Annotated in this window: 112 protein-coding genes, 1 tRNA gene, 1 other RNA gene and 1 riboswitch (1 of these 115 only partly in view); of the genes, 57 read left to right on the forward strand and 57 right to left on the reverse strand. The window is 67.5% G+C overall.

The window, feature by feature from the left end; all coding sequences use genetic code 11:
• Positions 1–358 carry the 5' portion of a translocation/assembly module TamB domain-containing protein gene (locus OHZ10_RS13290; protein ID WP_342702737.1) on the reverse strand. 3686 nt of this gene lie to the left of the window's left edge, so only the first 358 of its 4044 coding nucleotides appear in the window; the start codon lies at positions 356–358; its stop codon lies beyond the left edge, outside the window.
• A gap of 28 nt (positions 359–386) precedes the next feature.
• Positions 387–2201 carry an autotransporter assembly complex family protein gene (locus OHZ10_RS13295; RefSeq protein ID WP_342702738.1) on the reverse strand — a complete coding sequence of 605 codons (1815 nt, stop codon included), beginning with the start codon at positions 2199–2201 and terminating at the stop codon, positions 387–389.
• A gap of 247 nt (positions 2202–2448) precedes the next feature.
• Here OHZ10_RS13295 and OHZ10_RS13300 point away from each other — a divergent pair, with 247 nt between their 5' ends.
• The 4 genes from OHZ10_RS13300 to panD all read left to right on the forward strand — a co-directional run bounded on the left by OHZ10_RS13300 (position 2449) and on the right by panD (position 5052).
• Positions 2449–2637 carry a DUF3460 family protein gene (locus OHZ10_RS13300; RefSeq protein ID WP_011352889.1) on the forward strand — a complete coding sequence of 63 codons (189 nt, stop codon included), beginning with the start codon at positions 2449–2451 and terminating at the stop codon, positions 2635–2637.
• A 4-nt stretch (positions 2638–2641) separates the two neighbouring features.
• Positions 2642–3514, forward strand: a complete 873-nt coding sequence (locus OHZ10_RS13305) for a segregation and condensation protein A (RefSeq protein ID WP_059233460.1) — start codon at positions 2642–2644, stop codon at positions 3512–3514.
• A gap of 267 nt (positions 3515–3781) precedes the next feature.
• Entirely contained in the window at positions 3782–4621 is an 840-nt protein-coding gene (panC, locus tag OHZ10_RS13310) for a pantoate--beta-alanine ligase (protein WP_059233459.1), read from the forward strand.
• A gap of 44 nt (positions 4622–4665) precedes the next feature.
• Positions 4666–5052 carry an aspartate 1-decarboxylase gene (gene panD / locus OHZ10_RS13315; RefSeq protein WP_031398432.1) on the forward strand — a complete coding sequence of 129 codons (387 nt, stop codon included), beginning with the start codon at positions 4666–4668 and terminating at the stop codon, positions 5050–5052.
• 94 nt (positions 5053–5146) lie between these two features.
• Here the strand turns inward: panD and OHZ10_RS13320 are convergent, their stop codons facing one another.
• From OHZ10_RS13320 to OHZ10_RS13335, 4 genes are all read right to left on the reverse strand, one after another.
• The gene (locus tag OHZ10_RS13320; RefSeq protein WP_174992951.1) at positions 5147–5815 is read right to left on the reverse strand and encodes a ParA family protein; all 669 of its coding nucleotides are present in this window, start codon (positions 5813–5815) and stop codon (positions 5147–5149) included.
• A gap of 137 nt (positions 5816–5952) precedes the next feature.
• Positions 5953–6366, reverse strand: coding sequence for a DoxX family protein (locus OHZ10_RS13325; protein WP_342702739.1), 414 nt, complete (start codon positions 6364–6366; stop codon positions 5953–5955).
• Positions 6367–6515: 149 nt separating this feature from the next.
• Positions 6516–6653 carry a hypothetical protein gene (locus OHZ10_RS13330; protein ID WP_174992953.1) on the reverse strand — a complete coding sequence of 46 codons (138 nt, stop codon included), beginning with the start codon at positions 6651–6653 and terminating at the stop codon, positions 6516–6518.
• 82 nt (positions 6654–6735) lie between these two features.
• Complete coding sequence (locus tag OHZ10_RS13335; RefSeq protein ID WP_342702740.1) at positions 6736–8238, reverse strand: cobyric acid synthase; 1503 nt, start codon at positions 8236–8238, stop codon at positions 6736–6738.
• Positions 8239–8312: 74 nt separating this feature from the next.
• On the opposite strand from OHZ10_RS13335, the gene cobU reads away from it, so the two are divergent.
• From cobU to OHZ10_RS13355, 4 genes are read left to right on the forward strand one after another with little or no spacing between them, the layout of a single operon-like run.
• Entirely contained in the window at positions 8313–8867 is a 555-nt protein-coding gene (gene cobU, locus OHZ10_RS13340) for a bifunctional adenosylcobinamide kinase/adenosylcobinamide-phosphate guanylyltransferase (protein WP_059233455.1), read from the forward strand.
• Positions 8861–9805 carry an adenosylcobinamide-phosphate synthase CbiB gene (gene cbiB, locus OHZ10_RS13345; RefSeq protein WP_342702741.1) on the forward strand — a complete coding sequence of 315 codons (945 nt, stop codon included), beginning with the start codon at positions 8861–8863 and terminating at the stop codon, positions 9803–9805. Before cobU ends, cbiB begins: the two co-directional genes overlap by 7 nt.
• On the forward strand, positions 9798–10817 hold the full coding sequence (gene cobD / locus OHZ10_RS13350; RefSeq protein WP_059233453.1) for a threonine-phosphate decarboxylase CobD: 1020 nt from the start codon (positions 9798–9800) through the stop codon (positions 10815–10817). The genes cbiB and cobD overlap by 8 nt, the downstream gene beginning before the upstream one ends.
• Positions 10814–11731, forward strand: a complete 918-nt coding sequence (locus tag OHZ10_RS13355) for a cobalamin-binding protein (RefSeq protein WP_174992955.1) — start codon at positions 10814–10816, stop codon at positions 11729–11731. The genes cobD and OHZ10_RS13355 overlap by 4 nt, the downstream gene beginning before the upstream one ends.
• 132 nt (positions 11732–11863) lie before the next feature.
• Here OHZ10_RS13355 and cobC read toward each other — a convergent pair whose 3' ends face one another.
• The 5 genes from cobC to OHZ10_RS13380 form a co-directional block, all read right to left on the reverse strand.
• Positions 11864–12448, reverse strand: a complete 585-nt coding sequence (gene cobC, locus OHZ10_RS13360; protein ID WP_342702742.1) for an alpha-ribazole phosphatase — start codon at positions 12446–12448, stop codon at positions 11864–11866.
• Positions 12433–13209: an adenosylcobinamide-GDP ribazoletransferase gene (locus tag OHZ10_RS13365; protein WP_342702743.1), complete on the reverse strand. Its 777-nt coding sequence runs from the start codon at positions 13207–13209 to the stop codon at positions 12433–12435. The genes cobC and OHZ10_RS13365 overlap by 16 nt, the downstream gene beginning before the upstream one ends.
• Complete coding sequence (gene cobT / locus OHZ10_RS13370; RefSeq protein WP_174992958.1) at positions 13199–14254, reverse strand: nicotinate-nucleotide--dimethylbenzimidazole phosphoribosyltransferase; 1056 nt, start codon at positions 14252–14254, stop codon at positions 13199–13201. Before cobT ends, OHZ10_RS13365 begins: the two co-directional genes overlap by 11 nt.
• 61 nt (positions 14255–14315) lie before the next feature.
• The gene (locus OHZ10_RS13375) at positions 14316–15131 is read right to left on the reverse strand and encodes an ABC transporter ATP-binding protein (RefSeq protein WP_342702744.1); all 816 of its coding nucleotides are present in this window, start codon (positions 15129–15131) and stop codon (positions 14316–14318) included.
• Complete coding sequence (locus tag OHZ10_RS13380) at positions 15128–16243, reverse strand: FecCD family ABC transporter permease (protein ID WP_422674328.1); 1116 nt, start codon at positions 16241–16243, stop codon at positions 15128–15130. Before OHZ10_RS13380 ends, OHZ10_RS13375 begins: the two co-directional genes overlap by 4 nt.
• 42 nt (positions 16244–16285) lie before the next feature.
• A riboswitch (cobalamin riboswitch) is annotated at positions 16286–16537 on the reverse strand.
• Positions 16538–16691: 154 nt separating this feature from the next.
• On the opposite strand from OHZ10_RS13380, the gene OHZ10_RS13385 reads away from it, so the two are divergent.
• From OHZ10_RS13385 to OHZ10_RS13405, 5 genes are all read left to right on the forward strand, one after another.
• Complete coding sequence (locus tag OHZ10_RS13385; RefSeq protein WP_059233447.1) at positions 16692–17042, forward strand: hypothetical protein; 351 nt, start codon at positions 16692–16694, stop codon at positions 17040–17042.
• Positions 17039–17353: a cell division protein ZapA gene (locus OHZ10_RS13390; RefSeq protein WP_011352906.1), complete on the forward strand. Its 315-nt coding sequence runs from the start codon at positions 17039–17041 to the stop codon at positions 17351–17353. Before OHZ10_RS13385 ends, OHZ10_RS13390 begins: the two co-directional genes overlap by 4 nt.
• Before the next feature lie 81 nt (positions 17354–17434).
• A non-coding RNA gene (ssrS, locus tag OHZ10_RS13395) (6S RNA) lies at positions 17435–17616 on the forward strand.
• A gap of 71 nt (positions 17617–17687) precedes the next feature.
• A complete protein-coding gene (locus OHZ10_RS13400) occupies positions 17688–18149 on the forward strand; it encodes an EVE domain-containing protein (protein ID WP_342702745.1) in 462 nt (153 codons plus the stop codon).
• Between the two features lie 181 nt (positions 18150–18330).
• Positions 18331–19071 carry an SIMPL domain-containing protein gene (locus OHZ10_RS13405; RefSeq protein WP_059233445.1) on the forward strand — a complete coding sequence of 247 codons (741 nt, stop codon included), beginning with the start codon at positions 18331–18333 and terminating at the stop codon, positions 19069–19071.
• Between the two features lie 111 nt (positions 19072–19182).
• Here OHZ10_RS13405 and lgt read toward each other — a convergent pair whose 3' ends face one another.
• Both lgt and OHZ10_RS13415 read right to left on the reverse strand, forming a co-directional pair.
• Positions 19183–20073: a prolipoprotein diacylglyceryl transferase gene (gene lgt / locus OHZ10_RS13410; protein WP_059233444.1), complete on the reverse strand. Its 891-nt coding sequence runs from the start codon at positions 20071–20073 to the stop codon at positions 19183–19185.
• Between the two features lie 89 nt (positions 20074–20162).
• Positions 20163–21107, reverse strand: coding sequence for a LysR substrate-binding domain-containing protein (locus OHZ10_RS13415; RefSeq protein WP_342702746.1), 945 nt, complete (start codon positions 21105–21107; stop codon positions 20163–20165).
• Positions 21108–21241: 134 nt separating this feature from the next.
• On the opposite strand from OHZ10_RS13415, the gene ilvD reads away from it, so the two are divergent.
• Together ilvD and OHZ10_RS13425 are read left to right on the forward strand one after the other, a co-directional pair.
• The gene (gene ilvD, locus OHZ10_RS13420) at positions 21242–22915 is read left to right on the forward strand and encodes a dihydroxy-acid dehydratase (protein WP_342702747.1); all 1674 of its coding nucleotides are present in this window, start codon (positions 21242–21244) and stop codon (positions 22913–22915) included.
• A 127-nt stretch (positions 22916–23042) separates the two neighbouring features.
• The gene (locus OHZ10_RS13425; protein ID WP_059233441.1) at positions 23043–23369 is read left to right on the forward strand and encodes a c-type cytochrome; all 327 of its coding nucleotides are present in this window, start codon (positions 23043–23045) and stop codon (positions 23367–23369) included.
• 144 nt (positions 23370–23513) lie between these two features.
• On the opposite strand, the gene OHZ10_RS13430 is transcribed toward OHZ10_RS13425, so the two are convergent.
• From OHZ10_RS13430 to OHZ10_RS13440, 3 genes are read right to left on the reverse strand one after another with little or no spacing between them, the layout of a single operon-like run.
• Positions 23514–24278: a DUF2486 family protein gene (locus tag OHZ10_RS13430; protein ID WP_342702748.1), complete on the reverse strand. Its 765-nt coding sequence runs from the start codon at positions 24276–24278 to the stop codon at positions 23514–23516.
• Positions 24279–24303: 25 nt separating this feature from the next.
• Positions 24304–24720 carry a DNA polymerase III subunit chi gene (locus OHZ10_RS13435; RefSeq protein ID WP_021160787.1) on the reverse strand — a complete coding sequence of 139 codons (417 nt, stop codon included), beginning with the start codon at positions 24718–24720 and terminating at the stop codon, positions 24304–24306.
• 34 nt (positions 24721–24754) lie between these two features.
• Positions 24755–26266, reverse strand: coding sequence for a leucyl aminopeptidase (locus tag OHZ10_RS13440; protein ID WP_342702749.1), 1512 nt, complete (start codon positions 26264–26266; stop codon positions 24755–24757).
• 122 nt (positions 26267–26388) lie between these two features.
• On the opposite strand from OHZ10_RS13440, the gene lptF reads away from it, so the two are divergent.
• The 3 genes from lptF to OHZ10_RS13455 are packed head-to-tail and all read left to right on the forward strand — an operon-like array spanning position 26389 to position 29043.
• Positions 26389–27480 (forward strand): LPS export ABC transporter permease LptF, encoded by a 1092-nt coding sequence (gene lptF, locus OHZ10_RS13445; RefSeq protein ID WP_059233438.1) that lies wholly within the window; start codon positions 26389–26391, stop codon positions 27478–27480.
• A 3-nt stretch (positions 27481–27483) separates the two neighbouring features.
• Entirely contained in the window at positions 27484–28632 is a 1149-nt protein-coding gene (gene lptG, locus OHZ10_RS13450) for an LPS export ABC transporter permease LptG (protein ID WP_059233437.1), read from the forward strand.
• A 27-nt stretch (positions 28633–28659) separates the two neighbouring features.
• Entirely contained in the window at positions 28660–29043 is a 384-nt protein-coding gene (locus OHZ10_RS13455; protein ID WP_342702750.1) for a CbiX/SirB N-terminal domain-containing protein, read from the forward strand.
• An 81-nt stretch (positions 29044–29124) separates the two neighbouring features.
• Here the strand turns inward: OHZ10_RS13455 and cobA are convergent, their stop codons facing one another.
• The 6 genes from cobA to OHZ10_RS13485 form a co-directional block, all read right to left on the reverse strand.
• Positions 29125–29874 carry a uroporphyrinogen-III C-methyltransferase gene (gene cobA, locus OHZ10_RS13460; RefSeq protein WP_059233435.1) on the reverse strand — a complete coding sequence of 250 codons (750 nt, stop codon included), beginning with the start codon at positions 29872–29874 and terminating at the stop codon, positions 29125–29127.
• Positions 29875–29960: 86 nt separating this feature from the next.
• Positions 29961–31277: a sulfate adenylyltransferase subunit 1 gene (locus tag OHZ10_RS13465; RefSeq protein WP_059233434.1), complete on the reverse strand. Its 1317-nt coding sequence runs from the start codon at positions 31275–31277 to the stop codon at positions 29961–29963.
• Positions 31278–31299: 22 nt separating this feature from the next.
• The gene (gene cysD, locus OHZ10_RS13470) at positions 31300–32262 is read right to left on the reverse strand and encodes a sulfate adenylyltransferase subunit CysD (protein ID WP_059233433.1); all 963 of its coding nucleotides are present in this window, start codon (positions 32260–32262) and stop codon (positions 31300–31302) included.
• 76 nt (positions 32263–32338) lie between these two features.
• Positions 32339–33082 (reverse strand): phosphoadenylyl-sulfate reductase, encoded by a 744-nt coding sequence (locus OHZ10_RS13475; RefSeq protein WP_059233432.1) that lies wholly within the window; start codon positions 33080–33082, stop codon positions 32339–32341.
• Positions 33079–33630: a DUF934 domain-containing protein gene (locus tag OHZ10_RS13480; protein ID WP_059233431.1), complete on the reverse strand. Its 552-nt coding sequence runs from the start codon at positions 33628–33630 to the stop codon at positions 33079–33081. Before OHZ10_RS13480 ends, OHZ10_RS13475 begins: the two co-directional genes overlap by 4 nt.
• 25 nt (positions 33631–33655) lie before the next feature.
• A complete protein-coding gene (locus OHZ10_RS13485) occupies positions 33656–35335 on the reverse strand; it encodes a nitrite/sulfite reductase (RefSeq protein WP_174992963.1) in 1680 nt (559 codons plus the stop codon).
• A gap of 214 nt (positions 35336–35549) precedes the next feature.
• Here OHZ10_RS13485 and OHZ10_RS13490 point away from each other — a divergent pair, with 214 nt between their 5' ends.
• The 4 genes from OHZ10_RS13490 (at position 35550) to OHZ10_RS13505 (ending at position 38206) form a co-directional block, all read left to right on the forward strand.
• Entirely contained in the window at positions 35550–36491 is a 942-nt protein-coding gene (locus OHZ10_RS13490) for a CysB family HTH-type transcriptional regulator (protein ID WP_014896306.1), read from the forward strand.
• Positions 36492–36555: 64 nt separating this feature from the next.
• Positions 36556–37713, forward strand: a complete 1158-nt coding sequence (locus OHZ10_RS13495) for an ABC transporter substrate-binding protein (RefSeq protein ID WP_059233429.1) — start codon at positions 36556–36558, stop codon at positions 37711–37713.
• 93 nt (positions 37714–37806) lie between these two features.
• Positions 37807–37891 (forward strand) — tRNA-Leu (locus tag OHZ10_RS13500).
• 147 nt (positions 37892–38038) lie between these two features.
• Positions 38039–38206, forward strand: a complete 168-nt coding sequence (locus tag OHZ10_RS13505) for a hypothetical protein (RefSeq protein ID WP_174992965.1) — start codon at positions 38039–38041, stop codon at positions 38204–38206.
• Between the two features lie 21 nt (positions 38207–38227).
• On the opposite strand, the gene OHZ10_RS13510 is transcribed toward OHZ10_RS13505, so the two are convergent.
• Positions 38228–39118 (reverse strand): alpha/beta fold hydrolase, encoded by an 891-nt coding sequence (locus OHZ10_RS13510; RefSeq protein ID WP_059233428.1) that lies wholly within the window; start codon positions 39116–39118, stop codon positions 38228–38230.
• Between the two features lie 106 nt (positions 39119–39224).
• Here OHZ10_RS13510 and OHZ10_RS13515 point away from each other — a divergent pair, with 106 nt between their 5' ends.
• Positions 39225–40121, forward strand: a complete 897-nt coding sequence (locus OHZ10_RS13515) for a LysR family transcriptional regulator (protein WP_059233427.1) — start codon at positions 39225–39227, stop codon at positions 40119–40121.
• Between the two features lie 39 nt (positions 40122–40160).
• Here the strand turns inward: OHZ10_RS13515 and OHZ10_RS13520 are convergent, their stop codons facing one another.
• The 4 genes from OHZ10_RS13520 to copC form a co-directional block, all read right to left on the reverse strand.
• Positions 40161–41096, reverse strand: coding sequence for a LysR family transcriptional regulator (locus OHZ10_RS13520; RefSeq protein WP_059233426.1), 936 nt, complete (start codon positions 41094–41096; stop codon positions 40161–40163).
• Positions 41097–41262: 166 nt separating this feature from the next.
• Entirely contained in the window at positions 41263–42036 is a 774-nt protein-coding gene (locus tag OHZ10_RS13525; protein WP_006478064.1) for an SDR family oxidoreductase, read from the reverse strand.
• 178 nt (positions 42037–42214) lie between these two features.
• Positions 42215–42715, reverse strand: a complete 501-nt coding sequence (locus OHZ10_RS13530; RefSeq protein WP_059233425.1) for a DinB family protein — start codon at positions 42713–42715, stop codon at positions 42215–42217.
• 65 nt (positions 42716–42780) lie between these two features.
• A complete protein-coding gene (gene copC, locus OHZ10_RS13535) occupies positions 42781–43155 on the reverse strand; it encodes a copper homeostasis periplasmic binding protein CopC (protein ID WP_059233424.1) in 375 nt (124 codons plus the stop codon).
• A gap of 114 nt (positions 43156–43269) precedes the next feature.
• Here copC and OHZ10_RS13540 point away from each other — a divergent pair, with 114 nt between their 5' ends.
• Both OHZ10_RS13540 and OHZ10_RS13545 read left to right on the forward strand, forming a co-directional pair.
• A complete protein-coding gene (locus OHZ10_RS13540) occupies positions 43270–43986 on the forward strand; it encodes a 16S rRNA pseudouridine(516) synthase (protein ID WP_059233423.1) in 717 nt (238 codons plus the stop codon).
• 106 nt (positions 43987–44092) lie between these two features.
• On the forward strand, positions 44093–44281 hold the full coding sequence (locus tag OHZ10_RS13545; protein ID WP_059233422.1) for a hypothetical protein: 189 nt from the start codon (positions 44093–44095) through the stop codon (positions 44279–44281).
• Here OHZ10_RS13545 and OHZ10_RS13550 read toward each other — a convergent pair.
• On the reverse strand, positions 44264–45301 hold the full coding sequence (locus OHZ10_RS13550; protein WP_059233421.1) for an NAD-dependent epimerase/dehydratase family protein: 1038 nt from the start codon (positions 45299–45301) through the stop codon (positions 44264–44266). The two genes, OHZ10_RS13545 and OHZ10_RS13550, sit on opposite strands and share 18 nt — an antisense overlap.
• Positions 45302–45408: 107 nt before the next feature.
• Between OHZ10_RS13550 and OHZ10_RS13555 the strand changes: the two genes are divergently transcribed.
• The 3 genes from OHZ10_RS13555 to OHZ10_RS13565 all read left to right on the forward strand — a co-directional run bounded on the left by OHZ10_RS13555 (position 45409) and on the right by OHZ10_RS13565 (position 48385).
• A complete protein-coding gene (locus OHZ10_RS13555; protein WP_059233420.1) occupies positions 45409–46440 on the forward strand; it encodes a CDP-6-deoxy-delta-3,4-glucoseen reductase in 1032 nt (343 codons plus the stop codon).
• Between the two features lie 291 nt (positions 46441–46731).
• Positions 46732–47916 (forward strand): acetylornithine transaminase, encoded by a 1185-nt coding sequence (locus OHZ10_RS13560; RefSeq protein ID WP_256085202.1) that lies wholly within the window; start codon positions 46732–46734, stop codon positions 47914–47916.
• Positions 47917–47929: 13 nt separating this feature from the next.
• Positions 47930–48385, forward strand: a complete 456-nt coding sequence (locus OHZ10_RS13565; RefSeq protein WP_059233418.1) for a GNAT family acetyltransferase — start codon at positions 47930–47932, stop codon at positions 48383–48385.
• A gap of 24 nt (positions 48386–48409) precedes the next feature.
• Here OHZ10_RS13565 and OHZ10_RS13570 read toward each other — a convergent pair whose 3' ends face one another.
• The 8 genes from OHZ10_RS13570 to OHZ10_RS13605 form a co-directional block, all read right to left on the reverse strand.
• On the reverse strand, positions 48410–49081 hold the full coding sequence (locus OHZ10_RS13570) for a DUF2278 family protein (protein ID WP_342702751.1): 672 nt from the start codon (positions 49079–49081) through the stop codon (positions 48410–48412).
• 286 nt (positions 49082–49367) lie between these two features.
• A complete protein-coding gene (locus OHZ10_RS13575) occupies positions 49368–50084 on the reverse strand; it encodes an ABC transporter ATP-binding protein (protein WP_059233416.1) in 717 nt (238 codons plus the stop codon).
• The gene (locus tag OHZ10_RS13580; RefSeq protein WP_059233415.1) at positions 50084–50860 is read right to left on the reverse strand and encodes an ABC transporter ATP-binding protein; all 777 of its coding nucleotides are present in this window, start codon (positions 50858–50860) and stop codon (positions 50084–50086) included. The genes OHZ10_RS13575 and OHZ10_RS13580 overlap by 1 nt, the downstream gene beginning before the upstream one ends.
• A gap of 24 nt (positions 50861–50884) precedes the next feature.
• Positions 50885–52054, reverse strand: coding sequence for an ABC transporter permease subunit (locus OHZ10_RS13585; protein WP_256085203.1), 1170 nt, complete (start codon positions 52052–52054; stop codon positions 50885–50887).
• Between the two features lie 18 nt (positions 52055–52072).
• Positions 52073–53023, reverse strand: a complete 951-nt coding sequence (locus tag OHZ10_RS13590) for a branched-chain amino acid ABC transporter permease (protein ID WP_006488946.1) — start codon at positions 53021–53023, stop codon at positions 52073–52075.
• Positions 53024–53234: 211 nt separating this feature from the next.
• Positions 53235–53879, reverse strand: a complete 645-nt coding sequence (locus tag OHZ10_RS13595) for an amino acid-binding protein (protein WP_342702752.1) — start codon at positions 53877–53879, stop codon at positions 53235–53237.
• A gap of 269 nt (positions 53880–54148) precedes the next feature.
• Positions 54149–55129 (reverse strand): 4-hydroxy-3-methylbut-2-enyl diphosphate reductase, encoded by a 981-nt coding sequence (gene ispH / locus OHZ10_RS13600; protein WP_006488968.1) that lies wholly within the window; start codon positions 55127–55129, stop codon positions 54149–54151.
• A 2-nt stretch (positions 55130–55131) separates the two neighbouring features.
• On the reverse strand, positions 55132–55587 hold the full coding sequence (locus OHZ10_RS13605; RefSeq protein WP_034208176.1) for an FKBP-type peptidyl-prolyl cis-trans isomerase: 456 nt from the start codon (positions 55585–55587) through the stop codon (positions 55132–55134).
• A gap of 135 nt (positions 55588–55722) precedes the next feature.
• Between OHZ10_RS13605 and radC the strand changes: the two genes are divergently transcribed.
• From radC to nadB, 4 genes are all read left to right on the forward strand, one after another.
• Positions 55723–56466, forward strand: coding sequence for a RadC family protein (gene radC / locus OHZ10_RS13610; protein ID WP_059233412.1), 744 nt, complete (start codon positions 55723–55725; stop codon positions 56464–56466).
• A 237-nt stretch (positions 56467–56703) separates the two neighbouring features.
• Positions 56704–56937, forward strand: coding sequence for a 50S ribosomal protein L28 (gene rpmB, locus OHZ10_RS13615; RefSeq protein ID WP_004186391.1), 234 nt, complete (start codon positions 56704–56706; stop codon positions 56935–56937).
• A 17-nt stretch (positions 56938–56954) separates the two neighbouring features.
• Complete coding sequence (gene rpmG, locus OHZ10_RS13620; protein ID WP_006478046.1) at positions 56955–57122, forward strand: 50S ribosomal protein L33; 168 nt, start codon at positions 56955–56957, stop codon at positions 57120–57122.
• 160 nt (positions 57123–57282) lie between these two features.
• On the forward strand, positions 57283–58869 hold the full coding sequence (gene nadB, locus OHZ10_RS13625; RefSeq protein ID WP_059233411.1) for an L-aspartate oxidase: 1587 nt from the start codon (positions 57283–57285) through the stop codon (positions 58867–58869).
• Positions 58870–58966: 97 nt separating this feature from the next.
• Here nadB and nadC read toward each other — a convergent pair whose 3' ends face one another.
• The 6 genes from nadC to purN all read right to left on the reverse strand — a co-directional run bounded on the left by nadC (position 58967) and on the right by purN (position 65893).
• A complete protein-coding gene (nadC, locus tag OHZ10_RS13630) occupies positions 58967–59848 on the reverse strand; it encodes a carboxylating nicotinate-nucleotide diphosphorylase (RefSeq protein ID WP_059233410.1) in 882 nt (293 codons plus the stop codon).
• Positions 59845–60981 carry a quinolinate synthase NadA gene (nadA, locus tag OHZ10_RS13635; protein ID WP_059236643.1) on the reverse strand — a complete coding sequence of 379 codons (1137 nt, stop codon included), beginning with the start codon at positions 60979–60981 and terminating at the stop codon, positions 59845–59847. The genes nadC and nadA overlap by 4 nt, the downstream gene beginning before the upstream one ends.
• Before the next feature lie 168 nt (positions 60982–61149).
• Positions 61150–62346 carry a DesA family fatty acid desaturase gene (locus OHZ10_RS13640; RefSeq protein ID WP_059233409.1) on the reverse strand — a complete coding sequence of 399 codons (1197 nt, stop codon included), beginning with the start codon at positions 62344–62346 and terminating at the stop codon, positions 61150–61152.
• Positions 62347–62567: 221 nt separating this feature from the next.
• The gene (locus OHZ10_RS13645; RefSeq protein WP_174992977.1) at positions 62568–63950 is read right to left on the reverse strand and encodes a mechanosensitive ion channel family protein; all 1383 of its coding nucleotides are present in this window, start codon (positions 63948–63950) and stop codon (positions 62568–62570) included.
• Between the two features lie 18 nt (positions 63951–63968).
• Positions 63969–65234: an RsmB/NOP family class I SAM-dependent RNA methyltransferase gene (locus tag OHZ10_RS13650; RefSeq protein WP_059233407.1), complete on the reverse strand. Its 1266-nt coding sequence runs from the start codon at positions 65232–65234 to the stop codon at positions 63969–63971.
• Positions 65231–65893, reverse strand: a complete 663-nt coding sequence (purN, locus tag OHZ10_RS13655) for a phosphoribosylglycinamide formyltransferase (RefSeq protein WP_059233406.1) — start codon at positions 65891–65893, stop codon at positions 65231–65233. The genes OHZ10_RS13650 and purN overlap by 4 nt, the downstream gene beginning before the upstream one ends.
• Positions 65894–66015: 122 nt before the next feature.
• Here purN and OHZ10_RS13660 point away from each other — a divergent pair, with 122 nt between their 5' ends.
• From OHZ10_RS13660 to dut, 5 genes are all read left to right on the forward strand, one after another.
• The gene (locus OHZ10_RS13660; RefSeq protein ID WP_342702753.1) at positions 66016–67008 is read left to right on the forward strand and encodes a bifunctional riboflavin kinase/FAD synthetase; all 993 of its coding nucleotides are present in this window, start codon (positions 66016–66018) and stop codon (positions 67006–67008) included.
• Between the two features lie 102 nt (positions 67009–67110).
• Positions 67111–69948 (forward strand): isoleucine--tRNA ligase, encoded by a 2838-nt coding sequence (gene ileS, locus OHZ10_RS13665; protein WP_342702754.1) that lies wholly within the window; start codon positions 67111–67113, stop codon positions 69946–69948.
• A 2-nt stretch (positions 69949–69950) separates the two neighbouring features.
• A complete protein-coding gene (lspA, locus tag OHZ10_RS13670; RefSeq protein WP_059233403.1) occupies positions 69951–70451 on the forward strand; it encodes a signal peptidase II in 501 nt (166 codons plus the stop codon).
• 67 nt (positions 70452–70518) lie between these two features.
• Entirely contained in the window at positions 70519–71730 is a 1212-nt protein-coding gene (coaBC, locus tag OHZ10_RS13675) for a bifunctional phosphopantothenoylcysteine decarboxylase/phosphopantothenate--cysteine ligase CoaBC (protein WP_059233402.1), read from the forward strand.
• Between the two features lie 55 nt (positions 71731–71785).
• Positions 71786–72232: a dUTP diphosphatase gene (gene dut / locus OHZ10_RS13680; RefSeq protein WP_059233401.1), complete on the forward strand. Its 447-nt coding sequence runs from the start codon at positions 71786–71788 to the stop codon at positions 72230–72232.
• 55 nt (positions 72233–72287) lie between these two features.
• Here the strand turns inward: dut and OHZ10_RS13685 are convergent, their stop codons facing one another.
• From OHZ10_RS13685 to clpS, 4 genes are all read right to left on the reverse strand, one after another.
• Positions 72288–73058, reverse strand: a complete 771-nt coding sequence (locus OHZ10_RS13685) for a hypothetical protein (protein ID WP_342702755.1) — start codon at positions 73056–73058, stop codon at positions 72288–72290.
• Positions 73059–73190: 132 nt separating this feature from the next.
• Positions 73191–74570, reverse strand: a complete 1380-nt coding sequence (locus tag OHZ10_RS13690; protein WP_059236641.1) for an amino acid permease — start codon at positions 74568–74570, stop codon at positions 73191–73193.
• A 103-nt stretch (positions 74571–74673) separates the two neighbouring features.
• Positions 74674–76974 carry an ATP-dependent Clp protease ATP-binding subunit ClpA gene (gene clpA / locus OHZ10_RS13695; protein WP_059233399.1) on the reverse strand — a complete coding sequence of 767 codons (2301 nt, stop codon included), beginning with the start codon at positions 76972–76974 and terminating at the stop codon, positions 74674–74676.
• Positions 76971–77285: an ATP-dependent Clp protease adapter ClpS gene (clpS, locus tag OHZ10_RS13700; RefSeq protein ID WP_006398529.1), complete on the reverse strand. Its 315-nt coding sequence runs from the start codon at positions 77283–77285 to the stop codon at positions 76971–76973. The genes clpA and clpS overlap by 4 nt, the downstream gene beginning before the upstream one ends.
• A 290-nt stretch (positions 77286–77575) precedes the next feature.
• Here clpS and OHZ10_RS13705 point away from each other — a divergent pair, with 290 nt between their 5' ends.
• Positions 77576–77743, forward strand: coding sequence for a hypothetical protein (locus tag OHZ10_RS13705; protein WP_155627118.1), 168 nt, complete (start codon positions 77576–77578; stop codon positions 77741–77743).
• Between the two features lie 89 nt (positions 77744–77832).
• Positions 77833–78036 carry a cold-shock protein gene (locus tag OHZ10_RS13710; RefSeq protein ID WP_006478030.1) on the forward strand — a complete coding sequence of 68 codons (204 nt, stop codon included), beginning with the start codon at positions 77833–77835 and terminating at the stop codon, positions 78034–78036.
• A gap of 181 nt (positions 78037–78217) precedes the next feature.
• Here the strand turns inward: OHZ10_RS13710 and OHZ10_RS13715 are convergent, their stop codons facing one another.
• Entirely contained in the window at positions 78218–79825 is a 1608-nt protein-coding gene (locus tag OHZ10_RS13715; protein WP_342702757.1) for a multicopper oxidase family protein, read from the reverse strand.
• A 621-nt stretch (positions 79826–80446) separates the two neighbouring features.
• Between OHZ10_RS13715 and OHZ10_RS13720 the strand changes: the two genes are divergently transcribed.
• The gene (locus OHZ10_RS13720) at positions 80447–80671 is read left to right on the forward strand and encodes a hypothetical protein (RefSeq protein ID WP_006490888.1); all 225 of its coding nucleotides are present in this window, start codon (positions 80447–80449) and stop codon (positions 80669–80671) included.
• 123 nt (positions 80672–80794) lie between these two features.
• Here OHZ10_RS13720 and OHZ10_RS13725 read toward each other — a convergent pair whose 3' ends face one another.
• On the reverse strand, positions 80795–83023 hold the full coding sequence (locus OHZ10_RS13725) for an NADP-dependent isocitrate dehydrogenase (protein WP_059233398.1): 2229 nt from the start codon (positions 83021–83023) through the stop codon (positions 80795–80797).
• A 280-nt stretch (positions 83024–83303) separates the two neighbouring features.
• Positions 83304–84560, reverse strand: coding sequence for an NADP-dependent isocitrate dehydrogenase (gene icd / locus OHZ10_RS13730; RefSeq protein WP_059233397.1), 1257 nt, complete (start codon positions 84558–84560; stop codon positions 83304–83306).
• On the opposite strand from icd, the gene OHZ10_RS13735 reads away from it, so the two are divergent.
• The 7 genes from OHZ10_RS13735 (at position 84559) to OHZ10_RS13765 (ending at position 92175) form a co-directional block, all read left to right on the forward strand.
• Positions 84559–84771, forward strand: coding sequence for a hypothetical protein (locus OHZ10_RS13735; protein WP_059233396.1), 213 nt, complete (start codon positions 84559–84561; stop codon positions 84769–84771). The genes icd and OHZ10_RS13735 overlap by 2 nt on opposite strands.
• 66 nt (positions 84772–84837) lie before the next feature.
• Entirely contained in the window at positions 84838–85416 is a 579-nt protein-coding gene (locus OHZ10_RS13740) for a pseudouridine synthase (RefSeq protein WP_059233395.1), read from the forward strand.
• A gap of 281 nt (positions 85417–85697) precedes the next feature.
• Positions 85698–85916, forward strand: a complete 219-nt coding sequence (locus OHZ10_RS13745) for a hypothetical protein (protein WP_081051795.1) — start codon at positions 85698–85700, stop codon at positions 85914–85916.
• A gap of 160 nt (positions 85917–86076) precedes the next feature.
• Positions 86077–86577 (forward strand): DUF192 domain-containing protein, encoded by a 501-nt coding sequence (locus tag OHZ10_RS13750; RefSeq protein WP_342702761.1) that lies wholly within the window; start codon positions 86077–86079, stop codon positions 86575–86577.
• Between the two features lie 218 nt (positions 86578–86795).
• Entirely contained in the window at positions 86796–88901 is a 2106-nt protein-coding gene (fusA, locus tag OHZ10_RS13755) for an elongation factor G (RefSeq protein ID WP_059233393.1), read from the forward strand.
• A 164-nt stretch (positions 88902–89065) separates the two neighbouring features.
• A complete protein-coding gene (locus tag OHZ10_RS13760) occupies positions 89066–90076 on the forward strand; it encodes a HoxN/HupN/NixA family nickel/cobalt transporter (RefSeq protein WP_174992983.1) in 1011 nt (336 codons plus the stop codon).
• A 290-nt stretch (positions 90077–90366) separates the two neighbouring features.
• Entirely contained in the window at positions 90367–92175 is a 1809-nt protein-coding gene (locus tag OHZ10_RS13765) for a hypothetical protein (RefSeq protein WP_342704409.1), read from the forward strand.
• 27 nt (positions 92176–92202) lie between these two features.
• Here OHZ10_RS13765 and OHZ10_RS13770 read toward each other — a convergent pair whose 3' ends face one another.
• Complete coding sequence (locus OHZ10_RS13770) at positions 92203–93048, reverse strand: aldo/keto reductase (protein ID WP_059233391.1); 846 nt, start codon at positions 93046–93048, stop codon at positions 92203–92205.
• A 166-nt stretch (positions 93049–93214) separates the two neighbouring features.
• Between OHZ10_RS13770 and OHZ10_RS13775 the strand changes: the two genes are divergently transcribed.
• Positions 93215–93961 (forward strand): GntR family transcriptional regulator, encoded by a 747-nt coding sequence (locus OHZ10_RS13775; protein ID WP_011546029.1) that lies wholly within the window; start codon positions 93215–93217, stop codon positions 93959–93961.
• Between the two features lie 21 nt (positions 93962–93982).
• Here OHZ10_RS13775 and OHZ10_RS13780 read toward each other — a convergent pair whose 3' ends face one another.
• Complete coding sequence (locus OHZ10_RS13780; RefSeq protein WP_342702765.1) at positions 93983–95374, reverse strand: CoA transferase; 1392 nt, start codon at positions 95372–95374, stop codon at positions 93983–93985.
• Positions 95375–95512: 138 nt separating this feature from the next.
• On the opposite strand from OHZ10_RS13780, the gene OHZ10_RS13785 reads away from it, so the two are divergent.
• Positions 95513–96745 (forward strand): citrate/2-methylcitrate synthase, encoded by a 1233-nt coding sequence (locus OHZ10_RS13785; protein WP_059233389.1) that lies wholly within the window; start codon positions 95513–95515, stop codon positions 96743–96745.
• On the opposite strand, the gene OHZ10_RS13790 is transcribed toward OHZ10_RS13785, so the two are convergent.
• Positions 96718–97041, reverse strand: coding sequence for a DUF2917 domain-containing protein (locus tag OHZ10_RS13790; protein ID WP_174994269.1), 324 nt, complete (start codon positions 97039–97041; stop codon positions 96718–96720). The two genes, OHZ10_RS13785 and OHZ10_RS13790, sit on opposite strands and share 28 nt — an antisense overlap.
• A 224-nt stretch (positions 97042–97265) precedes the next feature.
• Here OHZ10_RS13790 and mdtD point away from each other — a divergent pair, with 224 nt between their 5' ends.
• Both mdtD and OHZ10_RS13800 read left to right on the forward strand, forming a co-directional pair.
• Positions 97266–98702 carry a multidrug transporter subunit MdtD gene (gene mdtD, locus OHZ10_RS13795; RefSeq protein WP_166963224.1) on the forward strand — a complete coding sequence of 479 codons (1437 nt, stop codon included), beginning with the start codon at positions 97266–97268 and terminating at the stop codon, positions 98700–98702.
• A 180-nt stretch (positions 98703–98882) separates the two neighbouring features.
• Positions 98883–100157, forward strand: coding sequence for an EAL domain-containing protein (locus OHZ10_RS13800; RefSeq protein ID WP_059233386.1), 1275 nt, complete (start codon positions 98883–98885; stop codon positions 100155–100157).
• 19 nt (positions 100158–100176) lie between these two features.
• On the opposite strand, the gene OHZ10_RS13805 is transcribed toward OHZ10_RS13800, so the two are convergent.
• From OHZ10_RS13805 to OHZ10_RS13815, 3 genes are all read right to left on the reverse strand, one after another.
• Positions 100177–100782 (reverse strand): class I SAM-dependent methyltransferase, encoded by a 606-nt coding sequence (locus OHZ10_RS13805; protein WP_174994270.1) that lies wholly within the window; start codon positions 100780–100782, stop codon positions 100177–100179.
• Between the two features lie 94 nt (positions 100783–100876).
• Positions 100877–101923, reverse strand: a complete 1047-nt coding sequence (locus tag OHZ10_RS13810; RefSeq protein ID WP_342702769.1) for a 2-dehydropantoate 2-reductase — start codon at positions 101921–101923, stop codon at positions 100877–100879.
• Positions 101916–102440, reverse strand: coding sequence for a DUF962 domain-containing protein (locus OHZ10_RS13815; RefSeq protein WP_059233384.1), 525 nt, complete (start codon positions 102438–102440; stop codon positions 101916–101918). Before OHZ10_RS13815 ends, OHZ10_RS13810 begins: the two co-directional genes overlap by 8 nt.
• Before the next feature lie 81 nt (positions 102441–102521).
• Between OHZ10_RS13815 and OHZ10_RS13820 the strand changes: the two genes are divergently transcribed.
• Both OHZ10_RS13820 and chrA read left to right on the forward strand, forming a co-directional pair.
• Positions 102522–103229: a Crp/Fnr family transcriptional regulator gene (locus OHZ10_RS13820; protein ID WP_059233383.1), complete on the forward strand. Its 708-nt coding sequence runs from the start codon at positions 102522–102524 to the stop codon at positions 103227–103229.
• 84 nt (positions 103230–103313) lie between these two features.
• Complete coding sequence (gene chrA / locus OHZ10_RS13825; protein WP_342702771.1) at positions 103314–104525, forward strand: chromate efflux transporter; 1212 nt, start codon at positions 103314–103316, stop codon at positions 104523–104525.
• 103 nt (positions 104526–104628) lie between these two features.
• Here chrA and sodB read toward each other — a convergent pair whose 3' ends face one another.
• Both sodB and xseA read right to left on the reverse strand, forming a co-directional pair.
• The gene (sodB, locus tag OHZ10_RS13830; RefSeq protein ID WP_011352986.1) at positions 104629–105207 is read right to left on the reverse strand and encodes a superoxide dismutase [Fe]; all 579 of its coding nucleotides are present in this window, start codon (positions 105205–105207) and stop codon (positions 104629–104631) included.
• Positions 105208–105434: 227 nt separating this feature from the next.
• Positions 105435–106817, reverse strand: coding sequence for an exodeoxyribonuclease VII large subunit (gene xseA / locus OHZ10_RS13835; RefSeq protein ID WP_059233381.1), 1383 nt, complete (start codon positions 106815–106817; stop codon positions 105435–105437).
• Between the two features lie 449 nt (positions 106818–107266).
• On the opposite strand from xseA, the gene lpxK reads away from it, so the two are divergent.
• From lpxK to adk, 4 genes are all read left to right on the forward strand, one after another.
• The gene (gene lpxK, locus OHZ10_RS13840) at positions 107267–108295 is read left to right on the forward strand and encodes a tetraacyldisaccharide 4'-kinase (RefSeq protein ID WP_342702773.1); all 1029 of its coding nucleotides are present in this window, start codon (positions 107267–107269) and stop codon (positions 108293–108295) included.
• Positions 108276–108470, forward strand: a complete 195-nt coding sequence (locus tag OHZ10_RS13845; protein WP_006482216.1) for a Trm112 family protein — start codon at positions 108276–108278, stop codon at positions 108468–108470. Before lpxK ends, OHZ10_RS13845 begins: the two co-directional genes overlap by 20 nt.
• A 124-nt stretch (positions 108471–108594) precedes the next feature.
• Complete coding sequence (gene kdsB / locus OHZ10_RS13850; RefSeq protein ID WP_059233379.1) at positions 108595–109386, forward strand: 3-deoxy-manno-octulosonate cytidylyltransferase; 792 nt, start codon at positions 108595–108597, stop codon at positions 109384–109386.
• A gap of 208 nt (positions 109387–109594) precedes the next feature.
• On the forward strand, positions 109595–110257 hold the full coding sequence (gene adk / locus OHZ10_RS13855; protein ID WP_059233378.1) for an adenylate kinase: 663 nt from the start codon (positions 109595–109597) through the stop codon (positions 110255–110257).
• The last annotated feature ends 21 nt before the right edge of the window (positions 110258–110278 follow it).

Here is a 110278-nt window from a genome sequence, read left to right on the forward strand (position 1 = left end):
CCCAGCGGCCGTCGAGCCGGTCGATGCGGATTTCGGTGCCGGTGCCGTCGGGGCTCGTCCACGCGAACCCGCGCAACCGCACGCCGGTCGCGAGCGAGCCGCCTTCGAGCGTACCCGCGAGCCGCGCGCCGAGCACGTGCCCGGCCACTTGCCACGCGAGCCGCGTGCCGCGCTCGGTCATCACCGCGCCCGCCACGAGCCCCGCTGCCAGCACGACGAGCAGCACGACCGTCGCGAGCGTCCACGCGACGACGCGCACCGCGCGGCCGCGGCGCGGCGCGCGCGGCGGCGTATCGGGCGCGCCGTCGGGCGAGTCCGGATCGTGAGGCGGCGGCGTGTCGTTCGGGTCCTTCGTCATGCGGTTCGTCGTCGAGGAAGCGGTACGGTCAGAATGCGATGCCGAGCGTCAGGTACGGGCGCACGCTATGGTTGCGCAACCCGTATGCGACGTCGACGTTGATCGGGCCGACGGGGCTGCGCCAGCGCGCGCCGACGCCGACGCCCGGGTAAAACACGCGCTCGCCCCACGCATCGGTCGCGGTGCCGATATCGAAGAACGTCGCGGCGCCCCAGTCACGGTTGAACCAGTGCTGGTACTCGGCCGTGCCCGTCATCAGGTACTTGGTCGGCAGCACCGAGCCGTCGACGCTGTTGCCGATGCTCTGGTAGCCGTAGCCGCGCACCGAATTCGAGCCGCCCGCGCGGAACAGCAGCGACGCGGGCACGCCGGTCGAGCTGCCGCCCGTGAACACGCCGCCGAGCTCCGCGCGGAACACGAACAGGTCGCGCTTGCCGACCGGCAGGTACTGCTGGCCGCGCGCGTAGCCGCGAACGAAGGTCTGGTCGGTCAGCACGCCCTTGACCGCGAAGCCGGCCTCCGCGTGAATCAGGTTGCCCGAGCGCGGGAACAGCGGATCGTCGACGTTGCGGCGCGTCCATGCCCATTGCGGCACGAGTGCGCGGCTCGTGGTCGGCCCGGCGCCGTTCTGGTCGAGCCGGTCCTGGTAGTACATCAGCGAATACGAATAGTCGATGAACTGGCCGGTGCGCGTGCGCTGCGCGCCGATCCGCGCGCTGAAGATGCGCGTATCCGACACGTTGGTGTTCGTGTACGACGCGAGCACGCTGTTGGTCCAGCCCTTCTCGCCCGGCGGCATCGACAGCTGGACCTGCCCGTACTGCTGGATCTGGTCGAGCCGGCCCGACACGGTCAGCGGCCACGCGGCGCCGAACGTGTCGAGATACGTATAGGAGCCCTGCACGTGCGGCCCGGTGTCGGTGGCAAAGCCCACGCCGCCACGGATGTTGTTGTACGGGAACTCGCTGACCTTCACGTGCACGGGCGTGCGCTCGGGCTTCGCCGGATCGTCGCCGACGTCGATCGCGACGCTCGCGTAGTACGGCGTGTTCTGCAACTGCCGCTGCAATTCGGCGATCCGCTGCACGTCGTAGATCTCGCCTTCCGATAGCGGATTGACGTTCGTGACGATCTTCTCCGGATAGCGACGCACGCCATCGACATCGACCTTGCCGATCGTAAACGTCGGGCCGCTGTCGAACGTCACCGCGAGCGTGGCGCGCTGCGTGCGCGGATCGATGCGCGCCTCGGACGACACGATCTTCGCGCCGATGTAGCGGCGCGCCTGCAGTTGCCTGAGCGCCGCGCCCTTCGCGCCGTCCCAGTCGGCCTGCGTGAACGGGTCGCCCGGCTTCAGCGAGAACGCGAAACGGGTCGCGGCCTCCTGCTTCGGATCCTCGGTGTCGACGGGCCCCTTGAACGTCAGGTCGACCGTCGACACGACGGTCTGCTTGCCGGGATCGACCGCGATGCGCACGTCGCGCTTGCCGTCGCGCGTGCGCACGTCGGTGCGCACGACCGGCGAGAAGTAGCCGGCCGTCGCGGTCAGGTCGCGCACCTGCTGCGGCGTGGCGGTCACGAGGAAGTCGAACTGGTCGTCGCTGATGTCGTCGCGCTTCGCGAAGCGCGCGATATCGAGATGCGTCTTGAGGAGCTTGCGGATCGAGCGCGGCGCGTCGATGTCGACGTCGTACTTCGCATGGGCCGGCAGCGCGAAGAACGCGACGAGGCAACCCGCCAGGGCCGTCCGCGCGACACGGGCCGCGGCGCCGGCGCGATCGCGTACTGCGCGCGGGCCCGCGTCGTGCGCCGTGTGTGCTTGCTGGTTCGACTGCCCCGCCAAATATGACCTCGCCGTCCTGGATTGTTACGGTTTCGTGGAAAACCCTGTATTTGACCACAGGGCGCGGACGCCAAAGCCAAACGAATGTGAAAGAGTGCTAGGTCCGGCACGACCGCCGCACGATGCCTGTCGGCACCGGCCCGCGGATTCGACGCGCGATTGGCGCCGGCTGTTCCCCGCGATGCGGTAAAATCCCGCCATCGCGAATCCGGCGCATCGTGCGCCGCCCGAAACGGAAGATCCAGCCATGCCGTACCAGTCCGACGTCACGCAGTTCCTGAACCAGCTCAAGCAGCAGAAGCCGACGCTCGAAGATGAGCAACGCAAGGGCCGTTCCCTGCTGTGGGACAAGCAGCCGATCGACCTCGAAGAGCGCGCCGAGCAGCAGGAATCGCGCGTGAAGCAAACGTCGTACGTCTACTACCAGAACTTCTGACGACGTGAGCGCCGCCGACGAGGCCAGCGCCGCCCGGCAGGACGACGCGATCGCCGCGCCCGCGGGCGCCGATTCGACGCCCGACACGGTCGACGGTGTCGCGGCGTTCGCTCGCCTGTACGGCGAGCCGCTCTTCAAGCTGCCGCAGGATCTGTACATTCCGCCCGACGCGCTCGAGATCTTCCTCGAGACGTTCGAAGGCCCGCTCGACCTGCTGCTGTACCTGATCCGCAAGCAGAACTTCAACGTGCTCGACATCCCGATGGCGCAGGTCACCGCGCAATATCTGGGCTACGTCGACCAGATCCGCACGTCGAACCTCGAGCTGGCGGCCGAGTACCTGCTGATGGCCGCGATGCTGATCGAGATCAAGTCGCGCATGCTGCTGCCGGTCAAGAAGGCCGACACCGGCGAGGAAGCGGAAGATCCGCGTGCCGAACTCGTGCGCCGGCTGCTCGAATACGAGCAGATGAAGCTTGCCGCGCAGCGGCTCGACCAGTTGCCGCAGCTCGGCCGCGATTTCCTGCGCGCCGAGGTGTACATCGAGCAAAGCGTCACGCCGCGCTTTCCCGACGTGAATTCGGACGACCTGCGCGGCGCGTGGGCCGACGTGCTCAAGCGCGCGAAGCTCGTCCAGCACCACAAGATCTCCCGCGAGGAGCTGTCGGTGCGCGAACACATGAGCCTGATCCTGCGCCGGCTGCAGAACGCACGCTTCATGGAGTTCGCCGACCTGTTCGACACGTCGCGCGGCGTGCCGGTCGTCGTCGTGAACTTCATCGCGATGCTCGAGCTCGCGCGCGAATCGCTCCTCGAGATCACGCAGGCCGAGCCGTTCGCGCCGATCTACGTGCGCCTCGCGTACCTGCCCGCGTAACGCCCGCCCCGCCGCTTCCCGTTCCCCGCTTCATCCCGGCGCTCGCCGCTTCGCCGTCTCGCCGCGGCGGCTGGCCGTCCCGCGGGTTTCCGGCACGCCCGGCTAAAAAGTGAACGATCGTTCTTTTATCGATGCGTCCGGCGGCCAAATCCTCTACAATCCGCCGACGCCCGATGCGCCGCCCGCGCGCCGGCGTTCTCCGCTTCGACCCCGACGCCGCTGCTGCGGCGCCAACGCGCGCCTGCGCGAGGAACCCGCTACCCGATCATGAAAGTCATCAGCTCGATCCATGAACTGCGCGACCAGCTGCGCGGACAGAACCGCACGGCGTTCGTGCCGACGATGGGCAACCTGCACGAAGGGCACCTGTCGCTGATGCGTCTCGCGCGCCAGCACGGCGACCCGGTCGTGGCGAGCATCTTCGTCAACCGGCTGCAGTTCGGCCCGAACGAGGATTTCGACAAGTATCCGCGCACGCTGCAGGACGATATCGAGAAGCTGCAGAAGGAAAACGTGTACGTGCTGTTCGCGCCGACCGAGCGCGACATGTACCCGGAACCGCAGGAATACCGCGTGCTGCCGCCGGACGATCTCGGCGGCATCCTCGAAGGCGAATTCCGGCCGGGCTTCTTCACCGGCGTGTGCACGGTCGTGTCGAAGCTGATGGCCTGCGTGCAGCCGCGCGTCGCCGTGTTCGGCAAGAAGGATTACCAGCAGCTGATGATCGTGCGCCGCATGTGCCAGCAGCTCGCGCTGCCGGTCGACATCATCGCCGCCGAAACCGTGCGCGACGAGGACGGCCTCGCGCTGTCGTCGCGCAACCGCTACCTGTCCACCGACGAGCGCAAGGAAGCGCCCGAACTCGCGAAGACGCTGCAGCGCATGCGCGAAAGCGTGCTCGGCGGCGAGCGCGACCTCGGCAAGCTCGAGCAACAGGCCCGCACGCACCTGGCCGAGCGCGGCTGGGCGCCCGACTACCTGTCGATCCGCCGCCGCGCGAACCTGATCGCGCCGAGCGCCGCCGAACTCGAAGCCGGCGAGCCGCTCGTCGTGCTCGCGGCCGCGAAGCTCGGCGCGACGCGCCTCATCGACAACCTGGAAATCTGACGGGCGGCCCGCCCGCGCCTCTCACGACGCATCACGGAGACACCATGCAGCGCCACATGCTCAAATCGAAGATCCACCGCGCGGCGGTCACGCACTGCGAACTGCACTACGAAGGTTCGTGCGCGATCGACGAAGACCTGCTCGAAGCCTCGAACATCGTCGAAAACGAACGGATCGACATCTGGAACATCAACAACGGCGAGCGTTTCTCGACGTACGCGATCAAGGGCGAGCGCGGCAGCGGGATGATCTCGCTGAACGGCTCGGCCGCGCGCCGTGCGCAGCTCGGCGACCTCGTGATCATCGCGGCGTTCGCGATGGTCGACGAAGCCGAACTGCAGGCCGGCTGGAAGCCGAAGCTCGTGTTCATCGACGACGGCAACAAGATCAAGGGCCACCGCGATCACGTGCCGACGCAGAACTGGACGTAATCCGGCCGCCGCTCATGCACAAAGGGCCGGATCCCGTAATGCACGGGATCCGGCCCTTCTCATTTCGCCCCGCGCATGCGCGGCGGCTGCATGCTCAGGACGCCTTGGCGACCTTCTCGGCCTTGTCCGCCTTCGGCGCACGGCGTTCGGCCCATTCGACGATCGGCCGCCACTGTTCGAGATCCTTCTCGACGCGGCTCTTCGCGACGTCCCACAGCGTCAGGCCATGCGCGGCGATCTGCACGTAGTTCTGCGTGTCGCGCACGTAGCCGAGCACCGGCAGGCCGAGCCCTTCGACGAAGCGGTGCAGCTGGTCGGACGAACGCGTGCGCGCATCGACCCGCATCCCGACGATCCCGACCTCGACGCTGCCCTTGCGCACGGCCTTCTCGCCGGCCAGGCGCTCCAGAAACTGCTGGGTCGCGAGAATATCGAACATCGACGGCTGCAGCGGCACGATCACCTTGTCGGCCAGTTGCAGCGCGAGGTTGAGGCGGGTGCCATGCAGGCCGGCCGGCGTATCGATCACCGCGTATTCGAGGCCGCGCGGCGGCTTCGACGGCGCGTCCGGGTCGAGATCCCATGCCTCGATCGGCGGCAAGCCAGCCGGCCGCAGGTCGAGCCACGCATGCGCGGATTGCTGCCGGTCCAGGTCGGCCAGCGCGACCCAGGCGCCCTGCGCCGCGAAATAGCCGGCAAGATTGGTGGACAGCGTGCTCTTCCCCACGCCGCCCTTCGGATTCGCCACCACGATCACCGTCATGAATTCCCCCGAAAAAGCCGCGCGGCGCCGGCCGCATGGCTGGCGCCGCTCGATTGCGGATACAGGGAGCGATGATATCGGCAAACGGGGTGTCACCGGAACGGGTTGCGCCGATCCGGACGCCGCTTTCGCCCGCCTTACACGCGCTGGACCGCGGCCTCCCGCGCACCGATCGCGAATGCGCCGCCACCCAGCAGGGCCTGCACGGCCAGCGTGACGGCCCAGAACGCCGGATATTCCCAGCCGCCGTTCGGCGACGAGAAGCTCCAGCCGTTCGGCAGATGTGCGGCGGTCGCGCCGAGCATGAACGGCAGCAGCACGAGCGCGGCGACGCGCACGCGGAAGCCCGCGAGCAGCGCGAGGCCGCCCGCCAGCTCGACGAGCGTCGTCAGGTACGCGAGCCAGCCCGGCAGGCCGATCGACGCGAAGAACTGCGCGGTGCCGGGCAGCGTGAAGACGAACACCTTCTGTGCGACGTGCGCGAGATACAACACGCCGAGCGCGACACGCAACAGCATCGCGGCGAAATCGTTCAGGCGATTGGCGTTCATGGCGGATTCCTTCGTGAGTGGATGACAATGGATCGCACTCTATTCGAATCATTTCAGCCGATAAACACGCCAATACGCTTTAACTGATTCCCGCCAAGAACGAATAACGCAAAAAAAAGGGCATGACCGATCATGCCCGTTGCGATGCTTCAGTAACCGCTCTTGCCTTGTGTGGCGTCGCCGGAGCCGGACTGGCCGCCCGGCGCGTACGAATCGCACGCGTGCGCAACCGCCGACGCGCCCAGCAGCGCCGCGAGCAGCACGCTCCACCACCATCGAGCCTTCATCGTCGCACTCCTCCAGGCGGACCTCCGCCCTCCTCTGTTGTACGCGATCGGGCGGAAAAAGCGAGCACGAACCGCCGTGGCCTCAACGGAACTCGGCGTACAGCGCGTCGAGGTCGAGATGGTCGGCGAACGTGTCGGCCAACCGCTCGAGCGATGCCTCGCGCAGCGCCGGATAGTCGATCCGTTCCGCGCCGTCGAGACCGGCCCATGCGAGCAGCGCCGCGCAGGCGTCAGGCGCGTCGAACAGCCCGTGCACGTAGGTCGCGAAGATCTGGCCGTCGGCGGAAACCGCCCCGTCGGGACGCGCGCCGCCCTGCGCATCGTCGGCTGCCAGCATCAGCGCGGGCGCCGCGAGCGCGGGCCCGCGCGTGTTGCCCATGTGGATCTCGTAGCCGCGCACGGCGGCCCCGCCCGGCAGCGCGACGTGCCCCGTGACGTTCTTCAGCGTCTTGTCGGGCTGCAGTGTCGTGTCGAAATCGAGCAGCGCGAGCCCCGGCACGCTGCCGGGCGCGCCTTCGAGGCCGAGCGGATCGTCGAGCGTGCGGCCGAGCATCTGCATCCCGCCGCAGATGCCGATCACCTTGCCGCCGTAGCGCAGGTGGCGACGGATCACCGCATCCCAGCCCGCATCGCGCAGCCACGCGAGATCGCGCTGCACGCTCTTCGACCCGGGCAGGATCAGCAGGTCGGCGTCCGGCACGGGGCCGCTCTTCCAGTACGTGAATTCGACCTGCGGATGCGCGCGCAGCGGATCGAAATCCGTGTGATTGCTGATGCGCGGCAGCGCGGGCACGACGACGCGCAGCACGCCGGCGTCGCCGCGCGCGGCGGCGCTGCGCGCCTGCGCGGGCAGCATGTCTTCCGCGTCGAGCAGCAGCCCGTGCAGGTACGGCAGCACGCCGAACACGGGCTTGCCCGTCTGCGCGCGCAGCCAGTCGAGCCCCGGTTCGAGCAGCCCGATGTCGCCACGGAAGCGGTTGATCACGAAGCCGCGCACGCGTGCGCGTTCGCTGTCCGACAGACATGCGAGCGTGCCGACCAGATGCGCAAACACGCCGCCGCGGTCGATGTCGGCGACGAGCACGACCGGGCAGTCGACGCGCTCGGCAAACCCCATGTTCGCGATGTCGCCTTCGCGCAGGTTGATCTCGGCCGGGCTGCCCGCGCCTTCGACGATCACCGTGTCGTAACCGGCACGCAGGCGCGCATACGATTCGAGCACCGCATCGAACGCGACCGGCTTGTAGTCGTGATACGCGCGTGCGTCGAGGTTCATGCGCGCCTTGCCGTGAATGATCACCTGCGCGCCGCGGTCGCTCGTCGGCTTCAGCAGCACGGGGTTGAAATCCGTATGCGGCGCGACACCCGCGGCCAGCGCCTGCAGCGCCTGTGCGCGGCCGATCTCGCCGCCGTCGGACGTCACCGCGCTGTTGAGCGCCATGTTCTGCGGCTTGAACGGCGCCACGCGCGCACCGGCACGGTGCGCGAGGCGGCACAGGCCCGCGACGAGCGTGCTCTTGCCCGCGTCGGACGTCGTGCCCTGGATCATCAGCGTGCCGCGCGGCCGCGGCTCGGGTGCATTCATCGTGTGAAGGTCGTTGCGAAGCAAAGGCCGCATTATCGCCCGCGACGGGTCGCCCGCGCCGTTACAATCACGCGATGATTCCGCACGACCTCACCTTCGTCCTCGGCGGCGCGCGCTCGGGCAAGAGCGCGCACGCCGAGCGGCTCGCCGCCGACAGCGGCCGCCCCGTCACCTACATCGCGACCGCGACCGCCGCCGATGCCGAATTCGCGCAGCGCATCGCGCATCACCGCGCGCGCCGGCCGGCCGACTGGGGCTTCGCCGAGGCACCCGTCGACCTCGCGGGCACGCTCGCGCGGCTCGACGATCCGCACGCGTGCCTGCTCGTCGATTGCCTGACGCTGTGGCTCACGAACCTGCTGTGCCCGGCCGACGGCGCACCGCTCGACGATGCGCAGTACGCGGCGCAGGTCGAGCGGCTCGAGCAAGCATTGCGCGGCGCACGCGCGAAGGTGATCGTCGTCAGCAACGAGATCGGGCTCGGCGTCGTGCCGCTCGGGTCGGTCACGCGCCGTTACGTCGACGAGCTCGGGCGCCTGAACCAGCGCGTCGCTGCGCTCGCGACGCGCGTGACGCTGCTCGTCGCCGGGCTGCCGCTCGACCTGAAGGCCGGAGCGCCGTCATGCTGATGCTGTCGCTGCCCGTCGTCGCGATGCTCGCGGTCGCGGCCGCGATCGTCGACCGCACGCTCGGCGAGCCGGCCGGCTGGCATCCGCTCGTCGCGTTCGGCCGCCTCGCCGCACGCATCGAAGGCGCACTGAACACCGGCCGGCGCGGCCGCATGGTCGGCGTCGCCGCGTGGATCGCGGCCGTCGTGCCGCCGGTGGCCGTCGCGGCCTGGCTCGTCTCCGTGCTGCCTTGGCCGCTCGCGGCTGCGCTGCACGTCGCGCTGCTGTGGTTCGCGCTCGGCGCGAAGAGCCTCGGCGAGCATATCGCGCCGATCGCCGCCGCGCTGCTGCGGCACGATCTCGCGGCCGCCCGCACGCTGACCGCGCGCATCGTGTCGCGCGATACGAGCGACGCCGACGAAGGCGCGTTGTCGCGCGCGGCCGTCGAATCGGCGCTCGAGAACGGCAACGATGCGATCTTCGGCGCGCTGTTCTGGTTCGTCGTTGCCGGTGGTCCCGGCGCGCTGCTGTTCCGGCTCGCGAACACGCTCGACGCGATGTGGGGCTACCGCACGCCGCGTTTCCTGACCTTCGGCTGGGCCGCCGCGCGCCTCGACGATGCACTGAACTGGATACCCGCGCGCCTCACGGCCGCGAGCTACGCGCTGCTCGGCGACACGGCCGCCGCCTGGCGCTGCTGGCGCACGCAGGCGCGCCACTGGGACAGCCCGAACGCGGGCCCGGTGATGGCCGCGGGCGCCGGCAGCCTGAACGTGCAGCTCGGCGGCCCGGCCGTCTATCACGGCGAAATCGAGGATCGTCCGGCGCTCGGCACCGGCGCATCGGCCACCGCCCTCCACATCGTCGCCGCGCTGTCGCTCGTCACGCGCACGCTTGCCCTGTGGCTCGCGCTGCTGGTCGCGAGCGGCGCACTCGCCATGGCCACCCATCATGTCTGATACACGCATCGCGCACGGCGGCAACCTGCACGAAGCCGCGCGCCGCCACGGCATTCCGTACGACGCTTGGCTCGACCTGTCGACCGGCATCAATCCGGTCGGCTATCCGGTGCCGCCCGTCCCGGCCGACGCCTGGCGCCGGCTGCCCGACGACGGCGACGGCCTCGCGGCCTGCGCCGCGCAGTATTACCACGCGCCCGATCCCGCACACGTGCTGCCGGTCGCCGGCAGCCAGGCCGCGATCCGCGCGTTGCCCGCGTTGCTGCCGGCCGGCGACGCCGGCGTCGCAGCGCTCGCGTACGGCGAATACGCGCCCGCGTTCGCACGCCACGGCCATCGCGTCGTGCCGCTCGACATCGGCACCGACATGCTGCCAGCGACGCTGCGCCACGTCATCGTCGGGAATCCGAATAATCCGACCGCCGAATTCGTGCCGGCTGCGCGCCTGCTCGGCTGGCATGCGCAACTCGCGACGCGCGGCGGCACGCTGATCGTCGACGAGGCGTTCGCCGATACCGGCGCGCCGCAGTCGCTCGCGCCGCAGGTCAATCGCCCGGGGCTGGTCGTGCTGCGCTCGGTCGGCAAGTTCTACGGGCTCGCCGGCATCCGCGCGGGCTTCGTGCTCGCGTGCCCCGACCGGATCGCCGCGTTGCGCGACATGCTCGGCGCGTGGACAGTCGGCGGTCCGGCACGTCACGCGGTGATGGCGGCGTTCGCCGATCGCGCGTGGCAAGCGGCCGCCCGCGAGCGCCTCGCGGCCGACGGCGAACGTCTGGCGGCCTTGCTGCGCACACATGGCTTCGCGGTTCACGCGACGCCGCTCTTCAGCTGGACCGACGACCCGCGCGCTGCGGCTTTGCATGCGGCACTCGCGACACGCGGGATCTGGACGCGGTACTTCCCGGCACCGTCGAGCGTACGCGTCGGCCTGCCGGGCAGCGAAGCCGAATGGCAGCGCCTCGGCGACGCGCTCGCCCATTGCGTGCCGCTGCTGCACCAGGAATCCGCATGACTCCGCGCACGTTTCGCGGATTCGCTCCGGCCGCGATGGTGGCCGCGCTCGCTTACGCGCCGCTTGTCCACGCCGATGTGTCGACGCGCGACGACGCCGGCAATCCGGTCACGCTGCCCGCGCCCGCGCAGCGCGTCATCAGTCTCGCACCGCACGCGACCGAACTTGTCTACGCGGCCGGCGGCGGCGCGAAGCTCGTCGGCACCGTCACGTACAGCGACTATCCGCCCGCCGCGCAGGCCGTGCCGCGCGTCGGCGACAACAAGGCGCTCGACCTCGAACGGATCGCCGCGCTGAAGCCCGACCTGATCGTCGTCTGGCGGCACGGCAACGCCGAGCGGCAAACCGACGCGCTGCGCGCGCTGCACATCCCGCTGTTCTTCAGTGAACCGAAACATCTCGACGACGTGTCGTCGTCGCTGCGCCGGCTCGGCACGCTGCTCGGCACGCAACCGGCGGCCGATGCGGCCGCGGCTGCGTTGACGCACGACATCGGCTCGCTACGCGCACGCTACGCGGCGCGTCCGCCCGTCACGATGTTCTTCCAGGTGTGGGACCGGCCGCTGATGACGCTCAACGGCGCCCACCTGATCAACGAAGTGATCGAACTATGCGGCGGCCGCAACGTGTTCGCGTCGCTCAAGCCGCTCGTGCCGACCGTCACCGACGAGGCCGTGCTCGCGGCGAATCCGGAAGCGATCGTGACGACGAGCGCCGGTGCAACCCGTTCGAACGAGCCGCTGCCGAGCCTCGCGCGCTGGCGCGCATGGCCCGCGCTGACGGCCGTGACGCGCAACAACCTGTTCGCGATCGACGGCGATCTGCTGACGCGGCCATCGCCGCGGATCGCGCAGGGTGCGGCCGCGCTGTGCGAGGACCTCGATGCCGCGCGAACCCGGCGGCCGGCGCGCTGAGTCCCGGCGACTTGCGCGGTCAACGCGCACCGGCGAACGGTGCGACCAATGCGACCGATGCGACCGATGCGACCGATGCCCGAGACGTTGTTGACCGCGCGCGGTGCCGCTTGCATGCAGGCGGCGGCGCGCCTATTCGTCCCAGCGGACGACTTCCCACGTTCGCGCGGCGGCATCCGCGCGCAGCCAGACGACACCGCCCGTCGGCACCGGCCGCGACAACAGCGTATCGAGCGGGACACGCAAAACGTGCGACGCGAACGCACGGATCACGCCCGCATGCGTGATGACCCACTGCGGCCCGTCGAACGTCGTCATCGCATCGGCCTGCCGTGCAATCCGCGCGACGAATCGCGCGACGCTTTCGCCGCCGTGCGCGCAGGCATGCATCAGATCGGCCGCCCACGCGTCGAGTGCCGCGCGGTCGATATCGTCCCAGCGCTGCATTTCCCACGTGCCGAAATCCATCTCCTGCCAGCCGGCATCACGCCGCAGCGGTACGTCGAATGCCCGCGCCAGCCGTTCGGCAACCGACGCGCAGCGCATCAGCGGGCTCGTCCACATCCGGTCGGGCAGCGGCGCGCCAAGATCCGCCAGATGCGCGCGTACGGCCTGCGCGCCGGCGTCGGCCGGCGCGGCGAGCGGCACGTCGCTGCGTCCGTAGCAGATGCCCGGCTCGACGCCGACGGCCGGGTGGCGGATCAGGACGATGTCCATCCGAGCACCACGAGATAGATCGCCAGCTCGCACAGTTGCTGCGCGAAGCCGAGACAGTCGCCCGTATAACCGCCGATCCGCTTCACGAAATAGCGGGCCGCCCATGCGCGCACGAGCACGAGCGCCACGCACGCCGCGACGCCCATGCGCCAGTCCGGCCAGAACAGCCAGGGCAATCCGAAGATCGCAGCAACGCAGGCCGCTCGCGCGCCCATCCGTTGCGCGACCGGTTTCGCCTTGCCCTCGGGCCGCACGTAGTCGAGCGTCATCAGCAGGCTCACGGCCGCCGCGCGGCTCGCCGCATGCGCGGCGATCATCGTCCATGCGGCGCGCAGCGGCAGCATCGACGCGAGCGCTTGCCATTTCAGCCCGAGCGAGATCACGAGCGCGACCGCGCCGAACGTGCCGATCCGCGAATCGTGCATGATGCGCAGCACGTCGTCGCGCGTATAGCCGCCGCCGAACGCATCGCAGCTGTCGGCCAGGCCGTCTTCGTGGAAGGCGCCGGTCGCGAGCAGCGTCGCGGCCATCGACAGCCCGACCGCGATCGACGCCGGCAGCGCGCGCAGCGCGACCAGATAGACCAGCGCGCCCCACGCGCCGACGCATGCGCCGACGAGCGGGAAATAGCGTGCGGCCTGGTCGAGATCGCCGGCCGCGTAGCCGATCGAACGCGGCACGGGCACGCGCGTGAAATAACCGAGCGCGACGAAGAAGTAGCGCAGTTCGGCCCCCACGCCGCGCGCGCGATCAGGCGTCACGATTGTCGACACCCGCGGATTCGAAACTCGCCATCTCGCTGAGGAACGCGGCCGCCGCGCGCACGAGCGGCAGCGCGAGCGCGGCGCCCGTGCCTTCGCCGAGCCGCAGGTCGAGCGCGAGCAGCGGCTTCGCGCCGAAATGCTCGAGCATGCGCCGGTGTCCGGCCTCGTGCGACGTATGCGAGAACACGCAGTAGTCGCGCACGCCGGGGGCGATGCGCTCGGCCACGAGCAGCGCGGCTGTCGCGATGAAACCATCGACGAGGATCGTCATCCGCTCGCTCGCGGCCGCGAGGTACGCGCCCGTCATCATCGCGATCTCGAAGCCGCCGAACGTCGCAAGCACGTCGAGCGGCGCGACCGCGTGCGAATGCTTGACGAGCGCGCGGCCGAGCACCGCGCGCTTGTGCGCGAGGCCCTGGTCGTCGAGGCCCGTGCCGCGCCCGACGCATGCGTCGATCGGCACGTCGAGCAGACGGCTCATCAGGCACGCGGCCGACGACGTGTTCGCGATCCCCATCTCGCCGAAACCGATCACGTTCGTGCCGAGCGATGCGTGCAGGCGCACGCGTGCCGCGCCGGCGGCCAGCGCCGTCATCGCCTCGTCGCGCGTCATCGCCGGCTCCGCCGCGAAGTTGCGCGTGCCGCGCGCGACCGGCAGCGACACCAGCCGGTCCGACAGCGGCAGCGGTGACGCGACGCCCGCATCGACGATCTCGAGCGTGCTCTGCGCGACGCCCGAGAACGCGTTGATCGCGGCGCCGCCGGCCAGGAAATTCGCGACCATCTGCGCAGTCACCGCCTGCGGATAGGGACTGACGCCCTCGGCCGCGATCCCGTGGTCGCCCGCGAACACGATCGTCACCGGACGCTGCACGACCGGCCGCTCGGTGCGCTGGATCAGGCCGATCTGCAGCGCGACCGCCTCGAGTTGGCCGAGGCTGCCGGGCGGCTTGGTCTTGTGGTCGATCACATGCTGCAGGCGCTTGCGCAGTGTGTCGTCGAGGGGCGCGATCGCGGGCGGGAAGTGGGTCGGAGTCGTCATCGAGGAGCCGTGTCGTGCGCGCGGCATGCGCCGCGCATCGAAAGAATCGGAAAGGGAAAGCTCATTGTCGCGCAGGCCACGCCGGCAGCAGCGCATCGCGACCATTCTCGCGGATCAGCACGAGCGGATAGCCGAACGCGTCGCTCGCGCGCGCGGGCGTCAGCACGTCGTGCACGGGGCCGGCCCACGCGCGGCCGCGGCCGTCGAGCAGCAAGGCATGCGTCGCGAAACGCCGTGCGAGATTCAGGTCGTGACACGAGAACAGCACCGTGCGCGGGCCCGTTTCGAGCCACGCGGTCAGCGCGGTCAGGCAGTCGATCTGGTGATGCAGGTCGAGATGCGCGAGCGGCTCGTCGAGCAGCATCAGCGGCGCATCCTGGCACAGCGTCGCGGCCAGCGCGACCCGCTGCCGCTCGCCGCCCGACAGCGACAGGACGTCGCGCGACGCGAGCGCGGTCAGGTCGAACGTCGCGAGCGCATCGCGCGCGGCCGTTCGGTCGCCGTCGCGCTCCCAGCCCCAGCCGCCGAGATACGGAAAGCGGTTGAGCAGCACCGTGTCGAACACGGTCGCGCTGAACGCATCGTGCAATTGCTGCAGCATCAGCGCGCGGCGTTGCGCAAGTTGTTCGGGGCGCCACACGGCAAGCGGCCGGCCGTCGATCTCGACGTGTCCGCCGGCCGGCGGTTGCAGCCCCGCGAGCGTCGCGAGCAGCGTCGTCTTGCCTGCGCCGTTCGGCCCCGCGACACACCAGATCTCGCCTGGGCGGAACGCCTGCGTGAAGCGGTCGAGCAGCGTGCGCGCGCCGGCCGTCAGCGTCAGGTCGACGGCCGCGCAGGTCATGTCGCCGCCATCGGCGTGTCGTGCGGCATCCGTCATCGCATCGGTCTCCTCAACAACATCCACAGGAACACCGGTACGCCGATCAACGCGGTCATCACGCCGACCGGCAACTGCGCGGGCGCGATCGCGGTGCGCGCGAGCAGGTCGGCCGCCATCACGCCGCCGCCGCCCGCGAGCATCGCGGCCGGCAGCAGCATTCGCTGGTCGTTGCCGAATGCGAGCCGCAGCGCATGCGGCACGACGAGTCCGACGAAGCCGATCGTGCCGGCCGTCGTCACCGCGGCCGCGGCGGCCAGCGACGCGACGAGATAGATCCGCATGCGCAGGCGCGCGACGGGCACGCCGAGCGCCTGCGCAGTCGCATCGCCGCGCAGCAGCACGTTCAGTTGCGGCGCGGCCGGCAGCGCGACGCAGGCGGCCAGCAGCAGCGCACTCCATGCGAACCACGGCGCCGTCACGCCGTTGAGGTCGCCCGTGAGCCAGAAGATGATGCCGCGCAGCCGCGCATCGGGCGCGAGCGACAGCAACAGCGTGACGAGCGCGCCCCACCCTGCCGCGATCACGACACCGGTGAGCAGCAAGCGTGGCGACGCGTCGCGCGAATCGCCGCGCCACAGCTCGCGGCGCGCGAGGCCGAGCACGAGCGCGACCGAGACGAGCGAGCCGGCAAATGCGGACGCGTCGACGAGCCACCACGCGCCGCCCGCGATCATCGCGACGAGCGCGAAGCCGGCCGCGCCGCCGGACACGCCGAGCACGTAGGGTTCCGCGAGCGGGTTGCGCAGCAGCACCTGCAGCAGTGCGCCGGCGAGCGCGAGCAGCGCGCCGCACGCGAAGCCGGCGAGTGCGCGCGGCAGGCGCAGCGTGCGGACGATATCTGCGAACAGCGCATCGCCGCCATGCGGCACGAGCGACGCGAGTGCCTGCCACGGCGACATCGGCACGCTGCCGATCGACAGCGACGCGACGAACAGCAGCGCGACCACGGCGGCCAGCGCGGCCCAGATCGCGGCGGCGCGCGCGGCGCTCATGCCGTGCACGGCCGCGCGCATGGCGCGCGGCGCATCCGATTGAGGGTGCCGGCCGGACGTGACAGGGACGCCGCGCGGACGATTGGGGTCAGCATCGAAGAACATTCCGTGAAGCATTGCGCGCCCCGCCTCCCCGCAGGCCACGCGTCACGAAGCCCATGCGGGCTTCCCGTCTCGGCCGGTATCCGGGCTGGCGGCGGTCCGGCTCGCCTTCCCGCGCGTTTCACGCGCAGTGGCCCGCGCCCGCGTGCGACATCTGCACGCAAAACGCGCCCGAGCCGGCCTGCGTCAAGGGACGCGGCCGCTTACCGTTGCGGGGGCAGCGCAGGCTGGTGTGCTCCCGGAGCGCACGCCCTGCTTCCCGTTTAACCGCGCGTGCCACGCGCGAGCACCGAGGCGGCGCCAGTTTAGGAGCGGGTAACGCGAGCGTCAAGGAAGCGTCCGGACACGTACGGGAAGCACCGATTCACGGCAAGAAGCAGGGGTGTTACGACTGGAAACGTTACAGATGTCGGATTGCACGGTATTCCGCGCTAAAATGCTGGGTCTTTAGAGGACGCAGCAAATGCTCAACGAACTCGAAACCTTATCTCAAAATATTGGCCGTCTGATTTCGCTGAACAAGCGCTATCACGCGGAACGGCTCGCGCTCGAGGAGCAGGTCGCGCAATTGCGCGCGGAAGCGGACACGGTCCGCGCGGAACTCGCGGAACTGCGCGACGAACGCAATGCGCTCGCGGCCGAGCGTGACACGCTGTCGGCAAAGATCGACGACGCCCAGGTGAAACTGAACGCGATTCTCGAAAAGCTGCCGCGCTCGAAAAGCGCGGAGCAAGCCGACAACCAGCTCGACCTGCTGGATGCGCAGGCGCGTCCGGATGGCGATGACGCGGCCAGCCACGGAGAACATGCATGAGCACCAAGCAGATCGAAGTCTCGATTCTCGGTCAGGCCTATCGGCTCGCCTGTTCGGCCGAGACCGAAGCGGCGCTGCTCGAGGCCGTCGCGCGGGTCGACGCCGAAATGTCGAAAATCCGCTCGAACAGCTCGGTACGCGGCACCGATCGCATTGCGGTGATGGCGGCGCTGTCGCTCGCATCGGAATTGCTGCGGCTGCAAACGAGCGTGCGGCACGGTGAAGCATTTCCGGCGGAGGAAATCCGTCGTACAATGCACCAGATGAACGAACAGCTCGGCGCGGTGCTCGCACAGCACGAGACGCAGTAACGTTTTAATCGATGCGTCGATTCCCCTTGATCTCTGCGATCAACGGTGGTCAAATTGGCGCATCGAATCACAGTTCAGTCAGCTTCCCTGCCTGGTTCGCCAAGGTCATATATTCCTTGAACCAATGCCATGTGCACGGTTGCGGAAATTTGTAGCACGGGCGCGCGCGTCACTCTGTCTGATGTACCCGAAGTGCTGCTAACTGCGACCAATTCTGAACCCCAGGTTCAGGATGCCGGCCTAGCGGCCAAGGCGGGGGCCTATCCAACGGCATCGGGCACGTCCCGGTGCCGTTTTCTTTTGTAGCAGCCTCTTTCTGCGTCGATCACGATCCATGCAATACTGGCTGATGAAGTCCGAACCGGACGAAGCAAGCATCGACGATCTCGCCAATGCCCCGCAGCGCTCGCTGCCGTGGACCGGCGTGCGCAACTATCAGGCGCGCAATTTCATGCGCGACACGATGAAGATCGGCGACGGCGTGCTGCTCTATCACTCGAGTTGCCCCGAGCCGGGCATCGCGGGCCTCGCCGAAGTGTCGTCGACGCCCTACCCCGATCCCACCCAGTTCGATCCGAACAGCCCCTATTACGACCCGAAATCGACGCAGGAAACGCCGCGCTGGCTGCTCGTCGACGTGCGCTACGTGAACAAGTCGCCGCTCGTGCCGCTCGCCGCCCTGCGCGAACACGACGAGCTCGCCGACATGCGCGTGCTCGCACGCGGCAACCGGCTGTCGATCACACCCGTCACGCGCGCCGAATGGCGGTTCATCACCGAAAAGCTGATGAAGTAAGCGCGCGCCAAAGGTCAAATCTGGTCAGCACGTGCTGCCGTCACGGAACTCGCGGCACTTTCGCGCAGCCTAAGCAACCGCTGCCGGTCGATCGGGCCGGCTGTCGTTTTTTTCGTCGCGCGGTACGCCCGCGTCGCGCACGCGCAATCCGCGTGCGCGCCCTCGCACAAGGAGTCCAACAATGACCAAGAAATCCGCACTCGCGCTGTCGCTCGCCCTCGCCGCCGCCGTTCCCGTCGCGCTGACGCTCGCGTCGCCCGCCGCGCACGCGCAGACCGCAAACCCGCATTTCCCCGAGCCGGCGGGTGTGCTGTCGCTGTCATCGCAGGCCAGCGCCGACGTGCCGCAGGACATCATCCACATCACGCTGTTCTACGAGCAGCAGGCCAAGGATCCGGGCAGCCTCACGGCGCAGTTGAACCAGCGCGCCGATGCGGCGCTGTCGCAGGCGAAGGGCGTATCGGGCGTCACCGCGCACACCGGAGCGTTCTCCGTGTATCCGAGCACCGATCGCGACGGCAAGATTTCCGCGTGGCGCGGCCGTACCGAGGTTGCACTCGAATCGCGCGATTTCGCGGCGGCGTCGAAGCTGGCGGGCCAGTTGTCGAACCTGATGCAGGTCGCAAACGTCGAGTTCTCGCTGTCGCCCGAAGCACAGCGCACGGCCGAGCAGAAGCTCACGACCGAAGCGATCAAGTCGTTCCGCGCACGCGCGGACGAAGCCGCGAAGGCATTCGGCTACAGCAGCTACACGATCCGCGACGTGAATGTCGGCAGCGGCCGCAACGTGCAGCCGTACACGCGCATGATGGCAATGGCCGCGGCACCGATGGACAGCGCGAAGATGAGCGCACCGATCGCGGTCGAAGGCGGCAAGGCCACCGTGTCGGTCACCGTCAACGGCTCCGTGCAGATGAAGTAACGCGCATCGCGCAGCTGCCGAAAACGAAAAACGCCGGCCCGAGGGCCGGCGTTTTTTGTTTGCCTTCACGTTGTCGAAGCACGCGTCGATTGCGCGCGCATCGATTTCACATCACGCAGCAGCGTTTGCCGCGCGGCGGCGATACGCCCAGATCATCAACGCGATGCCCGCGAGGATCATCGGCAGCGACAGCCACTGCCCCATCGACAGGCCGAGCGCCAGCAGGCCGAGGAAATCGTCGGGCTCGCGTGCGAACTCGACCGTGAAGCGTGCGAGGCCATAGCCGATCAGGAACAGCGCGGACACGGCGCCCATCGGCCGCGACTTGCGCGAGAAGAAGAACAGCGCGAAGAACAGTGCAACACCTTCGAGCGCGATTTCATAGAGTTGCGAAGGATGGCGCGGCAGCATCTGGTATTGCATGAACACGTCGGCGAGATGCCACTTCTCGACGAGCGCCGGATGCTTCGGCAGCCAGGCCGCATCGTCGCGCATCGCGCCCGGGAACAGCATCGCCCACGGCGCCGTCGGATCGGTCACGCGGCCCCACAGTTCGCCGTTGATGAAGTTGCCGAGCCGCCCGGCCGCGAGCCCCGTCGGCACCATCGGCGCGACGAAATCGGTCACCTGCAGCCAGTGCCGCTTGCGCTGCCACGCGAACAGCACCATCGCGAGCGTCACGCCGAGGAAGCCGCCGTGAAACGACATGCCGCCTTCCCACACCTTGAACACGTCGAGCGGATGCGAGAGGTAGAAATCGGCCTTGTAGAACAGCACATAGCCGAGCCGGCCGCCGAGCACGGTGCCGAGCACGCCGTAGAACATCATGTCGTCGATGTCCTTCGCGGTCCAGCCCTGCGCCGCGACATGCGGCAGTTTCAGGCGGATCCGGCCGACGACGATCGCCGCGATGAAGCCGACGAGATACATGAGGCCGTACCAGCGCACGGCCAGCGGCCCGAGATGGATCGCAACGGGGTCGAAATTCGGGTGAATGATCATGGGTTAGCGAAGAAATTTTCGAATACGGTACGGCCATGGCATGTGTGCAGCGCCGCGCGTTGGACGGCACCCGCGCGCCATCGTTCACGTCACGCGGCAAGACCCTGCGCGCGCACGACGTCGATGAAGCCGGCGAGCACGGGGCTCACGTCGCCGGTGCGCCACACCAAACCCGTCTCGACGACCGGCGCGTGACCGGCAAGCGGCCGGTAGACCACGCCGGTGCGCCGCAGGTTACGCAGCGATTGCGGCACCAGTGCGACGCCCATGCCGGCCGACACGAGGCTGACGATCGTCTGCATCTGGATCGCCTCCTGGCCGATGCGCGGGGTTTCCCCCGCCGCGCCGTAGCAGCCCGTAATGATGTCATAAAAGCCGGGCGCCAAACGACGTGGAAAGATCACGAGCGGCAACGCGGCCACTTCGGCGAGATGCACGGGCGCGTCTTCGGGCGCGTCGGACGCTGCGGCCGGCGATCCGGCGGCCGGCGACCCGGCGGCCGGCATCGCGACGACCAGCGGCTCACGCATGACGGGCAGGTACGACAACCCGGCCGCATGGCGCGGCGGCACGGGCGGAATGACGAGCCCCGCGTCGATGCGCCCGGCGACGAGTTCGTCGATCTGCACATCGCTCGTCGCCTCGGCAAGCTGCAGGCGCACCTGCGGATAGCGCGCGCCGAACGCACGCAGCAACGATGGCAGCAGCCCGTAATCGGCGGTCGACACGAATGCGAGCGACAGCGAACCGGCCTCGCCGCGCGCGAGCCGTCGCGCCAGCGGCGGCAGCGCATCGGCCGACGCCAGCAGACGGCGCACGTCGGGCAACAGCGCCGCGCCGACCGCCGTCAGCGCCACCGAGCGCTTGGTGCGCACGAACAGCGCGACGCCGAGCGCGTCCTCGAGCGCCCGGATCGCCTGCGACAGCGGCGGCTGCGTCATCGACAGGCGTTCGGCCGCGCGGCCGAAATGACGCTCTTCGGCGACGGTCGCGAAATAGCGCCACTGGCGCAGGTCGGGTGTCGGATCGGCCATGCTCGACTCATTCATGTAACGACTTAATAAGCGACAAATAATATATTGGACATCCCAATCCGGAAACTCCATTCTTGATTGATCCGAACCGGCGCGCCCGCGCGAGCGACGCCCACACAACGATGGAGCCCCCCATGTCGTACAACCGTCGCTCGAAGCACATCACGCAAGGCGTGGCCCGCTCGCCGAACCGCTCGATGTATTACGCACTCGGCTACCAGAAGGACGATTTCGACAAGCCGATGGTCGGCATCGCCAACGGTCATTCGACGATCACGCCGTGCAATTCCGGCCTGCAGCGCCTGTCGGACGCGGCCGTCGACGCCGTGAAGGCCGCCGGCGCGAACCCGCAGATCTTCGGCACGCCGACGATTTCGGACGGCATGTCGATGGGCACCGAAGGCATGAAGTACTCGCTGGTGTCGCGCGAGGTGATCGCCGACTGCATCGAGACCTGCGTGCAGGGCCAGTGGATGGACGGCGTGGTGGTGGTCGGCGGCTGCGACAAGAACATGCCGGGCGGCATGATCGCGCTGGCGCGCCTGAACGTGCCGGGCATCTACGTGTACGGCGGCACGATCCGCCCCGGCCACTGGAAAGGGAAGGACCTGACGATCGTATCGTCGTTCGAGGCCGTCGGCGAATTCACCGCAGGCCGGATGTCGCAGGAGGATTTCGAAGGCGTCGAGCAGAACGCGTGTCCGACGTCGGGCTCGTGCGGCGGCATGTACACCGCAAACACGATGAGTTCGTCGTTCGAGGCGCTCGGGATGTCATTGCTGTATTCGTCGACGATGGCGAACCCCGACGACGAAAAAGTCGATTCGGCCGCCGAATCGGCACGCGTGCTCGTCGAGGCCGTGAAGCGCGACCTGAAGCCGCGCGACATCATCACGAAGGAAGCGATCGAGAACGCGGTGTCGGTGATCATGGCCACGGGCGGCTCGACCAACGCGGTGCTGCACTATCTCGCGATCGCGCACGCGGCCGAGGTCGACTGGACGATCGACGACTTCGAGCGCATCCGCAAGCGTGTGCCCGTGATCTGCGACCTGAAGCCGTCCGGGAAGTATGTCGCGACCGACCTGCACCGGGCCGGCGGGATTCCGCAGGTGCTGAAGATCCTGCTCGATGCGGGGCTGCTGCACGGCGACTGCATGACCATCACCGGCCGCACGATCGCCGACGAACTGAAGGACGTGCCGAGCGTGCCGCGCGCCGACCAGGATGTGATCTACCCGGTCGACCGCGCGCTGTACAAGGAAGGCCACCTGGCGATCCTGAAGGGCAATCTCGCGGAAGACGGTGCGGTCGCGAAGATCACCGGCTTGAAAAATCCGGTGATTACGGGCCCGGCCCGCGTGTTCGACGACGAGCAGAGCGCGATGGACGCCATCCTCGGCGACCGGATCCGCGCGGGCGACATCCTCGTGCTGCGCTATCTCGGCCCGCAGGGCGGCCCCGGCATGCCGGAAATGCTCGCACCGACTTCCGCGATCATCGGCAAGGGGCTCGGCGAATCGGTGGGCTTCATCACGGACGGCCGCTTCTCGGGCGGCACCTGGGGCATGGTCGTCGGTCACGTCGCGCCCGAGGCGTTCGTCGGCGGCACGATCGCACTCGTGCAGGAACGCGACTCGATCACGATCGACGCGCACCGGTTGCTGCTGCAGCTGAATGTCGACGATGCGGAACTCGCGCGTCGCCGGGCCGCTTGGCAACAGCCGGCGCCGCGCTACACGCGCGGCGTGCTCGCAAAATTCGCGGCGCTCGCGCGGCCGGCGAACAAGGGGGCCGTCACGGGTTGACGCGGGCGCGTCGCGACATGCAGCCCCAATCAACATGGCTGCCGGGGGAACGCGCAAAACGCGCTTCCCCTTTGCTTTTATAATGCGCGGACCATGAAGCCGGCCGTCCCCGCCGGCGGAGAACCGCATGAAACAGACGATATTGCGTGCCCTGCTCGCCACGCTGCTGATCGGCAGCGCAGCGGCGGCACGCGCCGATCAGGCCGACGGGCTCGCGCTTGCACAGCGCAAGAACTGCATGGCCTGCCACGCGATCGGCAAGCCGCTGATGGGTCCGTCGTTCCACGACATCGCCGGCAAGTACGCGGCGCGCGGCGACGCCGTCGACTACCTTGCCCAGTCGATCGTGAAAGGCAGCGTCGGCGTATGGGGCAGCGTGCCGATGCCCGCCAATACGCAACTGACGAACACCGAAGCCCGCACGCTCGCCCAATGGGTGCTGTCGGTACGCTGAACCGGATATCCCGGACGAGGATCACCGTCGAGCCGGGCGCCGCCGGCAGGCACGCCTGCACCGGCTGACCGGCACCTCAACGGCAGCTTCCCCCGCATTTACCGGACCGCACCCTCTTTTCCGTCACAGCAAACGATCGCGCGTTCAGCCGGAACGACCGGCGCGCCGGCGTGCAATCTCTTCGTCGACCGCGTCGCGCACCCAATCCATGACCTCGGTTTCCAGCGCGAGCGCGACTTCGCGCGTGACCTGACCGACCAGCCAGGCCGAATGCTCGTGCAGCGCATCGCGACAGCGTGATTCGATGGCGTCACGCCCGGCACCGGTCAGATAGTTCGTCAGGCGATGGCGAAGACGCTCGGCGATGTGCTGCGCATCTTCCGGCGTCAGCCCGGCAGCCGCCTGCGCATCCGGTTGCGGCGCAACGCCTGGCAGGACCGCCTCCGGCATCGCCGTGTCGGGCGCCTGCCCGGCCGCTTCGCGCGCCATCGCGGCGAACGCGGGCTGCGGCACGTCGTCATTGACCAGCGACGTCGGCAGCGGCGCCGTCATCGCCGCCGCATCTTCGGCAACCACGTGATCCGCGGCGCCGGGTTCGGCCGGCGCATCGGTCTCGCCCGCGGCGGCGGCAGCGACCGTCGCCACGTCGCCCGGCAGTTCGACGGCCGGCACGTGCAGCGTCGGCACGGGTTCGATGACGACAGATTCGGGGTCAGCTTCTGTTTTGATGGAACCGGCCTGCGCCGCGCCAGCGGCACCCGGCGCGACCACGTCGGTCAGCACCGGAATCGCCGCGCTGTCGTGCGGCAGCGGTGCGGTGGTGGACGCAGGCGAGCGCGCCGGCACCGGCTTGCCCGGCACCAGCACGTCGGTCAGCGTCGGGATCGAGGATGAATCGGCTTCTGTCACGGCAACACTCCGTCGACGGTTGCGGCTAGCTGCCTTGCTTGTAGTTGTTCAGTGCGTATCCGCGGTCGCGGTAGAACCGGTAGCGGTCGCGGCCCGCGGCCAGCTCGTCCGGCGCGTTGCCGACCACTTCGAGCAGGCGCTCGAAGCGGGCGAACTGCGCGGGCACGGCTGCGCCGAGGTTCAGCAGCACGTGATGATGCGGCGCGCGGTCGAGATCGGCGGCCAGCACGATGGGCGTGCCGGCTGCGTGCTCGCTGTCGACGCCGCAATGCGGGATGAAATCGAGCGGCGAGAACGTCCAGAGCCGCTCGTCGAGCGCGCGCAGGCGCGCGGGCTCGGCGAGCACGACGACCGGCTGCCCGGCCTGGTAGGCCTTGCGCAGCAGCCGGCACGCGTACGCGAGCGAATCGCCGACGTTCGAGTGGAAATCGATCCGCGTCATTGCCCGCGTACCCGCATCGTCGTCAGCACCGCCATCACTGGCCGGCGCGGTCGATCAGGAACTGCGCGAGCAGCGGCACCGGACGGCCCGTCGCGCCCTTCGCGGCACCGCCCTTCCACGCGGTGCCCGCGATGTCGAGGTGGGCCCACGGATAGCTCTCGGTGAAGCGCGACAGGAAGCACGCTGCCGTGACGGCGCCGGCCGGGCGTCCGCCGATGTTCGCGAGATCCGCGAAGTTCGACTTCAGCTGGTCCTGGTACTCGTCGTCGAGCGGCATGCGCCACGCCGGGTCGTTCGCCTCGCGCGACGCGTCGAGCAGTTCGCCCGCGAGCGCGTCGTTGGTCGAGAACAGGCCGCTGTTGTGGCCGCCCAGCGCGATCACGCACGCGCCCGTCAGCGTCGCGACGTCGATCACCGCAGCCGGCTTGAAGCGCTCGGCATACGTGAGTGCGTCGCACAGGATCAGGCGGCCTTCGGCGTCGGTGTTCAGCACCTCGATCGTCAGACCCTTCATGCTGGTGACGATGTCGCCCGGCTTCGTCGCGTTGCCGCCCGGCATGTTCTCGCAGGTCGGCACGATCGCGACGACGTTGATCTTCAGGCCCATCTCGGCAACCGCGCGCATCGTGCCGAGCACGGAACCCGCGCCGCACATGTCGTACTTCATCTCGTCCATGCCCTCGCCCGGCTTCAGCGAGATGCCGCCCGTATCGAACGTGATGCCCTTGCCGACCAGCACGACCGGCGCAGCCTTCGCGGCAGCACCCTGGTAGTGCAGCACGATGAATTGCGGCGGCTCGACCGACGCACGCGCGACCGACAGGAACGAGCCCATCTTCAGCGCCTGGATCTGCTTGAGCCCGAGCACTTCGGCCTTCAGGCCCCAATCCTTCGCGATCTTCTTCGCGGTGTTGCCGAGGTAGGTCGGCGTGCAGACGTTGCCGGGCAGGTTGCCGAGGTCGCGGGTCAGATCCATCCCGTTCGCGAGCGCGACGGCCTGCTTGACCGCGACCTTCGCGGCCTTTTCGTCCGCCGGGTCGACGCTGAACACGACGCGCTTGAGCGTGTGCGACGCCGGTTCCGCCTTGCTCTTCATCTGCGTGAAGCGGTACGTCTCGTTGCGCAGCGCAAGAATCGCCGCACGCACGCCCCAGTCGGAGCTGCGCTCGTCGACCGGCAGCTGCGCGAGCGAGAACGTGACCTGGACGACCTTGGTCGCCAGCAGCGCGCGCCAGGCGGCCGTCACGGCATCGTTATAGGCTTTCTGATTGAAAGCATCCTGCTTGCCGAGGCCGACGAGCAGCACGCGCGACGCGCCGATGCCCGATACTTCGTGCAGGAACAGCGTCTTGCCGCGCTTGCCGTCCATGTCGCCGGCCTTCACCACGCGCGAAATCAGCCCCTTGGTGGCCGTGTCGATGTCGAGCGCCGCGCCCGACAGGGTCTGCGCCTCGAAGATGCCGAGCACGATGCAGTCGGACTTCCCGGTCAGGAACCCCTTGGCCTCGCCTTTGCTCCAATCACAGCCTTTTATGCTAAAGTCCATCGCGCTTGTCCTCGGATAAAATCTGGGCTAAGGATGAAAGCCGCAATTATCCGCTATTTTTCCCGTGGCGGCGCGAGCGCTCCACCACGCGTGCGCAGCCTCCCGCCCTCTTCTCATCAAGAATGATCTTCGAACGCTCCCTCCAGCGCGAGCTTGCGTATACGGCTGGCGCCGTGTTCATGGTGCTGCTCACGATCATGCTCACGACGATGATGATCCGCATCGTCGGCTATGCCGCGTCCGGTGAAATCGATCCGCGGGACGTGCTCGTGCTGATCGGCCTGACCGTCATCGGCTACCTCGCCGTGATGCTGGTCGTCACGCTGTTCGTGTCGATCCTGTTCGTGCTGACCCGGTGGTACCGGGACTCCGAAATGGTGGTGTGGCTTGCGTCGGGCGTGAGCCTCACGCGCCTCATCAAGCCGATCGGCGTGTTCGCCACGCCGATCGTCCTGCTGATCGCCTTCTTCGCGTTCGTCGGCTGGCCGTGGTCGAACCAGCAGAGCAAGATGATCCGCGCGCGCTTCCAGCAGCGCGACGAAATCTCGCTGCTCGCGCCGGGCCAGTTCCGCGAATCGGCCGCGAACCACCGCGTGTTCTTCATCGAGAAGATGTCGCCGGACCAGAGCAAGGTGCAGAACGTATTCGTCACGTCGACCGAGAACGGCAAGGTCAACGTCGTCGTGTCGCAGACGGGGCACACCGAGACGCTGGACGGCAACCGTTTCGTCGTCCTGGAAGACGGCCGCCGCTACGACGGCACGCCCGGCCAGCCGAACTTCAAGATCATGGAGTTCGAGCGCTACGGCGTGAAGATCACGAGCACCCCGGTCGTCAACGTGCCGACCACCAACAGCACGCCGACGCTCGACCTGCTGCGCAACCCGACGCGCGACAACCTCGCGGAATTCGCATGGCGCGCGGGGCTGCCGCTGATCGCGCTCAACCTGATGGTGCTCGGCATCCCGCTCGCGTATCAGAACCCGCGCCGCAGCCGCACGATCAACCTCGTGATGGCCGTGCTGATCTACCTCACATACTCGAACCTGCTGAACGTCGTACAGGCGCAGATCGAGCAGGGCAAGATGTCGTTCGGCGTCGGCCTCGTCGGCCTGCATGCACTCGTCGCGGTGATCGTCGCGTTCATTTTCTGGTTGCGCGTGCGCAATCGTCCGCTGTTTACACGCGCGCTGTTCGGCCGCTCGGGAGCATGATCGATGCGGCTCTATGAAAAATACTTCGCGCGACAGATCTACGTCACGTTCGTCTTCATCCTGTTCGCGTTCTCGGGCCTGTTCTTCTTCTTCGACCTGATCAGCGAACTGAATTCGGTCGGGCACGGCAACTACAAGTTCGGCTACGCGGTACTGCGCGTCGCGCTTCAAACGCCGTCGCGCTTCTACGAAATCATCCCGGTCGCCGCGCTGATCAGCGCGATCTACGTGTTCGCGCAGATGGCCGCGAACTCGGAATTCACGATCTTCCGCGTGTCGGGCCTCGCGACCAACCAGGCGCTGCGCTCGCTGCTGAAGATCGGCGTGCCGCTCGTGATCATCACCTACCTGATCGGCGAATTCGTCGGCCCGTACGCCGACCAGCTGTCCGAGCGCGTGCGGCTGCAGGCGCTCGGCGCGTCGGTGTCGTCGAACTTCCAGTCGGGCGTGTGGGTGAAGGACACGCTCGCAGCCCGCGAAAACGGCGAGCAGGTCACGCGCTTCGTCAACGTCGGCAGCCTGTCGCCCGACTCGACAATCAGCAACGTGCGCATCTACGAATTCGACTCGAAGTTCCAGCTGCAGAACGTGCGGATCGCGCAGACGGGTAGCTACGAGCCGCCCGGCCACTGGCTGCTGAAGGGCGTCACCGAAACGGAGCTCACGCCGATCAAGCCGATCAGCGGGCAGCCGGCCGACGCGCTGAACCCGGTGTACCGGTCGCAGCAGGTGTCGCTGCCCGAATACCGGCTGCGCTCCGACCTGACCCCGCAGATCCTGTCGGTGCTGCTGGTGTCGCCGGAACGCATGTCGATCTTCAACCTGTTCCGCTACATCCAGCACTTGCGCGAGAATCAGCAGGACACGCAGCGCTACGACATCGCGCTGTGGCGCAAGCTGCTGTATCCGTTCGCCGTGTTCGTGATGCTCGTGCTGTCGCTGCCGTTCGCGTACCTGCACACGCGTGCGGGCGTGGTCGGCGTGAAGGTGTTCGGCGGCATCATGCTCGGCATGAGCTTCCAGCTGCTCAACACGCTGTTCTCGCACATCGGCACGCTGAACACGTGGCCCGCGCCGCTGACGGCCGCAACGCCGGGCCTGATCTATCTCGCGCTCGGCCTGTTCGCGCTCAAGTGGGTCGACCGGCACTGAGTGCCGCGTGACGACGGAGGCTTCGACATGAGTTCGCATGGCATCGTCCTGTTCGGCCACGGCGCCCGCGATCCGCGCTGGGCCGAGCCGTTCGAGCGGCTCGCCGCGCGGCTGCGCAGCGCCGGCTCCCCTGCCCCGCAGGTGTCGCTCGCCTTCCTCGAACTGATGACCCCGTCGCTCGGTGAGGCTGTGGCCACGCAAGTCACGGCCGGCTGCACGCGCATCACCGTCGTACCGGTGTTCTTCGGGCAGGGTGGTCATGTCCGTCGCGACCTGCCGCAGCTCGTCGATGCGTGCCGCGCCGCACATCCGGGCGTCGAGATCCGTTGCGCGACAGCCGTCGGCGAAGACGATGGCGTGCTCGACGCGATCGCGCGCTATTGCGTCGACCAGATCGGCGACAACGCGTAGGCCGCGCATTCGCCGGACACAAAGAAAAAGCGCTGGCATCTGCCAGCGCTTTTTTCGTTTCGGACTGCCGTCGAGCCGCGCTCAGGCGGCATTGCGCAACGGATCGCCCGCGCTCGCCTGCCGGGTGCGCTCGGCGAATGCATCGCCGATCATCAGCAGGCTCGGTTCCGCGGGATCGAGCCATGCCTGTGCGTCGCCCGCCGCCATCTGCGCGAGCGTCAGCGTCAGCGAGCGCTCGCGCGCGGTGCTGCATGCCTCGACGATCGCCACGGGCGTCGCCGGCGCGCGGCCGGCGTCGATCAGTTCCTGCGCGATGCCGGGGGCGCTGTCGCGGCCCATGTAGTAGACGATCGAATCGGCGCGCGCGGCCTCGCGGATCTCGTCACTGCCCGGCGCCCGGCTGTGCGTTGCGAACGCGACGCTGCGCGACACACCGCGCAACGTCAGCGAGCGCTTCAGCGTCGCCGCGCCGGCCAGTGCCGCGGTGATGCCCGGCACGACCTCGTAGTCGATGCCGGCCGCCTCGAGCGCGCGCATTTCCTCTTCCGCGCGACCGAACAGCATCGGATCGCCGCCCTTCAGCCGCACGACGCACGCGTGCTCGCGCGCCGCATCGACGATCTGCTTGTTGATGAAATGCTGCGCGGTCGAGCGCTGCCCGCAACGCTTGCCGACCGCGATCCGGCGCGCGTTCGGCGCATAGTCGAGCATCGCCGGCTCGACGAGCGCGTCGTGCAGCACGACGTCCGCCTGCGCGAGCAGGCGCGCGCCGCGCACCGTGATGAGGTCGGCCGCGCCCGGCCCTGCTCCGATCAGATACACCTTGCCCATGTTGGTCGCTTCGCTTCGTCCCTGCGGACGTTGGCGTACGGCCCGCGCCGCCGTGTGGCGGCGCGGTTCGCCGCGCAGATTGACGATTACGCCGAGAACGCGCGGATCATGCCCGCGGCGACCGTGTGATGCGTCGCCTCGTCGATCAGCACGAACGCGCCCGTACCCGGATGCGCATCGTACGTGTCGCAGACGATCGGCTTCTGCAGCGTCAGCGCGACGCGGCCGATGTCGTTCATCTTCAGTTCCTGACGGTCGGTGGCGTGCGACAGCGTATGCACGTCGAGCACCTGCTTGACCGCGCCGACCTTCGCGAACACCGTGCTCGTGGTCTGCTTCAGCAGGTACTTGCGCTGCGGCGACAACGGCGTTTCGTCGAACCAGCACAGGTCGGCCTCGAGCTTCTTGGCCGGCTCGACGGGCTCGGCGGTCGTGACGAACATGTCGCCGCGCGACACGTCGACATCCTCCTCGAGACGGATCGTGACCGTCTGGCCCGCGAACGCGTGCGCGACGGACGCCGTGCCGCCCGGCACCGGCGAGACGATCTCGGCGATCGTCGCGGTGCGGTTCGACGGCAGTACGACGATCTCGTCGCCGACCTTCACTTCGCCCGACTCGATCCGGCCCATGTAGCCGCGGAAATCGTCGGCCGAGCTGCCGTCCTGGCGCGCAACCCACTGCACCGGGAAGCGCAGCGCGTCATGCGCCTGCGTCTCCACCGGCAGCGACTCGAGCACGTCGAGGAGCGGTTCGCCCGCATACCACGGCATGCGCTCGCTCGCGCCGACGATGTTGTCGCCCTTCAGCGCCGACACCGGCACGAAGCCCACGTCGGTCAGGCCGAGCTGCTTCGCGAGCGTGACGTAGGCGTCGCGGATCTCGTTGAAGCGCGCCTCGCTGTAGTCGACGAGGTCCATCTTGTTGATCGCGACGATCACGTGCTGCAGCCCGAGCAGCTTGACGATCGCGCTGTGGCGCTTGGTCTGCGGCAGCAACTGCACGACGCCGTTTTCCACCGTGATGCGCGTCGCGTCGATCAGGATGATCGCTGCGTGCGCGGTCGACGCGCCCGTCACCATGTTGCGCGTGTACTGCTCGTGGCCCGGCGTGTCGGCGATGATGAACTTGCGCTTCGCGGTCGCGAAGTAACGGTACGCGACGTCGATCGTGATGCCCTGCTCGCGCTCGGCCTCGAGGCCGTCGGTCAGCAGCGCGAGATCGAGCTCGTCGCCGACCGTGCGCTTGTTCTTCGCACGCGACAGCGCGGACAGCTGGTCGGACAGCACGGCCTTGCTGTCGTACAGCAGGCGGCCGATCAGCGTGCTCTTGCCGTCGTCGACGCTGCCCGCGGTGATGAAGCGCAGCACGCCGAGGTCTTCGGTGTTCTCGATGATGCTCATGATGTGAATGTCCTCGTGTGCTTCAGAAATAACCTTGCTTCTTGCGCTGTTCCATCGCGGCTTCGGACGCCTGGTCGTCCATCCGGGTCGCGCCGCGTTCGGTGATCTCGGTCACCGCCGTCTCGGCGATGATCTTCTCGACGTCGTCCGCATCGCTCTCGACCGGGCACGTGCAGCTGATGTCGCCGACCGTGCGGAAGCGCACTTGCGCAAGCTCGCTCGACTCGCCGTCACGCATCGGCGTGAGCGGCGTGACGGGCACGAGCAGCCCGTTGCGGCGCACGATCTCGCGCTGGTGCGCGTAGTAGATCGACGGCAGTTCGAGGTTCTCGCGCGCGATGTACTGCCACACGTCGAGTTCGGTCCAGTTCGAGATCGGGAACACGCGCAGGTGCTCGCCCTTGTGCAGGCGGGCGTTGTACAGGCTCCACAGTTCCGGGCGCTGCGCCTTCGGATCCCACTGGCCGAACTCGTCGCGGAACGAGAAGATGCGCTCCTTCGCACGCGCCTTTTCCTCGTCGCGGCGCGCGCCGCCGATCAGTGCCGTGTAGCCGTGCGCCTCGATCGTCTCGAGCAGCGTGACGGCCTGCGCGGCGTTGCGCGAATCGGTTTCGCGGCGCAGCACGACCGTGCCGCGCTTGATCGAATCCTCGACGTGACCGACGATCAGCTCGGCGCCCAGTTCCTGCGCGCGGCGGTCGCGGAAGTCGATCACTTCCTCGTAGTTGTGGCCCGTGTCGATGTGCACGAGCGGGAACGGCAGCGTCGTCTTGCGGTTCGCGCCGAGGCCGAATGCTTTCAGTGCCAGATGCAGCACGACGACCGAATCCTTACCGCCCGAGAACAGCAGCGCCGGCTTGCTGCACTCGGCAACCAGCTCGCGCAGGATGTGGATCGACTCGGCTTCGAGCCAGTCGAGGTGGCCCATGCGGCTGTCCGCGCCGGTGGCCGGGGCAAAGGCGGATTGCTCGAGCGTCGTGCTCATGATTTCAGTCCTTCTCTTCTGGGTTCGTGCCGCCCGCTGTCGCTGGCGGCGCAATATTCAGTTTCTTGTCAGGCTTTCAGTGCGCGGCGCCAGCTTCGGCGGCCGCAGGAACCGGCGTAATCGTGATGTGCAGGCCGCATTCCTTCGTATCGCGCGATTCCCACCACCAGCGGCCCGCGCGGCTGTCCTCGCCGGGACGGATCGCGCGCGTACACGGCTCGCAGCCGATGCTCGGATAGCCGCGCGCATGCAGCGGGTTGACCGGCACCTCAAACGCGTCAAGGTACGCCCACACGTCGCTTTCCGTCCAGTCAGCGAGCGGGTTGTACTTCGCGATCCCGCGCGCTTCGTCCTGTTCTTCCTCGTGCAGCTCCGCGCGCGTGACCGACTGCTCGCGGCGCTGGCCGGTGACCCACGCGCCGACGTCGGACAGTGCGCGGTTCAGCGGCTCGACCTTGCGGATGTGGCAGCACGACTTGCGCAGCTCGACGCTCTCGTAGAACGCGTTCAGGCCGTGTTCGGCGACATACTGGTCGACCGCGTCCTGCTGCGGGTGGAACTGCTCGATCTCGTAGCCGTAGCGCTCGCGCACGCGGTCGATCATGCCGAGCGTTTCCGCATGCAGGCGGCCCGTGTTCAGCGAGAAAATGCCGATCGACACGCCCTTCGACAGGATCGCGTGCGTGAGCAGCATGTCTTCCGCCGCGAGGCTGCTCGCGAACTTCACTTTTTCGTGACGGGCGCCGATCTGCGCGAGCAGCGCGTCGAGGCGCTCGACCTTCGCGGCGAGTACCGGCGTCAGCGCGGTGGCGGCACTCATGCGCTCACCTTCGCATCGGGCGTCGCTGCGTCGGCCGCGCGGCGGCGGAACAGCGGCGCCGGCTCGTCGAACGCGCCCTGGTAACGCTGCGTGAATTCCGTGAACGCGTTCAGTGCGTCGTGGATGTCCTTGTCGGCGCGCACCGCGAATGCGTCGAAGCCGCAACGCGACATGTACAGCAGCTGGTCGCGCAGCACGTCGCCGATCGAACGCAGTTCGCCGGTCCAGCCGTGGCGCTCGCGCAGCAGGCGCGCGATGCTGTAGCCACGGCCGTCCGCGAAGCGCGGGAAATCGACGGCGATCAGCGAAATCGCGCCGAAATCGGCCACGAGATCGGCCGGTTCGCTGTCCGACGCGAGCCACACGCCGAGCTCGTCCTTCGTCTTCGCGGCGACGAGCGCCGCGCGCTCGGCCTGCCACAACGCGAACGGCACCAGCACCTTGCCGGCCGGCAACGCGTCGACCGCGGGCAGCGCACCGTCTTCCGCCGCGCGCACGACCTGCCATGCGTCGTCGATCACTGCGCGGTTCTTGATAATCGAAGCCATCTGCAAATTCCTTGTACCCGGTTGGTTACGCGTTCACTGCCTGGCGCGCCGCATACACGCGCTCCTTGAACGGCGCGATGCCGATGCGGTCGTACGTGTCGACGAAGCGCTCACCGTCGATGCGCGCATCGACGAACGTGTCGATCAGCTTCGCGATCACGTCCGGCACTTCTTCCGCCGAGAACGACGGCCCGATCACGCGGCCGAGGCGCGCGCCGTTCTGGCCCGTGCCCTGCTCGCCGCCGAGCGACACCTGGTACCACTCGGCGCCGTCCTTGTCGACACCGAGGATGCCGATGTTGCCGACGTGGTGGTGACCGCACGAGTTCATGCAACCGGAAATGTTCAGCGACAGGTCGCCGAGGTCGTACACATAGTCCAGATCGTCGAAACGCTGCTGGATCGCCAGCGCGATCGGAATCGACTTCGCGTTCGCGAGCGAGCAGAAGTCGCCGCCCGGGCACGCGATGATGTCCGTCAGCAGGCCGATGTTCGGCGTCGCGAAACCGGCCGCCTTCGCCTTTTCCCACACCGCGAACAGGTCGCGCTTCTTCACGTTCGCGAGAATCAGGTTCTGCTCGTGCGACACGCGCAGCTCGCCGAGCGAGTACGCGTCGGCCCAGTCGGCCACCAGGTCCATCTGCGCGTCGGTCGCGTCACCCGGCGCCACGCGATGATCCTTCAGCGACAGCGTGACGGCCGCGTAGCCCGGCACCTTGTGCGGTGCGACGTTACGCTCGACCCAGCGCGCGAACGCCTTGTTCTCGAGCAGGTGCTGTTCGAACGACGCGTCGGTGTCGGCCAGCTTCTCGTAGACGGGCGGCGCGAAGTACTGCGACACGCGGTCGAGCTCGGCCTGCGTGAGCGTCGACGGGCCGTCCTTCAGGTGCTGCCACTCTTCCTCGACCTGTTGCGCGAACTTCGCCGGCGACAGCGCCTTCACGAGGATCTTGATCCGCGCCTTGTACAGGTTGTCGCGGCGGCCGTAGCGGTTGTACACGCGCAGCACGGCTTCGCAGTACGTGATCAGGTGCTGCCACGGCAGGTCTTCCTTGATCACCGCGCCGACGATCGGCGTCCGGCCGAGGCCGCCGCCCGCGAGGATGCTCGCGACCACTTCGCCTTGCGCGTTCTTCTTCAGGTACACACCGAGATCGTGGATCTGCACGGCCGCGCGGTCGTCCTTCGAACCCGACACCGCGATCTTGAACTTGCGCGGCAGCCACGCGAATTCGGGATGGAACGTCGACCACTGACGCAGGATCTCGGCCCACGGGCGCGGATCGATCTCTTCGTCCTGCGCGACGCCGGCGAACTGGTCGGCCGTGATGTTGCGGATGCAGTTGCCCGACGTCTGGATCGCGTGCATCTGCACCGACGCGAGCTTCGCGAGGATCTCGGGCGTGTCTTCCAGCTCGACCCAGTTGAACTGGATGTTCGAGCGGGTCGAGAAGTGACCGTAGCCGCGGTCGTGTTCGCGGGCGATGCGCGCCAGCATCCGGAGCTGGTCGCTGCGCAGGTTGCCGTACGGAATCGCGATGCGGTGCATGTACGCGTGGCGCTGCATGTACAGGCCGTTCTGCAGGCGCAGCGGTCGGAATTCGTCTTCGCTCAACTCGCCCGACAGCCGGCGGCGCACCTGATCGCGGTACTGCGCGACACGCTCGTCGACGATCGTCTGGTCGTATTGGTCGTACTGATACATTCGGGGACCCCAGGGTTTTCGTGGTGACCGCGCGACGTCCTAGCCACGTCGCGCCCGAATCTCCGTTCCGCCGTCACCGCCCCCATCCGCTGCCGGGTGGATTGCTAATGACGAAAACAGATATCCATATTTGAAAAACTCCGGTGAATCGTAATAAACTCGCCTTATATTTCAAACGACTAAAAAATTCTGTTGATATGCGGAAGGGTTATAAATGAACCTGCACCAATTTCGCTTCGTGCGCGAGGCCGTCCGGCAGAATTTCAACCTCACCGAGGCCGCGAAGGCGCTCTACACGTCGCAACCGGGGGTTTCGAAGGCGATCATCGAGCTCGAGGACGAACTGGGCGTGGAGATCTTCACGCGGCACGGCAAGCGCGTGCGCTCGCTCACCGAGCCGGGCAGGATCATCCTCGCGTCGGTCGAGCGGATCCTGCAGGAGGTTGAAAGCCTTAAAAGGGTCGGGAAAGATTATGCGGCGCAGGACCAGGGGAACCTGACCATCGCCGCGACCCATACACAGGCCCGCTACTCGCTGCCGGCCGCGATCGCCGAATTCAAGAAGCGCTTTCCGAAGGTGCACCTGTCGATCCTGCAAGGCAGCCCGACGCAGGTGGCCGAGATGGTGATCCACGACCAGGCCGATCTCGCGATCGCGACCGAGGCGATCTCCGACTACAAGGAGCTCGTGTCGCTGCCCTGCTTCCAGTGGCACCACGCAGCCGTCGTGCCGGCCGACCATCCGCTGCTCGAACGCAAGCCGGTCACGCTCGACGATCTCGCGCAGTACCCGCTGATCACCTACGACGACGCGTTCGCGGGCCGCAAGAAGATCAACCACGCGTTCGCGCTGCGCGGGCTGTCGCCGGACATCGTGCTGGAAGCGATCGACGCCGACGTGATCAAGACCTACGTCGAACTCGGTCTTGGCGTCGGCATCATGGCCGACATCGCGTTCAACCCGGAGCGCGACCGCAACCTGCGGCTGATCCCGGTCGGCCACCTGTTCGGCAGCAACGTGACGCGCGTCGCGCTCAAGCAGGGCGCCTACCTGCGCAGCTATGTGTATACGCTCGTCGAACTGCTGTCGCCAACGCTGAACCGCAAGCTGATCGAACAGGCGCTCAAGGGCGAATCCGAATCGTACGAGCTTTGACCGGCGTGTATAAACACAGGGGCGCATATCGCGCCCCTTTTTGCTGCCCGACGGAGATTCCCGCATGACGCTTCCCGCCCTGCTGCGCCGCGCCGCCGGCGCCGCCCTCGCGCTGGCCTGCGCGGCCGCGCATGCCGACCTGAAGGTCGGCGTCGACCTGTCGTCGACCGGCCCGGCCGCCGCGATCGGCATCACGAGCAAGAACGCGATCCTGATGTGGCCGAAGACGATCGCCGGGCAACCGGTGCAGGTGACGGTGCTCGACGACGCATCCGACCCGGGTACCGCGGTGCGCAACATCCGCAAGCTGGTCGACGAGGATCACGTGGACGTCGTGGTCGGGCCGAACATCACGCCGGCCGCGCTCGCGGCGCTCGACGCGGTGGCCGCCGCGCAGACGCCGATGATCACGCTGGTGGGTTCCGGCGCGATCGTCGAGCCGCAGGAAGGCGCGCGGACCTGGGCGTTCAAGATGGCGCAGAGCGACAGCGCGATGGCCGACGTGATGACGCGCACCATGTCGAACCACGGCGTGAAGACGGTCGGCTTCATCGGCTTCGCGGACAGCTACGGCGACAGCTGGCTGAACGAATTCACGCGCTTCGCCGACCTGCGCAAGATCCGCATCGTCGCGACCGAGCGCTTCAACCGCACCGACGCGAGCGTCACGGGCCAGGCGCTGAAGCTGATCGCCGCGAAGCCCGACGCGATCCTGATCGCCGGCTCGGGCACGCCGGCCGTGCTGCCGCAGCGCACGCTGATCGAGCGCGGCTACCAGGGCCCGGTCTACCAGACGCACGGGATCGCGACGCCGGAATTCATCAAGCTCGGCGGCAAGGACGTCGACGGCACGCTGTTCCCGACCCAGCCGGTGGTCGTTGCGCGCACGCTGCCGGCCGATCATCCGGCCCGCAAGGCCGCGCTCGCGTTCGTCGACGCGTACGAGGCGAAGTACGGCGCCGGCACGGTCACGCAGTTCGCAGGCGACGCGGCGGGCGTCTACCCGCGCCTCGCCGACGCGGTCGGCCGTGCGCTGAAAACCGCGCAGCCCGGCACGCCGGCGTTCCGTGCGGCGCTGCGCCGCGAACTCGAACGCGCGCACGAACTCGTCGTGCCGAACGGCGTCGTCAACACGAGCGACAAGGATCATGTGGGGCTCGATCAGCGCGCGAGCGTGATGGGAATCGTGAAGCAGGGCCGGTTCGTCTACCTGAGCCAGTGACTTGCGCGCCGGTAACCGGGCAGCTTGCCCGGCATCCGGATTTCCGCCATAATCCGCCTTTCGCCGCGCACTGGTCTGCGCGGTCAGGAACAAGCCCAGGTGGTGAAATTGGTAGACGCAGGGGACTCAAAATCCCCCGCCGCAAGGCGTGCCGGTTCGATTCCGGCCCTGGGCACCAGTATTTCGCAGCGTCACGCGCTGCACTGAAACCCGCGCAAGCTCGCTGCTTCGCGGGTTTTTTGTTTTGGCCACGCGCGATGCCCACCGCAACGCGCGCCCTCCTCCCGCAGTCCAAGCATCAGGGAACGCAGCACGGAGGCAAGCCATGTCCAAGCGCGTCATTTCAATCCCGATCCGCGTCGGCGTGCTCGCCGCGTTGCTGTCGATCATGCTGGGCGGATGCGACCTGCTTCGCGAGCCGCCGGTGCCCGACTGGCCGGGGCCGCATGCGCCCTACCCGTTCCCGGACAACATTCCGCATCGCACCGAATGAGCGGGGCGGACGGCCGCGCGTTCAGTCGCGCGCGCAGAACCGCAGGATCGCGTCCGCGACGGCCGCCGGCGCCTCGCGTTGCGGAAAGTGCCCGACCGAGTCCAGGATCTGCCGCTCATAGCGCCCGGTGAAGAACCGTTCGCGCCCGGCCGAGCTGTCCGGGTGATTGCAGGTATCCGCGCCGCCGTGCAGCACGAGCGTCGGCACCGGCAGCACGGGCGCCGGGTTCAGCCGCGCATTGTCGTCCGCATAGGCCGGCGTGCCCGGCGCGAATCCCCAGCGATGCCGGTACGAATGCAGCACGACGTCGATCCAGTCGGGTCCGTCGAACGCGACCGCAGCTGCCTCGAAATCGCGGTCGCGGTACCAGCCCGGCGGCGACCACGTCTCCCACATCAGGCGGGCAAACGCGCGGCGATCGTCGCGCAGCGCCTGCTCGCCGCGCGGCGTCGCCATGAACCAGTGATACCAATAGTTGCGCACCTGCTGCAACGACAGTGGCTGGCCGGGATCGTTGGTGCCGTAACCGACCGACAGCATCGCGAGATGCGAGGCGGCACCGTCGCGCAGCCCGCACGCGTTCGCGGCCGCGCGGGCACCCCAGTCATGCCCGACCAGCACGGGCCGCTCGACACCGAGTGCATCGACGAATTCGAGCAGGTCGCGTCCGAGCGCCGCGAGCTGGCCGCTGCGCGGCACGGACGCGTCGCGAAAGCGCGTCGGCGCAAAGCCGCGCAATGCAGGCGCCAGCACGCGGTAGCCCTGCCCGGCGAGCGCCGCGGCCACCGGCTCCCAGCCGACCGGGCTGTCCGGCCAGCCATGCAGCAGCACGGCCGCGCGCTCGCCGCGCGGGTTCCATTCGAGATAGGCAATATCGAGCGACGCGGTCGTCGCGTGCATATAGGTCGTCATCGTGAACTCCGTTGGGTCAGCCTGAACGCACGATGGTAGGCCGGCCTTTCATCACGATTCACGGAGTATCATGATTCATTCGTCGAATATCGCGTTGAATTGATCCATGGAACCGCTGACCGATCCCGCGTCGACCGCGCTCGACATCACGCTGCTGCGCACCTTCCTCGAAGTCGTCGACAGCCGCGGATTCGCGCCCGCCGCCGAACGTCTCGCACTGACGCCCTCCGCCGTCAGCGGCCACATCAAGCGGCTCGAACAGGCGGCCGGCACCGTGCTGCTCGCGCGCACGACCCGCCGCATCGCACTCACGCCGGCCGGCGACACGCTGTACGCGTACGCGCGCAACATCGTCGACATGGAGCGCGAAGTGCGCGCGCGGCTGCGCGGCGCGCCTGCACACGGGCCGCTGCGGGTCGGCGCGTCGGAAGATTTCGCGGGGGCGTGGCTACCGCATGTGCTGCGCACGTTCCGCGACCGCCATCCGCGCACGTCGATCGAGCTGAAGGTCGGGATCACCGCATCGCTGCTGCGCGAGCAGGCGCTCGGCCGGCTCGACGTCGTATTCGGCAAACAGTGCCGGCAGGTCGACACGCCGGGCGAATTGTTGTGGGAAGAGCCGCTCGTGTGGGCTTTCGCGTCGGACCGCACGCTCGACGCGAGTGGCGAAGTGCCGCTCGCGCTGTTTCCGCAGCCGTGCGTCTATCGGGAAGCGGCCGTCGCGGCGCTCGCCGCCGCCCTGCGGCCGTTCCGTGTGCTGTTCGAGAGCGGCAGCATGGCCGGCTGCGTGTCGGCCGCGCTCGCCGGCTTCGCGGTCACCGCGCTCGCGCGCAGCCAGTTGCGCGACGGCCTGCGCGAATGCGGGCCGCGGGACGGCCTGCCCGCGCTGCCGGCCGCACGCTTCTACGCATTCGCGGCAAAACCGGACGGCCCCGGCGCGGCATTGATCGATGCGGTGCGGGCCATCGGGCGCGGCCGGCAGTTCGCCGCGCTTGACGACTGAAACCTGCGCGATGGCAACCGCGCCACCCGGCCGCTCCGCTCAGTCGCCGTCCGCGCCCTGCCCCGCCGCCGCCCCCGTCAGCGTCTCCGCCATCAACTCCCCGAACCACTCGATGAACGCGTTGAGCCGGCGCGACCGGTGCCGGCGGTGTGGATACACGGCCGACACGTCCATCGGCTCGGCGCGATGGCCTGGCATCACGTCGACGAGCGCGCCGCTTGCCAGCAGATGTTCGACGTCGAACCGCGGGATCTGGATCAGGCCCATGCCGGCAATGCAGCCGGCGATATAGGTTTCGGCGTTGTTGACGATCACGCGGCTCGGCAGCGTCAGCGTGTGCCGCTGCCCGTCCGCGCAGTATTCCCATCCAAGCTCGCGCCCCGTCGTCGGCGACGCATAGCCGATCGCCCAGTGCCCGTGTGCGAGCGCATCCGGATGCTCGGGCACGCCGCATTCGCGCAGGTAATCGGGGCTCGCGCAGTTGATCAGCGTGAACTGCCCGAGCGGCCGCACGACGAGGCTGCTGTCCGCGAGCCGCCCGACGCGGATTGCGCAATCGACGCCCTCCTGTACGAGGTCGATCGAGCGGTCGGTCGAGCCGAGCGACAGTTGCAGCTTCGGGTAGCGGTGAAACAGCGACGGCAGCGACGGCGCAACGACGCGGCGCGCGATCCGGCTCGGCACGTCGACGTTCAGCCGCCCCACCACGTCACGGTCGCGGCGGCGAAACAGGCGGTCGAGTTCGTCGGCCTCCGCGAGCAGGCGCCGGCCGCGTTCGAGCAGCAGCGCGCCGTCGGCGGTCAGTTGCACCTGGCGCGTCGTGCGATGCAGGAGACGCGTGCCGAGCCCCGTCTCGAGCTGCTGGACGGCCGCGGACACGGTCGCGCGCGGCACGTCGAGCGCATGCGCAGCCTTGATGAAGCTGCCCATCTCGGCAACCTGCAGGAAGATCCTGACCTGATCCAGCTTGTCCATCGGCGGCAAACCCGGGTTCGAACGACAGTCGCCGCCAGCCGCCGCGCCTCGCGGCGCGCTTCGGCGGCACAGAGAAAACGGGCGCGCGGCCTCGCGGCTGCACGCCCGTCCATTGTCCACGCAAACGCGCCATTGCGGTGCGCCGCGCGGCCGTTGGGCGGCCCGGTTACTTGGTCGTATAGCCGCCGTTGATCAGGATCGTCTGGCCGGTGATCCACCAGCCGTCGGTCACGAGATGGCGGATGAACGGCACGACGTCTTCGATGTCGGTCAGGCCCGTCTTGCTGAACGGCGACAACGCGGCCGCCGTCTTGTGATACGCAACCGCGTCGGCGCCTTCGGCCGGGTAGAAGAACGGCGTATCCATCGGGCCGGGCCCGACGGCCGTCACCGAGATCCCGCGCGCGCCGTATTCCTTCGATGCCGCGCGCGTGAAGTGCTCGACGGGCGCCTTCGATCCTTCGTACGCCGCATAGAACGGCGTGAACGCGCCGAGCAGCGACGTCACGAGCGTGACGAGCTTGCCGTGATCCTCGAGATGCCGCCCCGCTTCCTTGATGAAGAAGAACGCGGACTTGCTGTTGACCGCGAACATCTCGTCGTACTCGGCCTCGCTGATCTCGGTGAACGGCTTCTTCAGCACCTTGCCGACCGTGTTGATCGCGATGTCGATCTTGCCGAAGCGCTGCTTCGCGTCGTCGAACAGCTTCTCGACCGCGGCGGCCGTCGTCAGGTCGGCCTGGAAAGTCGCGGCTTCCGCGCCGGCCGCACGTACCGCGGCCGCCGTCTCTTCGGCCTGTGCCTGCGACGCCGCGCTGTTGTAGTGAATCGCCACCGCCTTCGCGCCGTGGCCCGCCAGATCGCGGGCGATCAGGCCGCCGAGATTCTTTGCGCCGCCTGCGATCAGGACAACCTTGTCTGCGAGCGTATGAGTTGCCACGGTTGACTCCTTTTTTCGTTGAACGAAGCTAGGAGTGTAGGCACCCGCGGCGCGCCGGTCAGCCGGTTGCGGCTGGATGGATTATCCAGAAAACCGATCCAATCGAAGCGCCGCAATGTGGCATGCCGTACCGACAGCGGCACCGGCATCCGGTTTCATTGCGCGGCCGCCGGCCGGTTCAGCGCGCGTACAGCGTCGCGTCGATCTTGCCGAGCAGCCACTGCATGCCGGCCAGATGCTGCTGGTCGTGGCTGCACAGGTAGTGGACGAGCCCGCGCACGGTCAGCGACCCGTAGCCGTCGAACTCGCCGGCACGCTCGAACTGTTCCGGCGTAAGGTGCGACAACAGCTCCAGCGTTTCGCGTCGCGCGTCGCGGATCGCCGCGAGCACGTCGGATGCGTACGCGTCGTTGTAGCGGCGCTCGATCGCAAGCGCGTCGCCGTCGATCGACTCGAGCAGCGGCCGGTCTTCGTCGAGCATCCGCCGCAGCCGCACGTGATAGCCGTCGATCTCGATGTCGCGCACGTGGCAGAGCTGCCCGAGCGGCGAGAAATGCTCGCTCGGAATCCCGGCCCAGTCGTCGGGCGTCCAGCGCGCGTAGCCGTCGGGCACGGCCGCGAAATGCGCTTCGAGCTGACGGGGAAAATCGGCGAGTGCGTCGAGCGTCGTCGGGTTCATGCGGGAAACTCCCTTTCGGATAAGGGCGGCGGCAACCCTGGCACGGGCCTGCCGCCGCCGTTGCGTCACTTCACGCTGAAGCCGTACATGCCCTGCGTGCGGTGTCCGTCGGTCGCGACGGCCACCCATTTCACGGTATACGCGCCCGTACCGACCGCCGTCAGCGGCACCGTCATCCGCTTGCGGTTCGACGCATCGATGCGCGCGCGACCGTCCGACACCGTCTTGCCGTCACCGTCGACGACGACGATCGAGCTGAATGCCGGCTCCAGCGGCTCGGTGAAATCGATCGTGACGGTGGCCGGTGCGGCGGCCACCGCCGCGCCCGCCGCCGGATCGCTCTTCGCGAGATGCGCGTGCGCGAACGCGGCCGGCGAGACGGTCGCGGCCACGATGACTGCGGCCACCTGGCGGCCGAACGGGAATGAATCGAAACGCATGGGCTGTCCGTGAAGAATGAACGGGCGCCGCGCCCCGCGCGGCGTTCCGGCAGCTTACCAGCGCATGCGCGTTCATGCCGGTCATCCGCCGCCGCTTGATAGAATGCGCCCGCTATGGATCTCGAAAGCATTCTCTACACCCAGGGCTTCGGCTCGCGCCGCCAGTGCCGCGGCCTGATCGAAGCCGGCCGCGTCGCCGTCGCGGGCACCGCCGCGACCGACGCCGACGCCACGTTCGACACCGACGGCCTCGTGTTCTCGGTCGACAATACGGCATGGCCGTTTCACGCGCGCGCGTATCTCGCGCTCAACAAGCCGGCCGGCTACGAGTGTTCGCGCGATCCGCAGCATCACGCGAGCGTGTTCAGCCTGCTGCCCGCGCCGCTCGTCGCACGCGGCGTGCAGTGCGTCGGCCGTCTCGACCAGGACACGACCGGCCTGCTGCTGCTGTCCGACGACGGCCAGTTCGTGCACGCGTACACGTCGCCGAAACGCAAGGTGCCGAAGACCTACGTCGCGACCGTGCGCCACCCGCTCGACGATGCGCAGCTGAATGCGCTGCGCAGCGGCGTGCAGCTACATGGCGAGCCGAAGCCGATCGCGGCCGTCGCTGCCGACGCGCGCGACACCCACGCACTCGCGCTGACCGTCCTTGAAGGCAAATACCACCAGGTCAAGCGCATGGTCGCGGCGGCGAGCAACCGCGTCGAGTTGCTGCACCGCGAAAGCATCGGCGGTTACGCGCTGCCGGACGATCTCGAACCGGGTGCGTGGCGGTGGCTCGATGACGCCGACCTTTCAGCCCTGCGCAATCCCGTCAAAACCCTGTAAGGGAAAATCCGCACGACCGTTCGGTGTCCGGCCGTGTCTCGGCTGCATGTTCCCCCGCTATACTGAAATCACAAGCTGCAAGAGCAGCGATGCAGGGGGAGATACCATGAACATCAACCATTCTTTCGAACTGTCGTCCGTGATGATTGCGTTCGCGGTCATCGGTGTGATCGTGATCGGCGGCCTGCTGGCCACGATGCACATGAAGCACAAATATCATCCGAACCTGATTGGCGCGCTGATCGGTGCGCTGCTCTGCTTCCTGCTGATCGAGGCGTTACCGGCGCTGACCTGACGCGCTGCCCGGCGCGAGCGTTTGAAGGAAATCGTCTACGGTCGGATATCGCAACGTCACGCACAATTCGGCCTTGAGCCGTGCGTTGGACAGGCGCCGCGACTCGCGCATGAACGACAGCAGCGTCGGTTCGAGCAGGCGCTCGGCGTCCGCGCGGCTGACGCGCGGCGGCCTCGGCAGGCCGAGCACCTGCGCGACCCGGTCGAAATACTCCCCCATCCGCAGTTCGCTGTCGTCCGACGCGTGCACCGCGCGCGCCGGCCGGCCTCGTTCGGCTGCACGGCGCAGGATCGCCGCGAGATCGTCCGCGTGGATGTGGTTCGTGTAGACGTCGTCGGCCGGCACGAGCGCCGGCGTGCCGCGCTCGAGCCGCGCGACCGGCAGGCGGTTCGCCGCGTAGATGCCGGGAATGCGCACGATGCGCGCGGACAGCACGCCGCGCACCGTCGCCGCACGCAGTTGCCGCTCGGCCGACACGCGCCGGAACGCGCGCGGATTCGCGGGGCGCAGCGGGTGCGTTTCGTCGATGCGCGCGCCGCCGCAGTCGCCGTATACGCCTGTCGTGCTGGCATAGACGAGCCTCGGCGCGCGAAGACCGTCGGGTACAATACGCGCTGCCCGAACGGGCGCGCCGGCCTGTCGGGTAGCGGTGCGCAGCGTTCGGAGCCGGCCGACCGCCGGCGCCGGCGGTGCCGCCGGCCGACGGGCGGGCATGGACGTTGCGGCGATCAGCGCACGCGTGCGCCGGTCGTCGCGGCCGTCGGATTGCGGCGGCGCGAGATGCAGGATCGTGCGGGCGAGGCCCGCGAGACGGCCAAGCGTCGCCCGGCGATCGAGGTCGCCGACGATCGGTGTCGCACCCGCGGCGCGCAGTTCGTCGCGGCGGGCCGGGTGGCTCGTCAGCGCGAGGATCCGCAGGTTGCGGCGTGCGTCGCGCCATTGCGCGACGCAGCGCATGCCGACGTCGCCGCAGCCGACGATCAGTACGCGCGGCCGGCGCAGGATTCGTGTCGCGATCATGTTGGTTGCGAAATCAGTAGCCGCCGTTGCGCGACGCGCAACGGTTTTGCATTGTAGCTGCCGTGCGCGACATGCACGGTCCCCACATTTTGTTCTAGTTTGGTTCTATGGCATTCAACGTCACTCTCAAGCAAAGCGGCCGGCAATTCCAGGTCGAGTCGGACGAAACCGTGCTGGCTGCCGCGCTGCGCCAGAACGTCCATCTGCCGTACGGCTGCAAGAACGGCGCATGCGGCTCCTGCAAGGGCCAGATCGTGTCGGGTCAGATCGAACAGGGCCCGCACGCTGCATCGGCACTGTCCAATGACGAACGCACGCGCGGGCTCGCGCTGCTGTGCTGCTCGAAGGCGCAGTGCGATCTCGAGATCGACGTGCGTGAAATCGCCGGCGTCGACGGCGTGCAGGTCAAGAAGCTGCCGTGCCGGATCGCCGCACTCGAACGCAAGGCCGACGACGTGATGGTCGTGAAGCTGCAGCTGCCCGCCAACGAACGCCTGCAGTACCTCGCGGGCCAGTACGTCGAGTTCATCCTGAAGGACGGCTCGCGCCGCAGCTACTCGATGGCGAGCGCGCCGCACGAGGAAGGCCCGGTCGAGCTGCACATCCGCCACATGCCGGGCGGCAAGTTCACCGACCACGTGTTCGGCGCGATGAAGGAGCGCGACATCCTGCGCTTCGAAGGCCCGCTCGGCACGTTCTTCCTGCGCGAGGATTCCGACAAGCCGATCGTGCTGCTCGCGTCGGGCACGGGCTTCGCGCCGATCAAGGCGATCATCGAGCACGTGAAGCACTCGGGTATCACGCGCCCGATGACGCTCTACTGGGGCGCCCGCCGCAAGAAGGACATCTACCTCGGCGAACTCGCCGAGCAGTGGGCGCGCGAGATCCCGAACTTCAAGTACGTGCCGGTGCTCTCCGAGCCGGACGCCGGCGATCAATGGACGGGCCGCACGGGCTTCGTCCATCGCGCGGTGATCGAGGACCTGCCCGATCTGTCGGGCCACCAGGTGTACGCCTGCGGCGCGCCGGTGATGGTCGAATCTGCGCAGCGCGACTTCACGCAGCACCACGCGCTGCCGGCCGACGAGTTCTACGCGGACTCGTTCACGAGCGCGGCCGATCTCGCGCATCCGGTCTGAGCGCCGCCGCCCGCGCCCCCCACTGCGCACCGCCGTGTCACATCCGTGGCATTGCGGCGGTTTACAGTGGGGCGCGGGATGCCTTATGCTTGCGCACATGAACTGCTTCCTGTCCGCCCTTCGACGTCGCCGCTCGCCGCTCCGCCCGGATGCCGCAGGCTCGTCACGGACTCGCGCGTAACCCACACCGCTTCACCGGTTACGCACAAGCTGTTCGAACCCACCAGCCACGGCCTTCCGTGGCTTTTTTATTGCCCGTTTCCCTTTCAACGTCCGCTGGAGTCTGCTGCCATGCCCCTGAACGATTTTCCGATCGACTCGCTGATGTACATCACGAACCGCCCCGACATCGTGTTTACGCACGGCAAGGGTTCGTGGCTCTACGATCACACGGGCAAGCGCTATCTGGACTTCATCCAGGGCTGGGCCGTCAACAGCCTCGGCCACTGCAACGACGGCATCGTCGAAGCCCTGAAGACGCAGGCCGAAAAGCTGCTGAACCCGTCGCCGGCGTTCTACAACGAACCGATGGCGAAGCTCGCGGGCTTGCTCACGCAGCACAGCGTGTTCGACAAGGTGTTCTTCACGAACAGCGGCGCCGAGGCGAACGAAGGCGCGATCAAGCTCGCGCGCAAGTGGGGCCGCAAGTTCAAGAACGGCGCGTACGAGATCATCACGTTCGACCACAGCTTCCACGGCCGCACGCTCGCGACGATGTCGGCCAGCGGCAAGCCGGGCTGGGACACGATCTACGCGCCACAGGTGCCGGGTTTCCCGAAGGCCGAGCTGAACGACATCAACTCGGTCGAGAAGCTGATCACCGACAAGACCGTCGCCGTGATGCTCGAGCCGATCCAGGGTGAAGGCGGCGTGATTCCGGCGACGCGCGAATTCATGCAGGCGCTGCGCGCGCTGACGAAGCAGCACAACCTGCTGCTGATCGTCGACGAAGTGCAAAGCGGCTGCGGCCGCGCGGGCACGCTGTTCGCATACGAGCTCGCCGGTATCGAGCCGGACGTCATGACGCTCGCGAAGGGCATCGGTGGCGGCGCGCCGCTCGGCGCGCTGCTGTCGAAAGCCGACGTCGCGGTATTCGAGGCCGGCGATCAGGGCGGCACCTACAACGGCAACCCGCTGATGACGGCGGTCGGCTACTCGGTGATCTCGCAACTCGTCGCGCCCGGCTTCCTCGAAGGCGTGCGCGAACGCGGCGAATACCTGAAGCGCAAGCTGCTCGAGCTGTCGGAGGAGCGCGGCTTCGAGGGCGAACGCGGCGAAGGCCTGCTGCGCGCGCTGCTGCTCGGCAAGGATATCGGCCCGCAGATCGTCGAGAAGGCGCGCGACATGCAGCCCGACGGCTTGCTGCTGAACGCCGCGCGGCCGAACCTGCTGCGCTTCATGCCCGCACTGAACGTGACGACCGGAGAAATCGACCAGATGATGGCGATGCTGCGGTCGATCCTCGACACGCTCTAAGGAGACCGCCGCGATGGAAGCCGCCGCCGATGCTGTCGCTATCCGCCCGTTCGAACGCGCCGACACCGATGCCGTGCTCACGGTATGGCGCGACGCGTTCCCGCAATACGAAGACGCCGATGCGCCGCCGCATCGCGATCCGCTGCGATCGATCGAGCTGAAGCTCGCGACGCAGCCGGAACTGTTCTTCGTCGCGACCAGCGGCGCGCGCGTCGTCGGCACGCTGATGGCGGGTTTTGACGGACATCGCGGCTGGCTGTACTCGTTCGGCGTCGCGCACGACGCGCGCCGGCTCGGCGTCGGCCGCGCGCTGATCGCGCACGCGGAACGCGCACTCGCCGCGCGCGGCTGCCTGAAGATCAACCTGCAGGTGCTCCCCGGCAACGACGACGCGTGTCGCTTCTACGCGGCGCTCGGCTATCGCGTCGAGGAGCGCATCTCGTTCGGCAAGACGCTGCCGGCTGCCTGAGACAGCCGCCGCCGCCGGCTCGTCTCAGCGCGTGATCGGCCCCGCACCGGGCAGCGGATTGCCGAGCGCATCGGTCGGCACGGCCTGCTGCTCGAACGCCGCGAAATAGGCGGCCCACTGCGACTCGCTCATGCGCACGATCAGCCCGCCGTCCTGCCACACGTCGTTGTGGTCGTTATGGTCGTCGCCCGCGCGATGCAGGTAGTTCGGGCCCGTCGAGCCCTGGTTCATGTGCGTGTCGTGAATGCCGTTGCCCTCCGTATACGTACGGCCGAACACGACGACGTCGAGGCCCTGCGACTGCGCGGCGCTCACGAGCCGCAGCAGCGACGGGATCGGCTCCGGATGTTCGGTGCCGTCCATCACCGCGCTCGCGCGCCAGGCGCCCGTCTCGTTCAGGATGTCGCTGCGCAGGTAGTCGAGCGCGGGCAGCGCCGTCTGCCCCGTGAGGTCGGTGTAGCCTTCGGCCGCCGCTGCAAGCGTCTCGGTGACGGGATGGTGGAAATCGTAGACGAGCTTGTAGTTCAGCAAGTCGTCCGCGTCGCTGGTGCCGACGTTGATCGCGACATCCCAGTCGCCCGACGGCAGCGCCAGCGTCAGGTGGATGTGATACTGGATCTCGCTGCCATGCGGCGAGCCCTTCAGCTTCGCCACCGATGTCACCTTCGCCTTCACGAAACCGTAGTCCAGACTCATGCGTGTTCTCCGTGTTCGGATCGGCCGTCGATGCTACGCGGCCCGTGTGTCGGTTTGCAGGCGGCCGGCATCGAACCACTTGCCTGCCGCCTGCGCGCCACCATTCCCGCGCCGCATGCGCGGCGCAACAGTCGAATGGAGTCGCGTCCACGCGCACAGTTCGGCACGAATCGCGCCACACGAAAAAAAAGGCTGTCACGGCATTCCGTGACAGCCTTTCGAAAGCCCTGGCGCGACGCACGCGGCATCTGCCGCCGCGCATCAGCGGGCCCGCTCATGCACCGGCTTACTCGCCCAGATACGCGGCGCGCACCTTCGGATCGTCGAGCATCTGCTTCGCATCGCCTTCCATCGTGACCGTGCCCGAATCCATCACGTAGCCGCGGTCGGCGGCCTGCAGCGCGAGGCGCGCGTTCTGCTCGACCAGCAGCACCGTGATGCCTTCCTTCGAGATCTCGCGCACCACTTCGAAGATCTTCTCGACCATGATCGGCGACAGGCCCATCGACGGCTCGTCGAGCAGCAGCAGCTTCGGCTTGGACAGAATCGCGCGCGACATCGCCAGCATCTGCTGCTCGCCGCCCGACAGCGTGCCCGCGAGCTGCGTCGCACGCTCCTTCAGGCGCGGGAAGAAGCCGAACATCCGCTCGACGTCCTTCTTGATCTGCTCGTTGTCGTTGCGCAGGTACGCGCCCATCTGCATGTTCTCGATGATCGACATCCGCGCGAAGATCCCGCGGCCTTCCGGCACCATCGCGAGGCCGCGCTTGAGCAGCTCGTGCGACGGCACGCCCTTGATCGACTTGCCGTCGTACTCGATGTCGCCCGCCGAATACGGCTTCAGGCCCGTGATCGCCTTCATCGTCGTGGTCTTGCCCGCGCCGTTCGCGCCGATCAGCGTCACGAGTTCGCCCTGACGGACTTCCATGTCAACGCCCTTGACGGCCTGGATGCCGCCGTAGTTGACCTGCAAGCCCTTGATTTTCAACATTGCCGCTGCCATCAGTGCACCCCTGCGCCGAGATATGCCTCAATCACCTTCGGATTCTTCTGCACGTCCTGCGGCAGACCCTCGGCGATCACCTTGCCGTAATCGAGCACCGTCATCCGGTTGCACAACCCCATCACGAGCTTCACGTCGTGCTCGATCAGCAGAATCGTGCGGCCGTCCGAGCGGATCTTGTCGAGCAGGCGCGTGAGTTCGACCTTCTCGGTCGCGTTCATCCCGGCCGCCGGCTCGTCGAGCGCGAGCAGCTTCGGGTCGGTGGCCAGTGCGCGCGCGATCTCGAGACGGCGCTGGTGGCCGTACGACAGGTTGCGCGACGTGTAGTCCGCGTACTGCAGCACGCCCACGTATTCGAGCAGCTCGATCGCGCGTTCCTTGATCTCGCGCTCTTCCTGGCGTTCGGCCGGCGTCTGGAACACCGCGCCGAGCAGCCCGTGCTTGGTGCGCACGTGGCGGCCCACCATCACGTTCTCGAGCGCCGTCATCCCGCCGAACAGGCGGATGTTCTGGAACGTGCGTGCGATGCCGGCCTTGGCCACCTGGTGCACGGCCGTCGGCGTGTAGTTCGTGCCGTCCAGCTTGAAGTCGCCGGAATCCGGCGTGTAGAGGCCCGTGATCACGTTGAAGAACGTCGTCTTGCCGGCGCCGTTCGGGCCGATCAGGCCGTAGATCTCGCCTTCCTTGATCTGCAGGCCGACGTCGGACAGTGCCTGCAGGCCGCCGAAGCGTTTGTTCACGCCCTGCACGGACAGTCGGATTTGCTTGTCGCTCATGTGGATATCCCCTGTGTCCGTCGATTAAGCGCGCACCGGCTTCTTGCTGTTGCGCTTCGCGAGTTTCGCGATCTTGTCCTCATGCTTCGGCGCGGGCCACAGGCCTTCCGAGCGATACAGCATGATGACGACCATCGCGAGGCCGTACAGCGCCTGACGGATCACTTCCGTATCGACGATGTCGTGACCGAACAGCGCGTGCTGCAGCGGGCTCATCGTCGAGCGCAGGAATTCCGGGAAGATCGCGAGCAGCACCGCGCCCAGGATCACGCCCGGGATGTGGCCCATACCACCCAGCACCACGCACGCCAGCACCACGATCGATTCCCAGAACGTGAACGATTCCGGCGACACGAAGCCCTGGAACGAACCGAACATCGCGCCCGACAGGCCGCCGAACGATGCGCCCATCGCGAACGCGAGCAGCTTCACGTTACGGGTGTTGATGCCCATCGCCTTCGCGGCGATTTCGTCCTCGCGGATGGCGGCCCATGCACGGCCGATACGCGAGTGCTGCAGGCGCGTACACACCCAGATCACCAGCAGCGAGCACAGCACGAACAGGTAGTAGTACATGTAGACCGACGGCAGCTGCAGGCCGAACAGCGAGTGCGTCTGCGACAGGTTGAAGCCGCCGACGTGCACCGGATCGATGCCCGTGATCCCCTTCGGGCCGTTGGTGATGTTCACCGGACGGTCGAGGTTGTTCATGAAGATCCGGACGATTTCACCGAAGCCGAGCGTCACGATCGCCAGGTAGTCGCCGCGCAGGCGCAGCGTCGGCGCGCCGAGCAGGATCCCGAAGGTCGCCGCCAGCGCCATCGCGATCGGCACGATGATCAGGAACGGCACGTGCAGGCCGTTCGGCGCGATCGCCGCGATCCATTCGAACTGCGAGCTCAGGTGCGGCGAGCTCAGCAAGGCCGCCGTGTAGGCGCCCACCGCGTAGAACGCGATGTAGCCCAGGTCGAGCAGGCCGGCGAAGCCGACCACGACGTTCAGGCCGAGCGCGAGCATCACGTACAGCATCGCGAAGTCGAGCACGCGGACCCAGTAGTTGCCGCCGGCCGAGCCGATGATGATCGGCGCGGCGATCACGAGGGCTGCGGTCAGGATGCCGATGACGACGGTCTTGGCGGTGTTGCGCTCCTCGACGAGCGACGTCGAGGATTCGATCGGTTGAATGGATGTCATGTTGTTTGCTCCCTTCCGTTACGCGCGATCCGCGACCCGTTCGCCCAGCAGGCCCGACGGACGGAACACCAGCACGATGATCAGCACGATGAATGCGAACACGTCCTGGTAGTTACTGCCGAACACGCCGCCCGTGAGGTTGCCGATGTAGCCGGCGCCGAGCTGCTCGATCAGGCCGAGCAGCACACCGCCGACCATCGCGCCGCCGAGGTTGCCGATCCCGCCGAGCACCGCAGCGGTGAACGCCTTCATGCCGGGAATGAAGCCCATGTAGAAGTGGACGTTGCCGTATTCGGACGCGATCATCACGCCGGCCAGCGCGGCGAGCGCGGAGCCGATCATGAACGTCGCGGAGATCACGAAGTTCGGGTTCACGCCCATCAGGCTGGCCGTATTCGGGCTTTCGGCGATCGCGCGCATCGCGCGGCCGAGCTTGGTCTTGTGCACGAGCAGCAGCAGGCCGCCCATCACGATGAACGCCACCGCGATGATCACGATTTCAGTGACCGAGATCACGGCGCCGGGCGTCGTGTCGGTGGCCTTGATCACGTTGATCGGGTCGGTCGGCAGCAATTGCGGGAACGGCAGCGGGTTGCGCGACCAGATGATCATCGCAGCCGTCTGCAGCAGGATCGACACGCCGATCGCGGTGATCAGCGGTGCGAGGCGCGGCGCGCGGCGCAGCGGCCGGTATGCGACGCGCTCGATCGTGAAGCCGACGAACGCACAGACGACCGCGGCGATGCCCAGGCCAATCGTCAGCGTCGCAACGTTGCCGAGTCCGGGAAAGTGGTTCTGCAGCACGGTGATGGCCGACAGGGCGACCATCGCGCCGATCATCAGCACGTCGCCATGCGCGAAGTTGATGATGCCGAGAATGCCGTACACCATCGTGTAGCCCAACGCGATGATGGCGTAGACACTGCCGAGCACCAGCCCGTTGAGAACCTGCTGGACGAAAATATCCATTTAAAGCTCCTTGGCCCGTGCTGCCGGAGGACGTTGCGCCCCGCGGGTAAGCGAGGAATCGCGCCTTCTCGGCGACACTGCGGGTACTAGTCGATACCGGTAAGGGTGGATCGTCCCGGCGCGCGCCGCCCGGCCTGTACGGCCGGACCTGCCGCCGGAGCGGATACAAAAACGGCACCGCACTGTTCCGGTGCCGTCATGAGTCCCGTCGCTAAATCGTCACGACATCGAGGACGGTGTTCGTGGCCTCCTTGAAGTCGTGGGGCAGCATGCCGAGACGGCCGTCTTCCGGTTTCCCGGCATCCGTGCCTTGGCCCGCCCGGCGCGACGCAAGCATCGCACCCGGACGGATCGGATTCCGCGCCGCGCCGCCCGGCAAGGCATTGCGGCAGTCGCGCCCGATTTTCGTCAGGACTGCATCGGAATCCATCGTACGAACCAGCCCGCGCGCCACGACACGCTCGGTCGTGGCAGCACGCTGTTTCGTCGAATCGAAATGAAGAGTGGACGGGGACCTCGGCACGCTGTCTGCAACGCCGCAAGCGTCCTGCATCCGTCGAGCGGCGGCTTGCCGCGGCGCAACCTGCATGCCTGCAGCCGAACCGATCGTCAGGTCAAGCGCGTTGATTTCCTCGATCGTCAAACGTGCCCCGTTTTCCTTGTCCTTGCCCAGTTGCGCGATACGGCGCGCCGATGACGCCGCACGCCCGGCTCCGGCGACGCGCACGCCGCTGGCCGGCGGTGCCGCGAACACCGCAGCCTCCCTGCCCGCCCCGTCGTCGCTCTTTTTGCTGCAGCCGGCAAGCATTGCAACCGGTGCGGCGACGGACATGGCGTAAGCCAACTTCACATGCATTGAATGGTCTCCCGCGCCTTGCCAAAAACCGATTTCAAAGCCATTCCGGCTTGAAAACGGGCGCATTGTAACTCCATTTATAGGACGCCAATAATCCTGATTCGATGGGGTTTTCCTGCATTGCAACCAATTTTGAGAGACGCTTAAGCGCGCGCGGAGCAACCGGGTTGCACCATGATCGAGAATTATGGTTGCGATTTCAATTTCGAGACGTAAAAAAAGCGCGCCGGGAGGCGCGCTTTCGGTGTTCCGCGGATGCGATGCGGCAATCAGGCGGCAGGCGGCAGGTTCAACCCGCGCGGCAGCGGAAACGACACGTTTTCCTCGATGCCGTCGAGCGCGCGGACATTGCGCACGCCGAGTTCGCGCAGCCGCGCGATCACGGCCTGGGCGAGCACCTCGGGCGCCGACGCGCCGGCCGTCACGCCGATGCGGCGCTTGCCGGCAACCCATGCCGGATCGATCTGGTCGGGCGCATCGACCATGTACGCGGCCACGCCGCGCTTTTCGGCCACTTCGCGCAGCCGGCTCGAATTCGAGCTGTTCGGACTGCCGACGACGATCACGACATCGCACTGCGGCGCCATGAACTTCACCGCATCCTGGCGGTTCTGCGTCGCATAGCAGATGTCCTGCTTCTTCGGCTCGCGGATCTTCGGATATTTCGCCTTCAGCGCGCCGATGATCTCGGCGGCGTCGTCGACGGACAGCGTCGTCTGCGTGACGAGCGCGATGCGCTCGGGATCGGCGAGCTCGAGCTTCTGCACGTCCTCGACGCTCTCGACGAGGTGCATGCCGCGCTCGACCTGCCCCATCGTGCCTTCGACTTCGGGGTGGCCCTTGTGCCCGATCATGACGATGTCGACGCCGTCCTGGCGCATCTTCGCCACTTCGACGTGCACCTTCGTGACGAGCGGGCAGGTTGCGTCGTAAATGCGCAGCCCGCGCACGTCGGCTTCGTCGCGCACGGCCTTCGACACGCCGTGCGCGCTGAAGATCACGGTGTTGCCGGCCGGCACTTCCTCGAGTTCCTCGACGAAGATCGCGCCTTTCTTCTTCAGATCCTCGACCACGTACTTGTTGTGGACGATTTCGTGACGGACGTAGATCGGCGCACCGTGCATCGCGATCGCGCGCTCGACGATTTCGATCGCGCGGTCGACGCCCGCGCAGAAACCGCGCGGCTGGGCCAGCAGGATTTCGGCATCGGCGGCGACGGTCTGCCCGGACAGCGTATCGGTGGTGCTCATGATTACAGGATTCCGATGATTTTCACTTCGAACGTGAGCGCCTGGCCCGCGAGCGGATGATTGAAGTCGAACAGCGCGGAGGTTTCGCCGACTTCCTTCAGCACCCCCGCGTAGCGGCCGCCGTCCGGCGCGTTGAACTCGATCAGTTCGCCCGGCGTGAAATCGTCGCCGACCATCCCGTTCTCGCGCAGCGTCGACAGCGTCACGCGCTGGAGCATGTCGGGATTGCGGGGACCGAACCCCTGATCGGGGGCTAGCTGAAAAGTCGAGTGGTCGCCAACCCGGAGCCCGAGCAGAATCTGTTCCAGCGACGGCGCCAGTTGCCCCGCGCCCAGCAACAGCGTGGCCGGCTTGTCGGAGAAGGTGTTGACGATGTCGGCGCCGTCGGCCAGTGCCAAGCGGTAATGCAACGTGACGTGGGAACCGGGCTTCACTTCGGATAGATCGATGAGGCTCATGAATTACTCGTTCAGTCGGCGCCCGATACGGCCGAATGGCCCGGCGCAAAGCCAATATTGTAAGTCACCTGAGCGCGCAAGGCGGAAAGTGCGACGACGTTGCACACACCGCCCGCCGCCAATGGAGTTCCGACCATGCTGTCTCCCTGCCCCATCCTGCCGCCGGCCGATCCACCCGGTCGCGTCATCCCGATCCGCCGGCGCAAGCGCCGCCCGGCCAACTGGCGGCCCGAGCGGCCGCGCGAACGGTTGCTGGAACGCGGGCCTGCCGCGCTGACCGACGACGAACTGATCGCGCTGCTGCTCGGCACCGGCAAGCCCGGGCACGACGTATTCGTCACCGCCAGCGCACTGATCAAGCAGTTCGGAACGTTGCGCGGGCTGCTGGAAGCGAGCGCCGACGATTTCGAGGCGCACCCCGGCATCGGCCCCGCGCGCTCCGCGCGAATGGTCGCCGTCACCGAGATCGCGCGACGCATGCTGGAGGACAAGGCGCGAGAGCGGATGCAGATCGATTCGCCGGGCGCCGTCGAGGACTGTCTGCGGCTGAAGATCGGCACGCGCCCGCACGAGGTATTCGTCGCGGTATTCCTGGACGCCCGCAACCGCATGATCGACATGGAGGAAATCGCACGCGGCTCGCTGACGCGCATGGCCGTCTACCCGCGCGAGATCGTGCGCCGCGCGATGGCGCAGAACGCCGCGGCGCTGATCGTCGCACACAACCATCCGTCCGGTGCGGTACAGCCGAGCGCGGAAGACCGTCGCCTGACCCGCGTACTGAAAGACGCGCTCGAACTCGTCGATGTGAGGCTGCTCGACCACGTCGTCGTCGGCACCAGCGATACTTTTTCGTTCGCACGTGCCGGTTGGCTGTAGACTGTGCCGCGGCAGCCCACCCCAGGGCGCCGCAACGACGAAGCGAAATTAGGTTTGATTTTTCTGAACTTTTTCTGCTAGAATCGTCGTCTGTCTTTTTTCCAACCAGTTCTAGCCATCGAAGGGCCTTGTCTGTAAGGGCTACGGCGTTCTGAGTGCAGCCATGGATCACGTGGCGGTGCGATGGAACCTTCACCGGCGATCGAACCCCGAATTTAGCGTATTAGGAGTGCTCTCATGGCACGCGTATGCCAAGTAACTGGGAAAGCGCCGATGAGCGGCAACAACGTTTCCCACGCCAACAACAAGACGAAGCGCCGCTTCCTCCCGAACCTGCAAAACCGCCGGTTCTGGGTAGAGAGCGAAAACCGCTGGGTGCGCCTGCGCGTTTCGAACGCCGGCCTGCGCCTGATCGACAAGAACGGCATCGATTCCGTGCTCGCTGACCTGCGCGCACGCGGCGAAGCCTAAGCCCAAGGAGCACAATCATGGCAAAAGGCGCACGCGACAAGATCAAGCTCGAGTCCACCGCTGGCACGGGTCATTTCTACACGACCACGAAGAACAAGCGCAACATGCCGGAAAAGATGGCGATCAAGAAGTTCGATCCCGTCGTCCGCAAGCATGTGGAATACAAAGAAACCAAGATCAAGTAATCTCCGGTTTCTGCCAGCCTGACGGCGACCGAAAAGCCCCGCTCTTGCGGGGCTTTTTGTTTTGCGCGCACGCTCGAGCGCGACGCGGTATGCTCTCCCCTTTCCGCGGCCACGGCCGCCGGAACGCACAAGATCAAAAGCGTAACGATGGAGATGCAGCATGAAATTCGACGTGGCGATCGTCGGCAGCGGCCTGGCAGGGCTATCGGTCGCACTCAATCTGGCCAGCACGCGACGCGTCGCGCTGATCGCGAAACGTTCGATGATGGAGGGGGCAAGCGATAACGCGCAAGGCGGCATCGCAGCCGTCCTCGACTCGGCGGACAGTATCGAGAACCATGTCGACGACACGCTGGTCGCCGGTGGCGGCCTGTGCGACGAAGGCGCGACGCGCTACATCGTCGAGCACGGCCGCGAAGCGATCGAATGGCTGATCTCGCAAGGCGTGCCGTTCACGAAGGACGACGCGGCCGAGCTCGGCTTTCACCTGACGCGCGAAGGCGGCCATAGTCACCGCCGGATCATCCACGCGGCCGACGCAACCGGCCATGCGGTGCTCGCGACGCTGTCGGAGCGCGCGCGCCAGCATCCGAACATCACGTTCTTCGAGAACCACCACGCAATCGACCTGATCACGTCGAACCGGCTCGGCCTGCCCGGCCGCCGCTGTCACGGCCTGTATGCGCTCGACGTCGACAACGATCGCACGATCACGATCGAGGCGCCGCACACCGTGCTCGCCACGGGCGGCGCCGGCAAGGTCTATCTGTATACGACGAATCCCGACACCGCGACCGGCGACGGCATCGCAATGGCGTGGCGCGCGGGCTGCCGCGTGTCGAACATGGAATTCATCCAGTTCCACCCGACCTGCCTGTTCCATCCGTATGCGAAATCGTTCCTGATTTCGGAGGCCGTGCGCGGCGAAGGCGGCTTGCTGAAGCTGCCCGACGGTACCCGCTTCATGCCGGCGCACGATCCGCGCGCCGAGCTCGCACCGCGCGACATCGTCGCGCGCGCGATCGACTTCGAGATCAAGAAGCGCGGGATCGACTGCGTGTACCTCGACATCAGCCACCAGCCGGAAGCGTTCCTGCGCGAACACTTCCCGACGATCCATGCGCGCTGCCTCGAATTCGGTATCGACATCGCGAAAGAACCGATCCCCGTCGTGCCGGCCGCGCACTATACGTGCGGCGGCGTCGTCACCGATCTCGCCGGGCGCACCGATCTCGCGGGCCTGTATGCGGTCGGCGAAACATCGTACACGGGGCTGCACGGCGCGAACCGGCTGGCGAGCAACTCGCTGCTCGAATGTCTCGTGATCGGCCGCGCGGCAGCCGAGGCAATCGAGGCAGCCGGCTTCGATGCCGACACACCGTCCACGCTGCCCGCCTGGGACGAAAGCCGCGTATCGGATGCGGACGAAGAAGTCGTCGTCGCGCACAACTGGGACGAACTGCGGCGCCTGATGTGGAACTACGTCGGCATCGTGCGTACCGACAAGCGCCTCGAACGCGCGAAGCATCGACTGTCGCTGCTGCGCGACGAAATCCACGAGTACTACGCGAACTTCCGCGTGACGCGCGACCTGCTCGAACTGCGCAATCTCGTCGACGTGGCGACGCTGATCGTGAAGAGCGCGCACTCGCGCCGCGAAAGCCGCGGGCTGCACTACAGCCGCGACTGGCCACACACGTTGCCGAAGGCATTGCCGAGCGTGCTCACGCCGCGCGCGCGCCGCTGAACGCACGCCCTTCCCGGCTGCGGTCGGGAGCGCACAAGAAAAAAGCCGCTGGCGTTTGCGCGCCAGCGGCTTTTTTGTCCGATCGGACGGCGTTCGGTCAGTCGACGATCCGCATCGAATAGTCTGTCGCGCGGACGTCCTTCGTCAGCGCGCCGATCGAGATGCGGTCGACACCCGTCTCCGCGAATGCGCGCACCGTATCGAAATTGACGCCGCCCGATACTTCGAGCACGGCCTTGCCATTCGCCACGCGCACCGCTTCACGCATCATGTCGAGCGTGAAGTTGTCGAGCAGCACCGACTGCGCACGATGTGCGAGCGCCATGTCGAGCTGCGCGAGCGTTTCGACCTCGATCTGCACCGGCACGCCCGACTCGAGCGCGAATGCCGCCTCGAGCGCCTCGCCGACACCGCCCGCCGCCGCGATGTGGTTTTCCTTGATCAGGATGCCGTCGTACAGCGCCAGACGCTGGTTCTCGCCGCCGCCGACGCGGACCGCGTACTTCTGCGCGAGCCGCAGGCCCGGCAGCGTCTTGCGCGTATCGAGGATCTTCGCGCGTGTGCCTTCGACGCGATCGACATAACGGCGTGTCGCGGTCGCAACACCCGACAGCAGCTGCAGGAAATTCAGCCCGTTGCGCTCGGCCGTCAGCAGCGCGCGCGCCGGCCCGTCGAGTTCGCAGACGGTCGAACCGGACGTCATCCGGTCGCCTTCGCGATAGTGCCATTGCACGGTGATCGACGGATCGATCCGGGCGATCACCGCCTCGAACCACGGCACGCCGCACAGCACGGCTTCTTCACGCACGATGATGCGTGCGCGGCGACGCCCGCCGGCCGGCACGAGCCGCCCGGTCTGGTCGCCGGCGCCGACATCTTCCGCGATCGCGTCGGCCACGTTGCGCGCGATCGCGTCATCGAATGCCGCGCCGTATTGCTCGCGGACGATGCCGAACAGCGGGGAGACGGCGCTCGTCATGCCGCCCCCACGTTCGCAAACAGTTGCTGGTCGCGCTGCAGATCGCCGCTCGCCTGCACGCGCTTCTTGTGCGCAGCCGCGAATTCGAGCATCCGGTCGATCGGCAAACGCGCACGCTCGCCGATCGCGGGATCGACGAAGATCTCGTTGTGGCCGCGTTCGAGCACGTCGGCGAGGTTCGCGAGGCCGTTCATCGCCATCCACGGGCAGTGCGCGCAGCTCTTGCAGGTCGCGCTGTTGCCGGCCGTCGGCGCGGCGATGAAGGTCTTGCCGGGCGCGGCCAGCTGCATCTTGTGCAGAATGCCGAGATCGGTCGCGACGATGAAGTGCTTCGCGTCGAACTTGACGGCCGCATCGATCAGTTGCGTGGTCGAACCGACGACATCGGCTTGCGCGACGACGTTTTCCGGCGACTCGGGATGGACGAGCACTTTCGCGTCCGGATATTCGGCACGCAGCAGGTCGAGCTCGATGCCCTTGAACTCGTCGTGGACGAGGCACGAGCCCTGCCACAACAGCATGTCTGCGCCGGTTTTCTTCTGGATATAGCTGCCGAGATGGCGGTCCGGCGCCCAGATGATCTTTTCGCCGCGCGCGTGCAGGTCGGCCACGATCTCGAGGCCGATCGACGACGTGACCATCCAGTCCGCGCGCGCCTTCACGGCCGCGCTGGTGTTCGCGTAGACGACGACGGTACGGTCCGGATGGGCATCGCAGAACGCCGAGAATTCGTCGACCGGGCAGCCGAGGTCGAGCGAGCAGGTCGCGTCGAGGTCGGGCATCAGGATCCGCTTGTTCGGACTCAGGATCTTCGCGGTTTCGCCCATGAAGCGCACACCGGCGACGACCAGCGTCTGCGCATCGTGATCGCGGCCGAAGCGAGCCATTTCGAGCGAATCGGCAACGCACCCGCCCGTTTCGTCGGCCAGTTCCTGCAGTTCGGCATCCACGTAGTAGTGGGCGACCAGCACGGCCTTTTCACGGACGAGCAGCGCCTTGATGCGCGCCTTCAGTGCAGCGCGCTCCTCGGCGGACGGCGCGTCGGGCACCTTGGCCCATGCCTGCCCCACGCCGCACACGGTCCCTGCTGCGACGGGCCGGTCGTACTCGACGGGTTTGATCGTCGATTGCATCTCCATATCTCCTGTCGGCCGAAGTTGGCGCTTCAGCGCCGGCCCCAGCCCCATCCTCTGGTCATACAAATTCCGCCCTGCCGACGCCCATCAAAAACCGGCAGCCCAAATGAAAAAACCCCGCCAACGCGGGGTTTGTGACGTCCTGAGATTCTAATCGATTTCGAATCAGGCGTAGCGGCGCAGGCGCGTCGCGAATTCCTGCAGCGCCTTGATGCCGCTTTGTTCTGCGCGATGGCACCAATCCTGCAATTGCGCGAGAAGCTGTTCGCGCGACGCGGTCGAACGATCCCAGATCGCGGCCAGATCCTGACGCAGCTGGAAATACGTGTGCAGCTTCTGGCTGTTCGCGAAGATTTCCGGCAGCAGCTTCTTCTGCGGCTCGTCGAGGCCGTCGGCATCCTTGTGGAACCACTTGCGCGCGCCGCGCATCAGCTGGTACTTCTCGCTCGAACCGAGTTCCTTCAGGTGCGCGAGCTCCTGGCGGTACGCACGCTTCACGGCCTTGCCGTAGCGTGCCATCACTTCGTAGCGGTTCGACAGCACGGCCTGCAGCGTTTCCTGGTCGAGCACCGTCTTCGGCTTGTTCAGGCGCGGCGTCGGCGCAACCTTCTTCACCTTCGCGAGACCGAACGCCGACATGATGCGGATGTACATCCAGCCGATGTCGAACTCGTACCACTTGTTCGACAGCTTGGCCGACGTCGCGAACGTGTGGTGGTTGTTGTGCAGCTCTTCACCGCCGATCACGATGCCCCACGGGAACAGGTTCGTGCTCGCGTCGGCCGAGTTGAAGTTGCGATAGCCCCAGAAGTGACCGAAGCCGTTGACGACGCCAGCCGCCCAGAACGGGATCCAGACCATCTGCACGGCCCACACGGTGAGGCCGAGCACGCCGAACAGCGCGACGTCGATCACCATCATCATGCTGATGCCGAGGATCGGGTACTTCGAATAGAGATTGCGCTCGAGCCAGTCGTTCGGCGTGCCGTGGCCGAACTTGCGCATCGTCTCTTCGTTCTTCGCTTCCGCGCGATACAGTTCCGCGCCTTCGAGGAACACCTTCCAGATGCCGCGCGTCTGCGGGCTGTGCGGATCTTCCTCGGTCTCGCACTTCGCATGGTGCTTGCGGTGAATCGCGGCCCATTGCCCCGTCAGCATGCCGGTCGTCATCCACAGCCACAGGCGGAAGAAGTGGCTCGCGATCGGATGCAGTTCCAGCGCGCGGTGCGCCTGGCAGCGGTGCAGATAGACCGTCACGCCGATAATCGTGACGTGCGTGACGGCGAGCGCGAACAGCGCGACCTGCCACCACGAAAAATGCAGGAGCCCGTGGGAAAGAAAATCGAGCAGGGAATTCAACAAGGCAGTTACCTGTGATGAGAGCGACGCCGGCTCGCGCCAAGCGTCAGAAAAATGAAAGCATACCGCGTATAGACTTGAATTTTACTTCAACCGTTCCAAGTCTTTGTAAAAAATGAATATTTTCTTGCCCTGGCGCAACTGGCACAGTCCACGGGCGGACTTGGAAAGGCCCGCGATCCGGTTCCGGCCGCGGGGTCAAACCATTTGACGGCCGGCGCGCGCTACGCAGCCGGTGTGCGCCCGTCCACCGCACCGTTCGCGGCCGCGGAATCGGGCCCGGCCACCGCACCCGCGGCAGAAAAACCGTCCGGCAACCCGACCACCCGCACTTCCCGTTGCGGAAACGGAATCGAGATCCCGTGCTCGCTGAACAGCCGCCAGATGTTGCGGTTCACGCTCGAACGCACGCCCGACGTGCCTTTCGCGGAATCCTCGATCCAGAAGCCGAGCTCCAGGTCGATCCCGTCCGCGCCGAAACTCACCAGATACGGCGTCGGCGCGGGCTCCGCCAGCACGCGCGGCACGCCCTTCGCCGCGTCGGCGAGCAGCGCGAGCGCATGCTCGACGTCGCTCGTGTACGCCACCTGCACCGCGACCTTCGCATAACCGCGCGTCAGGTACGACGACTGGTTCTGCACGACGTCGGTGATCAGCTTCTCGTTCGGGATCAGCGTTTCGTTGCCGTCGAGGCCGCGCACGACCGTGTAGCGCGTGCGGATCTGCGTGACGACGCCCTGCAGCCCGCCGACGCTGATCGCGTCGCCGAGCCGCAGCGAGCGGTCGAGCAGGATGATGAAGCCCGACACGTAGTTGCTCGCGATCTTCTGCAGCCCGAAGCCGAGACCGACACCCACCGCGCCGCCGAACACGCCGAGCACCGTCACGTCGATGCCCACCAGCGACAGCCCGATCAGGATCGCCGCGAACACCAGCAGCGCGCGGCCGACCCGCGACAGCACGACCTTCAGGTTCGCGTCGAGCGTGCTCGCGCGCGTGAGGCGATCCTCGAGCACCGAGCCGAGCCACATCGCAACCATCAGCGTCACGCACACCCACAGCGCGCCGGAGATCACCGACAGCAGCGTGAGGTGCGCGTTCGCGACGCGGAACTGCACGCTGTCGAGCCAGCCGAGCACGTCGCGCTGGATGCCGAGCACCGTCAGCACCATCGCGGCCCACACGACGGTCGATACGATCTTCTCGACGATCGACAGCCACGCATGCGTGTGGCCGTCGCGCGCGAACACACGCCGCGCGAAGAAGAACAGCACGTAGATCAGCCCGATACCGAACAACGGCACGAGCGCGAGCGACAGCAGCGACGTCGACATGAACGGGTCGAACGCCAGCTGCGCGCCACCGACGAACACACTGCCGAACAGAGGGAACAGCGCGCGCTTCAGGCTTTGCGCGCCCGCGCCGGGCGCGCGGCCGGCCGCCCGGCGACGCGCATCGATGCGGCCGTGCACGAAGCGCGCGACCAGCCATGCGAAACACAGCGCGCCGACGAGGATCGCCGCCTGCCAGATCATCACCGGCTGGTGGAAGTCACGAATGACCGATGCCAGCCGGTGCGACAGCAGGCGGCTCTGCAGATTGTCCATCGTCCGTCCGGGCCGTCGTTACTGCGCGGCGCGCCGTTCGAGCACCGCGGCGAAGAAGCCGTCGGTCGCGTGACGATGCGGCCACAGCGACAGGTAGTCACCCGTCTCGATCTCGATGCGCTGTTCGGCCAGCACCTGCTGCGCCGGCACCAGCACGAACTCGGGATGATCGGCCAGGAACTGTTCGACGATCCGCTCGTTCTCGGCGTCGAGCACGCTGCAGGTCGCGTAGACGAGCCGGCCACCCTTCTTCACGAGGCGCGCGGCGCTCGCGAGGATCGACGCCTGCTTCGGCGTCAGCTCGTCGATCGCCGTGCGCGTCTGGCGCCACTTCAGGTCCGGATTGCGGCGCAGCGTGCCGAGGCCGCTGCACGGCGCGTCCACCAGCACGCGGTCGATCTTGCCGGCGAGCCGCTTGATCTTCGCATCGTGCTCGCTGTCGATCAGCACCGGGTTCACGTTCGACAGCCCGCTGCGCGCGAGGCGCGGCTTCAGCTTCGCGAGGCGCTTCTCCGACACGTCGAACGCATAGAGGCGCCCGGTCGAGCGCATCATCGCGCCCAGCGCGAGCGTCTTGCCGCCCGCGCCCGCGCAGAAGTCGACGATCATCTCGCCGCGGCGCGGCGCAACGAGCGAGCACAGCAGCTGGCTGCCTTCGTCCTGCACCTCGATCTGGCCTTCCTCGAACAGCTTCAGGCGCGTCAACGCCGGCTTGCCGACGACACGCACGCCGAACGGCGCGAACGGCATCGCGCCCGCATCGATGCCGTTCGCACGCAGCGCGTCGATCACCTGGTCGCGGGTCGCCTTCTGCGCGTTGGCGCGCAGATCGAGCGGCGCCGGGTAGTTCAGCGCGGCGGCGAGCTGCGCGAGCTCCTCGGCATCGAAACGGGCCGACAGCGCCTGGTGGATCCAGTCTGGCAGGTTCGTGCGCACGCGCACCGGCAGGCTGGCCGGATCGATCTTCGACACGTGTTCGAGCCACGCGGACTCGACGTCGGACAGGAACGGCCTCAGCGCGTTGCGGCCGGCCGTCTGCATCAGGCCGAGCAGCGTGAGGCGCCGCGCGGGCGTACCGGTGCCGCTCTCGGCGAGATGCGAAAACTCCATCTTCCGGCGCAGCACCGCGAACACGGCCTCGGCAATCACGCCGCGCTCCGCATGCCCGAGCTTCGGGTGCGCGCGGAAGAACCGGCTCGTCGTCGCGTCGGCGGGGCCGGCGAACTTCAGCACCTCGGCCAGCAAAGTCTCGGTCTGGCCAATCAGGAATCCGTGCAGCTTCATACGCCCTCACTCGTTTCGGTATGCGGTTGATCCGCGAAAATCCAGCGCGCTTCTTCCGGCGCGACCACTGCACGGCCGTTCTCGAGGCGCAGACGCCCGTCGACGAACCAGCGCACCGCGCGCGGATACAGCACATGTTCGACCGCCAGCACGCGCTGCGCGAGCGCGGCCGCGTCGTCGCCCGCGCGCACGGGCACCGCGCCCTGCGCGACGATCGCGCCGCTGTCGAGCTCGGGAATGACGAAATGCACGCTTGCGCCATGCAGCGCGACGCCCGCGTCGAGCGCCTGCTGATGCGTATGGATGCCCTTGAAGCTCGGCAGCAGCGACGGATGGATGTTCAGCAGCCGGCCCTCATATCGTCTGACGAATGCGGGCGTCAGGATGCGCATGAAGCCGGCGAGCACGACGAGATCGGGGGCGAAACGGTCGATCTCGGCGGCGAGCGCCGCGTCGAAGCTGTCGCGGCCGTCGAACGACCGGTGGTCGACCACCGCCGTCGCCACCCCGTGCGACGCGGCAAAGGCCAGCCCGGCCGCATCGGGCCGGTTGGCGATCACGGCGGCAATCTCGGCCGGCCAGCGTTCCTGCGCGCACGCGCGGACGATGGCCTCCATGTTGCTGCCGCGACCGGAAATCAGGATCACGAGTTTTTTCATCCGCGAATTTTACCATTCGCCCCCGCGTTTCCCGCCTTCTCGGCCGCCGGCCCGTCCGAACGTTTATAATCTTCTGCTTTGCGGCATCCCACCGCCCATTCCCCGACGCTGCATCCGCTATCGTGAAAGTCTTCCGCGGCCTGCCCAACGCCGAGAGCCGCGCCCCGTGCGCGCTGACGATCGGCAACTTCGACGGTGTCCATCGCGGCCACCAGGCCCTGCTCGCGCGCGTGCGCGCGGCAGCGGACGCGCGCGGCCTGCCCGTGTGCGTGATGACGTTCGAGCCGCACCCGCGCGAATTCTTCAACCCGGCCGGTGCGCCGCCGCGCATCGCGATGCTGCGCGACAAGCTCGAGGCGCTGCGCGATCACGGTGTCGACCGCGTCGTCGTCGAGCACTTCAACCATACGTTCGCGAGCCAGTCGCCGCAGGCGTTCGTCGAGCGCACGCTGGTGAACGGGCTGCATACGCGCTGGATGATGGTCGGCGACGATTTCTGCTACGGCGCGAAACGCGCGGGCACGTTCGACACGCTGAAGGCGGCCGGCGAGCAGCACGCTTTCGAAGTCGAACAGATGGGCACGGTGGCCGGCAGCGACGGCACGCGCATCTCCAGCTCCGGCGTGCGCGCCGCGCTCGCGGCCGGCGATCTCGACGCGGCCGCGCAGGCGCTCGGCCACGGCTATGCGATCAGCGGCCACGTCGCACACGGGCTGAAGCTCGGCCGCGACCTCGGCTTCCCGACGCTGAACCTGCCGATCGCGCACAAGCGGCCGGCGCTTGCGGGCATCTTCGTCGTGCAGGTGCACGGCCTCGGCCCCGAGCCGCTGCCGGGCGTCGCGAGCCTCGGCCTGCGCCCGACCGTCGACGATTCGGGCCGCGTGCTGCTCGAAGTCCACCTGCTCGACTGGCATGGCGATGCGTACGGCAAGCTCATCCGCGTCGAATTCCTGAAGAAGCTGCGCGACGAGGCGAAATTCGACGATCTCGAGGCGCTGTCGCGCGCGATCGCACTGGACGTCGCGAATGCGCGCGCATATTTCATCGAGCGCGACCGTGCGCCGGGCAGCCGCGCCACGGGCTTCTCGACGTCGGCCACCGACCGAATTAGCTGATCCGGACGGCGGCGCCTGGCGCCGCACCCTCGCGCCGCCCACTCGCGCGCATCCCCGATTCACGACGCCCGAGCGTCTCCCGATTTAGATAGCGATCCCATCATGAGCAACAAGAAAGCCGATTCGAAACCGCAGGCCAAGTATCCGGTCAACCTGCTCGACACGCCGTTCCCGATGCGCGGCGACCTGCCCAAGCGCGAGCCGCAGTGGGTCAAGGAATGGGAAGAGCGCGGCCTCTACGAGAAGATTCGCGAGGCCAGCAAGGGCCGGCCGAAGTTCATCCTGCACGACGGCCCGCCGTATGCGAACGGTGACATCCACCTCGGCCACGCGGTCAACAAGATCCTGAAGGACATCGTCGTCAAGTCGCGCAACATGGCCGGCTTCGACGCGCCGTACGTGCCGGGCTGGGATTGCCACGGGATGCCGATCGAAATCCAGATCGAGAAGCAGTTCGGCAAGTCGCTGCCGGCGGCCGAAGTGATGAGCAAGGCGCGTGCCTACGCGACCGAGCAGATCGAGAAGCAGAAGGTCGGCTTCAAGCGCCTCGGCGTGCTCGGCGACTGGGGCAACCCGTACAAGACGATGAACTTCGTGAACGAGGCGGAAGAGATCCGCGCGCTCGGCAAGATCATCGAGAAGGGCTACGTGTACCGCGGGCTGAAGCCGGTGAACTGGTGCTTCGATTGCGGCTCGGCGCTCGCCGAAGCGGAAGTCGAGTACAAGGACCGCACCGATCCGACGATCGACGTGATGTTCGCGTTCGCGGAACCGGAAAAAACCGCGCAGGCGTTCGGCCTGCCGGCGCTGCCGCGTGCCGAAGGCGGCATCGTGATCTGGACCACCACGCCGTGGACGATCCCGGCCAACCAGGCGCTGAACCTCCATCCGGAAATCGTCTACGCGCTGGTCGACACCGAGCGCGGGCTGCTGATCATCGCGGAAGAGCGCGTCGAAGCATGCATGACCGACTTCAAGCTGACGGGCCGCGTCGTCGCGACCGCGCCGGGCGTGAAGCTCGCGAACCTGCGCTTCCACCACCCGCTCGCATCGGCCCACCCCGGCTACAAGCGTACCGCGCCCGTCTACCTCGGCGACTACGTGACGACCGACACGGGTACCGGCGTCGTGCACTCGTCGCCCGCATACGGTATCGAAGACTTCATGTCGTGCAAGGCGCACGGGATGACCGATTCGGACTTCATCAACCCGGTGATGGGCGACGGCCGCTATATCGAATCGCTGCCGCTGTTCGGCGGCCTGTCGATCTGGGATGCAAACCCGAAGATCGTCGACGCGCTGAATGCCGCCGGCTCGCTGCTGCGCAGCGAGAAGTACACGCACAGCTACATGCACTGCTGGCGCCACAAGACGCCGATCATCTACCGCGCGACGTCGCAGTGGTTCGCGGGCATGGATGTCACGCCGCGCGACGGCAGCAAGACGCTGCGCGAAACGGCGCTCGAAGGCGTCGACGCGACGGCGTTCTACCCGTCGTGGGGCAAGCAGCGCCTGTTCAGCATGATCGCGAACCGTCCCGACTGGACGCTGTCGCGCCAGCGCCAGTGGGGCGTGCCGATGGCATTCTTCGTGCACAAGGAAACCGGCGAGCTGCACCCGCGCACGCTCGAGCTGCTCAAGGAAGTTGCGAAGCGCGTCGAGCAGTCGGGCATCGAGGCATGGCAGTCGCTCGACCCGCGCGAGCTGATCGGCGACGACGCGAACCTGTACGAAAAGAACCGCGACACGCTCGACGTGTGGTTCGACTCGGGCACGACGCACTGGCACGTGCTGCGCGGCTCGCACAAGGATCAGCTGCAATTCCCGGCCGACCTGTACCTCGAAGGCTCGGACCAGCATCGCGGCTGGTTCCACTCGTCGCTGCTGACCGCGTCGATGATCGACGGCCGCGCGCCGTACAAGGGCCTGCTCACGCACGGCTTCACGGTCGACGGCGAAGGCCGCAAGATGAGCAAGTCGCTCGGCAACGGCATCGATCCGCATGAAGTCGCGAACCGCCTCGGCGCGGAAATCATCCGTCTGTGGATCGCATCGACCGACTACTCGGGCGAGCTCGCGATCTCCGAGGAAATCCTGAAGCGCGTGACCGAAGGCTATCGCCGCATCCGCAACACGCTGCGCTTCCTGCTCGCGAACCTGTCGGACTTCGACTTCGCGCAGCACGCGGTGCCGGTCGAAGAATGGCTCGAGATCGACCGCTATGCGGTCGCGTTCTCGCAGCAGCTGCAGACGGAACTGCTCGGCCACTACGAGAAGTACGAATTCCACCCGGTCGTCGCGAAGCTGCAGACGTACTGCTCGGAAGATCTCGGCGGCTTCTACCTCGACGTGCTGAAGGACCGCCTGTACACGAGCGCGGCCGATTCGCGCGCGCGCCGCTCCGCCCAAACCGCGCTGTACCACCTGACGCACGGCCTGCTGCGCGTGCTCGCGCCGTTCCTGTCGTTCACGGCGGAAGAAGCGTGGAAGGTGTTCCAGCCGGCCAGCGACACGATCTTCACGGAAACCTACTACGCGTATCCGGACGTTGCCGGCTCGACCGCGCTGATCGAGAAGTGGGCGCTGCTGCGCGATGTGCGCGGCAACGTGACGAAGGCACTCGAGGAAGCACGCACCGCGAACCGCATCGGTTCGTCGCTGCAGGCTGAAGTCACCGTGCACGCGAGCGGCGCGCGCTACAACGCGCTCACGAGCCTCGGCGACGACCTGAAGTTCGTGCTGATCACGTCGGCCGCGACGGTCGTCAAGGTCGACGACGAAGCGCAGGAAAGCGTCGACGTGGCCGCCTCGAAGTACCAGAAGTGCGAACGCTGCTGGCACTACCGCGACGATGTCGGCGCGCACGCCGATCATCCGACGCTGTGCGGCCGCTGCTTCTCCAACCTGTTCGAAAACGGCGAAATCCGGAGCGCTGCTTAACTATGGCGAAAACCCTGTCGAAACCGGCCAGCGGCGCGCTTGCGCCCTGGCTCGGCATTTCGCTGATCGTGATCCTGTTCGACCAGCTGTCGAAGATCTCGATCCTGAAGACGTTCGCGTACGGCGCGCAGCACGAGCTGACGTCGTTCTTCAACCTCGTGCTGGTGTACAACCGCGGCGCCGCGTTCGGCTTCCTGTCGACCGCCGGCGGCTGGCAGCGCTGGGCGTTCACCGCGCTCGGCATCGCCGCCACGCTCGTGATCTGCTTCCTGCTGAAGCGCCACGGCCAGCAGCGGCTGTTCAGCCTGTCGCTCGCGATGATCCTCGGCGGCGCGCTCGGCAACGTGATCGACCGGCTCGTCTACGGTCACGTGATCGACTTCCTCGATTTCCACCTCGGCGCCTGGCACTTCCCGGCGTTCAACCTCGCCGATTCCGCAATCACGGTCGGTGCGGTGCTGCTGATCTACGACGAACTGCGCCGCGTGCGCGGCTCGCGCTAAGCGCGCATACTCGGCGTCGACGGCCGGCTTCGCGCCGGCCGTTCCGTTTGACCCTTGGAGGCCTGAGTTGGCACACGCAGAACTCGCAGGAAAACACCTCGTTCTCGGCCTGACGGGCGGCATCGCCTGCTACAAGATCGCCGAGCTCACGCGGCTGCTCGTGAAGGCCGGCGCGACCGTGCAGGTCGCGATGACCGAAGCCGCCACCCAGTTCATCACGCCCGTCACGATGCAGGCGCTGTCGGGCCGGCCCGTCTACACGAGCCAGTGGGACGCGCGCATCGACAACAACATGGCGCACATCGACCTGTCGCGCGAAGCCGACGCGATCGTGATCGCGCCCGCGTCGACGGATTTCCTCGCGAAGCTTGCGCACGGGTTCGCCGACGATCTGCTGTCGACGCTGTGCGTCGCACGCGACTGTCCGCTGCTCGTCGTCCCCGCAATGAACCGCCAGATGTGGCAGAACCCGGCCACGCAGCGCAACGCCGCGCAACTGCGCGCAGATGGTGTATCCGTGCTCGGCCCGGATTCGGGCGCGCAGGCGTGCGGCGAAGTCGGCGACGGCCGCATGCTCGAGCCCGAGGCGATCTATGAAGCGATCGTCGCGCACTTCGCGCCGAAGGTGCTCGCGCACCGGCGCGTGCTGATCACGGCCGGGCCGACGTTCGAACCGCTCGACCCCGTGCGCGGCCTCACGAACCGTTCCAGCGGCAAGATGGGCTTCGCGCTCGCGCGCGCCGCGCAACAGGCCGGCGCCGACGTGCATCTCGTCGCGGGGCCGGTCGCGCTCGACACGCCGTGGGGTGTCTATCGACAGGACGTGCAGACCGCGCAGCAGATGTACGACGCGGTGATGCATGCGATCAACGATGCCGACATCTTCATCGCGGTGGCCGCGGTCGCCGACTGGCGCGTCGACCAGCCGGCCGAGCACAAGATGAAGAAGACGGCCGACCGCAAGATGCCGACGCTCGCATTCGTCGAGAACCCGGACATCCTCGCATCGGTCGCGGCGCTGCCCGACCCACCGTTCTGCGTCGGTTTCGCAGCCGAAAGCGGCGACCTCGACGTGCACGGCGACGAGAAGCGCAAGCGCAAGAACGTGCCGCTGCTCGTCGGCAACCTCGGCCCGCTGACGTTCGGCCGCGACGACAACGAAGTCGTGCTGTTCGAAGCAGCCGGCCTCACGCGCCTGCCGCGCGCCCCGAAGGACGAACTCGCGCATGCGCTCGTCGCGGAAATCGCGAAGCGCCTGCCCGACAACCGCCTGATCTGATCACCCGCGCGGCGGTGCTTGCCGCCGCGCCCTTCCCGACCGATTCGACGACCGCATGAAACTCGACCTGAAGATTCTCGACGCGCGCATGCGCGACTACCTGCCCGCCTACGCGACCACCGGCAGCGCGGGCCTCGACCTGCGCGCGTGCCTCGACGCACCGGTCACGCTGCAGCCGGGCGAAACGACGCTGGTGCCGACGGGCCTCGCGATCCACCTCGCCGATCCCGGCTATGCGGCGCTGATCCTGCCGCGCTCGGGCCTCGGCCACAAGCACGGGATCGTGCTCGGCAACCTCGTCGGCCTGATCGACTCCGACTACCAGGGCCAGCTGATGGTCTCGACGTGGAACCGCGGCCAGACCGCGTTCGTGCTGAACCCGTTCGAGCGGCTCGCGCAGCTCGTGATCGTGCCGGTCGTGCAGGCGCAGTTCAACATCGTCGCCGATTTCGCCGAGAGCGATCGGGGCGAAGGCGGCTTCGGCAGCACCGGCCGCCACTGAGCGGCATCGCAACCAAAAAGGGGCCTCTCGGCCCCTTTTTCTTTTCCGTTCATCGTCATTCGCCAACCGGCTGCGCGATCCGCGCAGGCATCGGTTCGCGGCGCCGCGCCTGCGCGACGCTCGCATAGACCACCATCGCGACCAGCACGCCGAGCAGCACGGCCGACGAGCCGACCGTACCGAGCGCGAGGCCGCCCTTCTCGACCGGCTTCGTCAGCAGGTCGCCGACCGTCGCACCGAACGGGCGCGTGAGCACGAATGCGGCCCAGAACAGCAGCACGCCGGAGATCCGCGTGAAGTAGTGCGCGAGCACGATCACCGCCAGCAGTCCGCCGATCAGCAGCGCGCCGCCGCCGAAGCCGAGCCCCGAGCTGTCCGCGAGGAAGTCGCCGAGTGCGGTGCCGAGCGTGTTCGAGAACAGGATCGCGATCCAGTACAGCAGCTCGACCTTGCGCGTGCGGATCAGGTCGACCGACAGCGATTCGCCGCTCAGGCGCCAGACCGCGAAGATCGCCAGCAGGATCGCGACGAGGATCGACGAGCCGACTGCGTAGCCGAGGCCGAGCGTGCGGTCCATGAAGTCGGACATCGTCGTGCCGGCCGTGCTCGTCGCGACGATCACGGCCCAGTAGACCGCCGGACGATAGCGCGTCGTCCCGAGCTGCGCGCCCAGCGTCACGAGAAAGAAACCGAACAGCAGGATCGAGCTGACCGCGTAGCCGACGTTCAGCGTCATCGACAGCAGGTCGCCACCGGTTTCGCCGAGCGTCGTCGCACAGATCTTCATGATCCAGAACGCGAGCGTGATTTCGGGAAGTTTGTTCATTCGAACCCCATTTGCAGGAAGCGGCGAACCGGCGCATGCCGGCCCGCCTTGCGGACAGGATCGAATGTAGCGGCCGCCGGCTTAACGGAACCTTAGCGGCGTGACGCGCGACGCGGCTGCCACGCCGGCGGGTCAGCGGGCGTGTTCGTGCCGGTAATGCAGCGCGTACGCGAGCGTCAGCAGCACGACGAACACGACGCCGACCACCATCGTCATCCGGAATTCGCGCGTGAACGCGGTCGTGAACAGGATCGCCGCGACGAGCCCGGCACCAAGCAGGCTGCCGAACGGGTGCCCCCACATCCGGAACGCGAGTGCCGGGCCGCGATACCGCGAACGGAAGCGCAGGTGCGTGACGAAGATCATCAGCCACGTGAACAGCGCGCCGAACATCGCGATCGCCATCATCACCGTGAACGCGGTGTCGGGCGCCAGCGCGACCAGCACGGCCGCGACCGCGACGCCGCTGGTCGAGATCCACAACGCCGCACGCGGCACGCCGTTCGTGCCGAGCCGGCCGAACACCGCCGGTGCGAGGCGCGCGCGCGACAGGCTGAACATCATCCGCGTCGTCACGTAGAGCTGGCTGTTCATCGCCGAGAGCGCCGCGATCAGCAGCACGAAGTTGATCACGCCGGCCGCGTACGGTACATGCGTCGCGGCCATCACCTTCACGAACGGGCTTTCGTCGGTGCCGGCCGCCGTCCACGGCACGATCGCGAGCATCAGCGACAGCGTCAGCAGGTAGAACAGCACGAGCCGGAACACCGTCGAGCGGAACGCGCGCGTGACCGCGTGCTGCGGATCGCGCGCCTCGCCAGCCGCGATCGCGACGGCTTCGATGCTCATGTAGCTGAAAATCGCGACGATCACCGCGACCCAGGTGCCCCACGGCCCCTTCGGCATGAAGCCGCCATGCGCGGTGTAGTTCGCGAAGCCGACGCCCGATGCGGCCGGCGCCGACCAGACCAGATACGCGCCGAGCACGATGAAGACGACGATCGCCGCGATCTTCAGCAGCGAGAACGCATACTCGACCGTGCCGTACAGCGTGACGCTGGCGAGGTTCACGGCGATCAATAACGCGGAGAAGCCAATCACCCAGTACCAGCCGGGCACGGCCGGGAACCAGTACTTCATGAACACGGCGATCGCGCTGATTTCGGTGCCGATCGCGAACACGACCGCGAACCAGTACGCATAGCGCACCAGGAAGCCCGCGAGCGGGCCGACGTAGTGCTCGGCGTACGCGCCGAACGAGCCGGCCGTCGGATGCGCAACGGTCATTTCCGCGAGCGCGCCCATCAGCAGCAGCGCGATCAGCGCACCGATCGCATAGGAAACGAGCACGCTCGGGCCCGCGAGCCCGATCGCGAACCCGCTGCCGAGGAACAGCCCCGTGCCGATCGCGCCGCCGATCGCGATCATCGCCATCTGCCCCGACGTGAGCGCGTGGCGCAACCCTTGTTCGCGCGCGACGATAGCGTCGAACGACCGTTGTTGTTGTGTCACTGCTTTACCACTCCCCTGCACCACCATCGCGCCGCCGGCGCCGGATAAAACGAAACGGCGCGGAGAACTTCCCGCGCCGTTCGCATGAACAACGAATTATCGCTTACTCGACTTCGACCGTCTCTTCGTTCGGCTTGTGCGGCGGATTCGCCAGCTTGTCGAACGACAGCTGCACCTTGTCGCTTTCGTCGACGTCGACCGTCACGTGACCGCCGTTGACGAGCTTGCCGAACAGCAGTTCGTCGGCCAGCGCGCGCCGGATCGTGTCCTGGATCAGCCGCTGCATCGGCCGCGCCCCCATCAGCGGGTCGAAGCCGTGCTTCGCGAGATGCTTGCGCAACGCGTCGGTGAAGAGCGCGTCGACCTTCTTCTCGTGCAGCTGTTCCTCGAGCTGGATCAGGAACTTGTCGACCACGCGCATGATGATTTCCTCATCGAGCGAGCGGAAGCTGATGATCGAATCCAGGCGGTTGCGGAACTCCGGCGTGAACAGACGCTTGATGTCGGTCATCTCGTCGCCCGTCTCGCGGCGCGTCGTGAAGCCGATCGTCGCCTTCTGCATCGACTCGGCACCCGCGTTCGTCGTCATGATGATGATGACGTTGCGGAAATCCGCCTTGCGGCCGTTGTTGTCCGTCAGCGTGCCGTGATCCATCACCTGCAGCAGCACGTTGAAGATGTCCGGATGCGCCTTCTCGATTTCGTCGAGCAACAGCACGCAATGCGGCTTCTTCGTGACGGCTTCGGTCAGCAGGCCGCCCTGGTCGAACCCGACGTAGCCCGGCGGCGCGCCGATCAGCCTGCTTACCGCATGGCGCTCCATGTATTCCGACATGTCGAAGCGGATCAGCTCGATGCCGAGCGTGAACGCGAGCTGGCGCGCCACTTCGGTCTTGCCGACGCCCGTCGGGCCGGAGAACAGGAACGCGCCGATCGGCTTGTCCATCTTGCCGAGGCCCGCGCGCGCCATCTTGATCGAGGCTGCGAGCGCGTCGATCGCCGGATCCTGGCCGAACACGACGCTCTTCAGGTCACGGTCGAGCGTCTGCAGCTTGCTGCGATCGTCCTGCGACACGCTTTGCGGCGGCACGCGCGCGATCTTCGAGATGATTTCCTCGATCTCGCTCTTGCCGATCGTCTTCTTCTGCTTCGACTTCGGCAGGATGCGCTGTGCGGCACCGGCCTCGTCGATCACGTCGATTGCCTTGTCCGGCAGGTGACGGTCGGTGATGAAGCGCGCCGACAGTTCGGCCGCGGCCGACAGGGCGCCCGACGAATACTTGACGCCGTGATGCTCCTCGAAGCGCGACTTCAGCCCGCGCAGGATCGCGACCGTCTGCTCGACGGTCGGCTCCGACACGTCGACCTTCTGGAAGCGCCGCGACAGCGCCGCATCCTTCTCGAAGATGCCGCGATACTCGGTGAACGTCGTCGCGCCGATGCACTTGAGCGTGCCCGATGACAGCGCCGGCTTCAGCAGGTTCGACGCATCGAGCGTGCCGCCCGACGCGGCGCCCGCGCCGATCAGCGTATGGATCTCGTCGATGAAGAGGATCGCGTGCGGGCGCTCCTTCAGCTCCTTCAGCACCGTCTTCAGACGCTGCTCGAAATCGCCGCGATACTTGGTGCCCGCGAGCAGCGCGCCCATGTCGAGCGAGTAGACCTGCGCGTTCGCGAGGATGTCCGGCACTTCGCCGCGCGTGATGCGATACGCGAGCCCTTCGGCGATCGCGGTCTTGCCCACGCCAGCCTCGCCGACGAGCAGCGGGTTGTTCTTGCGGCGACGGCACAGCACCTGCACCACACGCTCGACCTCCGGCTCGCGCCCGATCAGCGGATCGATGCGGCCGTCCTTCGCCATCTGGTTCAGGTTCTGCGTGAACTGCGCGAGCGGCGTTTCCTTCTGCGCGTTCGCGTCTTCGCTTTCCGCGCTCGCGTCGGTCGACTTCGCGGCTTCGCCGTTGTTCGTCTTCGCGATGCCGTGCGAAATGAAGTTCACCACGTCGAGACGCGTGACGCCCTGCTGCTGCAGGTAGTACACGGCATGCGAATCCTTCTCGCCGAAGATCGCGACCAGCACGTTCGCGCCGGTGACTTCCTTCTTGCCGTTCGACGTCGACTGGACGTGCATGATCGCGCGCTGGATCACGCGCTGGAAACCGAGCGTCGGCTGGGTATCGACATCGTCGGTGCCCGGGACGGTAGGTGTGTTGTCGTGGATGAAATTGCGCAGGTTCTGACGCAAGTCCTCGATGTTTGCCGCGCACGCGCGCAACACCTCGGCTGCCGTCGGATTATCCAGCAGGGCCAGCAGCAGATGCTCGACCGTAATGAACTCATGGCGCGCCTGGCGTGCTTCCATGAACGCCATGTGCAGGCTGACTTCCAATTCCTGGGCAATCATGCTTCCTCCATCACGCACTGCAGCGGATGCCCGGCCTGCCGCGCATGGGTAACGACTTGCTCAACCTTGGTCGACGCGATGTCCCGCGTATAGACCCCACAAACTCCTCGCCCTTCGCGATGGACCTTCAGCATGATCTGCGTGGCCGTCTCGCGATCCTTCTTGAAATACTCCTGGACCACCATCACGACGAATTCCATCGGCGTGAAGTCGTCGTTCAGCAGCACCACCTTGTACATCGAAGGCGGCTTGAGCTTCTGCTGCTTGCGTTCCAGGACGGTACTGTCCTGCTTGTCCGGGATAATCGCCATACACCCATTCTAAACAACTCGGACAGGCCCGCAATCCTGCCATTACCCGACCGACCGGCCGGCGCCCTCCCCGGTATCCCGGAACACGCGATCGTCTTCGCGCCATACGAAAGCCGGCTGCGGTGCCGGCTTTCACGCGTGGCGCGGAACACGAACCGTCGAGGGGGAACTGCACCGGGACGTCGTGTCCACATCCAGTATCCCACAAGCCGGGACGACTCGAACGCGTGTCACTCGAGCCTGGTATATGAGCCGATTATGCGGCTTTTCAAGTCCTCGCGCTTGGCCACATGCTGCAAAGCAAAGCCGGAAAAACCCTGAAAATGGGTTCTTTACAACGACCCTCTAAACGTCTAAAAATTCCACTTGACACTCCAATAAAGAGCGCCAACAATCAAGCTGGCACTTTTTTCAACTCGCCGGTTGGCGAAATGAAAGAGGCCGAGGTGAGCTTGTGAGGGGGGAACGACTGCATTTTCCAGTCGTTTAGCTTTTCGAGCGTGCTCGTGGTAAGTAGCAGCGACTGTGTGACAGGGGAAGTAGGAAAATGGCAACTGGTATCGTTAAGTGGTTCAACGACGCGAAGGGCTTCGGTTTCATCACTCCCGACGAGGGCGGTGAGGATCTGTTTGCGCACTTCTCGGCTATCACCATGAATGGCTTCAAGACGCTGAAGGAAGGCCAGAAGGTGAGCTTTGACGTCGTTCAAGGACCGAAGGGCAAGCAAGCGTCGAACATCCAGGCCGCATAAAGGCATCGGATATCGGACGAAGAAACCCGGCGCATTGCGCCGGGTTTCTTTTTTTGAGGCGGGCCAATCGATAATCGATTGGCCCGCCTTTTCGTTCAATCCCGATAATTGAACACACATTGTCTTGTCACACATGCAGATCGGATATCGATCCCGCACGTGAAACATATTCACGACTTCGTTACACGACCTTCAGCGTGCCCATCATGCCGAGATCCTCGTGTTCGAGAATGTGGCAATGAAACATGCGCTCTCCGGGCATGTCTTGCGTGACGAGAATCGACACGGTTTCGCCGCTGCGTACGTTCACCGTATCGCGCCATGCGCGGAACGGTTCGGCCGTGCGCGCGCCGCCCGACGCGCGCTCGATCACCTGGAACTGCGTGCCATGCAGGTGGAACGGGTGATCCATGTCGGTGGTATTGCGAATCTCCCAGCGTTCGACGTCGCCACGGCGGCTCGTCAGCGTCGCGCGGTGCGCGGCGTAGGTCTCGCCGTTGATCGTGAAGCGCATGCCGGCCGGACGGCCGTGCGCCGCGCCCTTCATCATCGCGTCCATGTCCATTTCCTCGCCGAACGCGACCGTCTTGTGCGCCACCGGTTCACCCAGCGGCGGCACCGCGCGCAGCGTGGCCGGCAACGCGCGCGCGGCGGCGGGCGCAAACGCGACATCGGCCAGCGCCAGCGCCGGATCGGGCGGCAGGCTGCCGTGACCGTCGTCATGCGACATCGCCATCTTGCGGCGGTCGTACTCGGCTGCCTGCAGCATCGCGCGCGTCGCCCGGTCACCGGCGCGCACCAGCAGTTCCGCGCGCTCGCCCGGCGCGATCAGCAGCGACGTCACGCGGCGCGGCGCGTCGAACAGCCCGCCGTCGGTACCCGCGTGCTCGAACGCACGGCCGTCGTCGAACGCAACGCGCAGGTAGCGCGCGCTGCACGCGTTCCAGACGCGCCAGCGTTCGTCGCCGGCGACGTCGATGCGCGGCCGGCGCGCGCCGTTGACCAGCACGAACTGGCCTTCCCGGCCGTTCATCCAGTCCATCATGTCGTTCGGCGCAATCGTGCCGTCATGTGCAAGCTTCAGGTCCGACACGAACAGGTTGCGCTCGGGCCAGCCGGCGAGCGGATCGTCCGCCGCGCGCACGATGAACGGGCCGGCCAGCCCGCGGAATACCTGCTCGGCCGTCATCATGTGCGGATGCGGGTGGTACCAGTAGGTGCCGGCGCTGCCCTTCGGCAGCGTGAAGCGGTACACGCGCGATGCGCCTGGCGCGACGGGGTCGGACGGATTGCCGTCCTGGTCGGGCGGCACCGGCAGGCCGTGCCAGTGGATCGTCGACGGTTGCGGCAGCTTGTTCACGAATTTGATCTCGACCGTGTCGCCCTCGCGCACGTCGATCAGCGGGCCGACGACGGGGCCCTGCGCGCCCGCCCCGAACTGCCAGAACGCGGTCGGCCGTGCGCCGCGCAGCATCGGGCGCGCGACGGGCTGCGCGACCAGCGTGGCCCGGAACGTACCGGGTTCTCGGCTTTCGTTCGCGAGCGTACGCAACGTCGCGAGCGGCGCACCGGCCGGCAGCGCATCGGCGGCCGCGAGTGCGGCCGGTGCGGGCTTGCCGTGCTGCGCGTGCCCCGACATGCCGGACATCCCTGACATGCCGGGCATGTCGTCCATCGAATCCATGCCGGCCATGCCCGCATGACCGGCATGCTGCGCCCACGCGGTACGCGCGAACAGCGACGCGGCCGCGACACCGATGGCGCGCGACAGGAAGGTTCTCCGTATCATCAATCGATCCTCGTTATCCATGCAGCGTCGCGCGACAACCGCAACGCACGCGCCGGCCGGCTGGACCGCCGTGCGCGACGCGAAACCTGATGCCCGCGTCATCATAACCGCAGGCCCCTGTCGAAAAACGCCGCTACCGGCCGGGCGGCGATACGCCGCAGCGCGGCTTTGTACCGCCCTTCGTCGCCCCTCGCTCGTTCGCTGAATTACGCCCGCTGCCGCATCCGGCCGCCCGTTTTGCGCGCGCCGTTCGCCACCCCGTCGGTGCACGTCGCGCCGCCCATCGGCGAAATCGCCAATTTTTCACGATGTGGAACAAGTCTCTGCGTTGTAAAAATTCGTGGTGCAGGGCACAAATTTCCCGTTTCGCGATGCCGAAAAACGTTCCGCAATACAAAACGACGAAAATAATTCATTGTTTTTAAACATGAATTTTAGTTTCGAGAAGCCGTTCTACATGCACCATCCAACCGGGTCGCGGACGTAGACTTTGTTCCATGCACTGACGCTTCGCCACGACGTTCGATACGGAACCCGGCGCAAGCAGCCAGTCGGGCCACAGCCGGCCGAGCCGGCAGGCGGCACAACAGAATCGCTTGTGATCAGAAAGGGAGAACGGAAATGAAGGGATTTCGCTTTGGTTCAGCGCTCGGGTCGTTCTACATCCTGCCGGGTAACGGCGGCTGGGAAGCGACGTTCGGCAACGCCCTGCTCGGCGCATTCTCGTGCCCCGAAGTCGCGGCCGACCACATCTCCCGCGGCGACTGCGAGCAACTGTCCGAACTGGACACCGCGACGCTCGAGGTGCCGCACGAAATCGCCGAATGGGAAATCGTTCACGTCTGAATGGCAAGCCTGCAACGAAAAACGCCCCGGGCGACCGGGGCGTTTTTATTGTGTGTCGGGCGGCGAACGGCTCACCTCGCCGCGTCGACACGCGTCCTGGCTCGCGCGAATGCGCGGCCCGCGTCAGGCGACTGCGTCGACGATGCCGTTCAGCGTCGCACTCGGGCGCATGGCCTGGCTCGTCAGGTCGACGTTCGGACGGAAGTAGCCGCCGATCGCCTGCGCCTTGCCCTGCGCGGCCGACAGCTCTTCGAGAATGCGCGCTTCGCTGTCGGACAGCGCCTTCGCGACCCCTTCGAACTGCGCCTTCAGCGCGGCATCCTCGGTCTGCTCGGCCAGCGCCTGCGCCCAGTACAGGCACAGGTAGAAGTGGCTGCCGCGGTTGTCGAGGCCGCCGACCTTGCGCGCGGGCGACTTGTTCTCGTCCAGGAACTTGCCGGTCGCCTGGTCGAGCGTCTTCGCGAGCACGACCGCCTTCGGGTTCTGGTACGCGTTGCCGAGGTGTTCGAGCGACGCGGCCAGTGCAAGGAATTCGCCGAGCGAATCCCAGCGCAGGAAGCCTTCCTCGACGAACTGCTGAACGTGCTTCGGCGCCGAGCCGCCCGCCCCCGTTTCGAACATCCCGCCGCCCGCCATCAGCGGCACGATCGACAGCATCTTCGCGCTGGTGCCGAGTTCCATGATCGGGAACAGGTCGGTCAGGTAGTCGCGCAGCACGTTGCCGGTGACCGAGATCGTGTCCTTGCCCGCACGGATGCGCTCGAGCGAGAAACGCGTCGCTTCGACCGGCGTCATCACGCGGATGTCGAGACCGTTCGTGTCGTGATCCTTCAGGTAGCGTTCGACCTTCGCGATGATCTGCGCATCGTGCGCACGCGCCGGATCGAGCCAGAACACGGCCGGTGCGCCGGTCGCGCGCGCGCGGTTCACCGCGAGCTTGACCCAGTCCTGCACCGGTGCGTCCTTCGTCTGGCACATGCGCCAGATGTCGCCCGACTCGACCGCGTGCTCGAGCAGCACGTTGCCGGCTTCGTCGGTGACGCGCACGACGCCGTCCGCCGGGATCTGGAAGGTCTTGTCGTGCGAACCGTATTCTTCAGCCGCCTGCGCCATCAGGCCGACGTTCGGCACGCTACCCATCGTGACCGGATCGAATGCGCCGTGTTGCTTGCAGTCCTCGATCACGGCCTGGTAGACGCCTGCGTAGCAGCGGTCCGGAATCACGGCCTTCGCGTCGTACAGGGCGCCGTCCGGGCCCCACATGCCGCCCGAATCGCGGATCATCGCCGGCATCGACGCGTCGACGATCACGTCGCTCGGCACGTGCAGGTTCGTGATGCCCTTGTCCGAGTTGACCATCGCGAGGCGCGGGCGCACTGCGTATTCGGCCTTGACGTCGGCTTCGATCGCTTCGCGCGTGTCGGCCGGCAGGTCCTTCAGGCGCGCGTACAGGTCGCCGATCCCGTTGTTCGGGTTGAAGCCGGCCTGCGCCAGCACGTCCGCGTGCTTCGCGAGCGCGTCGCGGTAGAACACCGACACGAAGTGACCGAACAGGATCGGGTCCGAGACCTTCATCATGGTCGCCTTCAGGTGCACCGAGAACAGCACGTCCTGCGCCTTCGCGTCGGCGATCTGCGCTTCGATGAAGCTGCGCAGCGCGTTGCGGCTCATCACCGATGCGTCGATCACTTCACCGGCCTTCACGGCCGTCTTTTCCTTCAGCACCTTCTTCGCGCCGTCGGTCGTCGTGAGTTCGATCTTCACGCTGCCGGCATCGGCGATCAGCGCCGACTTCTCGCTGCCGTAGAAGTCGCCTTCGCTCATGTGCGCGACGTGTGCCTTCGACGTGGCCTTCCACGCACCCATCTTGTGCGGATGCTTGCGTGCGTAGTTCTTGACCGACAGCGGCGCGCGACGGTCGGAGTTGCCTTCGCGCAGCACCGGGTTCACCGCGCTGCCCTTGATCTTGTCGTAGCGGGCCTTGACCGCCTTCTCTTCGTCCGTCGACGGATCTTCCGGGTAGGCCGGCAGCGTGTAGCCCTGCGCCTGCAGCTCGGCGATCGCGGCCTTCAGCTGCGGCACCGATGCGCTGATGTTCGGCAGCTTGATGATGTTCGCTTCCGGCTTCAGCGTGAGCTGGCCCAGCTCGGCCAGATCGTCGGAACCCTTCTGCTCCGGCGGCAGGACGTCTGCAAATGCCGCGATGATGCGGCCGGCGAGCGAGATGTCGCGCGTTTCGACGGCGACGCCGGACGAGCGCGTGAAGGCCTTGACGATCGGCAGCAGCGAATAGGTCGCGAGCGCGGGCGCTTCGTCGGTGAGGGTGTAGATGATCTTGGGCGAAGTGGACATGGTCGATGCGTTGCTACGTGAAAATTTGGACTGAGGAGCGCCGGCGGTAACCGGCGGGGAGCGACCGGGTCGGTCGCGAAAGGGGCGCGCCGGCTCAGCCGGGCGGTGGTGTTGCGAGGGCCGTCATGTTCTACCTTGCAGGGCCTCCGGGCCGCATCGCGACGCCGCGGCCCGCATGCCGGACCGCCCTGCCAACAAACCTGCCATCCACGAAACGCTCCGGCGCCGGCAGTCAGCGCCGGGGCGGCCGGCAACCTGCCGGCCCACCCCGGAAGGGGTCTTACATGTTCTCGATCAGCACTTCGCCGAAGCCGGAGCACGACACCTGCGTCGCACCTTCCATCAGGCGCGCGAAGTCGTACGTGACGCGCTTCTGCAGGATCGACTTCTCCATCGAGGCAATGATCGTGTCGGCCGCTTCCGTCCAGCCGAGGTGGCGCAGCATCATTTCCGCCGACAGGATCTCGGAACCGGGGTTCACGTAATCCTTGCCCGCGTACTTCGGCGCCGTGCCGTGCGTCGCTTCGAACATCGCGACCGAATCCGACAGGTTCGCACCCGGCGCGATCCCGATGCCGCCGACCTGCGCGGCCAGTGCGTCGGAGATGTAGTCGCCGTTCAGGTTCAGCGTCGCGATCACGTCGTATTCGGCCGGGCGCAGCAGGATCTGCTGCAGGAACGCGTCGGCGATCGAATCCTTGATCACGATCTCGTTACCCGTCTTCGGGTTCTTCACGCGCATCCACGGGCCGCCGTCGATCAGCTCGCCGCCGAATTCCTTCTGCGCGAGCGCGTAGCCGGCGTCACGGAACAGGCCTTCCGTGAACTTCATGATGTTGCCCTTGTGCACCAGCGTGACCGACTTGCGATCGTTGTCGATCGCGTACTGGATCGCCTTGCGCACGAGACGCTCGGTGCCTTCGGTCGACACGGGCTTGACGCCGATCCCCGAGGTTTCCGGGAAACGGATCTTCTTCACGCCCATCTCGTCCTGCAGGAACTTGATGACCTTCTTCGCCTGCTCGGAACCCGCGGCCCATTCGATGCCCGCGTAGATGTCTTCCGAGTTCTCGCGGAAGATCACCATGTCGATCTTCTGCGGCTCGCGCACCGGCGACGGCACGCCCTTGAAGTACTGGACCGGGCGCAGACACACGTACAGGTCGAGTTCCTGGCGCAGCGCGACGTTCAGCGAACGGATGCCGCCGCCGACCGGGGTCGTGAGCGGCCCCTTGATCGATACCACGTATTCCTTCAGCACCTGCAGCGTTTCTTCCGGGAGCCACACGTCCGGACCGTACACCTTCGTTGCCTTCTCGCCTGCGAAAATCTCCATCCAGTGGATCTTGCGCTTGCCCTTGTAGGCATGCGCGACCGCCGCGTCGACGACCTTGATCATGACCGGCGTGATATCGAAGCCCGTACCGTCGCCTTCGATATAGGGAATGATCGGCTGATCGGAAACGTTGAGCGAGAAGTCCTTGTTGACGGTGATCTTGTCACCGCCTTCCGGAACCTTGATGTGCTGATACGGCATGATCGACTCCAGTGACGTGGCTGAGCAGGTGATGCTGGTCGAAGCTGCGCGCGCGGCGGGGGCGCGGCATGGCCACCCCGTGACGGCAACAGCGAGCCGCTATTCTAGCGCCCCAACCGGGCACTTCGGCATGAACCGCGGCACTGCGTATCAAGACCTCACTTATGTCTTATATAAGACAGAGGACTTGCCGTTCCGTATTATGCATTAAGATTCCGCCATTTGCCATAGACCGCCCGCCCCCGCCTCCCGCGGCAGGCCGGGCGGGCGCCCCGCCATGAACCTGATCGCCCTCAACAAGCCGTTCGGCACGATTTGCCAGTTTTCCGCGCACGAGACGCGCCCGTCGCTCGGCGACTGGGTAAAAACGCCCGGCGTCTATGCGGCCGGCCGGCTGGACGCGGACAGCGAAGGGTTGCTGCTGCTCACCGACGACGGCGCGCTGCAGGCGCGCATCGCGGAGCCGCGCCACAAGCTCGTCAAGCGCTACTGGGCGCAGGTCGAGGGCGCGCCCGGCCCGGCCGACCTGAAGGCGCTCGCGCGCGGCGTCGATCTCGGCGACTACGTGACGCGCCCGTGCCGTGCCGAATTCATCGAACCGCCCGGCACGCTGTGGCCGCGCAATCCGCCGATCCGCTACCGCGCCGCGATCCCGACCACGTGGATCGAACTTGCGATCACCGAAGGCAAGAATCGGCAGGTGCGCCGGATGACCGCAGCGGTCGGCTTCCCGACGTTGCGCCTGGTGCGCGTCGGCGTCGGCGCGCTGGATATATTTGCGCTCGGCATTGCGCCGGGCGAAACAATCGCACTGCCGCCGCGCGCGCCATGGGACGGTTTCGCGCCCGCCGGATGACGAATTCGGGATGCGCGCATTTTTCGTCATCTTTTTCGTCAACCGCTTGCGAAGATCGTGCGTTAAACCACGCAGATGCCAACCTTAGCTATCCGGCATTGGCAGCCGAACCCGAGTTTGCGTCACAAAAGCGACGTTTTTCTCGAATACGATTCGGCGCCCGCAGCGCAATGAGAAATTTCTCGAAGCGTCTGTCAACCGAAAGGTGGATGGCACCGTTAGACGACATGACTCCTATTGCCGGGTCATTTGGTTAATTAACTAAAGCTGAGGAACACAACATGAACAAACTGATCGCTGCTCTGGTCGCTGGTCTCTTCGCAACGGCTGCTTTCGCACAAGCTTCGGCTCCGGCCGCTCCGGCTGCTGCTGCTCCGGCAGAAGCTGCTTCGGCACCGGCTAAGAAGGCAACGCACAAGAAGCACCACGCTTCGAAGAAGCACCACGCTTCGAAGAAGGCTGCAAGCGAAGCCGAAGCCCCGGCAGCTGCTTCGAACTAAGCAAGCTAGTTGTAATAACGCAGTCAAGAACACGCAGTTTTGCCGTTCTTACGGCGTTGAAAGGCAGATCACCGCAAGGCGATCTGCCTTTTTCTTTTTTGTGCCCGCCGGCGCGCATCGCGTACCATGCGGGTCTCGTTTTCCAGACAGGAGCCATGCTGTGCAATTCTCCCTGCGCTCGTCGCTCGGCCGCCTTGCGCGCGCCACCGTGTTTCCCGCCGCGCTCGCCGTCCTCGCGCTCGGCATGCAGGCCGCCAGCGCGCAGATGCCGCCCGGCGCCAAGCAGCCCAGCGAGTTCCCGCGCGTGAAGCTGCGCGCCGGCATGTACGTGATCGACGCGGCTGTCGCCGCGAACGACGCCGACCGCGAACAGGGGCTGATGTACCGTTCGCAGCTCACGCCGAACGAAGGCATGCTGTTCGTCTTCAACGAGAATGCCGTGCATTGTTTCTGGATGAAGAACACGCTGATCCCGCTGTCGATCGCGTTCATCCGCGCGGACGGCACGATCACCGACATCGACGAAATGCGGGCGGAGACGACCGACAACCACTGCCCGCGCAACAACGGCGTCTATGCGCTCGAGATGAGCAAGGGCTGGTTCGCGGCGAAGGGCATCAAGCCCGGCATGAAGCTCGACGGCCTGCCGAAGGCCCAGTAACGGCCCTTTCCGCGGCGCCGCGCCGCGCATCGACCGAAGCCGGCCGCCCGTTGCGCGCCGGTTTTTTTTCGCCCGCCGGCAGCGGCGCCGGCTTGATTCAGCCAGCACCGGCCGCATCTGCAAAAGCCACGCGCAAGCGCTATGCTTTAAGTCTCGCTTGTTCCAACCCGGACCGGCCCAGCCGGCCCGCTTACGATCCGAACCACCAGGAGGTTCACGTGCCCCGCAAAACCCCCATCGAGCGCTATCGCAATATCGGGATCAGCGCTCACATCGATGCCGGCAAGACCACGACGACCGAGCGCATCCTGTTTTACACCGGCGTGAGCCACAAGATCGGTGAAGTGCACGACGGCGCGGCCACGATGGACTGGATGGAGCAGGAGCAGGAACGCGGCATCACGATCACGTCGGCGGCGACCACGGCCTTCTGGAAAGGCATGGCCGGCAACTATCCGGAACACCGCATCAACATCATCGACACGCCCGGGCACGTCGACTTCACGATCGAGGTCGAGCGCTCGATGCGCGTGCTCGACGGCGCGTGCATGGTCTACGACTCGGTCGGCGGCGTGCAGCCGCAGTCCGAAACCGTGTGGCGCCAGGCGAACAAGTACAAGGTGCCCCGCATCGCGTTCGTCAACAAGATGGACCGCATCGGCGCCGACTTCTTCCGCGTGCAGAAGCAGATCGGCGACCGCCTGAAGGGCGTCGCCGTGCCGATCCAGATTCCGATCGGCGCGGAAGATCACTTCCAGGGCGTCGTCGATCTCGTCAAGATGAAGGCGATCGTGTGGGACGACGAAAGCCAGGGCGTGAAGTTCACGTACGAGGACATCCCCGCGAACCTCGTCGAGCTCGCGCACGAATGGCGCGAAAAGATGGTCGAGGCGGCTGCCGAAGCGAGCGAGGAACTGCTCGAGAAGTACCTGCACGACCACGAGTCGCTGACCGAGGACGAGATCAAGGCCGCGCTGCGCAAGCGCACGATCGCGAACGAGATCGTGCCGATGCTGTGCGGCAGCGCGTTCAAGAACAAGGGCGTGCAGGCGATGCTCGACGCGGTGATCGACTACCTGCCGTCGCCGGCCGACGTGCCGGCAATTCTCGGCCACGACCTGCACGACAAGGAAGCGGAACGTCATCCGAACGACGAGGATCCGTTCTCGTCGCTCGCGTTCAAGATCATGACCGACCCGTTCGTCGGCCAGCTGATCTTCTTCCGCGTGTATTCGGGCGTGGTCGAATCGGGCGACACGGTGCTGAACGCGACGAAGGACAAGAAGGAGCGGCTCGGCCGGATCCTGCAGATGCACGCGAACGAGCGCAAGGAAATCAAGGAAGTGCGCGCGGGCGACATCGCGGCGGCCGTCGGCCTGAAGGAAGCGACCACCGGCGACACGCTGTGCGATCCGGCGCATCCGATCGTGCTCGAACGCATGATCTTCCCCGAGCCGGTGATCTCGCAGGCCGTCGAGCCGAAGACGAAGGCCGACCAGGAAAAGATGGGCCTGGCGCTCAACCGTCTGGCCCAGGAAGATCCGTCGTTCCGCGTGCAGACCGACGAAGAATCGGGGCAGACGATCATTTCGGGCATGGGCGAGCTCCACCTCGAAATCCTGGTCGACCGGATGAAGCGCGAGTTCGGCGTGGAAGCGACGGTCGGCAAGCCGCAGGTCGCGTATCGCGAGACGGTGCGCACGCCCGCGAAGGACGTCGAAGGCAAGTTCGTCAAGCAGTCGGGCGGCCGCGGCCAGTACGGCCATGCCGTGATCACGCTCGAGCCGAACCCCGGCAAGGGCTACGAGTTCGTCGACGCGATCAAGGGCGGCGTGATTCCGCGTGAATACATTCCGTCGGTCGACAAGGGCATCCAGGAAACGCTGAAGAGCGGCGTGCTGGCGGGCTATCCGGTCGTCGACGTGAAGGTCACGCTGACGTTCGGTTCGTACCACGACGTCGACTCGAACGAAAACGCGTTCCGCATGGCCGGCTCGATGGCGTTCAAGGAAGCGATGCGCCGCGCGAAGCCCGTGCTGCTCGAGCCGATGATGGCCGTCGAGGTGGAAACGCCCGAGGACTTCATGGGCAACGTGATGGGCGACCTGTCGAGCCGTCGCGGCATCGTGCAGGGGATGGAAGACATCGCCGGTGGCGGTGGCAAGCTCGTGCGTGCCGAAGTGCCGCTCGCGGAGATGTTCGGCTACTCGACGTCGCTGCGTTCGGCGACGCAGGGCCGCGCGACGTACACGATGGAGTTCAAGCAGTACGCGGAAACGCCCGCCAACGTATCGGAAGGCGTGATCAGCGCGAAGACGAAGTAAGCGCCGGGCGCACGCGCCCTGTCGCATGCACGCAAGGCCCGTCCGGTTCCGGACGGGCTTTTTTTCGTCCCGCGCACGCTGCGTTCGCGGCTTTTTGATCGGCACGCCCGGCATTTTTTTCGCGTGCCACAATGGTTCGCGATTCGTCAGATGGAACCCGCCCGATGCCGCCCACCCCTGCCCTGCGCCGCCTGCTGATGCTCTACGCCGGCCTGATCGCCGCGAACGTCGCCGTGTGGCTGTGGGCGCTCGTGGTGCTGCGCGACCATCCGCTGCTGCTCGGCACCGCGGCGATCGCGTACGGCCTCGGGCTGCGTCATGCGGTCGACGCCGATCACATCGCCGCGATCGACGTCGCGACGCGCAAGCTGATGCAGGAAGGCCAGCGTCCGGTGAGCGTCGGACTGTTCTTCTCGCTCGGCCATTCGACGATCGTGATCGCGGCGACGCTCGGCATCGCGCTGACCGCGTTCGCGCTGCGCGACCGGTTCGATGCGTTCCGCGAGATCGGCGGCACGATCGGCACGGCGGTATCGGCCACCTTCCTGCTCGTGCTCGCGTGCGTGAACCTGATGATCCTGCGCGACGTATGGCGGCGTTATCGCCGCGCGCCCGGGCACACGCACGACGACGCGCACGTGCACCGCCCTGCCGGGCTCGTCTCGCGGCTGCTGCGCCCGCTGTTCCGGTTCGTGTCGAAGAGCTGGCACATGTACCCGGTTGGCGTGCTGTTCGGACTAGGTTTCGATACTGCAACGGAAATCGGCCTGCTCGCGATCGCGGCCGCGCAGGCGAGCCAGGGGCTGCCGGTCTACACGGTCATGCTGTTTCCGGCGCTGTTCACCGCCGGCATGACGCTGATCGACTCGACCGACAACGTACTGATGATTCATGCATACGGGTGGGCGATGGACGATCCGCAGCGCAAGCTGCTCTACAACGCGAGCATCACGTTCGTGTCGGCGGCCGTTGCACTGGCGATCGGCGGGATCGAGGCGGCCGGCCTGCTGGCCGACAAGCTGTCGCTGACGGGCCCCGTGCGCGACGCGCTCGATGCGCTCGGCGAACGCTTCGGCTCGATCGGCTACGGCATCGTCGCGCTGTTCCTGGTCTGCTGGATCGCGTCGATCCTGTTCCACCGCTGGCAGCGCGCGGCCGACGCACCGGCACGCTGAGCAACGCTCAGACGTTTCATTCCGGAAACAAAACTCCCCCGACGATGTTGCGTGCGCCGTCGCGCGTCGACGTGCGCCTTGCGCCACGGGCACAAGCAGCCGATGGCACGAATCTCGCAGATAGGGATTCGCACGGCGGGCCCGCGTGCCGATCCGCGTTCGCGGCTGGCGTCAAGCGCCGGCCGTGACGCAACCGGCCGCCGAAAAGGACTACGAATCTTTACCGGCCCCCTGCTCCACACGTAGACAGCCGCGCGGCAACGAGGCATCGCGCGCATGGGGAGGCCATGATGCATAAGACAAAACAACCGTTCCGCCCGGCGGGACGGCGCCCTCGTGCAACCTTGCTGGCCGCAGCCGCCTTTGCGTGCTGCTGCTCGTATGCCGTCGCACAAAACACCTCGCCTGACTCCGCACCCGACGCGAACGCCAGCGCGGACACCATCATGACGCTGGTCGCGGACGCTTCGTCTTGCGCAGCCAATCCGGCTGCGTGTGCGGCGCAGGTCTATGCCGGTCATGGCATCGGCGGTAACGGTGCCAGCACAAGCGGCAGTGGCGGCAGCAGTCCCGGTCCGGGCAACGGCAACGGCAACGGCAACGGCAACGGCAACGGTAGCGGTAGCGGTAGCGGTAGCGGTAGCGGTGGAAATAACGGGAATGGTGCCGTCGGACCAGCAGGTGTCGGCGGTACGACAGGTGGAACATCCAGCGGCACGAGCGGCACCGGCCGCGGAGGCAACACGTCCGGCAACGGTGGTTCAGGTGGCGGTACATCGGGTGGCGGCACTTCGGGCGGCGGCACTTCGGGTGGAGGCACCTCGGGTGGCGGCACCTCAGGCGGCGGCACCTCGGGCGGCGGCACCTCGGGTGGCGGCACTTCGGGCGGCGGCACTTCGGGCGGCGGCACTTCGGGCGGCGGCACCTCGGGCGGCGGCACTTCGGGCGGCGGCACCTCGGGTGGCGGCACTTCGGGTGGCGGCACTTCGGGTGGCGGCACTTCGGGTGGCGGCACTTCGGGCGGCGGCACTTCGGGTGGCGGCACTTCGGGTGGCGGCACTTCGGGTGGCGGCACCTCGGGTGGCGGCACCTCGGGCGGCGGCACCTCGGGTGGCGGCACCTCGGGTGGCGGCACCTCGGGTGGCGGCACCTCGGGTGGCGGAGGCCATGGTGGCCACGGCGGTGGCCACGGCGGCGACGGTGACGGCAGTGGTCACGGCCATGGCGGTGGTCATGGTGACGGTGACGGTGACGGCGGCGGCCACGGCCACGGTGGTCATGGCGACGGTGACGGCGGTGGCCACGGCCATGGTGGTCATGGCGACGGTGACGGCGGTGGTCACGGTAACGGTGGCGGCCATGGCGATGGCGGTGGTCACGGCAACGGCGGTGGCAATGGCGGTGGCAATGGCGGCGGCAACGGCGGTGGCAACGGCGGCGGCAACGGCGGTGGCAACGGCGGTGGCAACGGCGGCGGCAACGGCGGTGGCAACGGCGGCGGCAACGGCGGTGGCAACGGCGGTGGCAACGGCGGCGGCAACGGCGGTGGCAACGGCGGCGGCAACGGCGGCGGCAATGGCGGCGGCCACGGCAACGGTGGTGGCAACGGTGGTGGCAACGGTGGTGGCAACGGTGGTGGCAACGGTGGCGGCAACGGTGGCCACGGCAATGGCGGCGGCAACGGCGGCGGCAACGGCGGTGGCAACGGCGGCGGCAACGGCGGTGGAAACGGCGGCGGAAACGGCGGTGGCAACGGCGGTGGCAACGGCGGCGGCAACGGCGGCGGCAACGGCGGCGGCAACGGCGGCGGCAACGGCGGCGGCAACGGCGGCGGCAACGGCGGCGGCAACGGCGGCGGAAACGGCGGCGGCAACGGCGGCGGAAACGGCAACGGCAACGGCAACGGCGGCGGAAACGGCAACGGCAATGGCGGCGGAAACGGCAACGGTGGCCACGGCAACGGCGGCGGCAACGGCAATGGCAACGGCAGTGGCGGCGCCGGCAATGGCGGTGCCAACGGCGTCGGCAATGGCCACGGCACTGGCAACGGCAATGGCGGTGGTCACGGCAACGGCGGATCGTCCGGCGGCAACCACTGACCGGAAGCGTTGCCCGGCCAGGTGCGATCAGAGCATCTCGAGCGCGCGCTTGCTGCGTGGCGGACGGAAATACGCGTCAAGCTGCGCGCGCTCGTCATCGCTCAACTCGAAATCGAGCGCGGCGCGATTGTCGCGCACGTGCTCGATCCTCGACGCCTTCGGGATCGCGAACACACCCGGCTGCGCGAGCACCCATGCCAGCGCGACCCGCATCACCGACACGCCGCGCAGCCGCGCAATCTCGTCGAGCGGCGAGCGTTTCGGCAACCGCCCGTGGTCGACCGGGCTATACGCCATCGCCGGCATCCGGTGATCGGCGAGCCACGGCAGCAGGTCGAACTCCGGGCCGCGCCGCGCGATGTTGTAGAGGATCTGGTTGGTCGCGCACGCACTGCCGCCCGCTTCGCGGACGAGTTCGTCCATGTCGGCCGTATCGAAGTTGCTCACGCCCCAGTGACGGATCTTGCCGGCGCGCTGCAACGCCTCGAAACCCTCGACCGTCTCCTCGAGCGGCACCGAGCCGCGCCAGTGCAGCAGGTACAGGTCGAGACGGTCGGTACGCAGGCGCTTGAGACTCGCGTCGCACGCGGCGATGACACCGCGCCGGCTCGCATGATGCGGATAGACCTTGCTGACGAGGAACACGTCGTCGCGCAGGCCTGCGAGCGCTTCGCCGACGAGCGCTTCGGTCGCGCCGTCGCCGTACATCTCGGCCGTATCGACCAGCGTCATCCCGAGTTCGATGCCCTCGCGCAGCGCGGCGATTTCGTCCGCGCGCCGGGCCGGCCGCTCGCCCATTTCCCAGGTACCCAGGCCAAGCTTCGGAATCGTCTCACCGTCCGGCAGGACGACCGTGGCGATCGTGTCTGTCATGCGTTCCTCGTTGTGGATTCGCGGCCGCACTCTGCGGCTGGAGCATGGAATACGACGCGTCAGTGTAGTCAATCGATGCGCCCGCGACCTATTACACGGCAAAAACCGGCTATAACGGCGCGGCATGATGACTTAGAATGGCCGCAACCTGATCGATACCCATTCCATGAAGGCACCCACGGACGACCGGTGGCAGGACCTGCGCCCCGACCCCGACAACGATACGCCGCTCTACCTGCAGCTCGCTCGCAAGCTCGGTGACGCAATCCACGACAACCGCTGGACGGCCGGCGAGGCGCTGCCTTCCGAGCGCGTGCTGTCCGAAGCGCTCGGCGTATCGCGCATCACCGCACGCAAGGCGATCGCGCTGCTCGTCGAGCAGGGCTTGATCCGCCGCACGCAAGGCGCGGGCAACTTCATCCAGCCGCGCTACGAGGATCCGCTGTCGCGACTGTCGAGCTTCAGCGAAATGCTCGAGCGCCGCGGCTTCAAGCCGAGCTCGCAATGGCTCGCGCGCGAAATTCAGCCCGCGAACCGCGACGAAGTGATCCAGCTCGGGCTGTCGCCGGCCGCATCCGTTACGCGCCTGAAACGCCTGCGTCTCGCCGACGGCATCGTGATGGCCGTCGAGAACTCGACGTTCCCCGCGACGCTGATTCCCGATCCGCAGGCGATCGCCGGCTCGCTGTACAGCTATCTCGAAGCGCGCGGCACGCCGATCGTGCGCGCGCTGCAGCATTTCCGCGCGGTCAACGCGACCGACGAGATCGCCGAACAGATGGGCATCGCGCCGCACGATGCGCTGCTGCTGATCACGCGGATCGGCTATACGTCAGACCAGCGCGCGATCGAACTGACCGATACCTACTGCCGCAACGACTACTACGATTTCGTCGTCGAACTGCGCAAGTAACGCACGTCGCGCCGCCGGCGCTCACAGCCAGCGTGCGTCGTCGGTGCCGAGCGGCACGGGCGGCCGCGCGAACGACGGCGGCGTCACCGACAAGCGCTCGGCCGGCCGCACGGTGTCGAGCACCCCGAACGGCGACGCGATGCGCTCGATCCGGTCGCGCACGTCGGCAGGCGCGAGATCGGGTGCCTGCAGCCCGTCCGGCACGACGCCGAACGACTGCAGCCAGCGTCCCGTCTGCGCGAGCGACGTCCGCACGTGCCAGCTTCCCCCTTCACGCGCCCGCCGCGCGAGCGCAATCATCGCGCCGAACGCCGCGAGATAACCCGTCGCATGATCGAGCGCCTGGCACGGCAGATGGCGCGGCGCGTCCGCATGCGCGGCCTGCTGCTCCTGCCATGCGATACCGCTCGCCGACTGTACGAGACTGTCGAAACCGCGCCGCTTCGCCCACGGCCCCGCGTGCCCGTACGCCGACACCGACACGCACACGATGCCGGGCCGCAGCGCCGCGAGTGCCTGCGGCGCGAAACCACGTGCCGTGAGCGCGCCAGGCCGGTACGCCTGCAGAAAGACGTCGGCGTCGCTCGCGAGTGCCTGCAGCGTATCGACGCCCGCCGCGTCGCGCAGATCGATCCACGTCGAACGCTTGCCGCGCCCGTTGTCGATCACGAGCGGCGCGATGTTCGGCAGATGCGGACCGTTGACGAGCAGCGTCTGCGCACCGTGCGATGCCAGCGTGCGGCCCGCGACCGGCCCCGCGATGATGCGCGTGAGATCGAGCACGCGCACGCCGGCAAGCGGCTGGCCGGCATCGCCGCGGCCGACCGGCTCGGCCGGCGCATCGCCGATCCGCTCGATTTCGAACAGCGGCAACGACGCAATCGCACGCGCCTGCTCGTGTTCCGCCCATTCCTCAGGTGTTCTGATCAATGCCGCGCACAAGCCGGCCTCGGCCAGCGCGGTATCGAGCGCCACGCCGTCCCAGGTACGGATCGCCGCGGCGACATCGGCGGGTTGCGCGCCGCAGCCAAGCACGCCGAGGATGCCGTGCAAGTGATGCGGAAAGTTCGCGTGCAGCTGAATCCAGCGCCCGTCGCCGGTCTCGAAGAAACCCGTCACCGGATGACGCAACTCCGGCGGCGGGCCGTCGTCGACGCGCAGGTAGCGCTCGCTGCGGAACGCAACGAGCGCGTCGCGCACCGACACGTCGACGGCTTGCGCGACGCCCGTGCGAAGCCGGTGGCATTCGGCGGCCGCGAGCCCGGCTGCCGCGATCGTCGCGACGGCGAGCGTGCCGACCTTGAACGTCGACGGCAGCGTCGGGTCCCGGCCCGTCACGGTCGCGCGGGCCAGCGCGCCAGGATCGCCGTGTGCGAGTTGCCACAGATGCGTCAATGCGAGTTCGGGTGTCATGGTGCTGGGGAGTCGTTGAGGAGACGAAATCGAGTCTAGAATTCGCGACAGGCGCGATCAATCTTGATTGCGCGAATCAATACATAACGAATAGTTGTAGCGGGGCCGCGCTTCATGCCCCCGACAGGAGCCACCGGCATGAGATCCCTCAGTGCACCGGAAGCCGCCGGCATCCTCGGTGTCAGCGTGAGTACGCTGTATGCGTACGTGAGCCGCGGCCTGCTGCGCTCGCTGCCCGACGGCGCGACCAAGCGCCGCTGCTACGACGCGGATGAAGTGCGCCTGCTTGCGCGCCGCCGCGCCGACGCGAAACGCGCGGGCGGCGTCGCCGAACGTTCGCTCGACTGGGGCGTGCCGGTACTGGAATCGCGGATCACGCAGATCGCGGGCGGCCGCCTGCACTACCGCGGCGCCGATGCGGTCGCACTCGCCGCCGAAGCGACGCTCGAAGAAACGGCCGCGCGGCTCTGGGACTGTCCGCCCGCGCGGCTGGCACACGCCTCGCTCGCGTCGACCGGTTTCGACGCCGCGCAATGGGACGACTGGGCGCGTCGCTGGGCGCATCTCGCGCCGCTCGAACGCACGCTGGTGCTGCTGCCTGCCGCGGCCGCATCGTTGCCGCGCTTATGGGCGCAGGGGCGCGACGCGCAGCTTGATGCCGGCACGCTGCTGCTGCGCGTCGCAACGGCCGCACTCGCCGGCATCGCGCCGGGCGACGCGCCCGTACACCGGCAGCTCGCGACTGCATGGCGCGTGCGGCGGCGCGACGAAGCCGACCTGCTGCGGCGCGCGCTCGTGCTGTGCGCCGATCACGAACTGAATCCGTCGACCTTCGCGGTGCGCTGCATCGCGTCGACCGGCACCCACCTGTTCGGCGCAATTGCGGGCGGGCTCGCGGCGCTGTCGGGGCCGCGCCACGGCGGCGAGACGTTCCGAGCCGGTACGCTGCTCGACGAAGCGGCCCGCGCCGCCGACCTCGATCGCTACCTCGCCCTGCGGCTGGCGCACGACGAACGCACGGACGGCGGCCGCACCGCCCTGTCCGGCTTTGCGCACCCGCTCTACCCCGACGGCGACCCGCGTTCGCGGGCGCTGCTCGACGCGCTGCAGGCCGCAGTGCCCGACCGGCCGGCGCTGCGGGTGGCGCACGCGCTCGCCGCGCGCGTCGAAGCAGCCACCGGCCTGCGCCCCGCGATCGATTTCGCGCTCGCGGTGCTGGAACGCACGCTCGCGCTGCCCGACGGCGCGGCGTTCACGCTGTTCGCGGCCGGCCGCACGGCAGGCTGGATCGCGCATGCGCTCGAACAGTACGCGGACGGGAAGCTGATCCGGCCGCGGGCGCGCTACGTCGGCAGCGACGCGGCCGTGTGACGCCGGCCGTCGCGCCATGCGGCGAACGGACGCCACCACGCGTGCGCGGTGTGCGCGGCCGGCGCCGCGAGCGGACCGAACGCGAACGTCGCGCCGCGCCGCCCCGCGCTGACCCACGCGCGCGTGCCGGGCAGCAACGTCAGCGACGCGCCGGCGCCCAGCCAGTGATCGTCGGGCCGGCCCTCGACGGTCACCCACACCTCGCCCTCGGCCACTTCGAGCAGCGTGCGATCGACGATCCGCCACCGTCCGGCCGGCTCGTCGCCGTCCATCACGTAAAGTCGCAGTTCGCGCATGGCAGCCTCCTGGTCGCACGGGTTCGATGACACCAGTATTTCGGACAGCGGCAGCACACGGACAGATACGGCTGCAGACACTTTTAGCTGAACTGTACTGGCCGACCGACGGGGACAGGCATCGGCCCGCCGGGCCCGGCACCGCCCGGCATGCCGCCCCGAACCTGCACGGCGCGGCGGCTTTCCCTACAATGTCGGCTGTCCCGCGCCACCGTCCCGCCCTCATGTTCCAGCGCCCGCCTGCCGCCGCCCCCGGCGAAAAGAACCTCACCGTGATGCTCTGGCTCGTTGCGACGGGCTTCTTCATGCAGACGCTCGATTCGACGATCGTCAATACGGCACTGCCGTCGATGGCCGCGAGCCTCGGCGAATCGCCGCTGCGGATGCAGTCGGTCGTGATCGCGTACTCGCTGACGATGGCGGTGATGATCCCCGTGTCGGGCTGGCTGGCCGATACGTTCGGCACGCGGCGCGTGTTCTTCAGCGCGATCCTGGTGTTCTCGCTCGGCTCGCTGCTGTGCGCGAACGCGCATACGCTGACGCAGCTCGTCGCATTCCGCGTCGTGCAGGGCGTCGGCGGCGCGATGCTGCTGCCGGTCGGGCGGCTCGCGGTGCTGCGCACGTTCCCGGCCGAACGCTACCTGCCCGCGCTGTCGTTCGTCGCGATTCCGGGCCTGATCGGCCCGCTGATCGGGCCGACGCTCGGCGGCTGGCTCGTGAAGATAGCGTCGTGGCACTGGATCTTCCTGATCAACGTGCCGGTCGGCGTCGCGGGCTGCATCGCGACTTTCTATTCGATGCCCGATTCGCGCAACCCGGCCGTCGGCCGCTTCGACCTGAAAGGCTATCTGCTGCTGACGATCGGCATGGTCGCGATCTCGCTGTCGCTCGACGGGCTCGCCGATCTCGGCATGCAGCACGCAGCCGTGCTCGTGCTGCTGATCCTGAGCCTCGCGTGCTTCGTCGCGTACGGGCTGTATGCGGTGCGCGCGCCGCAACCGATCTTCTCGCTCGAACTGTTCAGGATCCACACGTTCAGCGTCGGGCTGCTCGGCAACCTGTTCGCGCGGATCGGCAGCGGCGCAATGCCGTACCTGATCCCGCTGCTGCTGCAGGTGAGCCTCGGCTACTCGGCGTTCGAGGCCGGGCTGATGATGCTGCCGGTCGCCGCAGCCGGGATGTTCTCGAAGCGGATCATCACGCGGCTGATCACGCAGCACGGCTACCGCAAGGTGTTGCTCGCGAACACGATCATGGTCGGCGTGATGATGGCCAGCTTCGCGCTGATGCGCGACACTGTGCCGGTGTGGGTGAAGGTCGTGCATCTCGCGCTGTTCGGCGGGTTCAACTCGATGCAGTTCACCGCGATGAACACGCTGACGCTGAAGGATCTCGGCACGGGCGGCGCGAGCAGCGGCAACAGCCTGTTCTCGCTCGTGCAGATGCTGTCGATGAGCCTCGGCGTCACGGTCGCGGGCGCGCTGCTCGCGACGTTCACGGGCATGCTGCGCACCGTGACCCCCAGCAACACGCTGCCTGCGTTCCATGCGACGTTCATCTGCGTCGGGATCATCACGGCCGCGTCCGCGTGGATCTTCGCGCAGCTCGCGCCCGAGATCCGCAGCACCGCGCGCAAGACCGACCCGTCCGAGCGCGCGTGACGCGCGGCGCGCGCCGAACCGGGTCGGCGCGCACCATCGCGGTGCAGCCGGCCCCGCCGATGCGCGCCGCGATGCCCGGCTCCCCGGCCGCGACGGGCCGCCGCACGTGGCACGGTGCCGTGCATGCTTCTTGCTCGCCTATTCTCTAGGTAAACTGGCAGTCTTCCTTCGGCCGACATCATGAGCATGATCGAAATCGATCCCCCCGGCTTTCAGCCGCCCCGCCCCGTCGCCGGCGACGACGGGAACCGGCGCACCGTGCTGTACGGCGGCTACACCGTGTTCAGCGTGTTCCAGCCCGTTTTCTCGGTGTCGCACCGTCGCGCGATCGGCTATCACGCGTCGCTGCGCGCGCACGACGAGGAAAGCCGCCAGGTGGCGTCGCACGAGGTGTTCACGCAGGCGGCGCGCCGCGGCGACCTGCTCGAACTCGGCCGGCTCGCCGAATCGTTGCATCTCGGTAACTTCCACGCGTTCGACAGTCACGACGAGTGGCTCTTCCTGAGCCTGCATCCGGCCGCGCTGATGGACACCATCTACGGCGACGCGCTGCTCGCGAACCTGAAGGCGCTCGGGCTGCCGCCGCACCGCGTGGTGCTCGAGGTGCCGGAGCAGGCCGGCGGCGAGACGCCGCGCTACGCGGCGATCATCGACGGGCTGCGCAAGGCCGGCTTCCTGGTCGCGCTCGTCGGGTTCGGCGCGAAGCATTCGAACGTCGACCGCGTGTGGCACCTGCATCCGGACATCGTCACGCTCGACCGCGGCATCCTCGCGCAGGCAAGCGAGCACTCGCATCTCGAACGCGTGCTGCCGGGGCTCGTGTCGCTGCTGCACGAATCCGGACAGCTCGTGCTGATGGGCGGCCTGTCGACCGAACGCGACGCGCTGATCGCGCTCGAATGCGACGTCGATTTCGTGCAGGGCCAGTATTTCGCGGGGCCGAGCGTCGATCCCGTGCAGCCGCAGGCCGCCGCGGGCTGCATGGATACGCTGTCGGCCGCGCTGCGGCTGCGCGTCGCGCAGCGCGAGCGCACGCAGGCGGAACGGCTCGCACCGTACGTCGCCGCGCTCGAGGAAGCGAGCCAAAAACTCGGCGCCGGCGAATCGCTCACCGATGCGGCCGGCGCCGTGCTCGGGCTGCCCGAAACCGCGCGCTGCTTCCTGCTCGACGCGTCGGGCCGCCAGATCGGCGACAACGTGCTCGCGCGCGGCAGCGTGTCGCAACGCGCCAAGCGCTTCCGGCCGTTGCTGCACTCCGAAGGCGCCAGCTGGGAACGCCGTCCGTACTTCATCGACGCGATGCGCGCGCCGGGGCGCGTGCATCTGACACCGCCCTACCTGTCGATCAACGAGGCGCACCTGTGCGTGACCGCGTCGATCGCCGCACCGGCCGCAACCGGCATGCAGGTGCTCTGCGTCGACATCAACTGGGAAGCGGCGCTCAGCCGCGAGTAAGCGCGATGGCGCGCCGCCCTCACGCGGCGCCGCCCGCCTTGCGCACGATCAGCCGGTGCACGCGCTTGCCGGACGATGCGCTGACGACCTCGTGCTCGTCGATCACGTGCATGCTTGCGCCCAGCGCCGCATGCATCCGCGCCGAATCGAGTGCCGTATAGAGACGGCCGCGCTCGTCGCGCAACGTGCCGTTTCCGGCCACCCGCCAGCTCAGGTACAACGTGCCGCCCGGCATCAGCAGATCGGCCAGCCGCGCGGCGGCGGCCGCCGCGTCCGCCTGTTCGAGATGCATGACGACCGTTTCGCACAGCACGTTGCGAAACGCGCCGGACGGCACGCCGGCCAGCGCCGGCAGCGCGGCCAGCTCGAAGGTCAGGCCCGGATGGTGCCGCCGCGCCTCGTCGAGCAGCGCGGCGCTCGCGTCGTAGCCGCGCACGTCGAAGCCGCGCGACGCGAGCCAGGCCGTGTCGCGGCCCGCGCCGCAGCCGACGTCGGCGGTCGGCCCCGGCGAGAAATGCTGTTCGAGCAGCGCGTACATGTCGTCGGGTGCGGCCTGGTCGAGCCAGTCCTGCGCGTATTGCGCGGCATGGGCGTCGTAGGCGTCGAGAGTCGGGCGATCCACCATGGCGATTGCTCCGCAAAGGCGTCGTATGACGCACCCCGCATCTTAGCCGTTGCGCCCGGCCCGTGGCGTCGTGCGGGTGGCGGCGTGACGCGCGTTACGCTGGCCGCACGTGGCCTGCGCGCGGCGCGTGCGCGGTCAGCTCGGCCCACAACGCATCGCCGCGCCACGCCGGGCGCGCCGCCGCGCTTTCCGCGTCGTGAACGAGCACGCACAGCCGCGCATTGACGGGCGCCGGCGCACCGAAACGCGCGGCCAGCCGCACGATCTCGCCGTTGATCCACTCGACTTCCGTCGCGCGCCGCGCCGCGAGATCGTCGGACATCGACGAACGCGCGAGCGGATCGATCGCGAGCATCCGGCCGCCGAGCACGCGAAAGGCCGCATCGGGCAGATCGAGCACGGCCGGGATCCACGCGGCCGGCAGCGGCGTCACCCGCGCGGGCCGGATTGCGGCCCGCGCCAGCCAGTGCAGCGCTTCGCGCTGGGCCAGTGCGACACAGCGCCGGTACGCGCGTTGCGCGAGTTCGTCGCGCAGCGGCAGGTTCGCGAGCGCATTGACCGCGTTGTTCAGGTTGAGCAGCAGCTTCGCCCACTGTACGGCCCGCATGTCGCGATGCAGCACGAGCGGCAGCCCGGCGCGCGCGAAGGCGCCGGCGAACGGCCGCAGCGCAGGCGACGCGTCGGCCGCGAGCGCGCCGGCCGAACCCTGGTGAAACGCGCCTGGCCCGCGCTCGATCACGTTGAACGGCACCATGCCGGCCAACACGGTCGCTTGCGGCAGCGCGTCGCGCAGCACGTCGGCGTTGTGCAGGCCGTTCTGGAAGCTGATCACGACCGTACCGGGCCGCAGCACGCCGGCCAGTTGCCCGGCGGCCTCGTGCGTGGCGGCCGACTTCACCGCGACGAGCACGAGCCGTGCGTCGGCGGCGGCGGCCGGATCGGTCGCAAACGCGACATCGGCCGGCGCGAGCGTCGCCCGATAGCCGCGCTGGTCGGTCAGCGTGAGCCCGTGCAGATGAATCGCATCGCCGATCCGCGCGCGACCGACGAGCGTCACGCGCGCGCCGGCCGCCGCGAGGCGGCCGCCGAGATAGCAGCCGACGGCGCCTGCGCCGAACACGCAGACCGGCGCGTCAGACATGCGAGTGCGCGCCGCCGTGCACGGGGCCGGCACGCCGCTCGACTTCGCGACGCACATCTCCGCGCAGCCCCGCGAAGAACGCGATTTCGGCCACGACGAACAGCGGTCCGACCATCAGGCCGACCAGATCGTCGACGAACGCGGGCTTGCGCCCTTCGAACCAGTGCCCGACGAACTGCACGATCCAGCCGACGACGAATGCGCCGATGCCGATCGCGAGCCATTGCGCGGTCGGCAGCAACGCGAGCGACTGCGCAGCCCACAGGCCGAGCGCGAACAGCGCGGCCATCACGATCCCGAACCGCAGGTCGAGACGCAGGTAGAACACGACGAACGCGACGGCCAGCAGCAGCGCCGGCGACAACGCGATGCCCGCCGCCATCCCGACCGCCGGCCGCGACAGCAGCACTTCGGCCGCGAACACGATCATCGGGATGCCGACCAGATGCGTCGCGATGTTGCGCGCGTCGCGATGGTAGGCCGCATACTGCGAAAGGTGGTCTTCGAGCGTCTTCATCGCGTCTCCTGGTCGGCTATTGAGCGCTATGATGCGCGTCACGCCCGAGAACCTCTGTCAGCTACCCGACATCGCGTGTCCATGCCCTCTCCGCTCGCCCCGTACCTGCCGCAGATCGAAGCGAACCCGTGGTTCGCCGCGCTGCCGCACGCGTTGCGCGCGGACCTGCTCGCCCGCGCGGCGCTGCGCCGCCTGCCGGCCGGCCACGCGCTGTTCCGGCGCGGCGACCCGCCATGCGGGCTGTACGCGGTCCTGGCCGGTTCACTCACGATAGGTGCGGTCGACCCGCAGGGCAAGGAAGCGCTGCTGACGGTGGCCGAGCCCGTCACGTGGTTCGGCGAAATCGCGCTGTTCGACGGCCAGCCGCGCACGCACGACGCGATCGCGCTCGACGACGCGCTGCTGCTGCACGTGCCGCAGGCCGCGCTGCTCGCGATCCTCGATGCGACGCCGCAGTACTGGCGGCAGTTCGCGCTGCTGATGGCGCAGAAGCTGCGCCTGAGCTTCCTGACCGTCGAATCGATGAGCGTGATGCCGGCCGCGCAGCGGCTCGCCGTGCGCCTGCTGATGATCGCCGAGGGTTACGGCGGCATCAGCGCCGGCCGCACGCGCGTGCGGCTGTCGCAGGAAACGCTCGCGTCGATGCTGTCGATCACGCGGCAGACCACCAACCAGTTGCTGAAGGCGCTGCAGGCCGACGGCGTCGTGCGGCTGCATGTCGGCGAGATCGAGCTCGTCGACATCGACGCGCTGCGCCGCGCGAGCGGGCTGGGCGACGGCACGCACTGAGCAACGCGCAACGCGCCGCTGCACGTTGCCCCGCCGCCGCGTTGCGCTATCGTTGCTGCTCGTTCGTCCGCCACACGCCTCGTCTTGAATACCTCGACCGCCCCCGCGCCTTCCCATCATCCGTGGCCCGTCTTCGCCGCGTTCCTGCGGCTCGGCCTCACGTCGTTCGGCGGCCCGGTCGCGCACCTCGGCTACTTCCGCGCCGAATTCGTCACGCGGCGCGGCTGGCTCACCGAGCGCACCTATGCCGATCTCGTCGGGCTGTGCCAGTTCCTGCCGGGGCCTGCGAGCAGCCAGGTCGGCATGGCGATCGGCCTCGCGCGCGCCGGCTATGCGGGCATGTTCGCCGCCTGGCTCGGCTTCACGCTGCCGTCGGCGCTGCTGATGATGCTGTTCGCGCTCGGCGTTCACGCAACGGGCGCACCGATCGAAGCCGGCGCGCTGCACGGGCTGCGCATCGTGTCGGTCGCGGTGATCGCGCAAGCGGTCTGGGGAATGGCACGCACGCTGTGCCCGGATGCGCGCCGCGTCACGCTGATGGCCGCGGCCGCTTGCGTCGCGCTGCTCGCGCCGGCCGCCTGGACGCAGATTGCGGTGATCGTTACGGCCGGCGCGGCCGGTCTCGTGCTGCTGCCGCAACCGGCACGCGACGCGCACGATCCGTTGCCGCTGCATGTGTCGCCCCGCTCGGGCATGGTGTGGCTCGCGCTGTTCGCGGCGCTGCTCGTCGTCTTGCCGGTTGCGGCCCGCGCGCTCCACTCCGATACGCTCGCCGTCGTCGATGCGTTCTTCCGCACCGGCGCACTCGTGTTCGGCGGCGGCCATGTGGTGCTGCCGCTGCTCCAGGCGGCCGTGGTCGCGCCCGGCTGGGTCGGCGATTCGGCGTTCCTCGCCGGGTACGGTGTCGCGCAGGCCGTGCCGGGGCCGCTCTTCACGTTTTCGGCGTATCTCGGCGCGTCGCTGCGCGATGCGCCGAACGGCTGGCTCGGCGGCACGATCGCACTGGTCTCGATCTTCGCGCCGTCGTTCCTGCTCATTGCCGGCACCGCACCGTTCTGGGAGCGCCTGCGCCGCAGCGCGCGCATGCAGGCGGCGCTCGCGGGCGTGAACGCGGCCGTCGTCGGGTTGCTGTTCGCCGCGCTCTATCACCCGGTCTGGACCGATACGATCGTCGCGCCGCGCGACCTGGCCGCCGCGCTCGTCGCCTACGTCGCGCTGGTGTTCTGGCGCGTGCCGCCGTGGGCCGTCGTGATCGCGAGTGCCACGCTCGGCTGGGTGTTCGGCATGGTCGCCTGACCTGGCCAACTCGACGCGCCTGCGGGACAAAAACAAAAAAGCCCTCGAAACGAGGGCTTTTTTTTGGGGTGCCGCGCGCCGTGGCGGCGCGCCGGCGCCGGACTTACGCGAAGTTCTTCGCTGCGAAGTCCCAGTTCACGATGTTCCAGAACGCTTCGACGAACTTCGGACGTGCGTTGCGGTAGTCGATGTAGTACGCGTGTTCCCACACGTCGATCGTCAGCAGCGCCTTGTCGGCGGTCGTCAGCGGCGTCGCTGCGTTGCTCGTCGACACGATGTCGAGCGAACCGTCAGCCTTCTTCACGAGCCATGCCCAGCCCGAACCGAACGTGCCGACTGCGGCCTTCGTGAACGCTTCCTTGAATGCGTCGTACGAACCCCACTTCGCGTTGATCGCGTCGCCCAGCGCGCCCGTCGGTGCGCCGCCGCCGTTCGGCGACAGGCTGTTCCAGAAGAACGTGTGGTTCCAGATTTGCGCGGCGTTGTTGAAGATGCCGCCCGACGACTTCTTCACGATCTCTTCCAGCGACAGGTTTTCGAATTCCGTGCCCGGGATCAGATTGTTCAGGTTCGTCACATAAGCCTGATGGTGCTTGCCGTAGTGGTACTGGATCGTCTCGAGCGAGATGGTCGGCGCGAGTGCGTCTTCAGCGTACGGGAGCGGCGGGAGCGTATGAGCCATGGCGATTCCTTCGTTGAGTATGTAGGGAGGCTGTGTTGGATGCTGCCGAGCGTCCGATTGTAGGCGAGGACGAATAACCCCGCAAACTCACGGGCCATTTATCCGCGGTATGCGGAAAAGCGATGTTTGCGCAACGTCCGGCAGGACGAGCCCGACGCTGCGCAGCATCCGTTCCCGTGCACGATGCGTCCGTTGCGGCACCCTTCGCTCCGCTTGCAGCGGTTATGTCAGATCGTATCGGTCAGCCGCGGCTGCACGTCGGCGAGCGACACGTCGGCCGAGCCTTCGGCCAGATGCACGGTCAGGCGCCGCTGCGGCTTCAGCGCGTTCGGCGCCCGTACCGCACGGCCCGTCTGCGTATCGATCAGCGCCGCATAACCGCGCTCGAGCGTGCGCTGCGGGCTCAGTACCTCGAGCCTCGCAGCACAGGCTGACACACGCGCCGTGTCGCGTTCATGACGGCGCTGCAACGCAACCGCGAGACGTTGCGACAGCCCCGCGAGCGCCTGGCGCGCCTGCGACGCATCCGGCCGCGCGCGCTGCCAGCGCAGCTGTGCCAGGGCGAAGCGCGCGCGTGCGTCGCGCACCGGCCGCGACGCCGCCGACGCAAGCCGCACCGCGAGTTGCTCGACGTGCGTGCGCTGCCGCTGCAGCCGCTCGGCCGGGCTCACGAGCCGGCGCGCAAGCCAGTCGAGCTGCTGCGCACGTTGTTCGAGCCGGCGCGCCATGCCGCGCGCGAGCGCACGCTGGCGCTCGTCGACCTCGCGCAGCAGCAGCGCGCGCTGCGGGCTCGCGAGCTCGGCCGCGCCGGTAGGCGTCGGCGCGCGCAAGTCGGCCGCGAAGTCCGCGATCGTGAAATCGGTTTCGTGCCCGACGCCGCTGACGACCGGCAGTTCGCTCGCCGCGATCGCGCGCGCCAGCGCTTCGTCGTTGAACGACCACAGATCCTCGATCGAGCCGCCGCCGCGGCAGACCAGCAGCACGTCGACCTCACGGCGCGCATTCGCGGCCTCGACGGCCGCGACGAGCTTCTCGGCGGAACCGGCACCCTGCACGGGCGCCGGATAGACGATCACCGGAATGTGCGGCGCGCGCCGGGCGAGCGTGGTCAGCACGTCGCGCAGCGCGGCGGCCTGCAGCGACGTGACGATGCCGATCGCGCGCGGGTGGGCCGGCAACGGCCGCTTGCGCTCGGGGGCGAACAGGCCCTCGCCTTCGAGCTGCGCCTTCAGCCGCAGGAACGCCTCGTACAGGCGCCCCTGCCCGGTGCGCCGCACGGCTTCGACGTTCAACTGCACTTCGCCGCGCGGCTCGTACATCGTGACGACCGCGCGCACCTCGATGCGGTCGCCTTCGCGCGGCGTGAATTCCGCATATTGCGCACGGCCGCGGAACATCACGCAGCGCATCTGCGCCTGCTGGTCCTTGATCGAGAAATACCAGTGGCCGCTCGCGGCACGCGTGAAATTCGATACTTCGCCCGAAATCCACAACAGCGGAAACGAGCGCTCGAGCATCGTCGAAATCGCACGATTGAGCGCCGAAACGGGAATCACTTCGTCGCCGCCGCGCGTCGCGCCGGGTGCGGAAAAAGGAGAGTCGGAAAGCATGGACGGTCGGATGAATGCTGGCGGCGTCACGATAGTCCGACATGCGCGCGACGTCCAGCGCCGCCGCACTTGCTGTCGCGCGCGGAAGGTGTCCACACTCTGGCATTCGTCCGCCTAAAACGCTTGGAAACCGCTAAAAAAGCCAGACAATTCCTCATAACACATTGATTTTTATAGATTTTTAAACCTTTCAAAACAATTCGCCTCCGATTCGAGGCCCGCCCGGTGGGCGTTTGATGCGATCGACCGAGGAGTTTTTCACAGAGTTATCCACAGGCCGCCGCGATCCGGCCCCGCAGGCTGCGTCGGCCGGTCGCGCTTGCCGCGCCTGTGTGCGGCGCGCTAGAGTGCCGCCTTCCGCAGACCCCGCGGCATGCGCCGCCCAACGGAGAATCCGCCTTGACGAATCCGTCCCACGCCGCGGCGCACGACGCGCCGCGCCCGGCCCGATGAGCGCGCCCGGCGGCCCGCTCGCGCGACTCGAAGCGCGCCTGACTCGCGAATGGCAGCGGCGCGGCGCGCTCGCCTGGGCGCTCACGCCGTTCGCCTGCGTGTTCCGCCTGTGCGCGGCGCTGCGGCGTACCGCTTACACGCAGGGCTGGAAAAAGCCGGTCGACGTCGGCGTGCCCGTCGTCGTGGTCGGCAACGTGACCGTCGGCGGCACCGGCAAGACACCGACCGTGATCGCGCTCGTCGACGCGCTGCGCGCGGCCGGCTTCACACCGGGCGTCGTGTCGCGCGGCTACGGCGCGAACGTGACGGCGCCGACCGCCGTCACGCCCGCGTCGCGCGCCAGCGTCGGCGGCGACGAACCGCTGCTGATCGCGCGCCGCACCGGCGCGCCCGTCTGGGTGTGCCCCGACCGCGTCGCGGCCGCGCAGGCGCTGCGCGCCGCGCATCCGGACGTCGACGTGATCGTCAGCGACGACGGCCTCCAGCACTACCGCCTCGCCCGCACGGTCGAGCTCGTCGTGTTCGACCACCGGCTCGGCGGCAACGGCTTCCTGCTGCCGGCCGGCCCGCTGCGCGAGCCGCTGTCGCGGCACCGCGACGCGACGCTCGTCAACGATCCGTACAGCGGCGCGCTGCCGCCGTGGCCCGACACCTACGCGCTCGCGCTGACGCCGGGCGCCGCGTGGCACCTCGACCAGCCCGCGCTGCGCCGCCCGTTGTCGCAGTTCGCGAACGAACGCGTGCTCGCCGCGGCAGGCATCGGCGCGCCGGAACGCTTCTTCGCGACGTTGCGCGCGGCCGGTCTCGCGCCGGCGACGCGCGCGCTGCCCGACCATTACGCGTTCGCCGACAATCCGTTCGTCGACGATACCGTCGATGCGATCCTGATCACCGAGAAGGATGCAGTAAAATTGGGCGCTTCCTGGCGCGACGCCCGACTGTGGGTTGTCCCCGTCGAAGCCGCGCTCGACCCTCGCCTCATTGCCCTCGTTGTGGAGAAACTCCGTGGACGCTCGCCTGCTTGAAATCATTGTGTGCCCTATCTGCAAAGGCCCGCTCCACTACGACCGTGCCGCGCAGGAGCTGATCTGCAACGCGGACAAGCTCGCCTACCCGATCCGCGACGGCATCCCCGTGATGCTCGTCGACGAAGCGCGCCAGACCGTCGAAGGCACGCCGGTCGATCCGGCCGGCCGCTGAGCCGCCAGGCCGCTCGCACGGCGCAACGATTCGAAACAGGCGGCCCGGCCCCGGCCGGGCCGCCGCCCCCCGCCGGGCGACCGGCTCCCGGCGTCGCCCGCCCCGTCTTTCTCACCGCTCCCCGATGACTCACCCGCAACCCTTCATCGCCGTCATCCCCGCCCGGCTCGCGTCGACGCGACTCCCGAACAAGCCGCTCGCCGATCTCGGCGGCAAGCCGATGGTCGTGCGCGTCGCCGAGCGCGCGCGCGAAGCGGGCGCGCAGCAGGTGCTCGTCGCCTCCGACGCGCAGAGCGTGCTCGACGCGGCGCGCGATCACGGCTTCGAAGCGGTGCTCACGCGGGCCGACCATCCGTCCGGCACCGACCGGCTCGCGGAAGTGGCAGCGGCCTTCGGGTGGAGCGACGACACCGTCGTCGTCAACGTGCAGGGCGACGAACCGCTGATCGACCCCGTGCTGGTGCGCGACGTGGCGTCGCACCTGGCCGCGCATCCGGCCTGCGCGATCGCGACCGCCGCCCACCCGATCCACGACGCGGCCGACGTGTTCAACCCGAACGTCGTGAAGGTCGCGCTCGATGCGCAGAGCGTCGCGCTGTACTTCTCGCGTGCGCCGATTCCGTGGAGCCGCGACGCGTACCAGCCGCACTGGCCGGACGTCGCAGCCATGCCGGCGCCGGCCTTCCCGGTCTACCGGCACATCGGGCTCTATGCGTATCGCGCGCGTTTCCTGCGCACCTATCCGTCGCTCGCGCAGGCGCCGATCGAACAGGCCGAGCAGCTCGAACAGCTGCGCGCGCTGTGGCACGGCGAGCGTATCGCAGTGCTGATCACCGAGTCCGCGCCCGAAGCCGGAATCGACACGCCGGCCGATCTCGCGCGCGTGCAGGCCCTTTTTCAGCCGGGTTCAAAATAACCCGTGGCATAATCAGGCGATTGTGCGAGCCGTCCGCGACCAGCGCGTCCTCGCTTGACCCCGCCCGCGGCCCTGCCGGCAGCCGCGCGTCGCCCAAGCCGACGCGCCGCATCAGACCGGTCCGCCACGCGCCAGGCAAGCCCCGCGCCCGCCGTCGCCGACGCCTTTGTGTCTCGCCACACGAATCTACATACTTGGAGATATCACCATGCGTTTGATCCTGTTGGGCGCGCCCGGCGCGGGAAAGGGCACCCAGGCAAACTTCATCAAGGAAAAATTCGGCATCCCGCAAATCTCGACGGGCGACATGCTGCGCGCGGCCGTAAAGGCCGGCACGCCGCTCGGCGTCGAGGCGAAGGGCTACATGGACGCCGGCAAGCTCGTGCCGGACGCGCTGATCATCGGCCTCGTCAAGGAACGCCTGAAGGAATCCGACTGCGCGAACGGCTACCTGTTCGACGGCTTCCCGCGCACGATCGCGCAGGCTGACGCGATGAAGGAAGCCGGTGTCGCGATCGACTACGTGCTCGAGATCGACGTCCCGTTCTCGGAAATCATCGAGCGCATGAGCGGCCGCCGCACGCACCCGGCATCGGGCCGCACGTACCACGTCAAGTTCAACCCGCCGAAGGTCGAAGGCCACGACGACGTGACGGGCGAACCGCTGATCCAGCGCGACGACGACAAGGAAGAAACCGTCAAGAAGCGTCTCGAAGTGTACGAAGCGCAGACCAAGCCGCTGATCACGTACTACGGCGACTGGGCGCAGCGCGGTGAAGAAAACGGCCTGAAGGCACCGCAGTATCGCAAGATCTCGGGCCTCGGCGCCGTCGAGGAAATCCGCGAGCGCGCGTTTGACGCACTGAAGTAAGAGCGCGTCGCGCACCCGCAA

This window comes from Burkholderia arboris (assembly GCF_038723655.1).
Classification (GTDB): Bacteria; Pseudomonadota; Gammaproteobacteria; order Burkholderiales; family Burkholderiaceae; genus Burkholderia; species Burkholderia arboris.

Excerpts from the sequence above, each read along its gene's own strand:
- icd (WP_059233397.1), bottom strand. The coding sequence starts at position 84,560 with ATGCCGTATCAGCACATCAAGGTTCCGGAAGGCGGTGACAAGATCACC.
- OHZ10_RS13465 (WP_059233434.1), bottom strand. The coding sequence starts at position 31,277 with ATGAGCATCATCGAGAACACCGAAGACCTCGGCGTGCTGCGCTTCATC.
- clpA (WP_059233399.1), bottom strand. The coding sequence starts at position 76,974 with ATGATTGCCCAGGAATTGGAAGTCAGCCTGCACATGGCGTTCATGGAA.
- OHZ10_RS13805 (WP_174994270.1), bottom strand. The coding sequence starts at position 100,782 with ATGGTGGATCGCCCGACTCTCGACGCCTACGACGCCCATGCCGCGCAA.
- panD (WP_031398432.1), top strand. The coding sequence starts at position 4,666 with ATGCAGCGCCACATGCTCAAATCGAAGATCCACCGCGCGGCGGTCACG.
- OHZ10_RS13760 (WP_174992983.1), top strand. The coding sequence starts at position 89,066 with ATGCCGCCCACCCCTGCCCTGCGCCGCCTGCTGATGCTCTACGCCGGC.
- OHZ10_RS13330 (WP_174992953.1), bottom strand. The coding sequence starts at position 6,653 with ATGAAGGCTCGATGGTGGTGGAGCGTGCTGCTCGCGGCGCTGCTGGGC.
- OHZ10_RS13705 (WP_155627118.1), top strand. The coding sequence starts at position 77,576 with ATGCTGCAAAGCAAAGCCGGAAAAACCCTGAAAATGGGTTCTTTACAA.
- OHZ10_RS13590 (WP_006488946.1), bottom strand. The coding sequence starts at position 53,023 with ATGGATATTTTCGTCCAGCAGGTTCTCAACGGGCTGGTGCTCGGCAGT.
- OHZ10_RS13685 (WP_342702755.1), bottom strand. The coding sequence starts at position 73,058 with ATGAACAAACTTCCCGAAATCACGCTCGCGTTCTGGATCATGAAGATC.
- nadC (WP_059233410.1), bottom strand. The coding sequence starts at position 59,848 with ATGACGAGCGCCGTCTCCCCGCTGTTCGGCATCGTCCGCGAGCAATAC.
- OHZ10_RS13735 (WP_059233396.1), top strand. The coding sequence starts at position 84,559 with ATGATCGACTCCAGTGACGTGGCTGAGCAGGTGATGCTGGTCGAAGCT.
- OHZ10_RS13540 (WP_059233423.1), top strand. The coding sequence starts at position 43,270 with ATGGATCTCGAAAGCATTCTCTACACCCAGGGCTTCGGCTCGCGCCGC.
- OHZ10_RS13355 (WP_174992955.1), top strand. The coding sequence starts at position 10,814 with ATGACTCCGCGCACGTTTCGCGGATTCGCTCCGGCCGCGATGGTGGCC.
- cobC (WP_342702742.1), bottom strand. The coding sequence starts at position 12,448 with ATGGACATCGTCCTGATCCGCCACCCGGCCGTCGGCGTCGAGCCGGGC.
- OHZ10_RS13440 (WP_342702749.1), bottom strand. The coding sequence starts at position 26,266 with ATGGACTTTAGCATAAAAGGCTGTGATTGGAGCAAAGGCGAGGCCAAG.
- OHZ10_RS13425 (WP_059233441.1), top strand. The coding sequence starts at position 23,043 with ATGAAACAGACGATATTGCGTGCCCTGCTCGCCACGCTGCTGATCGGC.
- lspA (WP_059233403.1), top strand. The coding sequence starts at position 69,951 with ATGGCGAAAACCCTGTCGAAACCGGCCAGCGGCGCGCTTGCGCCCTGG.
- OHZ10_RS13575 (WP_059233416.1), bottom strand. The coding sequence starts at position 50,084 with ATGGCAGCGGCAATGTTGAAAATCAAGGGCTTGCAGGTCAACTACGGC.
- OHZ10_RS13515 (WP_059233427.1), top strand. The coding sequence starts at position 39,225 with ATGGAACCGCTGACCGATCCCGCGTCGACCGCGCTCGACATCACGCTG.
- cobU (WP_059233455.1), top strand. The coding sequence starts at position 8,313 with ATGATTCCGCACGACCTCACCTTCGTCCTCGGCGGCGCGCGCTCGGGC.
- OHZ10_RS13325 (WP_342702739.1), bottom strand. The coding sequence starts at position 6,366 with ATGAACGCCAATCGCCTGAACGATTTCGCCGCGATGCTGTTGCGTGTC.
- OHZ10_RS13810 (WP_342702769.1), bottom strand. The coding sequence starts at position 101,923 with ATGTCTGACGCGCCGGTCTGCGTGTTCGGCGCAGGCGCCGTCGGCTGC.
- OHZ10_RS13565 (WP_059233418.1), top strand. The coding sequence starts at position 47,930 with ATGGAAGCCGCCGCCGATGCTGTCGCTATCCGCCCGTTCGAACGCGCC.
- OHZ10_RS13390 (WP_011352906.1), top strand. The coding sequence starts at position 17,039 with ATGAGCACCAAGCAGATCGAAGTCTCGATTCTCGGTCAGGCCTATCGG.
- OHZ10_RS13815 (WP_059233384.1), bottom strand. The coding sequence starts at position 102,440 with ATGAAGACGCTCGAAGACCACCTTTCGCAGTATGCGGCCTACCATCGC.
- OHZ10_RS13400 (WP_342702745.1), top strand. The coding sequence starts at position 17,688 with ATGCAATACTGGCTGATGAAGTCCGAACCGGACGAAGCAAGCATCGAC.
- OHZ10_RS13580 (WP_059233415.1), bottom strand. The coding sequence starts at position 50,860 with ATGAGCGACAAGCAAATCCGACTGTCCGTGCAGGGCGTGAACAAACGC.
- OHZ10_RS13770 (WP_059233391.1), bottom strand. The coding sequence starts at position 93,048 with ATGACAGACACGATCGCCACGGTCGTCCTGCCGGACGGTGAGACGATT.
- OHZ10_RS13405 (WP_059233445.1), top strand. The coding sequence starts at position 18,331 with ATGACCAAGAAATCCGCACTCGCGCTGTCGCTCGCCCTCGCCGCCGCC.
- OHZ10_RS13595 (WP_342702752.1), bottom strand. The coding sequence starts at position 53,879 with ATGCATGTGAAGTTGGCTTACGCCATGTCCGTCGCCGCACCGGTTGCA.
- OHZ10_RS13435 (WP_021160787.1), bottom strand. The coding sequence starts at position 24,720 with ATGACGCGGATCGATTTCCACTCGAACGTCGGCGATTCGCTCGCGTAC.
- sodB (WP_011352986.1), bottom strand. The coding sequence starts at position 105,207 with ATGGCTCATACGCTCCCGCCGCTCCCGTACGCTGAAGACGCACTCGCG.
- OHZ10_RS13585 (WP_256085203.1), bottom strand. The coding sequence starts at position 52,054 with ATGACATCCATTCAACCGATCGAATCCTCGACGTCGCTCGTCGAGGAG.
- OHZ10_RS13710 (WP_006478030.1), top strand. The coding sequence starts at position 77,833 with ATGGCAACTGGTATCGTTAAGTGGTTCAACGACGCGAAGGGCTTCGGT.
- OHZ10_RS13765 (WP_342704409.1), top strand. The coding sequence starts at position 90,367 with ATGCATAAGACAAAACAACCGTTCCGCCCGGCGGGACGGCGCCCTCGT.
- nadB (WP_059233411.1), top strand. The coding sequence starts at position 57,283 with ATGAAATTCGACGTGGCGATCGTCGGCAGCGGCCTGGCAGGGCTATCG.
- purN (WP_059233406.1), bottom strand. The coding sequence starts at position 65,893 with ATGAAAAAACTCGTGATCCTGATTTCCGGTCGCGGCAGCAACATGGAG.
- OHZ10_RS13385 (WP_059233447.1), top strand. The coding sequence starts at position 16,692 with ATGCTCAACGAACTCGAAACCTTATCTCAAAATATTGGCCGTCTGATT.
- OHZ10_RS13715 (WP_342702757.1), bottom strand. The coding sequence starts at position 79,825 with ATGATACGGAGAACCTTCCTGTCGCGCGCCATCGGTGTCGCGGCCGCG.
- OHZ10_RS13490 (WP_014896306.1), top strand. The coding sequence starts at position 35,550 with ATGAACCTGCACCAATTTCGCTTCGTGCGCGAGGCCGTCCGGCAGAAT.
- OHZ10_RS13820 (WP_059233383.1), top strand. The coding sequence starts at position 102,522 with ATGCCCTCTCCGCTCGCCCCGTACCTGCCGCAGATCGAAGCGAACCCG.
- cysD (WP_059233433.1), bottom strand. The coding sequence starts at position 32,262 with ATGAGCACGACGCTCGAGCAATCCGCCTTTGCCCCGGCCACCGGCGCG.
- OHZ10_RS13495 (WP_059233429.1), top strand. The coding sequence starts at position 36,556 with ATGACGCTTCCCGCCCTGCTGCGCCGCGCCGCCGGCGCCGCCCTCGCG.
- lgt (WP_059233444.1), bottom strand. The coding sequence starts at position 20,073 with ATGATCATTCACCCGAATTTCGACCCCGTTGCGATCCATCTCGGGCCG.
- OHZ10_RS13645 (WP_174992977.1), bottom strand. The coding sequence starts at position 63,950 with ATGGACAATCTGCAGAGCCGCCTGCTGTCGCACCGGCTGGCATCGGTC.
- ilvD (WP_342702747.1), top strand. The coding sequence starts at position 21,242 with ATGTCGTACAACCGTCGCTCGAAGCACATCACGCAAGGCGTGGCCCGC.
- OHZ10_RS13550 (WP_059233421.1), bottom strand. The coding sequence starts at position 45,301 with ATGATCGCGACACGAATCCTGCGCCGGCCGCGCGTACTGATCGTCGGC.
- OHZ10_RS13785 (WP_059233389.1), top strand. The coding sequence starts at position 95,513 with ATGAGATCCCTCAGTGCACCGGAAGCCGCCGGCATCCTCGGTGTCAGC.
- kdsB (WP_059233379.1), top strand. The coding sequence starts at position 108,595 with ATGACTCACCCGCAACCCTTCATCGCCGTCATCCCCGCCCGGCTCGCG.
- cbiB (WP_342702741.1), top strand. The coding sequence starts at position 8,861 with ATGCTGATGCTGTCGCTGCCCGTCGTCGCGATGCTCGCGGTCGCGGCC.
- OHZ10_RS13520 (WP_059233426.1), bottom strand. The coding sequence starts at position 41,096 with ATGGACAAGCTGGATCAGGTCAGGATCTTCCTGCAGGTTGCCGAGATG.
- OHZ10_RS13745 (WP_081051795.1), top strand. The coding sequence starts at position 85,698 with ATGAACAAACTGATCGCTGCTCTGGTCGCTGGTCTCTTCGCAACGGCT.
- OHZ10_RS13790 (WP_174994269.1), bottom strand. The coding sequence starts at position 97,041 with ATGCGCGAACTGCGACTTTACGTGATGGACGGCGACGAGCCGGCCGGA.
- cobD (WP_059233453.1), top strand. The coding sequence starts at position 9,798 with ATGTCTGATACACGCATCGCGCACGGCGGCAACCTGCACGAAGCCGCG.
- copC (WP_059233424.1), bottom strand. The coding sequence starts at position 43,155 with ATGCGTTTCGATTCATTCCCGTTCGGCCGCCAGGTGGCCGCAGTCATC.
- clpS (WP_006398529.1), bottom strand. The coding sequence starts at position 77,285 with ATGGCGATTATCCCGGACAAGCAGGACAGTACCGTCCTGGAACGCAAG.
- OHZ10_RS13530 (WP_059233425.1), bottom strand. The coding sequence starts at position 42,715 with ATGAACCCGACGACGCTCGACGCACTCGCCGATTTTCCCCGTCAGCTC.
- OHZ10_RS13320 (WP_174992951.1), bottom strand. The coding sequence starts at position 5,815 with ATGACGGTGATCGTGGTGGCGAATCCGAAGGGCGGCGTGGGGAAGAGC.
- rpmG (WP_006478046.1), top strand. The coding sequence starts at position 56,955 with ATGGCAAAAGGCGCACGCGACAAGATCAAGCTCGAGTCCACCGCTGGC.
- lptG (WP_059233437.1), top strand. The coding sequence starts at position 27,484 with ATGCGGCTCTATGAAAAATACTTCGCGCGACAGATCTACGTCACGTTC.
- panC (WP_059233459.1), top strand. The coding sequence starts at position 3,782 with ATGAAAGTCATCAGCTCGATCCATGAACTGCGCGACCAGCTGCGCGGA.
- OHZ10_RS13415 (WP_342702746.1), bottom strand. The coding sequence starts at position 21,107 with ATGGCCGATCCGACACCCGACCTGCGCCAGTGGCGCTATTTCGCGACC.
- OHZ10_RS13505 (WP_174992965.1), top strand. The coding sequence starts at position 38,039 with ATGTCCAAGCGCGTCATTTCAATCCCGATCCGCGTCGGCGTGCTCGCC.
- dut (WP_059233401.1), top strand. The coding sequence starts at position 71,786 with ATGAAACTCGACCTGAAGATTCTCGACGCGCGCATGCGCGACTACCTG.
- nadA (WP_059236643.1), bottom strand. The coding sequence starts at position 60,981 with ATGCAATCGACGATCAAACCCGTCGAGTACGACCGGCCCGTCGCAGCA.
- OHZ10_RS13545 (WP_059233422.1), top strand. The coding sequence starts at position 44,093 with ATGAACATCAACCATTCTTTCGAACTGTCGTCCGTGATGATTGCGTTC.
- OHZ10_RS13335 (WP_342702740.1), bottom strand. The coding sequence starts at position 8,238 with ATGAATGCACCCGAGCCGCGGCCGCGCGGCACGCTGATGATCCAGGGC.
- OHZ10_RS13555 (WP_059233420.1), top strand. The coding sequence starts at position 45,409 with ATGGCATTCAACGTCACTCTCAAGCAAAGCGGCCGGCAATTCCAGGTC.
- OHZ10_RS13375 (WP_342702744.1), bottom strand. The coding sequence starts at position 15,131 with ATGACGGATGCCGCACGACACGCCGATGGCGGCGACATGACCTGCGCG.
- OHZ10_RS13300 (WP_011352889.1), top strand. The coding sequence starts at position 2,449 with ATGCCGTACCAGTCCGACGTCACGCAGTTCCTGAACCAGCTCAAGCAG.
- OHZ10_RS13455 (WP_342702750.1), top strand. The coding sequence starts at position 28,660 with ATGAGTTCGCATGGCATCGTCCTGTTCGGCCACGGCGCCCGCGATCCG.
- ileS (WP_342702754.1), top strand. The coding sequence starts at position 67,111 with ATGAGCAACAAGAAAGCCGATTCGAAACCGCAGGCCAAGTATCCGGTC.
- lpxK (WP_342702773.1), top strand. The coding sequence starts at position 107,267 with ATGAGCGCGCCCGGCGGCCCGCTCGCGCGACTCGAAGCGCGCCTGACT.
- OHZ10_RS13650 (WP_059233407.1), bottom strand. The coding sequence starts at position 65,234 with ATGAAGCTGCACGGATTCCTGATTGGCCAGACCGAGACTTTGCTGGCC.
- mdtD (WP_166963224.1), top strand. The coding sequence starts at position 97,266 with ATGTTCCAGCGCCCGCCTGCCGCCGCCCCCGGCGAAAAGAACCTCACC.
- OHZ10_RS13800 (WP_059233386.1), top strand. The coding sequence starts at position 98,883 with ATGAGCATGATCGAAATCGATCCCCCCGGCTTTCAGCCGCCCCGCCCC.
- ispH (WP_006488968.1), bottom strand. The coding sequence starts at position 55,129 with ATGAGCACCACCGATACGCTGTCCGGGCAGACCGTCGCCGCCGATGCC.
- OHZ10_RS13780 (WP_342702765.1), bottom strand. The coding sequence starts at position 95,374 with ATGACACCCGAACTCGCATTGACGCATCTGTGGCAACTCGCACACGGC.
- adk (WP_059233378.1), top strand. The coding sequence starts at position 109,595 with ATGCGTTTGATCCTGTTGGGCGCGCCCGGCGCGGGAAAGGGCACCCAG.
- OHZ10_RS13740 (WP_059233395.1), top strand. The coding sequence starts at position 84,838 with ATGAACCTGATCGCCCTCAACAAGCCGTTCGGCACGATTTGCCAGTTT.
- cobT (WP_174992958.1), bottom strand. The coding sequence starts at position 14,254 with ATGACGACTCCGACCCACTTCCCGCCCGCGATCGCGCCCCTCGACGAC.
- OHZ10_RS13510 (WP_059233428.1), bottom strand. The coding sequence starts at position 39,118 with ATGACGACCTATATGCACGCGACGACCGCGTCGCTCGATATTGCCTAT.
- cobA (WP_059233435.1), bottom strand. The coding sequence starts at position 29,874 with ATGGGCAAGGTGTATCTGATCGGAGCAGGGCCGGGCGCGGCCGACCTC.
- OHZ10_RS13480 (WP_059233431.1), bottom strand. The coding sequence starts at position 33,630 with ATGGCTTCGATTATCAAGAACCGCGCAGTGATCGACGACGCATGGCAG.
- OHZ10_RS13560 (WP_256085202.1), top strand. The coding sequence starts at position 46,732 with ATGCCCCTGAACGATTTTCCGATCGACTCGCTGATGTACATCACGAAC.
- OHZ10_RS13485 (WP_174992963.1), bottom strand. The coding sequence starts at position 35,335 with ATGTATCAGTACGACCAATACGACCAGACGATCGTCGACGAGCGTGTC.
- rpmB (WP_004186391.1), top strand. The coding sequence starts at position 56,704 with ATGGCACGCGTATGCCAAGTAACTGGGAAAGCGCCGATGAGCGGCAAC.
- OHZ10_RS13380 (WP_422674328.1), bottom strand. The coding sequence starts at position 16,243 with ATGCTTCACGGAATGTTCTTCGATGCTGACCCCAATCGTCCGCGCGGC.
- OHZ10_RS13605 (WP_034208176.1), bottom strand. The coding sequence starts at position 55,587 with ATGAGCCTCATCGATCTATCCGAAGTGAAGCCCGGTTCCCACGTCACG.
- OHZ10_RS13720 (WP_006490888.1), top strand. The coding sequence starts at position 80,447 with ATGAAGGGATTTCGCTTTGGTTCAGCGCTCGGGTCGTTCTACATCCTG.
- radC (WP_059233412.1), top strand. The coding sequence starts at position 55,723 with ATGCTGTCTCCCTGCCCCATCCTGCCGCCGGCCGATCCACCCGGTCGC.
- OHZ10_RS13725 (WP_059233398.1), bottom strand. The coding sequence starts at position 83,023 with ATGTCCACTTCGCCCAAGATCATCTACACCCTCACCGACGAAGCGCCC.
- xseA (WP_059233381.1), bottom strand. The coding sequence starts at position 106,817 with ATGCTTTCCGACTCTCCTTTTTCCGCACCCGGCGCGACGCGCGGCGGC.
- lptF (WP_059233438.1), top strand. The coding sequence starts at position 26,389 with ATGATCTTCGAACGCTCCCTCCAGCGCGAGCTTGCGTATACGGCTGGC.
- OHZ10_RS13775 (WP_011546029.1), top strand. The coding sequence starts at position 93,215 with ATGAAGGCACCCACGGACGACCGGTGGCAGGACCTGCGCCCCGACCCC.
- OHZ10_RS13475 (WP_059233432.1), bottom strand. The coding sequence starts at position 33,082 with ATGAGTGCCGCCACCGCGCTGACGCCGGTACTCGCCGCGAAGGTCGAG.
- OHZ10_RS13570 (WP_342702751.1), bottom strand. The coding sequence starts at position 49,081 with ATGAGTCTGGACTACGGTTTCGTGAAGGCGAAGGTGACATCGGTGGCG.